The sequence below is a fragment of the Desulfosarcina sp. genome, assembly GCF_046496365.1.
In the GTDB taxonomy this organism is placed as follows: domain Bacteria; phylum Desulfobacterota; class Desulfobacteria; order Desulfobacterales; family Desulfosarcinaceae; genus Desulfosarcina.
On the sequence record NZ_JAWOHB010000144.1, the window covers coordinates 1 to 115067 of the forward strand.

Sequence of the window (115067 nt, forward strand, 5' to 3'; positions counted from 1 at the left end):
GTTTTTTACAACCGGCTGGTTCGTCTGCGCAACATGGTCCGGGAGGGCTGGAGCGGCATTGAGGTGCAGCTCAAACGCCGCACCAACCTGATTCCCAACCTGGTTGAAACCGTCAGGGGGTATATGCGACACGAGGGGGACCTGTTGGAAAAAGTGACCCAACTGCGCTCGCGGAGTCTCAAAACCGGGGATATTTCACAAAAACAGCAGGTGGAAAGTGCCCTGACCGGCGGACTGGCTCGTCTGTTTGCCGTGGCTGAAGGCTACCCCGAACTCAAGGCCAACCAGAATTTTCAGGATCTTCAAGGGCAGCTGGCGGATATTGAAGACCAGATTCAATTGGCCCGGCGCTACTACAACGGCACCGTGCGCAACCTCAATACCGCCATCGAGTCCTTTCCCGGAAACCTGGTGGCCGGATGGTTTGCCTTCCAGCCGGCCGACTTTTTCGAAATTGAGGAGCCGGCGGACCGGGCAGTGCCGACGGTATCGTTTTAATATCAGATTGATCTGAATAGGGTTGCGTGTCAGGACCGGAAGATTAGGACCGTTATGTCCGGCTGCTTACATTCTAGGGAATTGTTGTGAACCCGATCAAAACCCTTCTCCTGATTGCCTGCGTGGGCATTTTTCTCATGCCTGCCGGTATCCGGGCGCAACAGGAAAAAATTCTTTCTTTCGACAGCCATATCGATGTCTTCGCCGAAGGCGACGTCGTGGTTACCGAAACCATTCGCGTCGTCGCTGCCGGCCAGAAGATCCGTCGAGGAATTTTCAGAGACTTTCCCAGCCGTTATGGCAACAGGCGCGGCACTCAGGTCAACGTTCGCTTCGAGATCTTGGAAGTGCTGCGCGACAACCGGCCCGAGGCCTATCACACTGAACAGCAGCCCAATGGCATCCGGGTTTACATGGGCAAGAAAGAGATGTTTTTACAGCCAGGCGAATACACCTACACGCTGGTCTACCGGACCGACCGGCAGATCGGGTTTTTCGATGATTTCGACGAACTGTACTGGAACGTCACTGGTAACGGGTGGGACTTTGTCATCGAAACCGTCCGGGTGGTGGTTCAACTTCCGCCGGGGGCCGAGGTGATCCAGTATGCAGCCTATACCGGCCCTTCTGGTGCAGACGGTCAGGACTTTACCGTCGACCCGGTCGACGGCGGTTTCGGGTTTTCCACCTCACGCCGCCTCAATCCTCGTGAGGGACTCACCATCGCCGTGGCCTGGCCCAAAGGACATGTGACCGCGCCGGATACGGCAGAAAAAATCGGTCATCTGCTGGGTGACCACCGGGGGCTGACAGCGGCCTTGTGTGGACTGGTCATTCTGCTCGCCTACTATGCCGCAGCCTGGTGGAAAGTGGGGCGCGACCCGCGCGCAGGCGCTGTCATTCCCCGCTACACACCGCCCAAAGGCATCTCGCCGGCGGGCATGCGATTTGTGCTCAAGATGGGATTTGACAAGAAGGCGCTGGCCCTGGCCGTGGTGAGCATGGCGGTGAAGGGGTTTTTAACCATTTCCGAAAGCAGCGACAAGACCTATTCACTAAAAATATCCACGAGGGATGACAGTCGGTTGTCGTCTGGAGAAGCAAAGGCGGCCAGGCACCTTTTTCCGCCGGGGCGCCCCTCCATCCTGTTGAAAAACACGTCCCACCAGCGCATACGTGCGGCCTTGAAAGCCCTGCGCACCAGCCTTAGCGGCGAATACGAAAAGTTTTTTTTCCTGCGCAACACGCGATTTTTCATTCCCGGCCTGGTCATCTCTCTGCTGGCCCTGGCAGGGGTCATCCTGACAGCTTCCCAGGTGCCCGTTGCGCTGTTCATGGTGGTCTGGCTCTCCGGTTGGAGCGCCGGGGTCTATTTTCTCGGTGTGACGGTAATCGCCGCCTGGCGCAGCCGGAAAGTGGCCGGAGCCATGGGCATCACCCTCTTTGCGCTGCCTTTCCTCGGCGGCGAACTCTTGGGCCTCAGCGTGCTCGCCACGGCCATCTCTCCGTCCGGCTCGATCCTGTTTCTGGGTATTGTGGTCACCGATATCATTTTCTACCACCTGCTCAAGGCGCCGACCCTGGCCGGCAGACGGCTGCTGGACGAAATCGAGGGGTTGAAGCTTTACATGCTTGTGGCTGAAAAGGACCGCTTGAATCTGCTCAACCCCCCGGAGCGGACGCCGGAACACTTTGAAGCCTTGCTGCCCTATGCCATGGCCCTGGATGTGGAAAACGACTGGAATGAGCAGTTTGCTGATGTTCTGGCCAAGGCATCCGTCGATCCAGCATCCGGAAACCGGCCCACCCTGTCCTGGTACAGCGGCAGCACCCCTTTTAACGGCCTGGCTGCCAGTCTGGGCGGATCCTTCGCCGGTGCGGTCTCCGCGTCGTCCAGTGCACCGGGATCGTCGTCGGGAAGCGGCGGAGGCGGATCGTCGGGTGGTGGCGGCGGCGGCGGAGGGGGAGGGGGGTGGTAGGATTCCTGCGGCCGTGATCGGCTGCAGATTCAACACAATCCGGTCATTTTTCCCGCACCTTCGGGTCCGCCTGGTTCGTGTCCCCGGGTGCTTTTTGAATGGTCTGACCGAGTTCGTCAATCCAGGTTTTATGGAACAATTGAATGCCCTGGCGGTAAGCGGCACGGCCGATCAGATGCGCGGCCACCGGTGCGGTCAGCAATAAAAAGACGATGACGGCAACCGCCTTTAGGGTCGTACCCAGTTCGCCGGCGGCCATGGCTTCGGCGGCCAGGATGAACCCCGCACCCAGGGTTCCGGCCTTGGTGGCGGCGTGCATGCGGATGAGGGTGTCCGGCAGCCGAAGCATGCCTAGAGCTGCCACCAGGCAAAAGATGCTGCCGATAATCAATAGGAAGGATGCGATGATTGCGCTCATGACGCTTTTCTTTTCGTCCGTTTCTCCCCGGAACGCCTGTGGGAACGAATTAAAAACCGCGCCAAGGCCACGGTTCCTAAAAATGCGATCAGGGCGTAAGCAATGGCTAAGTCGAGAAAAGTCGTATCCCCGGCATAGACGGCGTACGCCCCCAAAAAAGCCACGATCAGCACTGAAATGAGATCCAGCGACACAATTCGGTCGGCTGCCTGGGGTCCACGGACCAATCGTATGAAAGCCAGTGCGATGCTGACGATCAACATGGTCAGGGTCAGGCGACTGGTCAACTGAAGGATTGTGTGGCCGTCGAAGATCATCGCGTTATCTCTAGTACCCGTTTTTCCAATCCGTCTTGGATGCTTTTTCGAAACTGTTCCGGATCGTCCAGAAACATGACGTGCACGAAAAGCGTACGGCGATCCTCGGACAGATCGACGCTGAGTGTACCGGGTGTCAGTGAAATCATATTGGCTACCAGGAGGATCTCCATGTCGCTTTCAGCGCGCAAGGGAACGCCGACGATGCCGGGGCGGCTGATATGCCCGGGCGTAACGACATCCCAGAACACCCGCAGGTTGGAAATCAGCAGCTCTACGAAAAAATAGCCCAGCAGCCATGCGGTCCCGGGTACGCGGAGAAAATATCGAGACCTGCCGTACAACGGCTGGGTGAGCCACAGGGCCATGTATCCGAGGGCAAAGCCGATGACCAAGCCCGACAGGGTAACCCGGCCCTGTATCCCGGCATACCCCAGCATGATAAACACGTTGATGAAGAACAGATTCACCGGATACTCCCTATCACCGCGTAAACGTAGCCCCCCGGGTCCAGCAGTTCTTCGGCGGCCTGCCGGGCAACCTGGTATAACGGCTCAGGCGACAATCCGATGAAGACGGTCAGGGCGGCCATGGCCACGACGGGCGCCAGCATCCAGGTGGAAATGGATGTCTCCGCAGCGCTCTCCGCGAGCCTGTTTTCGGGTCTCGGTTTCCAGAAGCCTTCGCTCCAGATTTTGGTCATGGAGTAAACCGTCAGCAGGCCGACGATCGCAGCGACGCAGGCCAGAACGAACTGGCCCGCTTCAAGGCTGGCCCGAATCAAGATCATTTTGGCCCAGAATCCGGACAGCGGTGGAAACCCGGCCAATGAAAAAGCCGGAATAAAAAACAGCACGGCAACGAGACCGTGGGAGCGGTACAGACCACCCGTCTGCGACAGATCGAAGGAGCCGCCCCCCTGCCGAATCAGCCCGCTGATTAAAAACAGGTTGGCCTTTACGATGATGTGGTGCAGCATGTAAAATATTGCTCCGGCCACGGCCAGTGGCGTGAACAACCCCAGGCCGAGGACCATGTATCCCACCTGGCTGACAATATGAAAAGAGAGGATGCGGCGCACATTGTCATGTGCGGCGGCGCCGAGTACGCCGACAATCATCGTGGCCGCCGCCACCAACAGCACCAGTTCCCGGAAGCCGTTGTCCCCCAACGGAAAAAGCAGGCTGAAGGTCCGAATCAGCGCGTAAACGCCCACCTTGGTCAATAGACCGGAAAAGATGGCCGAAATGGCCACCGGTGGGGTGTGGTATGACGCCGGCAGCCAGAAAAACAGTGGAAAGAGTCCGGACTTGATGCCGAAGGCGGTCAGGAACAGCACCGCCACGACCGCCGCCAGACCCGGATCGGAAACCATGCGGAGTTTGACATGCAGGTGAGCCATGTTGAGTGTTCCGGTCATGGCGTAGACCAATCCCAGGCCGGTCAGAAACAGCAGGGTTGAAATGAGGTTAATGACGACGTACTTGACGCCACCGTCCAGTTGCGCCCGGTGCCTTCCGAGTACCAGCAGGGCAAACGATGCCATCAGCATGACTTCGAACCAGACGTATAGATTGAACAGGTCGCCGGTCAGGAATGCGCCGCTGATCCCGCCAACCAGAATGTTCAGCAGCGGATAGTACCCCCGCTCAATGCAGTCGGCATCTATATCCGCCCGGGAATACACCGCCACGGCTCCGTAAATCACTCCGGTAATCAGAATCATCAGCACGCTGAGATGGTCCGCAACCAGGGCGATGCCGAAGGGTGCCGGCCAGCTTCCCACGCACAACACCCCAATGCCGTTAAGATGAACGCCGTAGAGCAGCCATCCGCCCATTGCCAGATGCAGGGCCGCAGCCAGCATCGTCGAGACGCACTGGAACAGGGGTTGGCCGCGTCCCAGCAGCGATAGGGCGGCGGCAGCAAATGGAATGATAATGGGCGCAGCCAGCCACCCGCTCATGGTTGCTGCCTTTCTTCGGACGGATCCTTATAGGTGATCGATTCGGCAACGGTCATTGCCTCGGTGTCCACGGTCCCCAACTGCTGGTAGGCTTTGAGGAAAAGTATGAAAATGAAAACCAGCAGTGCGAAACCGATCACAATTGCAGTTAGAATCAAGGCCTGGGGCAGGCTATTGGCAACTGCGGCCGTTGGATGCAGTGAACCATCGGGAATCAGTGGTGGCCGTGAGGTGTCCAGGCGGCCGGCGGTAAAAATCAACAGGTTGACAGCGTTGCTGGCCAGCACGAGGCCGAAAATGAAACGGATCAGATTTCTGCCGAGCATCAGAAATATGCTCCCGGCCAGCATCAGACCGGTCAACAGGGCCAAGACGGTCTCCATGTCAATCTTCCTCCAGGTGGAGAACCAGTGTCAAAATAGTGCCCAGCACCACCAAAAAGACGCCCGCATCGAAGACCAGGGGTGAGCCCACCGCCGGTGTGCCGTTGATGGAATCCGCGGGCCACCACAAGCCGGTCAGGTACGGCTGGCCGGCGACGACGGCCAAAAGGCCTGAACCGACGGCCAGCAGCAATCCCCAGGCAATCAAGACGAGGGGGTCGATACGCAGGGCCTGACGCACCGGTCGCGGTCCTTCGGCAATGGCAAACAGCGAGAAAGCCGTTGCGGCGACCAGCGCCGCGGAAAACCCACCGCCCGGCGCGTTGTGACCGCGCAGGAGCAGATGGATCGAATAAACCAGAATCAATCCGACCAGAATGCGATTGGCAGCGCGGAGTATGAACGATGGCATGTTTTCGGTTACTCCCTTCGCCGGGCAAGCAGGGACAGTCCGGCCAGACCAGCCGTGGCGACCACGACAATTTCACCCAAGGTGTCCAGGCTGCGGAAATCGACCAGGATCACGTTGACGATGTTGCGTCCATGGGCGGCGATATAGCTGTTCTGCTCAAAAAAGGCTGTCAGCTGCCGATCTATCGGTCCACTGGTGACCGCCAGCGTCAACGCGGCCACCAGCGTACCGGTCCCCACGGCCACCAGGGCGTCTATCCACCGGGCGGGACCGGAAGGGTGCGGTCTTTGATCCAGCGGCGGCAAACGCAGAAGGACGATGGAAACGATGATCAGGGTCAACGTTTCAACCAGAAGCTGCGTCAGGGCCAGGTCCGGCGCACCGTAGACCAGAAAAACCAGTGCGACGCCACCACCGACCATACCCAGTGCGCACACAGCCAGTATTCTCGATCGGGCCCTGACCACCACGACGACGGCCGCGGCCATCACAACGACCAGCAGCCACTGGGATATCGGCAGGTCGGGTATTCGCAGCGGCCCAAAAAGACCATTGCGGTTCAAGGTCCAAAAACCGGCCGCGGTCAGGGTGAACACGGCGATGGTGGTCAACAGATAGAAATGCAACGAACCGTTTTGCAGCCGGTTGGCGACGAGATGGGCCGTTTTCAGAAACAGGTTCAAACTGCCTTGATAGATGCGTTGGGTGGTCACAGGCAGCCGATTCAGAGAGGCGGCCAGAACATTTCCCAATGCCCTGCGGAAAAGATAGATCAGCGCCCCCAGGGTAAGGGTGATAATGCTGAGCAGCAGGGGCGTATTGAACCCGTGGAAAATGGCCAGGTGGATCTCCTCCCCGGTTGCGTTGAATGTGTGCACCGCGGGTTCGATCAGATAGGCGGAAACCCACCAGGGAATAATGCCGAACAGCAGGCACAGGCCCCCCATGATGCCGGGTCCGAACACCATGGGCCACGGGGCTTCGGCAACCGTTGTGAGGGTGTCGGGGCGTTTGCCGGTGAAGGGGCCCAGCAGGATGACGCCGGCAACGGCGGTCATCAGCGAATTGGAAACCAGGGCGATGGTTGTGGCAAAAAAAGGAAACATCTCTTCGGTGATAGCGCCCTGATACATGATCTCCTTGCCGATAAAACCAAAAAAAAGGGGAAAACCGGCCATGGACATGGTTGCGGTGGCTACAGCCAGTGTGGTCAGCGGCATGGCGCGCCAGAGTCCGCCCAACTGATCAAGCCTGCGTGTTCCGGTTTGGTGGTCAATACTGCCTACCGCCAGAAACAGGGCCGCCTTGTACAGGGCGTGAACCAGCAAAAACGTTGTCGCGGCGGTCAGGGATGCGGCGTTGTTGCCGGCCAGGAACATGGTCAATATACCCAGGGCCATGATGGTGGTATAGGCCAGCATGCGTTTCAGATCGCAGTGACCCAGGCTCTGAATGGCGCCCCATATGGCCGTGACGCCGCCGATGACCACCAGGCTGCCCATCCATTCAGGGGTTCCGCCCAACAATGGATGCGCGCGCATCAACAGATAGATGCCGGCTTTCACCATGGTTGCGGCGTGCAGAAACGCACTGATGGGGGTGGGCGCACGCATGGCATTGGGCAGCCAGAAATGAAAAGGGACCTGGGCGGATTTGGTCATGGCACCCAGCATGAAAGCGATCAAAATGAACGGATAAAGCGCATGCTCCCGGATATGGTGGTCTGACGCAGCCCACTGGCTGAGGGTGAATGCACCCCCGGCTGTTTTTAACAGGAGGATACCGATCAGCAGGGCCAAACCGCCGGCTCCCGTGACCAGAATGGCTTGTTTGGCATTGTCGCGGGTGGTTGCGGATTCGTGTTCGAAACCGATCAGCAGATAGGAAAGGATCGTGGTGGCCTCCCAGAAGACGAACAACAAGAGCAGGTTGTCAGTCAGGACGATACCCAGCATGGCCAGCATGAAGGCATGCAGAAAAACGAAGAAGCGGCCGGTATGCGGGTGACTGGCCATGTAACTGGATGCGTAGAGCGTCACCAAAAAACCAGCACCGGTGACGATCAGACCGAACAGGAGGCTCAGCCCGTCAAGGCGAAACCGCAGGTAAAGATCAAAGCTGGGTGCCCAGGGCCAGTGCGTGTAAAAAACCGCTCCCTGAACAACCTGGGGCCATACGGTGCACAGTCCGGCAAACAGGAGCAGGGGAAAAGCGCTGGAAATAAGCCCCGCCCGGCATATTCCAGAGACCTGCAATGATCTGTCCGGTTTCGGCATGGTCATGGTTATTGGGACAGGAAAAGCGGCAGGTCAGCCGATTTGATGGTTTCCAGAACCGTGTCGCCAAGCAGTTGCTTGATCAATGTCTTGTGGACGCTGTTGCCCATCACAATCAGATCGGCGTCAATATCGTGGGCGAAGGGCAGCAGATCCGATCGCGCCTGGCCGTCCAGCAGATCGGTTTGCACTTCAAACCCATGCGCCTGACAAAATTCGGCAGCGTCCCTGAGCAGGAACGGTTCGCTGTCGGCCCTTTCCTTGAAATGCACGATGTGAAGCTTGACATCGGGCCAGAGTTTCAAATGCAGGAAATGGCGGATGGCCTTGGCCGATTCCATGGAACCACTGTAGGCGATTAACGCTTTCCTGACGGGTCGGTCGGTTTCGGCTACCGCCAGGATCGGCCTGACCCCCTGGGTGACCAGTTTGATAATGGCCTTGTCCGGATCGGAGACAAACCCGTAGTCGAAGATGCTGCGCAAACCGAAGATGGTCAGATCATTGTAGCGGGCTTCGGCGATCATGGCCGTGAAGGGATCCTTCTGTTCATATTCGATGCGTCGGCACACCACGCTTTGGGCGCTGCAGCTGGCTTTGAACGCATCGATCGCCTGTTCAATTCCTTCCCGGGACACCTGCGCTTTTCTATCCCGCATGCGCTGGGCATAAAAATCGGCCCCGGCGGGCACGGGGCCCACTTTGGCCAGCTTGCCGATGTCCACCACGGTTACCCCGGTGGTCTGGGCCTGGTGCAGGCTTGCCAGTTTGGTAGCACACTGGGTGCTTACCGTTGTAAAGGGTGTTCCGCCCAATCCGACCAGAATTCTCTTAATCATGGCTCGCACCTCCTCGGGACAACCTGGTTGAATATGTATGTGGCCTTTTTCGATCAATGTCAAGAATTTAAGGACATTGCGAGATGTCCGCCAAGGGCCAGGGGCTGTTCTCTGAGAAAAAAGCCGGAAGCTGGGTCGGCACTTACAAAGACGAAGCGCCGGTTGCGTCCGGATCACTCCGGGCCGGTTCACCCGTTCCACGATTTTCCGTCGGCTTCTGAGGCTGCGTGGATGATTTTTCCGAGCCGGCCTTGGCGGGCGGCAGTGGTGTCGTATCGTCCACCGGTTTTTTCCCGGATGCATCGGACGGCAGCGCTTCCGGGAACATCCGATTGCTGCGGACCGATTTCCGAGCCAACTCCGCTTCCAGCTGGACCGCTGCTTCTTCCAGGCTCGGCGCCATGACCACCGCATCGCCCAGGGCCATGATCAGGCGCTTCAACTGCGGAATCTTCAACTCGCCCTCCTCCTGCAGGTAAACCGGTTGGATGTAAAGCAGCGATCCGTCTGAGGGCTCGATGACCATCTTGCCCAGAATCACCTCGGAGCCCTCCTGGTCCCACAAGGTGAACTGCTCGGAAATGACGACATCCTGGTTGACGAGGGAGTGGATCTGCGCCGGACCATAGACCTGCTGATCCCGGGAAAATCGGTAGGCAAAGATTTTACCATAGTTGTTTCCATCGCTGCCGGCGATCATCAGCGCCCGCAGGTTGTCGCGGCCGAAGGGGGAAAACGGCATGAATAAAAGAAAGTCTTCCTGACCTGACTCGAGGAGATCCAGGGTCAGGTAATAAGGGTTGGCTGGAACCAGGTCCCGTCCCTGAGAAATTTTGGAAAATTCCCAGATGTCTTCCTGGCGATAGAACCGCTCCGGATCCGTCTGATGATATTTGGCATAGATGGAAGCCTGAGCTTGAAACATGTCCTGGGGGTAACGGATGTGTCGGCGCAGGTTTTCCGGCATCGTTTCCAGCGGACGGAAAACCCCCGGATACATTCGGCGATAGGCGTTGATGATCGGATCGTCGGTGTCGGCAATGTAATAGGAAACCTTGCCGTGGTAGGCGTCGACGACAATTTTCACCGCGTTGCGGATGTAGTTGAAGCCCGCTTCCACCGGAGGGCTCATCGGATAGTTGTCGGCAGTGGTGTAACCGTCTTGAATCCAGAATAATCCGTCGGCTGTCATGACGATGTACGGATCCTGATCGAGTTTCAGGTACGGGGTGATGTGGACGATCCGATCGATGATGTTGCGGCGAAACAGGATCCGGCTGTGCGCGTTGGTTTTGGAGGTGAAAAAGATGTTGCGGTCCTTGAAATGAATGCCGAAAAGTAATTTCCGCCACAGAGAATCGATCCGCACCCCGCCGCTACCGTCGTAATTATTGATGGCGTCTTGCCCCTCGACAGGAGAGCCGATCTCACCGGCATCATTGGGGACGATCACGTAGGGTTTGTTCTCCAGTCCGTAATAAATGGAGGTCTGGTTGCTGGACAGACCGAATTCGGACCGGGGCGGGATATCCTTGATAAACCAGGTCATGAATGCGTCTCCGGCCTGGGCTGCCGGAATCATCACCACCCCCTGACCGTGGGTGTATTGCAAGTGAAGGTTGATCCAGTTTTGAGCGGATTCCGGCAACTTGGAAGACTGGATTTCCCTGGCCCCCAGATATACCTGGCGGGAATTGCCTTCGACGGTATAGCGGTCCACATCGATGGTCGGAAACGAGTAATAGGTTCGAATGCCCTGCAGCTCCTCGAAGACGCTGCCCAGCATCTCGCGGTCCCAGACGGGAATGTTCTGCAGGCGGCGCACCAGCGCCGGTTCGGTGGCGTCGAAATCAGGTTCTGATTGGGTCTTGAAGTCCTGGTTCTCTACGGCGTCGAGCCCATAGGCGCTAAGGGTCGATCGGATGTTGGCATCGATGAAAGGCCGTTCACGGGCGATCTGATTGGGCGCGACGATATATTTGCGTATGACATCCGTCAAATAATCAGATTGTTTTCCTGCGAAAGCCAGCGCGAACAGCAGGCCGAAAGCCATCGGCAGCTTCCATCCCGCCCTGCGGTTGACACTGATGACCAGTGCTATGCCGGTGGCCGCCAGGAAAACCGCAGCCAACCAGATGGATGGCAGAACGATGCGCATTTCGACGTAGCCCGGGCCGAAAAAGACCGGCAGATTGGCCGTTTCGTATACCAAGCCGTATCGTTCGAGCAGAAACCCCCAGCAGATGATGGCCACGGTGATCAGGGCCAGCAGGCTGACGTGCAGGCGCGCCCGCTGCGGCAGTTCCTGATCCTGGGTGGCCAGCAGGCGGCCTTCGTACCAGTAGAGAAACATCACACCCACCAGCAAAATGATGAAGGCCACAAGCACTTCTTTCTGGATCAGGGTGTAGACGGGCAGGGAAAACAGATAGAAACTGATGTCCTTTCCCAGCAGCGGGTCGGCCGCCCCGCTGTCGCCGCCGAAGAGAAACAAAAGGGCCTGGTCCCAATGGGTATACATGGGCAGGGCGATCGGCAGGGCCATTAGAAAAGAAAGGGGCAGATAAAGGCGCCGCAACCCGTTGTGCAAGGTTTTGACCAGGTTTTTTTTATGCGTGTCTGCAGTGTTTTCGGCGACACCGACAACCCGCGATGCAATCCAGAAATTGACGTAAAAAATCAAGAAAAAACCTGCTGCAAAAAAGCCGAATACCAGGTAGCGGTAGACCAATCGCAGCAGGAAATATACACTCATTTCCTGGGATTGAAACCACCAGAAATCGACGAAAAAATCGACAAAAAACAGTTTCAGCAGGGCTACCGCCGCCAGCAGCACAATCAGAGCGGCCGCCAGAACCAGTACTCTTTTTTTCAAGGGTTTCATTACAGCCAAGGCCTTTCCCGAAGACATCCGAATTGTTTGCCAAAATCGCAGTTGAATTGCTTCACGGCTTCCCCGCATGGTTACTGCACCGACCGACGCGAAGCTATTGCCGGATGACCGCATGCGCGAAGGCGCGGAGCCACTTCGCGCATCATTTTTTCATTTGACACAGCGCCCTGATGTTTCGCCCGCAGTTATCAGCACGAGGTCCGAAACTATCATACCATTAATGTCGGGGGAAGCGCATGGTTTTATCTCTTAAAAAATTAGAAACGTCAGCCACAAAATGGCAGTTGGCAATGCAGCGGCGAGGAAGATGCCTCCCGGAGACACTTCTTCGTCGAAAAAAGATTTTAGAATGCTCAACCCGGCGGGGTTGGGTGCATTGGCGATGATGGTCAGCCCGCCACCGGCCACGGCGCCGGACACGACTGCGTATTTCATACCTGGTGATAAATCGGGTACCAGGGTGCTGAGAAACGTTATCGCCGCATTGTCGTTGAAGGCCGTGAGAAGGGTGGCCCCCAGCATCAGAGGAATTTCGGTCAGATTGCCCAGCACCGGCGCGATCCACCAGCCCTGGAGGCCCCCGTGGATCACCAGGCCGCCCAGGAAAAAGCCCACCAGCAACGCCGGTTTCAGGTTGAGCCGGTTCTGGTAGGGTGCGGTCACCTGGGCAAACCCCAGGAAAAAAAGCAGCCCGGGGATGAAAAAGGGGGGATAGTGGGCATTGACAATGGTCCAGCCCATGAAGGCGAGATGCACCAGCGTCACCCAAATCGGCACCGGGTCGTCCCGGTGATCCCAGTCCGGATCCACAAATTGGGGGCGCTCCTCCGGTGGGAGGAGGCCGGGCAGGGCCCGGCGCATGCGGCGAAGCTGGATCTCCTGGTTGCGCTCCTCGAATGCCCGTCGGGCCATGTCCGGATCAACGCCTTTGCCTTTCAGGTCCGCCAGGGCCCGGGCCTCTAAGTTCCGGGTGAGTTCCCGGCCGACGTTCTTCAGTTGATCGGAAAAGGTGTCCACAAAATGGAAACGATCCTCAAGTTTTTCGATGCACTGGTCCATCATCGCTTCCACGTTGACCCGCTTGAGGTAGCGCTGCTGGATTTCATCTTTCAGGGTTTGAATGGCAAACTGCTTCTGCAGCGCTTTCAACTCACTGCGAAACATGAGAAAATAGCTCAGATTGGCCGTCAGGATGCCCAATACCGCTTTCCAGCCGAAATGGGTCAGCATGAAGGCGGTGTCCCACTGCCAGGGCGCCGCTACCATCAGCACAGGAGGCGCCGCATAGCTGGTCAGTGTGCCGCCCACGGAGATATTGACGAAGAGCAGACCAAGGGTGGCATACTTGAATTTTCTCGAAGGGGCGAGCACGAAGAATTTTTCGGCCAGCAGCATGGCGCTAATGGTCATGGCCGCCGGTTCGGTGATCAAGGAGCCCAGAATGGGGCCCACGGTCAAAATGGTCCACCACCAGGCGTTGAGTGTGCCACCCAGCAGGCCGGCGATCTTCCACATGAAACCTTCCGAGACTTTCAGAATCGGGCGCGAGGCGGCCAGGACCATGATGACCGCTACAAACATCGGTTCGGTGAAATTCACCTTGGTCAAGATGTAGCTCTTGGCCGTTGGCCAGTCGAAAAACAGTACAATGGCGCCTACCAGGATGGTGGCCCAGATGCCGAAAACCGCCTCGACCTCACCGAGGAAATGAAACAGTTCGGCGCCGTGGTGTACCGAATCCCGTGGCGCCAATCCCTTTTTTATCTTTTCGTCATGGTCATGGGCCCAGCGGTGGGCAATGACCATGAATCGGCCGGTCAGAAAGGTGTGGATGATTGCGCACAGGAAAATGAGCGACGCCACCACGTTAAACGGTTCCTGTCGGATACGGCTGCTCAGGATGGCGACGATGCCGCCCGCATCCGAATCATCGTAGCTTGACAGGCTGGGCGGGAAAACCGGTGCAGTGGCCGGCGGATTCCCGGCGGCTATGGCCATTGTGCAAACGGTGAGCGCCACTAACAAAAAGAAAACGGTTCGGGTGTGCATTTTTCGGTTTACATTAAAGACTGAATATTTTTCAAACGGTTGGCCATGTCCTGCAACCGGCCGGACATCACCCGCATGAAGCTTTTTGCATCCGGCGTGTGCTGGCCGTCGAAGGTAATGGCAATTCCCGCAAATTTGAAATCGATGGGAACCCCTTTCACGTCGATGGGTGCTTCCTGAAGAACTTTCATCACCCGGTTCAGCGCTTTTTTTGAATCGTCGCGGTTGATCATCGGCAGGACCGCCACGATGGTGTTCTTGCCCAGTTGGCCGACGATATCCACTTCGCGAAATGTTTCGGAAAGCTTGGCCAGAACGGTTTCCATGAGGATTTCATTGTTGATGACGCCGGCCGGTACCTTTGCGCGGGGTTTGATGCGCACCATGGAAAAGGCCAGGGCGGAAAAGTCGTAGGTATAGCGATTGGCCCGGGCAATCTCCTTTTCCAGGATGAATGCCATTGAACCGGCCTTGATCACGCCGGTGGGCATGATCCGGTTGGCTTCTTTGTCCTTGATCAGCTGCTTTTGCAGCGAAATCTCATCCTGGATTTTCTTGTAGTTGTTCTCATCAAACTCGCCGGCTTCCACCTTTTTTCGGACGATCTTGAGAATTTCTCCCAGTTCGTCCTGCTCACTGACGCTCTGTTCCAGCGTCTGCAGCACGCTGAGAACCTTCTGGCGGCCTGTGGTCCCGCCGTCGCCCGTCTGCCCCCTGGCCCTGATCCATTCGGCGCGCATTTGTTCCAGAACCGTTTCCATTCGGGCGTTGAGGCGGTCCTCAAGTTTGGTGATGACATCCCCGCCCACATCCATTTTCCCCAACTGACGGACGATCTTGGACTCGATGCTGCTCACCACTTTTTTCAGATGTTCCGCGTCATCCTTCTCCTGGGTCTGATCCATGGCCATCTGGCTGCCCATCTGCTCCACGTAGCCGGCCAGAATGTCCGCCAGCACATCCTCATCTCCGGTGCCCTTGCGGATTTCGGAGGCCAGGTAGATCAGCTGGGCGGCCTGCTCGGGATTCTGCTTGAATTCAGCGATCAGCTGATCGCCGTCCACACCGATCTCTTCACCGCTCTCCTGAAGGATATTGGCCAGACCTTCGCTCTGCAGCTCCTTGCTGAGCTCCTGCACCAGCTCCAGGTACTGGGTGTGGGACATGCCTTCATCCAGCAGGGCCGATTTAATTTTCGGCAGCAGCCGTTTGAGTTCGGCAGCTTCGGGCACGAGCCGCCGGAGAAGCTGGGCCATTCGTGCAGGTGTGATCTTGCCTTGCTGGTATTCGTCTCGTACCAACTGGATCAATACGCGGTCGGTAAGTTCGTTGGCATTTTCCAGAATGGCTGCTTCGTTTTCATAGGCGACGCCCAACGCTTTCTGGGCCTCGATGCCCTCGAGCAGTTGCTTCTTCATATCGAAGACGGCACCGGCCAGATCGGCAATGGCCACATCGTCTTTGCCGGCGAGGTGCTTTTCCACCTCGATGCGCATTACCTCCAGTTGTTGAAAAAGCAGGTTGCCGTGGCTCCCTGTTCCCGATCCGCCGGCGCCACCTTCACCGGCCCCTGAACCGTCAAGGGGGTCCGTCCTGCCGCCCGCTCCTGCGCCACCCGGTCCCGGGCCGGGGCCACCGCCGCCGCCCGGTCCAGATCCGCCGCCTTCTCCGTCTCCAGAGATGGCTCCGCCGGCGCCGCCCCCGTCCGGACCGATTCCACCCATTCCGCCCGGGCCTGTTCCCAAGCCATCACCAGGTCCTGGTCCACCGCCACCAGTGATGGCGCCAGTTCCGATCCCGGAACCTGACCCGCCAGTGCCGGAACCGCCGCCGCCCGAACCCTTGCCCCCGCCCGGGACAACCGCCAGATCGGCCTGGATCATGTTTCTGGAGACGGCACCAGGATTGGCCATGAGGGATTCGATGTTCAGGGTTTTGGCAAACTCTTCGGTGAGCACGCTTTCCAGCAGGGTGTCCATGAACATCTTGCGCGTCTTGGCCTCATCTTCGGCAGCCATCATCTGGGGGGTCAGATCTTTGAGTGCATCCTTGGAGATCACCTCATCATCGTCGGTCACTTTTTTATACCGCACGTGGTTGACCCTGATGCTGGTCACCCCACGGGCGAATATGGCTTTTTTAAAGCCTTCGGCGCCATCGTATTTGTTGATGTTGCCGAACACCTCCAGAAAGACCTTGATCTCCCGCCGTTCTAGACCAGGCTCCATGGAAATGGATTGAATGCCGTTGTTTTTGAACAGCATCACCAGGCGCCCCACGTTGAGACGGGGATCCAAAGGCTCCTCATCCACGAAAAACTCCTCGCGGTTGAGAATAAAGACCAGCGGAGAGATGATGTTGAGCAGCTTGACGGCGCCATCGTAAAACATGTCGATGGACTGTTCCACAAACGGGTGGTCGGGTTGGTACATCATGGAGCGATTGAACAGCAGGGCTACGGTTCGCCCGAATTGGGAGAGTTGATTCTTCGTGGCGGCGTCTAAGGGCATGGTGTCCTCATCTGGCTGAAGGTAGTGTCATCGCTGGGTTGGTTTCTTCAAAAAGTGTTCCAGCTCCGATGCAAACTCCCGGCAGGAAGGGTAGCGCTGATCCCGGTCAAAAGCCAGGGCCTTGAACAGGATCGCATCCAATGTCCGGTTGGCCACGGGATGGACCTGGGATGGCCGCTGCAGAAAGATCCGATCCTTCAAGGCAAGCTTCATCTTGAGTAGGTCCATGGCCGTCCGGTAAGGCGGATAGGGCAGTGTGGACATGAGCATCTCCAGCATCATCACTCCGGCACTGTAAATGTCCGCACGGCCGTCGACGGTTCCCGACAGGATCTGTTCCGGCGCAATATAGATGGGGGTGCCCAGGAGCAGCCGGTCACTCTTGCTCGTGGTTCGGGAAACACGGGCCACGCCGAAATCGGTGATCAACGGCCGTTTGGAGTTGTCCTCAATCATGATGTTGTCCGGTTTGATGTCGCGGTGCACGATGTCGTTGTCGTGGGCATAGGCCAGCGCATCGAGGATCTTCAGCATCAGGGAAATGACCGTCTGCAGTGGCATAAACCGTTTGGAAGGGACGATATTCTTCTGGGTTCGCCGGATGAAATAGGACAATTCGTGGCCTTTGACCAGCTGCATGGTGAAAAAGAGAAACTCCGTGGTTTCGCCCACCTCATACACGGGTATGATGTGGGGATGCGCCAGGATGGCCGCCGATTCGGCCTCTTGCTGGAAAAACGCGGCTGTTTTTTCGGTCAACAGGGATTTGGGAAGGACCTTGACGGCAATCTGTCGCTTGAGGGTTTTCTGGAAGGCCACGAACACGGCGGACATGGCACCGTGCCCCAGTTTTCTCAACAGCACGGAGGTGCCCACCTGCTGACCGACCAAGTGATCCAGATTGAGCGTCCCGATGGTTGACATGGTTGGCGTATTATCTCCGATAGCCTTTACGCAAAATTAACCCCGCCCCATTCAAACACGTCCATCTGAGGCCTTGCTATTTATTTAGGATCCAGAAGGTGGAACGAAAGATCAGATCGCTTTATGGACTGAATTCCGGCGCCTGGCTTCTTTTGGTTACATTCCGATGCCTTCGATGATCGTTTCGCAGCGGCTGCACCGGCCGTTGCGTACCCGGTTGTCGGTGATCTGAAACCCTCGGCGGGCAATTACGGTCTCCCCGCAACCGGGGCAAAAGGTGTCTTCACCACCCTGACCGGCAATATTACCTGTATAGACGTACTTAAGCCCGGCGGCAATGCCGATTTCCCTTGCCTTGAGGAGGGTACCCACCGGTGTCGAGCCACGGTCCGTCAGCCGGTAGGTTGGGTGAAACCGGCTCACATGCCAGGGGGTTTCGACGCCCAGCTCCTCGGCGATGAAGGCCGCCAGCCGGGAGAGTTCTCCGGGATCGTCGTTGAGACCGGGAATGATCAGGGTGGTTATCTCCACCCAGACGTTGAGGCGTTTCATGCGCCGCAGGGTCTCTTTCACCGGCTCCAGCCGGGCGCCGCACTGCTGTTTGTAAAAATCGTCATTATACGCTTTCAGGTCCACGTTGGCGGCATCCAGCCAGGGGCTGACCCGCTCCAGGGCCTCGGCGCTCATGAAACCATTGGTCACGAATATGTTCTTGATCCCATGGCGATTGGCCAGCTGCGCCGTTTCACAGGCAAACTCAAAAAAAACGGTCGGTTCGGTATAGGTGTAGGCGATGCTGGCGCAGCCCCGTTGCCGGGCGGCGGCTACCACCTGCTGCGGCGTGGTCGGGTCACCCGTCACCCTGCCGTTTGCATCCGCGGGCATTTGAGCGATGTCGGCATTCTGGCAGAACCGGCACTTGAAATTGCAACCGACCGTGGCGATGGAAAAAGAACGGCTGCCGGGCAACATGTGAAAAATCGGCTTTTTCTCAATGGGGTCGTCGCTGGCAGCGATCAGGCGTCCGTACACGCGTGTTTCCAGAACGCCGTCCCGGTTCTCCCTCACGCCGCAGATTCCGCGGCTGCCGCTGCCGATGATGCACATGTGACTGCACAATCGGCAGCGGACCCGCTGGCCTTGCATGGTTTCGTAGAGCCAGGCTTCCATCAGGGCGGGATCCTTTCCTGGAGTGCTGATTTTGCGGCCATCGGCACCCTTGACCCGAAAACATAAACTTTTTAATTTAAACAGTTATTTGACAGTTTTGTCAAATTGTTCTCACCTATTTCCGCCGACTGCCGCGAAAAATTGCCCCCACCGTTGGTTGGGGTCATGCTGGAGCAGCCGGCCGCACCGGCGGTGATGCCGCGGACAGTTTTGGGCTGGTATTGGATGGCCAAAGGACGTGTGCGGAATCTGGGCACCAGGGTGACGACCATGCCGGCAAAGGCACCGAAGGGGAACCGCTGGACCAGGCCAGAGCCTTCGATATGCTTCATCCAGGCCTCCCAAGGTACGGGAAGCTGGCAGACCGTGCGCCAGCACACCGGCACCGGCCCCATCAATTCCCGGACCATGCTTTTGATTTGCCAAACACTGAAGAAGGTGGCCCGGTTGAAAATGGTCGGGGTAAAAATTCCCTGGACGCGCCGGCCGATGCCGGCAAGGGCATAGCGGTTCAAAAAGCCGATGAACACCCGGTCCTTGGCCACCCGAAAGGCCTCTGAAAGCGCTTTTTTGGGGTCATCCACAAATTCGAGGCTGGTAAAGAGGCAGGCATGGTTGAAGGAGTTGTCATCAAAGGGCAGGTCTTCGGCGATTCCGCGGTACAGGGAGACCCGATTTCCAAAAGCTGCAGCCAGAATGTCCAGCATGTAAGGTGACGGGTCGATGCCTGTCGCGTCGAGCCCCTTTTCCAGCAGGGGTGCGATCGAAGCCCCGGTGCCGCAGCCAACGTCCAGCACCGTTTCCCCGGCAACCGGCTCCAGCATTCCCAGCATGAGACGGCTTTCCAGGTCAGCGGCAAAGCGGTTCCTGCGCTTACGCATCCACTGATCGTAGCGTTTGGCATCGTGAAAGTCAAAAATATAGCCCATGGCAGAAACATGTATGCAATCATGACCGGTTAATCAAGCATATCCATAATATATTTCTTGATCATCGGGTTGCAAGTTGATTGTATGCAAGCATACTTTTCCCATCTACAAGGAGGCTGCCATGGGCGAGATCTTCCAGGTGCAACCCACCGGCTGGATTCGCAAGCAGGGCAATGACGTCTGCATCGACATCGAATGCTTTACCCCCGATAGGCTCAGCCCGTCGGAGATCCGCTTGCCGGACCGGGTGTGATTGCCCATGGTGGTCTCCGATACCGACATTTTACCGGCACCTGAAGTCAATCCGGATCGAATCGCCGGTCAGATCGAACGGATCACCTACAGCGACGACCAGAGCGGTTTTACCATTGCCCAGGTGAGGGTGTCGGGTCGCCCGGGCCTGGTGACCGTGGTGGGCAGCCTGATGGCACCTGTTCCCGGGGAAGTGCTGCAGATGCAGGGGGAGTGGACTCAGCACCCCCGTTTCGGCGAACAGTTCAAGGTCGTACATTATCAGACCCAGGTACCGGCGACCGTCAGCGGAATCAAAAAATACCTGGGCTCGGGCATGGTCCGAGGACTGGGTCCCAAGATTGCCGAACGCATTGTCGATCTTTTCGGTAAGGCGACCCTGGATATTCTTGACAGCGATTCACAGCGTCTGACCGAAGTAGCGGGAATCGGAATAAAGCGCGCGGCCATGATCCAGACCGCCTGGGCTGAACAGAAGGAGATTCGCGGCGTGATGCTCTTTCTGCAGAGCCATGGGGTCAGTTGCGCCTATGCCATAAAAATCTTCAAGCAATATGGCGATCGCTGCCTTGCTGTGGTGCGGGAAAACCCCTTCCGACTGGCCACCGATATTTTCGGCATCGGCTTTGTAACCGCCGACCGGATCGCCGAGAAACTGGGCTTTGAGAAAGACGCTCCGGTGAGAATTGAGGCCGGCATCCTCTACGTGCTTCACCAGTTGGCAGACGACGGCCACGTCTACTACCCTGAAACCCAGTTGATGGCGAAGACCGCCGAAATCCTGCGGACCGAATTCGTTAGTTTGGTCGGCGCACTGGAGGTCCTCGGCAAAAGGGACCAGATTGTTGTGGAAACCCTGCCGGATGGCAGCCGGGCGGTTTACCTGGCCAAGTTTCACCTGTGTGAGACCCGCATTGCCCAACGCCTGCGGACGTTGATCGGGACGCCTCGCCAGGTTTCCCTGGTTGATGTGGCCGACGATTTGGCATGGGTGCAGGGGCACCTTTCCATCCGATTGGCGGATATGCAGGTGCAGGCGGTAAAAAGTGCCCTGGAAAGCAAGGTCATGGTGATTACCGGAGGGCCGGGCACCGGAAAAACAACCATCATCAACGCCATTTTGAAGATCGCTTCGCGAAGGAATGCATCCGTGCGTTTGGCCGCCCCCACCGGACGGGCGGCCAAACGCATGAGCGAGGCCACCGGGCACGAGGCCAAAACCATTCACCGGCTGCTGGCGTTTTCCATGGCCCGGGGCGGCTTTCAGAAAACTGAGAACAACCCGTTGTCCTGCGAACTTCTCATCATCGACGAAGCTTCCATGATCGACATCCTGCTCATGCATCACCTGTTGAAAGCGGTTCCGCCATCTGCCACCCTGATCCTGGTGGGTGATGTCAACCAACTGCCCTCGGTGGGTCCGGGCAGCGTGCTCAAGGACATCATCGACTCACAAGCCGTGGTAACCGTTCGACTCAACAAAATTTTCCGGCAGGCCGAACGGAGCCGGATCATCATCAACGCCCACCGGATCAACAGCGGCAAGATGCCAGTGACCGACAATGCAACTGACGGTGATTTCTTTTTCATTCAGCGCGAAACTCCGGAAGATGCCCTGTCGACGATTTGTACCATTGTCGGCGAACGGCTGCCCAGACTGGGGTTCGATCCGTTCAACGACATCCAGGTGCTCACCCCCATGCACCGGGGGCTTTTGGGGGCGGGAAATCTGAACCGGCAGCTTCAGGAGGTACTGAATTCCGGTGAAGACCACGTGGTACGGGGCGACCGACGATTCCGGCTGCATGACAAGGTGATGCAGATCCGCAACAATTATGACAAGGATGTGTTCAACGGCGATATCGGCCGGATTACGGCCATCACCGCTGATCTGCAACAGTTGATCGTTGATTTCGACGACCGGGCGGTGGTCTACGAATTTTCCGACCTGGACGAAATCGTTCTGGCCTATGCCGTCTCGGTGCACAAGGCTCAGGGCTCGGAGTACCCGGCCGTGGTCATGCCCGTGATGACCCAGCACTACGTGCTGCTTCAGCGCAACCTCATATATACCGCCGTCACCCGGGGGCGGCGCATGGTGGTGCTGGTGGGCACCCGGCGGGCACTGGCCATCGGTGTGAACACCCTTAAAACCCAAAAACGATTTACCCGGCTGGATGAACGCCTGAGGCCATGTGATCGCTGAACGATCCTTCCATTTGCGGAGATTTGACATTGGCGGCCCATTTTTTTATAAGCGGCCTGAACAAAATCAAGTCCGACCATACCTATCAACGAGGAGATCCCATGCCACTGACCACCCTGACCGCCGTCTCCCCGGTGGACGGCCGATACCGGCAGGCCACCGCCCCCCTGTCCGACTATTTCAGCGAAGGCGCCCTGATCCGCTATCGGGTCCGGGTGGAGATCGAATACTTCATCGCCCTGTGCCGACTGCCCCTGCCTCAACTGGCGGATGTCGATCCGGCGGTATTCAAGCGGCTGCGGGATGTCTGCAGCCGCTTCACCATGGAGGATGCGGCCACAGTCAAAAAGATCGAAAAGACCACCAATCACGATGTCAAGGCCGTCGAGTATTTCGTCAAGGACACCTTCGACCGGCTGGGCCTTTCGCCTCACAAGGAGTTCATCCACTTCGGTCTTACGTCTCAGGACATCAACAACACGGCCGTACCGCTCTCACTGAAGGAGGCCTGGCAAGCCGTGATGCTGCCGGCGCTGGAAACCGTTCTGGCCGACCTTACGGCCAGGGCCCGGGAATGGAAACTGGTGCCCATGCTGGCCCGGACCCACGGTCAGCCTGCATCCCCTACCCGGCTGGGCAAGGAGATGTATGTGTTCGTGGAACGGTTGACCCAGCAGATTGCGATGCTCGAAAGCGTGCCCTTCGCCGCCAAGTTCGGCGGCGCCACGGGCAATTTCAACGCCCACCACGTGGCCTATCCGGAGGTCGACTGGGTCGCCTTCGGCAACCACCTGGTGAACGAGGAGCTGGGGCTGCACCGCTCCCGTACGACCACCCAGATCGAGCACTACGACCACCTGGCTGCTTTTTTCGACGGCGTCAAACGCATCAACACGATTTTGCTGGACCTGTGCAAAGACCTGTGGACCTATATCTCCATGGACTATTTCAAGCAGAAAATCACAACGGGCGAGATCGGTTCGTCGGCCATGCCCCATAAGGTCAATCCCATCGATTTCGAAAACGCCGAAGGCAATCTGGGGATCGCCAACGCCGTGCTGACCCATCTGGCGGCCAAACTGCCCATCTCACGCCTTCAGCGGGACCTGACCGATTCCACGGTGATCCGCAACATCGGGGTTCCGCTGGGTCATACCCTCATTGCCCTCAAATCGATCCGGCGCGGGCTGGACAAGCTGATTCTCAACGCGGACGCATTGAAAAAAGACCTGAACGCCAACTGGGCCGTGGTGGCCGAAGGCATTCAGACCATCCTGCGGCGGGAAGGCTATCCCAGACCTTACGAAACCCTGCTGGCCCTCACCCGCACCCATGCGGCCATCGACAGGGCCGCCATTGTCACCTTCATTGACGCTCTGGATGTGGCCCCGGCCGTGAAAAAGGAATTGTTGAGGATTACCCCAGAAACGTATACGGGCATTCAAGACTTCTGATTCATCAACAATTACAGTGATCGGTTGTTGCACCCATGCCCAAACTTTACCTGAAGGAATACGCGCGCGCCCTTGCCGGCAGGGAGGTTTTCATTGCCTGCAGGGAAGGTGTTCTGCGCGGCCACTTTCAGGATATCATCGCCGACATCAAGTTTCTGGTTCGCCACGGCGCCCTGACCACACTGATCCACAACATGCCCAACCGCTTCGCCAATCAGAAGCTGATCAAACAGCTGGAAAACCGGCTGCCGGCAACCGGCATTATCCGCATTTCCCCGGAGATCGATTTTTACGACGCGGTGCTCAATCACAGGCAAACCATGTTCAAGGTTCTTTTTCTGGAGCGCCGCTATCTCATTGACCACCAAGGTAACAAAATCAACGCGATTACCACCGGTCGGGTCCGTGAATCGATGGAGGACTTCGGCGATCTGATCGCCAACGTCAACTTTAAGGGTGCCATGGCGTGCATCTGTCAGAAGATCGAGGCTGGCCAGTGTGACCGCGTACACATCCTGCCTGCGGGCAAAAACACCATCAAACACGAACTTTTCACTGTGGAAGGGGCGGGCACCCTCATTGCCAACAACTTCCAGGAAGAATTCCGCCAGGTGCAGACCGACGAAGAGGTGGCCATCGTTCACCGGATTCTTGAAATGTACAAGCGCTCGGGGTTCCTGAAACCGCGCACCAAGGCTTACCTGGACCATAACCGGCACCGGTTTTTCATTACAGCCATCGACGGTATTGTGGTGGGCTGCGTGGAGCAGAAGCTGATCGACCCGCAGACCGTGGAACTAGCCGCCCTGGCCATCTCCACCCGCTTCCGCAACCAGCGGGTGGGCGTGCACATGGTGAAATCCTTTATGGCGTTGATGCATGCGCACGGATACACGCGTTTCATCTCCCTGACCAACAATCCCCGCCTGGAAGCCCTTTACACGCAACTGGGGTTTGTCCGGGAGAGCCGTCCTGAATACCGGGAGCGGCAGGCCCAGAGCCCAGATGTGAGCATGTTCTGTAAAATCGATGCACCGTTGGTTTGAGTGCGGCGGTCGGTCCCCAATTATCCGGATTGCGTTTTTCGAATCCGTAAACCTTTTGGATTGGACAAAATGGCGGCTATGGTGATTCGGCGGTGAGGCGCTGGATGGACCGGCGAAAGTGACGACGCATGTTTTCCTCGGCCGCGTCACCATCGCCGCTGCAGATGGCTTCGATAATGGCGCGGTGCTCGGGCAGGGTCTCATCCGGCCGGCGCACCAAGCCCTCTGCGAAGACCAGCTGGTAGGAAAAGCTGATGATGTTGAAGGATTCCAGAATGCTTTTTAAAAATTCACGCGACCCGATCTCGGATATGTACAGGTGAAACCGTCGATCCGCTTCGGCATAGGCCCGACTGTCGGTCACCGGCCCTTTTTCAGGGAATCGGCTGAAGAAGCCGCGCAGCTTTTTTTGCCTGTTTTTTGTTAGTGCTGCGGCCGCCCGTCTGGCGGCAAGGCCTTCGAGAACCTCTCTGAGTTCGAAAATGCTTATCGCCTCCTCCCGCGTGAAGGCACGAACAAAAAAGCCCCGTCGCGGTTTGGCTTCGACCAGCTTTTCCTTCTCTAAAAACTTCAATGCATTGATCAGCGGCGTGCGACTGATACCCATCTCGGAGGCCAGTTTTTCCTGGTGAATTTTTTCACCGGGGACCAGCTTGCGCTCAGTGATCATCTGCTTGACGATCAGGTAAACCTGATGGTCAAGGTTCTCGTGGGCCACGCCAATGTTTTTCATGGGTAATGAGTCTTCCGGCGGTTAACGGTTAATCGTGCTCCCGATGCCCGTATGACCAGCAATTCATAGCACATCTCGATTATGATCCTCAACCGGATGTCAATCAAGCGTCGGCCGCTGGGTTGCAATCTCTTCCAGCGCGGATTCGATACGGTTCAGGATTTCCGATTGAAGCTCGGGGATGTCCGCCAGTTGCCGCATGATTACGTTCAGGTGGTCCCAATCATAGGAAGGTTCACCCGGATCCGTTCTCGCAGGAGAATCGACCTTTTCGTGCAGGTCATTCTCCAGATAGAGCAAGCGGTAGTAGCCTTTTTCGGCTCTGAGTCCCGCTTTGCCCGGCGGTCTTTTTTGGGGTGATCGGGCATAGATGGCGCTTTCGAAAATAGCGTCGATCTTTGTGAACAGGTGCCGCTGCTGCGTGGGGTTCAACGCGGCCAGGGGCAGGTTTCCCAATGTCAAAGGGTCATTCAATGTCGTCCTCAACCGGTGTGGTGGTGAAAATTCGACTGCTTCGTTGCCAGGGAAAGGGCTTGCACCCATTTTTTACCACAGGTTGCCATGCAAACGCTTTTCCAAAAGCCAGGCCTGTTTATTCGGTCGCATATAACATGGTGCCGCCTGATTTCATCGTCAACCGTATTGCCCTGAAACCGGATTGGCGGTATAAGGGTGCTGTTCCAGCGATCAGGTGCAATCCTAACCCTGGAGCCAATCCGCAGCCTTTAATTTTCAGCAACGATGACGTTACAGGAGAACAACGGTGCCAAAAGCGAGCAATCTTCAGAAAGGCCGCATCATCAATATTGACAACCACCCTTACCAGGTCAGGCAGATTGATGTTCACACCCCGACGGCACGGGGGGCCAATACCCTTTACCGAGTCCGGTATGCCTCGCTGATCACGGGGCAGAAACTGGATCAGACCTACAAGGGAAACGATGTGCTGGAAGAGATGGCGGTAGACAAGCGCCGGGTCAGTTTCCTTTACCGGGACCAGAACCTGTTCACCTTCATGGACAGTGAAAACTACGATCAGTACACCCTGTCCGAGGAGACGCTCGAAGGGCAGACCCAATGGTTGGTCGACGGCTTGGAGGGCATCACGACCCTGCTCAGAGACGGTCACCCACTTTGTATTGAACTTCCCCAGACCATCGACCTGGCGATCGTGGAAACCGCGCCGGTGATCAGGGGCGCCACGGCTACCAACCGCAACAAGCCCGCCGTACTGTCCAACGGAATTTCCGTGCTGGTTCCTGAATACATGACCGCCGGGGAGGTTGTCCGCGTCAACACGGAAACCGGCCAGTACATGACCCGGGTCAAAACCTGACGCGCGCGGCAATCTCCCTGAATCATCGAAGATCGGGTGTCCTGTCCTGAGGTGACATTTTGGCAAATATCAGCGCGGCAAAGGTGCCTCCGGATGCGCATGCGTTGATCAGTCCATGCTTTACGGTCATCTTTCGCGACTTCGTTTGCACCACATCCAATGCAACCATGGGAGACCTAAGGCCCAGGGTCGGGGGCACGATGCCGTCCTGGATGGAAAGTGCCATGGCCGCTGCGCGAAAACCGCCGGAGGCGAAGTTTTCTCCCAGGGCACCTTTGATGGCCGTCACCACCGGTTTTCGATCGCCCTTAAAAAACTGCTCCAGCGCCTGGGCCTCCAACCGGTCGGATTTGATGCCGCCGCTTGCTGCGGCGTAAACCGTGTCGATGTTATCGGGGCATACGTTGGCCATGGCAGCGGCACTGTGCAGGGCCCGCAGCGGTCCGGCCGGATTGTCGGGCCAGTCGTTGGCCGGTGCCGGAGCGCTGCTCATGCCCCAGCCGGCGATTTCACAAATAATGGCTGCCCCGCGCGACCGGGCCGGTTCCAGCGCCTCGAGACAGAGCAGTCCGACCCCTTCTCCGGCCACCGGACCGTTGCGCTGCCGGTCGAAGGGGCGCGCCTGTTCCTGGGCGCCATCCTGGGGAGACAAGGCCATGAATCGCTCCAGCACGGTGAAAAGGAAAGGCGATAGAATGTCCCCGCCGCCGGCCAGCAATAGATCGGTACGTCCATGCTGGATCTGGCTTGCCGCATAAGCGATGGCCGATTCCGCTGAGGCCTCCCGGTGGTTCAGTGTGGTGTTGATGCCCCGCAGCCCCAGTTCAATGGCGGCGTGGCCGGCCGGTGCGTTCATCACGGTGTTGGGCACCAGGATGGGATTGACCCGGCGGGGCCCTTCGGTAAAAAGGGTGCTGGCGAACTGGGCGGCAACATCCGTGGCGCCGAAGGCTGTTCCCATGACGACGCCCAACCGGCTGCGGTCCGCAGCAGTAAGATCGACACCCGCATCGTCCAGGGCCATGCATGCCGAGGCGGTAACCATCTGGGAGAGGCGATCCATGCGCCGCAAGGTGCGGGGGGCGATGAAATCAGCGGGTGAAAAATTGCCCACTTCGCCCCCCAGATGAGATTTAAAGGCAGCCGTGTCGAAGCCTTCGATGGCGCGGATGCCGCAGCCACCAGCGAATAAATTCCTGGCAAACGCTGCGCGGCCGATGCCCAGGGGGGTCACCAGCCCCATTCCGGTAACCACCACCCGCCTCACCGGCCACCCCCGTTTTGTACGAACCTTCCCAATACCAGGGAGGTGTTGTTACCGCCGAAGGCAAAGGAGTTGGAAAGCACAATATCAACCGCTGCTTTCCGCGAAACACCGGGTACCACGTCCAGGTTGCAGGCTTCGTCAGGGGTCTCATGGTGAATGGTCGGCGGAATGAACCCCTGCTCGATGGCCAAGATACAAGCTACGGCTTCAATGGCGCCTGCAGCGCCCAGGGTATGGCCGATCATGGATTTGGTGGAACTGACCGGAATCTGTTGGGCCCGGTTGCCGAATACGGTCTTGATTCCCCGGATCTCCATCAGGTCATTGGCCGGCGTGGCTGTTCCGTGGGCATTGACATAGTCCACATCCTGCCGTGAAATGCCGGCATCGGCCAGGGCGGCGGTCATGGCACCCACGGCGCCGGATGCATTGGGGTCCGGGGCCGTCATGTGGCTGGCATCGCAGCTGATGCCGCAGCCGAGCACTTCGCCGTAAATCCTGGCACCCCGATGTCGGGCGTGGGTCAGCGATTCCAGAATCAATATCCCCGCACCTTCGCCCAGACTCATTCCCCGGCGATTGCGGTCAAAGGGTTTGCAGAAGTCCGGATCTACAGCCTGAAGGGCGTTGAAAGCCGAATAGGTGATGCGGCACAAGGGTTCGGTTCCACCGCAGACCATCACCTCGGCGGCTCCCTGCCGGATCAGGTCACGGGCGTAGCCGATTGCCGTGGCACCGGAGGAGCAGGCGGTCATGAAGGTGGTCTTGGGACCCATGAGTTTTAAATGCGTGGCGATATGGTCTGCCGTTGAAGCGCAGGAAAAGGCTGCAAATGGGGTGGCGGGCAACCGATCGGCCCCGTATGCCAGATAGCGGGCAAAAACCGGTTCGCACTCCAGCATACCTCCGGCCCCGCCGCCGATCACCACCCCGGTATAGGCCGCCATTTCCTTTAATACAGGCATCAACCCTGCGTCTGCCAGTGCTTCCAGCACAGCCGCCAGGGCCATGCAGTCCGAGCGTGACATGCGCTTGAGGGAGTAGGTGTCCGGGATATGCCGTCGAGGATCGAAATCGTTGACCTGGGCACCGGTATGGGTGCGATAACCGCTGGTGTCGAACAGGGTCACCGGTCCGATGCCGCAGGTGCCGGCTTTCAGGGCGGCGGCGAACTCGTCAGCATTGTTGGCAATTGCGTTGATGGTTCCCCGTCCGGTGACAACGACATGTTCTGGTTTCATAGGCCTCGTTCTGGAAGGCGCAAGGATCGAGCGAAAATCAGGTGTGATCTCGGTTAGCGGGCCGGATTTTAAGCAGATGCACCCGGGAAAGTCAAGGCGGTGAAACAGAGAAACGGGAGACTGCCGTTGTTCCATGGCAACCCGAGGGCCCTTGAAAAAATCCCCTGCGGGGCTTATTTTAGAGAGGTGTTCGATTCCTCGTGACGCACAGGCGCTCAGGTTTGGACCATGACCGGGCTCCGACCGGGTCCACTCAGGACAGAAGTTTGCTGTTGACAAGCAAAACAGGTATGATTTCACTTAATATTTTCAAAAATTGATGCGGTTTCAGTCACCGGGCGAGAGAGAGGGTCTATGGAAAGAAGAATGACAGCCGACAGGCGCCTGATTCACGTCTTTGTCTCTGACGAACGCAGAAGCGGTCCGCATGAGAGGCGGGGCGCCGAAATCAGGCATTTGGAAAGCATGCGGGAAAGGCAAAAAATAGAACGGATTCGTGCTTTCAAGCAGAAGGGGCAATCCGCTCAGCCAGCCACTCCCATGGTAACGAAAAAGCGATTGACCTACTTATGCCTGGGCCTGCTGCTCCTCATTGCTGCCGCACTCCTGCTCAACTGATCGGTTTCCCCTGCAGCGTCATTGCGAACCACGACAGCGAGCGCATTTCGCGGCGATTTTCGTGCGGAGGATTGAATCACGCCTTGAAACCGCTGGCAGTTGGCCGCCCCCTGCCACCAGATGCCGGGAACCACTATGGCGCTTTCTGGCAGGCGGGACATAGGTGACTGCTGCGCTGGGCCACGATGATGCGTTCGATGGGCGCGTTGCAGCGCGGGCAGGCTTTGCCGGTGCGCCGGAATACCTTGAGTTGATCCGCGTTGCGGCCCGGCCGGCTGCCCACCGAATAGAAGTTGCCTTTGCCGTTGCCCAGAGAGGTGCCCATGTTTTTAATTCCCTCCTTCAGAACATGCAAAATCGCCTGATGCAGCGCCTTGGCATCCCCGCCTGACAGTGAACTGCTCAAGCGTTGCGGGTGGATCCTCGCCCCCCAGAGGGCTTCATCAACGTAGATGTTGCCCATTCCGGCCAGGAAGCTCTGATCCAGCAACAGCGGTTTGATCTGGCGTCGCCGGACCTGCAGCATCCTGAGTAAGCGCTGGCTGGTGAAATCCGCTGCCAACGGCTCAGGCCCCAGTCGGCCCAGGATCGTCTCGGGTGTCCCGGTCAGGAAAATACGGCCGAACTTGCGCGTATCCTGGAAGCGCAGTTCGCCGGTTTTTTCCACTTCCAGGACCACATGCTCATGGATGTTGACAGGACTTCCCGAGGCGACCCAGTTAAGCCGCCCGGTCATTCGCAGGTGTATCAGCATGGTCAGGCCGCGGGACAGGTGAAAAACAATGTATTTGCCCCTGCGCGTGATCTGCCGGATCCGGCAGCCCGTGAGCTGTTTTTGAAACCGGGAAGGGCTCAAACCGGTAATGGTTCTGGGCCAGCTGACCCGGGCGCCGGTGATGGCGCATCCAACCATGTTGTGTTGGTTCAGGTTGTTTACTACGGTCTGAACCTCGGGCAGCTCGGGCATGCCCAAACCTCATATCGGTTCGTGTTGATGACTTCAGGGGTGATTCGCCACGCCTGATCCGACCGGTGATTGCAACAATCCGTTTCTCCCCCGCCTCAGGATTTGGATCTTTGCTTTTGAATGAATGTTTCCAACTCCACCGCTTCTTCGGCGCCCAGATCTTTCAAGATTTGCAGATGCTGCTCGGCCAGGTCGAATCTGGACATTTCGGCATAGGCCTCGCCGATATATTCATGGGCTTCGGCCAGATCCGGTTTTAAATCTATGGCCCGCTTATAGGTGCTTATCGCCCGATCGAACTGACCCTGCTTGCGGTAGCAGAACCCCAGGTTGCTGTAAGCCTCGGCATAACCGTCATCGGCCTTGACCGCTTTTTCATATTGTGCGGCTGCCTTTTCGTACTGTGCCTGCTCTTGATAGGCCTCGCCCTTCTCGAAATAGGCGTTGGCCTTCTGGCGTTTGTCATGGGATGGGTCGGTTTTTGATACGGAACGGGATGCGCTTCCGGCGGCCATGGCCGCAGCGGCGGCAAACAAAACGGCTGCCGTAACCATCGCCAGCGTCAGCATCAAAATCACAGGTAAAGGGTTGACCCGGGAAATAGTCTTTGTTTGCATGGCGACCTCCTATCAATCCTATTCGCCGATCGAGGCGAATGCACGTGAGTTGTCGATCCAAAAAGGGACCGTGCCGCCTTCGAAAGACGGCAACCGGCCCATGGGACTACTATAAGCATGGTTGGTGGCGGTCCAAGGCGGAAGTTGGGTCCAGTCGAATTTAAGAATTTCGGGCGCGCAATTTTCCGAATGCGGATCGACAAAATATTACATCGTATCGATAAAGGAATCTTGAAAAAGGATCCGGTATTTACGTTGAAATCGGCGCCTCAGTTGTGTATTTTGGATCATGACCGCTAAAGACAAAAAAAAATGGGACGCAAGGTATCTGAAGAAGCGGGGAAGCACCGATCCGGCCTTGATCCTGACGAAATTCTGGACACTGGCACCCGTTGGCAATGCTTTGGATATCGCCTGCGGCAACGGCAGAAACAGTATTTTTTTGGCTGACAACGGTTTTGCAGTGGATGCGGTGGACATATCGACGGTTGCAACGGATCACCTGGCAGGTAAAAACCCGGATATCCATGTCATCTGTGCGGATCTGGATACATGGAACATCCCGCGGAACCGCTATGATCTTATCGTTAACCTCCGGTTTTTAGACAGGCGCCTGTTTCCAATGATTCAGGAGGGGCTCAAACCTGGCGGTGTGCTGATCTTTGAATCATTCATGGATGGCAAAAAAGATGAGTATTGTCTGAAACCAAATGAATTGCTTGGCGTTTTTCAAGCTTTCCGCATTGTGTATTACGAAGAGAAAAAGGCAAACCACTCGGAAAAGTATGATCAAACCGCGTCCCTTGTTGCGATCAGACAGGCTAGTTCCATCGGGGAGGTCGAGGTCCGATTTCCAGATGCAAAATCCAATTGACCACCTTTATGGGGTGAAGACCGTTCTCGCCAGGTAAGTGGTGTAGCCGATGTAGCAAGCCAGCAAAGCGGCCCCTTCAAAGCGGTTGATGCGGCCAGGCCCCCGGAATCCGTACCCGATGATGAAAAGTGAAACGGTCAATACGGCCATGACCAGGATGTCGCGTGAGAAGACCTCAGGTCCGACCGCCATCGGGTGGATCGTTCCGGCGATCCCGACCACCGCCAAGGTATTGAACAGGTTTGAGCCGAGGACATTGCCGAGCGCGATGTCGTGTTCGTTTTTGCGGATGGCAATGATCGACGAGGCCAGCTCCGGTAGCGACGTGCCGGCCGCCACGATGGTCAGACCGATGATCAAATCACTGACTCCGAAGCCATGGGCGATCTCCACCGCACCCCAGACCAGGATGCGGGAGCTGACAATCAGCAGGATCAGACCGACGACAAGCCAGAACACCGCTCGGCGAAGCGGCATGGCGTGAGCCTCCAATTCCTGCTCCATCTCGCTGCCCAGCGCGTCGGTTTTTGATTTCATACCCTGCCAGATGGTCCAGGTCATCAACCCGCCAAACAAGGCCAGCAGAACCAGTGCATCCATACGGGTGATTTCTCCGTCCCAAATCTGCCACGCAGCCAGGGCCGTGATGGCGGTGAGGATTGGAAGCTCCTTGTGCAGCACCTGGGAATGGACGGCGATTGGGCTGATCATTGCCGTCAGGCCCAGGATAAGGGCGATGTTGGTGATGTTTGAGCCGTAGGCATTGCCCAGAGCAATGCCGGGGTTGCCCTGTGAAGCGGCCAAAGCGGAAACCACCATTTCCGGCGCGGAGGTCCCGAAGCCGACGACCACCATGCCGATCAACAGCGGCGGCATGCCGAAATGGCGTGCGGTGGAGGCTGAGCCCGCCACGAAACGGTCGGCGCTCCAGACCAGGATAGCCAGGCCAAAACCGACTGCGATAAATGCTGTAGCCATACAATTATGCGACGCCTATCAAAGTTGTAATTCAGCGCCTGTGTGACCTGCCAAAAAACGGCATGGCGCCCCATCAGGCTGCGAATCCAAGTGTACGCCAATTGCTGGGTGTGTGCAACTTTTTGAGTCGCATCCCGCCAACCCGGATGCGATAAAGGACACGGTTGTGCGCCTTTTCTAAGCAACCCATCCCGGAAAAATATCAGACAGCCCTTCGACCATAAATTGAACGGAAATGGCGATCAAAATCATTCCAAATACCCGTGAAACCAAATCCAGGGACAGGTTGCCGACGATCTTCTGGATTGCCGGGCTCAGCAAAAGGACCACGAACACAATGGCCAGCACCCCGACCAGCGTCAGGCTTAACAACATATCCGTCAGCAGTGACTGGCTCTGATAGCCGTAAATGATGGCGGTGGTAATTGCTCCCGGTCCGGCAATCACCGGTACCCCGATGGGGATGAAAATCTGTTGATAGCGGGTCAGGACCCGGTGTTTGAGATCACCGGATTCGTCGATGGGGTTCTCCTTGAGTTCAACGGCAGTGCCTTTGAGCATGCTGAATCCGAACTGCAGCAGGATCAAGCCGCCCCCGATTTTAAAGCTGGCTAGCTCGACCTTCAACTGGATCAGCAGATGGTGACCAAACCACAGAAACACCAGCAGGACGCAGGCGCTGGACAGGATGATCAAGCCGGCCAGCCACCAACGAAAATCTCTTGACCCTCCCTGGGAGGCTTGGACCCAAAGGGGAATTTTTTCCACCGGATTGACGATGGCCAGCAAGGCAATGGCAAAGTTCGATATCAAATCCCAGTTGATCTCCATAATCACCCGGCAACCTGTCCCGACCGCCATAAGGAACCGACGGTTGTCATTTCCTCATCCTTTGGATGGGTTCTTGTTTGCAGAAAAGGATCTTGATTGGCGTGGGTTCATGCTAACCGCCGAGGTGAGACAACCGAATGGGTGCGAGGCTGTATTTTCGGGGTCCCATGGCCCCATTTCATCCCAACGGGGAGCAGTCATGCAAGCGTTGTTTTCTATCCGCTGCGGCCGTCGTCGCAGGGCATATCATTATCGTGAAGACGATCGTGTTCGGCCCATTCCGGTGCTTTGAGGCATATCTCGATTTCCTCCTCGGGGCTGTCCGCCTGCACATGCCCCTTTGCTTGCCTTTCTCCATCCGCTGAAGCCAGGGCTCCCGATTCGGTGAGCACGGCACCGGCCATTTGCATCCGTGCAACGACCTGGGACGCTTGTCCGGGGTCCACCGGCCATGAGGCATCTGTGATCAGAACGACCTCAAATCCGTTCTGGCGTGCGTCCATAACGGTATCCAGGACACAGACATCCAATGCGAGTCCGCATATAAACAGCCGTCGAATACCCTGGCGCTTGAGATGAACGTCCAGCCCGGTATCGGCAAAGGCCGAGTTCTGATCGTGGTCGAATCGCGTGCCTTTGGTGATGATTGTGGCCCCGGCAGGCAGTTCCAGATCTGGATGAAACATGGCGCCCTTGGTGTCCTGGATGCAGTGGAGCGGCCACTTTCCGCCTTGCTCCACAAAGCTGGGATGATGGTTGGGGTGCCAGTCTCGGGAGGCATACACCGGGATTTGCAGTCGGTTTGCCAGATTGATCCACCGATTGACGATCGGTACTATCCGGTTGCCGTTTTGCACCGGCAAAGCGCCTCCCGGACAAAAATCGTTCTGGACGTCGACAATCAGCAGCGCGTCACCGGGTTGGTAATTTTTTGAATTGCTCATATGATCTCCCTTCCCCGCGATCCAGAACGATGCCGAAACGCATCAGAACGAAGCGGGTGCTGGTTCCGGCCCGCAGAGCCTCCAGTTTCCAGTCGTGAGCCACCGTTGCCATAAAATCGTTGCCCGGCGGTTCTTCGTTCATGCGTGTATCCTCCCGCGGTCGCCGCACCGGAGGCGCATTAGACCCCATGCAAAATATGAACTTTTATCGAAGTCGTCAACGCTGACAACTGTATTCCACGCATCGCTGCCGTGGCGTGGGTTGCACCATATATGCTTCGGGCCCGTGGGATCCATTTCCAGGCGCGGTGAGTCTGATCTCACGCAGCATCCAAGCCGGAAGCCGATATCTGGCCCAATACGGTCGGCGGCAGATACAGGATACTTAGTTTACCCTATTGTCGGGGACCTCCACCTCGCTGTACCATGTACACGATTGCCGGTAGATATTGCCCACTGCGTGACCAGCCCCTTTCCGGCAGAACCGGAAACCGTCGACTCCAATCGATCGGCAAGGGTGAAGTTATTCGACACTTTACACAACCGCATGTGAGGCGCGCTACATATGACGGATGCCTGAGGAGTGAATCCAATGAAGCAATTTAAATTTCAGGATCTGCAGCAGTTGATGTCTGTCAATGAGAAGGTGTGCATTTCCATCTATATGCCGACCGATCCAGGAGCGGCCGCAAACAGTGAGCAGCGTATTCGGTTCAAGAACATGCTGCGTCGGGCGGAACAGGCCGGTCGGGAGCGCGACCCCAAGAGCAAGACCTTTGTGGAAATGATCGCAAAAGGAAAACGGTTGCTGGAGGATGACAACTTCTGGGGAACCCAGAGTCATGGACTGGCTGTGTTCATTGCCCCTGGAATTTTTTGGTTCTATCGGCTTCCGATCACTTTTGAAGAAGCCTTTTCCGTCTTAAACCGCTTCGTCATCAAGCCGTTGATGCCTCTGTTCATGGCCGCGGGCCGTTTCAACATTCTGGCCCTGAGCCAGTCCGCCATCCGTCTGTTTTCCTGTACCCGGCACCACGTGACGGAAATCGAGTTGGTGGGTGTGCCTGACGGCATTGACGAATCGTTGCAATATGATCAAAAGGATACCCAACTCCAATTTCATACCGGCACCCCCGGTGGCGGGGGCGGCAGGCGGGCGGCCATCTTCCATGGTCAGAGCGCCGGCACCGACGATCACAAGGATGAAATCCGGCGCTACTTTCTTGATGTTGACAAGGGCCTGTCGGCGATGCTTTCCGAACCGGAAGTCCCGCTTGTATTGGCCGGCGTGGACTATCTGTTGCCCATTTTCCAGGAGGTCACCGCTTACCAATGGGTGATGCCCGACGTCATCACCGGCAATCCCGATACCCTTCGCGCCGAAGAACTCCACGAAAAGGCTTTTAAGATCGTCCGACCGGCCCTGGAGCAGCAACAGCGCGAAGCTGAGGCGCGTTATCATGAAATGGCTGGTCAGGGCTACACGGCATCTGGTGTAAGGGCCGTCCTTCCCGCCGCCGCGTACGGAAGGGTGGAAGCCCTGTTTGTGGCCTTGGATCAGCAAAGACCGGGCGTATTCGATCGGGATGCCAATGAAGTCAGGGTTGCTGAATCGAGGCCGGAATCCAGCGAAGACCTGCTGGATCTGGCCGTGGTGGAAACGATCCGGTGCGGTGGGAAGGTTTATGCGGTAGACAGCCAGCGCATGCCCGACGCCAACGCAGCGGCGGCAGCGCTGCTGCGGTACTGAACCGACGGTTGTCCCGGTATGGGTTGGGATCGCACCAAGCTATCCATTCATGGCTCGTAACGCTTCACCACCAGACAGGCATTGGTGCCGCCGAACCCGAAGGAGTTGGACATGGCGTAGACAATATCGGCCTTTCGCGCCAGGTTGGGTACGTAGTCCAGGTCGCATTCGTCGCCGGGGTTATCCAGATTGATGGTGGGGGGAATGATGCCATGCTTCAATGCCAGTACGGTAAAGGCGGTTTCGATGCCGCCGGCACCGCCCAGCAGGTGGCCGGTCATTGATTTGGTGGAGGAGATGGGCACCCTGGGAGCCAAATCGCCGAATACCTTTTTGATGGCCCGGGTCTCGTAGAGATCGTTCAGCGGGGTCGACGTGCCATGGGCGTTGATGTAGTCGATGGCTGCACAAGTGATGCCCGCGCTGTCGATGGCGGCCTGCATACACCGGATCATGCCGTCTCCGTCGGGAGACGGCGATGTCATGTGATAGCCGTCCCCGCTCTGGCCGTAACCGGCCATTTCAGCTAGAATGGGTGCTCCCCGCTCCAGCGCATGCGCCAGCTCCTCGAGGATCAGCATACCGGCGCCTTCGCCGACCACGAATCCGTCACGGTCGCGGTCAAATGGCCGTGAGGCCTTCTGCGGGTCATCGTTACGGGTGCTCAGGGCTTTCATGGAGTTGAAGCCGGCGACGCAGGTGGGTGTGATGACCGATTCGACGCCGCCGGTGATCATGGCGTCCGCCTGCCCGCGCAAAATGGTGTTGCAGGCATCGCCGATGGCATGTGCACCTGCGGCACAGGCCGTGGCCACGGAAATGTTGGGCCCCTTGGCGCCCAGGTGGATGGAGATCATTCCCGGGGCCATGTTGCCGATGATCATCGGAATGAAAAAAGGGCTGACGCGTTTGGGGCCTTTTTCTTGAACGGTGCGGGCGGTCACCTCCAGCATTTCCAGCCCGCCCAACCCGCAGCCGGTGATCACGCCGACGCGGTGACTGTTGGTCGCGTCGATGGTCAGGCGGGCGTGCTCCAAGGCCATCCGGGCCGCAGCCACGGCATAGGCAATAAATTTTTCAGTGCGTTTGGCGTCTTTTTTGGGAAGAAAATCCTCCGCGTTAAAATCTTTTACTTCGGCGGCGATTTTGGTGATGAACTCACTGGTGTCGAACCGCGTGATTTCACCGATGCCGGACCGACCCTCACACAGGGACGACCAGGTCTTGTCCACGCCGACACCCAACGGTGTCACGAGTCCCAATCCGGTTATGACAACCCGTCTGCTCAACGATACCTTCCTTCCGGTTGAAATTAATGCTTTTTAATGTAGTCGAAGGCGTCTTTAACGGTGACCAGCTTTTCGGCGTCTTCATCCGAAATGTCTACGTCGAAAGCCTCTTCCATGGACATGATCAACTCGACCAGATCCAGGCTGTCGGCCCCGAGGTCATCAACAAAGGAAGCCTCGGGAACCACCTCGGAAATGTCCACACTGAGTTTTTCGGCGATGATCTTTTTAACTTTATCTTCTACAGACATGATGTGCTCCTTTCAGGAATTAATAATTATGGAATTGAGGTATGACGGGATCTTGGAATCGAAGGGGGTCTGCCTGCATTAATGGACAGGATAGGTACCCCCATCCCTGTAATCCTCAATTCCTCCATCTTTACATGTACATGCCTCCGCTCACATGGATGGTCTGGCCGGTGATGTAATCCGCGGCAGGGGAGGCGAGAAAGGCGACGACACCGGCTATTTCCTCGGGTTTGCCGATTCGTCCCAGGGGGATTTCAGCGATGATGGCCGCCTTGGCGCTGTCGTTGAGATCACCGGTCATGTCGGTATCAATGTAGCCGGGGGCAACAGCGTTGACGGTAATGTTCCGGCTGGCCAGTTCCCGGGCTACCGCCTTGGTCAGGCCGATGATGCCCGCTTTGGAAGCCACATAATTGGCCTGGCCGGGGTTGCCGGAAACGCCCACCACCGAGGAGATGTTGATGATGCGCCCGTAGCGCTGCTTCATCATGGCTTTGGCGGCCACCTTCATGCAGTTGAAGGTTCCTTTCAGGTTGACGTCCAGAACCGCGTCCCAGTCGGCTTCCTTCATGCGCACCAGCAGACCGTCGCGGGTGATGCCCGCGTTGTTCACCAGCACATCGATCCGCCCGGACGCTTTTAAAATGGCGTTCAGGTAGTCGGCCACTGCGGATTCCGAGGCCACATCCACTTCCTCAAAACGGGCCTGGCCGCCGGCTGCTTCAATGGCCGCAGCCGTGGTTCTGGCTGCATCCAGGTTGCGGTTGTAGTTGAAATGGACCATTCTCCCCGGCGCGCTCAAGGCGGTGCAGATGGCCCGCCCGATGCCCCTCGATCCGCCGCTTACCACGATCACCCGTTCGGCTGAGTCGGTCATGACGTCCTCCCGAAAATATGGTCGGCAATGTGGTCCATGTCGTCGATCAGCCCCCGGTAGCTGCTCTCCAGGGTGGGCAGGGCCAGCGATTGCAGGAATTGATCCACGGCTGAGGCCTCGACGGTTTTGCTGCCCATCACGATCAGGCGTGCTTTTTCGGTCACCAGCCGGGCACAGGTGTTGGTAAAGACCCGGGCTGCGGCCAGAATCGTTCTGTCGGACTGTCTGGCAGCCAGTTGCGCCATGCTCTCGCCCACCTCGACGTGGGTCATCATGTCGGCCAGGGCGAACATCACCTGCTGGTGGCGGGTGAGGCGGTTGTCGTGGGCAAATTCAATGCTGCGGTTCAATGTGCGGGCGCAGGCGGCAAGCACCCGGCCGCCGGCCTGGTCGCATTCCCCGTGAAGCTCATCCAGACCCTGCGCCATGTCCTCATAAAAAGCGCCTTTGGTCTTGCGGGTTTTTTTCCAGCGAAAGGTGGAAACGATGTTCTGCTGAATTTCACTGGTGCCTTCGTAGATGCAGGTGATTTTCACATCGCGCTTGATCTTTTCCACGCCGAATTCGGTGATGTAGCCATACCCGCCCAGGGCTTGCATGGCATCGTCCGCCGCCCGGTTGGCCGCTTCGGAGGTAAATAGTTTGGCGATGGAGCCTTCCACCTGAAGGTCTTCGGCTTGGCTGTCCAGCCGCCGGGCGATGGCTTCGATGTATGCGGCGGCGGCCTTGAGGTTGACCCAGTGGGGAACGATCAGTTTGTTGGTGTAGCCTTTTTTCTCGGAAAGGGGCCCGCCGAACTGCACGCGTTCATGGGCGTAGGGGATGGCGATTCCCTCCAGGGCGGCCTCGCCGGCTCCCAGGGCCATGGCTGCCACCATCAGGCGGGTGTAACCGAACACCTGGTTGGCCTGCTTGAGCCCCTTGCCGGGGGCCTCGCCGATCATGTTCTCCACGGGAACGAAAACATCTGTAAAGGTCAGCGGCGAGGTGTTGGACGCGCGGATGCCATGCTTCTCCTCGCCCTTGTGCCGTTGGAAGCCCTGGGTGCCCTTTTCCACCACGAAGAAGGTAGGGCCTTCCGGTGTCTGCGCCAGAACGGTCACGAAGTCGGCGTAGCCACCGGTGGAGATGAACTGCTTGGAGCCGTTGATCCGATAGCCGGTAACCGTGCCCGCAGCATCCCTGACCGGTTCGGCCTTGGTTTTGAGCGATGCCAGGTTGCTGCCGGCTTCCGCTTCTGTGACTGCATAGGCCACCAAGCTGTGTCCATCGGCAACGGCGCCCAGCCACTTTTGCTTCTGGGCCTCTGTGCCGCCAACGATGATGGGGTCTGAACCCAGCTGGATAGCGAAAAAGGCCGTTCCCACGCCCAGGCAGATCTTGCTCATCTCGCGGGTGACGACGCAGCAATCCATGGCACCGCCGCCCATGCCGCCGTATGCCTCGGGAATGAACAGCAGCTGCAGGCCGATCTCCGGGCTGAGCATCTCCCGGACGGCGGCTTCGGGAAAGATTTCGTCACGGTCCCATTCCAGGACGGCTTTCTTCGTGAGCAGGCGTTTGGACAGCTGACGGACGGTGTCGACCACCATCTGCCGGGTCTCTTCGTCCAAGCCACCCTGCGGGCGATGGGCGCCGGTGTCAATCATGATTGGCTTTTCCTTGGGCAAACCGTGTGAGGAACATGGCGCATTGGCAATTCATGCGTCTTCTAATCTTCGTCGGTGGCGATAACGCGCTTGCCTTTATACTCGCCGCAATCGGGGCAGGCGTGATGGGGAAGCTTGGCTTCACCGCATCCCGGGCAGGTTCCCACTGCAGGGGCGTCAGTCTTTTTGTGGGTGCGTCGTTTGTCCCGCTTTGACTTGGATGTCTTGTGCTTTGGTACAGCCATTAGTAATCTCCTAAATTATTTAAATTGTTCACAATTATCCAGAATAAGCCCCGTTTTTACACGGTAGCGCGTCTAGTAATTAAAATGACGACGAAAGTCAAGGATTTTTCTGAAAATCTTTTGGACTGCGCTCTTGTTCAGCTATTGGGGATATGATAATGAGGTGACCGGCAACTTGGCGGAGACGATCCAATTTGGTATCATTTATAGTTATTTAAGACGGTTGCCACTTTAGATGGATTGCCTTGCCGCCATGGACGGACCGTGGCGCCATCAGTGACCGGGATGGTGGATCCATTTCGGTCCGTTCAACGGCATCACCGGCTGGGGTGCATGGATAACTGACCGTTTAACTAGTTCTGTTATTCGAACCGTTGTGCAAACGACTTATACAAGGTAGATAATCATGGCGACCATTATTACCCGATTCCCGCCGAGCCCTACGGGTTACCTGCATGTGGGCGGAGCACGCACAGCCTTGTTCAATTGGCTCTACGCGCGAAAACACCAGGGAAAGTTTGTCTTGCGCATCGAAGATACGGATGTGGTGCGTTCCACCCAGGCATCGGTGGATGCCATTTTCGAGGCCATGCATTGGCTCGAACTGGACTGGGACGAGGGACCCTATTTTCAATCCCGGCGATTTGACCTCTACCGGGAATATCTCCAGCGGCTGCTCGACTCGGGGGATGCCTATTACTGCACCTGCACCCAGGAGGAGGTGGAGGCCATGCGTAAAAAAGCCATGGCTTCCGGCGGCAAGCCCAAATACGACGGCCGCTGCCGGGAACGCGGCCTGCCGCGGTCGGACAATGCCGTGATCCGGTTCAAGTCCCCCCTGGTCGGCACCACGGTGGTGGCGGACGTGATCAAGGGCGATATCGTTTTTCAGAACACCGAGCAGGACGATTTCGTGGTCTGCCGCAGTGACGGAACCCCCACCTATAATTTTGTCGTGGTGGTGGACGATATTACCATGGGGATCAACACGGTGATCCGGGGTGACGATCACGTGATGAATACACCCAAGCAGATCCTATTATACAAGGCCCTCAACTCCCCGCTGCCTGTGTTCGGCCATGTGCCCATGGTACTGGGCAAGGACAAGACCCGATTGAGCAAGCGCCACGGGGCCATGTCGGTGACCGCTTACCGGGACATGGGCTTTTTGCCGGATGCCTTCATCAACTACCTGGCCCGGCTGGGGTGGTCCCACGGTGACCAGGAGTTTTTCACACGCCGGGAACTGGTGGAGAAGTTCAACCTGGAAAACATCGGCAAATCTGCAGGTGTTTTCGATATCGACAAGCTTACGGCCCTCAATGCCGACCATATCCGGGCCGCTTCGGTCCGGCAGCTCGCCCCACGGGTGCTGCCTTTTTTCAGGGGCAAGGGCTACCATGCCGAAGCGGACGATTACCTCGACGGTGTCATCGGCAGCCTGCATACCCGCAGCAAAACCCTGGTGGAGATGACCGAAGGGGCCCATTTCTACTACCGTGAGGATGTGCGGCCCTACGACGAAAAGGCGGCCCAGAAATTCCTCAAGCCCGAGGCGGCGCGGGTGTTGTCTCTGCTTGCCGAGCAGCTGAATGCCCTTGAGGACCTGGCCGAAAAGTCCCAGGAGGAGGCCTTTAAAAAGGTGATGGAAGATACTGGGCTGGGCTTCGGCAAGATCGCCCAACCGGTGCGGGTGGCCCTGACCGGCAATACCGTCAGCCCCGGTATTTTCGAGATCATCGCGGTGTTGGGCAAGGCCCGGGTGATGGCCCGCCTGAAGGCGGCGGTGGAATATATCCAGGCGACGGGGGCGTAACCGCAAGACGATTTTGGTCTTGACTCACCTGCCGGATTTGTGTAAACGGGCACCAATCCGATGCTGGGGGATCGTCTAACGGTAGGACAGCGGACTCTGACTCCGTCAATCAAGGTTCGAATCCTTGTCCCTCAGCCACAGTCGAATCAAGGGGTTACGGAAACTGCCGTGAGCCCTTTTTTTGTTTCTGCTGCCAGTTTGCTACCGGTTGCTTCAAAAATGTTGTTTTTAAACCGGCATTGCGGATTGAATACCCTCCACGGCGCATGAGCAGTGATCTTGCAGTGCGGCATGGGCGGCGCATAAACGCGCTACAGGTACCCGCAAGGGGGAGCAGGACACATAGGTCAAACCGATTTCATGGCAAAGTGCGATCGATTTGGGATCACCACCATGTTCCCCGCAAATCCCGCATTCCAGGTCAGAACGAATGGCACGGCCTTTTTGCACACACAGCGCCATCAACTCGCCGACGCCGTCCCGATCGAGCGTGGCAAAAGGATTTTCGGGCATGATGCCCGTTCCGATATATCGGATTAAGAATCCTGCTTCCGCGTCATCCCTTGACATGCCGAAGGTTGTCTGGGTTAAGTCATTGGTGCCGAAAGAAAAGAATTCCGCATGTTGCGCCAGTTGATGGGCGACCAGCGTGGCCCGGGGAACTTCAATCATCGTGCCGAACTTGTAATCGATTTCGATACCTTGCTCATGCATCACTTTCTTGGCCTCGACCTCCAGAATTTCGCGTTGGGAGATGAGTTCATTCACATGGCTGATCAGCGGCAGCATGACTTCGGGATGAACCTCGACCCCCTCTTTGGCCACCGTGCACGCCGCCTCAAAGATGGCGCGCACCTGCATGGTGGTCAGTTCCGGCAACTGAATTCCCAGACGCACCCCGCGTAGACCCAGCATGGGGTTGCTTTCGTGCAGGCGTTCGACGCGTTTGAGGATGTGCGCTTTTTCATTGATCTGCTGTAGCAAGGTGTCGACTTTTTCAAGGGTGTCGGCATGCTTGAGGCGGATTTTAAGATCGGTAAGGTCATGGCTCAGCTCCTTGTGATCGGGTAAAAATTCGTGCAGCGGCGGGTCGATCAGACGGGTGATGACGGGCAAGCCGTCCATGGCCCGAAAAAGCCCGATAAAATCCTCTCTTTGGAAGGGCAACAGGGCATCCAGCGCCTCGCGCCGCTCGATCGGCAGGTCGGTCATAATCATTTTGTGCAGATGGGGCAGCCGCCGGGCTTCGAAAAACATATGTTCGGTGCGGCACAAGCCGATGCCCTCGGCGCCATACAAGCGGGCGCGCCGGGCATCTTCGGGATTGTCGGCATTGGTCCGCACACCGAGACGCCGAAAACCGTCAGCCCAGGAGAGCAGCTTCATCAGCCAGGCATCCATGATATCTGGAATCATCGTAGCTATCCGGCCGCTGAATACTTCTCCTGCGGTTCCGTCTATGGAGATCCAGTCACCCTCCTTGATGATCTCATGGTTGATGCTCATTTGGCGCTGCTTGATATCGATATTCAACTCGGCTACGCCGACCACGGCCGGTTTGCCGAACTGCCGGGCAACCAAGGCCGCATGGCTGGTCCTGCCGCCCCGGCTGGTGAGAATGCCCTGGGCCGCCAGCATGCCGTGGACGTCATCCGGCCTGGTTTCGGGACGCACCATAATGACGGCTTTATGCTCATTTTTGGCCCAAGCTTCCGCCAAATCCGCATCAAAGGCCACGATACCGACCGCGGCGCCGGGCGAAACATTCAGCCCGATGGCCAGCATGGTCCCTTTCGCTTTGGCCGCGGCCCTGGCTTCGCGGTCGAACTGCGGATGCAGGAAGAAATCGACCTGCTCGGGGGTTATCCGCAGCACCGCTTCCTGCCGGGTAATCAAATTTTCTTCGGCCATGTCCACGGCAATGCGCACAGCGGCCTGGGCAGTGCGTTTGCCGCTGCGGGTTTGCAGCATCCACAGCTTTCCCTTTTCAACCGTAAATTCCACGTCCTGCATATCACGATAATGCGCTTCCAGCCGCCGCGCGATCTGTTCGAATTGGGCATGGATATCCGGCATATCCGTTTTGAGCTGCACCAGATCCAGGGTTCGACGAATGCCCGCGACCACATCTTCGCCCTGGGCATTGATTAAATAATCCCCTTCCATGCGGTTTTCGCCGGTCGTACCGTTGCGCGTCAAGGCGACGCCGGTCAGCGAGTCGTTCCCCAAATTGCCGAAGACCATGGTAACAATGTTGACGGCCGTGCCAAGGTCGTGAGCGATACCGGCCGCGTTGCGGTAATCGACAGCCCTTTTGCCATTCCAGCTCTTAAACACCGCCTCGATGGCCATTTTGAGCTGGGCGTGCGGATGGCTTGGGAAATCGGTGTGGGTGTAATGCCTGAAAATACCCTTGAACGCATCGGTCAGCTGCTGCAAATTTTCAGCGGACAGTTCGGCATCGGTGGCGGCACCGGCATCAAGGCGACATGCGCTTATTCTTTCTTCAAAGGCATCGTCGGGTATGCCCATCACCACGCTGCCGAACATTTGAACCAAACGCCGGAATGAATCATACACAAAGCGTGCATTGCCGGTCATTTCAATCAGACCTTGGGCGGTTTCATCGTTGAGACCGATGTTTAAAACGGTGTCCATCATCCCCGGCATGGAAAACTTCGCTCCGGAGCGGCACGACACCAGTAAAGGGTTTTTTGGATCCCCAAACGTATGGCCGCTTTGCCTTTCCAATTCCGTGACGGCCTGCAAAACCTGATCCCACAGTCCCTCCGGGAAATTCCCCCCTGAGGATAAATAGGTGTTGCATGCTTGCGTGGTGATCGTAAATCCGGGCGGCACGGGAATGCCAATGCGCACCATTTCCGCAAGATTCGCACCTTTGCCGCCCAAAAGCGCGCGTACGTCATCCCATCGGCCGCCCACGGCCTTTTCAGCCTGTTCGACCTCGTCGAGTAGATAGACCCATTGCTTTTGCATTGCCGGACTCCTTAGACTGAGGCTGACACCTTTACAACAGTCGTGCGGTTAACCCCTTGGCTTAAATCAAAACGCTTCTGTCATCTGTCGCTGCCGGACCGAATCAATAGAATCGGAATGTCGGCCGCCTGCAGCACCCCGGCAGCCACGCTGCCGTATGATACCCGTGGCGAACCACTCATCCCGTGCGTGGCGATGGCGATGAGATCGGCACCTATTTCAGCGGCGGTCGTCAATATGGCTTTGACGACCAGCCCATTGGCCAACCGCGTGTCCGCCCGGATGTCTTTCTCGCGCAACCTGGCTTTGAGGGCTTCGAGATAGTCTATGGAAATTTTTTTGCGTTTTTCGAATTCAACCTGATAGCGGATCAGGTCTATCACTTCGTCCTGCTCCAGTAGTAGCGGTTCTTCTTCGACTTTCAGCAGCACCACTTCGGCATCTCGGATTTTTCCCAGCTTTTCGACATGCCCCAATATCGCTTCAGCGCGCTTCGATCCATCCACCGGAATAAGAATTGTTCGATACATGGTCGCCTCCTTTTATGCATAATTTCGGGTTTGTCTCCGCTGTCGGCTTTTCCTTTGGCCAGCGTAGGTTTATGCTCGGTAGCAGATTTATCGAATTGAACCTTGAAAGTGGGTGCATTCCCCGCGGTTTGCCGCGGGGAATCTTCAATCTTTTCGGCAGGCCTGTCGGTTAAAAAATTTAACAATGTCGGCTATCTTGCATTGGCGGGAGGGGGTCCGCATGACTCATGCCCTCCCAGCCCGAGATGGAACCTGACTTGGATGAAGCATCGTCGATTTAAGTATAGAAGCCGGCTTGTTGGCTGTCAAATCTTTATTGTCTTGCATCCGATCGTGCCTATATTGTACGTGTTTGGACGCTTTGGTTGTTATCAGTAAAAGGGAGGACATCATGCGAAGTGACTGGGCCACCCCAACACGGACCCCCCTTGCCATTACCACACGGTTGGCCGTTGCAGCCTTGATGCTGACGTTTGCCGGATGTATGAACACCTACGGTCGCTTCACCCTGGATGCCGGGGTGGATCGCGCCTTTCAAACAGGTGAGCGCCAGCCGGCCTACAACTACTTCTATGCGGGCAGAGACAATATGCCCTATGCGATTATCGGTATCGACCGCGACTACACCGTCCCGTCACGCTATTGGGTCCCCTTTGATCCGCAGCCTGACAGCCTGCGCCAGATGAGCGGCAACATTTACAATGAATATCGCACCCAGCCTTACGGTGCCTTGATCCTCGATACCGACGGCAAGGCGGTCGGCGTCTGGTATTCCACCGTATACAACCGCAGCGTCAAGGTTGATCAGCACAGCCGCACGGTTGAGGTCCTGTTCAAAAACCCGGAAAATAACGATCGGCCCATGTGATCCACATGAAATCGATCTATTTTCTCAGTTTCAACATGATCTCCTTTGTGCCCTATGCGTACGGGTTTTTAAAAAGCTATGCCCGGCAGGATCCTGCCATCGCTGCTGGGTATGCGTGGCAACCCCCCTTTACGACCCCGCAGCCGGTGGACGACGTGGTCTCGCGGATTGTGGACCCTGACCTCTTGTGCCTTTCCTGCTACGTCTGGAATCACAACCAGCAGATGGCGGTCGCCCGCCGGGTCAAAACGCGCTACCCGGATTGCCTGGTGGTCTGCGGCGGACCGCATGTGCCCGACCATCCGGGTGATTTTTTCTCACGCTACCCGCAGGCCGATATTCTGGTTCACGGTGAAGGCGAAATCCCGTTTGTCGGTCTCCTGCGGGAACTGCTTGAGGTAAAGCCGGATTTCGAACGCCTGCAGGGAATCTCTTTCAACCGATCGGGCAGCACTGTCACCGCGCCAATGGGGCCCCGGCTGGGGAAAAATCTGCCGGTGCCCAGCCCTTACCTCAACGGCAGCCTGGATGCGTTTCTGGGGGAGGAACACGGGAACCGGATCGCGCTGTGGGAGACCAACCGGGGATGTCCGTTTGCCTGCTGTTTCTGCGACTGGGGGGTGCGCACCAAAAACACCGTCCGCCTGCATTCAATGGGCCGGGTGGCGCAGGAAATTGAGGTTTTGGCCGCCAGGGGCGTTCAGGATATCTACATCACCGACTCCAATTTCGGTCTGTTCAAGAGGGATCTGGAGATCGCCAGGCTGCTGGTGGATGCGCGCCGACGCACCGGCTTTCCCAGGCGTGTCCGGATCCAGTTTGCCAAGACCTCCAATGAAACGGTATTCGCCATCAGCCGGCTGCTGTTCGAAAACGACATGCTCTGGGGAACGACGCTGTCCATGCAAAGTGTGGATCTGGATGTGCTCGAGGCGGTGGCGCGGCCCCATGTCGACATCGGCGTGTATGCCGATCTGAAAAACCGCTACCAGCAGCACCATATCCCCACCTATACGGAGCTGATCCTGGGGCTGCCCCAGGAGAGCCGCGAAACCTTTGTGAGCGGCATCGGCCGTCTGCTGGAAATCGGCATGCATGACGACATCCGGGTGTTCGAACTGGCCCTTTTGCCCAACGCGCCCCTGAGCCAGCCCGGCATGCGCGAGCGCTACGGCCTGCAGACCCGCTTCAAACCGATCCGGCTGACCGAGGCGGGCTTTGAAACAGAAGTTGTCGAGCTGGTGTTCGGCACCCGGACCATGCCCTATGCGGACTGGGCCTACTGCCTGCTGTTTGCCGAGATGATTCAGGCCCTTCACAACGGGGCCTTTACCCGCTTTATCACCATCTACCTGCATCGTGAAGGGCTTTTGTCCTACCGGCGGTTTTATGACGGACTGCTGGGCCATCTGCTCGAAAATGGGCATGGCGCCGGCCGGCTCTTTGTGAGGCTCAAGAAGCTGATCGACGATTACCATGCGGACCCAAACATGCCCCAGGTCAACCGCATCCTTACCCAGCCGGACATGCTGCAGCTGCTGCGCCGCTACCACCCGACCCGCAGGGGCTGGCCGCTGTGGACCTGGCTGTGGCTGAGTATCTGTGAGGACCAGACGGAATTTTACCGGTCGGTGGCCGACTTTATCGCTTCACAGGGAATCGCGCGTGATACCATGTTGGAAGACCTTTCGCATTACCAGCAGGCGATCATGCTGACGCCGGCATACGATCCTAAACAGGGCAAGGTTGTGGCCTGTCAATACAATTGGCAGGATTACTTTTTTGAAGGCGCAGATCTCAAAGCGATGGAAACCACCTTTTTTTTCAGAGACACCCACATGGGACCCGGCCGTCAATACCCCCTGGCTGCCGACGACCGGCAAGCCTTTGTGACGGCCGCCATCGGCTATTCCTACCCCTATTCGAAGTTCAGGCATTTTTTTCATCAGCCGGATTGTTTGGAAAAAAATCAGAATAAAGACAGGAGGGACCTGCCCAAGAAGCTCAGTTCGTCATCTCCCACAGTTCCTGCAAATGATTAACGGGGAAAATGGCGACATCGGTTCTTTTTTGGACCGTTTCGCCGCCATAAACCAAGCCGCTGCCACGGTGAATATGATCTGGAAAAACCTTGGCAAAATGATTCAGACCTTTGAAATAGTCTCTGGTGATCGTCATGCCGGATTTAATTTCGATGGGGAAGATATCCGATCCGCTGACGATTAACAGGTCTACCTCGTTTCCTTTGCTGTCCCGATAAAAAAAAAGATTGCTCCTTTTGCCTTGATTGAATCGGTATTTGAGCGCCTCGGCAACCACCAGGTTTTCAAAGAGGCTGCCCCTCAGGGGGTCTCTGGCCAGTTGATTTTCGTTTTCGATGCCCAGCAAGAGGGTTGCCAGACCGACATCGTAAAAATAGAGTTTCGGCGACTTGACCAAACGTTTGGAGATATTCTGGTAGTAGGGCTGCAGTTGAAAAACGATATAACTCGCTTCAAGCAATGACAGCCAGTTTCCAGCCGTCGTGTGGGAAACGCCGGTATCGTTGGCAAGGCTGCTGACATTAAGCAACCCACCGATGCGTCCGGCGCATAGCTGCATGAACCGTTGAAACAGATTCAGATCCTTGATGGCGACGAGCTGCCTCAGGTCCCTTTCAATGTAGGTTTGGTAATAGTCACCCAGGGCTTGGGTCGGGTTGAGTTGTTTGTCCCACAAGCGTGGATAAAAACCGTGATAAAGCAACCTGTCGATACCCGGTAATACAAATGCGGTTTGAATTTCGGCCATTGAGAAAGGGAGCAGTTTCACCAGGGCGGTGCGGCCGGCCAGGGACTGGTTGATGGTTTTGCTGACTTCGAACTGCTGACTGCCGGTCAAAATAAACAGGCTGTCTTTCCGGTCTTGGTCAACCAGTGGCTGGAGATAGGAAACCAGGTCGGGTGCCCGCTGAATCTCGTCCAAAACGGCCCCGTCCGGATATTGAGCTAAAAAACCCCTCGGGTCATCCACTGCGAATTGGCGGACATCCGGTGATTCAAGATTAGCATATGGTTTGTGGATAAAAACCTTGCGGCATAGCGTGGTTTTGCCGCTCTGGCGGGGCCCTGTAATGGTGACCACCGGATACTTGCCGGCCAAATCTTTTAATACTGATTCGATCGTTCGATTAACTTTAGTCATCGTGAGCGTCTAACCCAAAATGGTGTAATTTGCAACTTCTATTTTAAATTTACACCATTGTCGCGTAAAGGGCAGCACGCAACCTTTGAATTTTCATTACACCTTTTTGCTTGCTTTCGTTGCAGCGGTTCTTGGGCTTTCACAATGTGCCGACCCACTTGAAAACGAAAACTGCTTGATGGCCCACCTGCAATCCCCGTATTCCTCTCAATCCCCCCAATTCCAAAATCCTTCAATTCGGAATGTGGTCTGCCGATTGCCCGCTTCTCGCAGCATTCATCCGTCTTGCGACTGCCGACCTCCATCCCCTGTCAATGGTCAAACGGTACCTGAACACCCAAAAGTGACCTTAAACATAATTATAGGTAATTAAACATAGAAATATTTCTTTAACGATAAATTGCAGGCTGTTGGCGGGCAAAACACCAAATATGACGCCGGGTGGCTGAAAACCCCCACGATATGGTGGTGATGCCCGTCGTGTGTGGATCAGCGGCCATGCGGGTTGATGACCCAAGGGGCCTAAAACGCTAAAAAAACTTGACACGGGGCCGGGCCGCTGGTAGAAATGCGCTAAATTATTAGGTTCACAGGTGCCGGTTGGTTCTTTTTATATGGTAAATTCAATGGGTTCACTCCGGCATGGCGCTCTTGCAAAACCGACTTCGACAGTGGAATTCGTATTTTGAAGTTTCAGGTCTTCGTTCCTTCGCTGAGGGTCTGAAATTTTAAAATAAATGCCGACGGAAAGGAGGTGGTTGGGGAGCTATCGGCAGTACCGGCTACACGCACGATGATGACAATTATTAGGTTGCAGTAAACTTCAGATTAACCGCGTTAAGGAGGAAAGACCCGAGATGAAAAAACTATTTATCATTTTTGCCGTCCTGTGCCTGGCCGCTCCGGCCATGGCCGCCGATTGGAACTTCTATGGCAGCGCCCGCTTCGCCACCTTCTGGATCGATGATGATTCCGACGTGGCCGGTGAGGACAGTGACTCAGACTTGCAGTGGAACCAGCAGGGCAACAGCCGCATCGGCGCCAACGTCAAGTTCAATGACGAAATCGGCGGCCGCTTCGAGATGAGCGACAACTTCGGCAAACGTATACTCTACGGCACCTACAACTTCGGCGCCGGCCAGCTGCTCATCGGCCAGACCTACGCCCCCAGCGCCATTTTCGCTTCCAACAGCGTCTTCGACGGTGACGGCGACCTGCTCGGCATCGGTGAGTTTTATGAGGGTCGTCTGCCCATGATCCAGGCTACCTTCGGCGGTTTTCAGCTGGCTTTGATCAAGGCTGACGTTGACGGCGTCGGTGATCAGGATCTTGACGTTTCCCTCCCCAAAATCGAAGCCGCCTACACCTTCAAAGCCGACATGTTTAAGGTCACCGGTTTTGCAGGATACCACACCTATGAAGTCACACAGGCTGGTGTGGACTACGATGTTGACTCCTACGTTGCTGGCATCGGCGCCGGCATGAACTTCGGCCCGATTTTTGTCAACCTGGGCGCCCATATCGGTCAGAACCTGGGCAACTACGGCGCCTACCAGCCGTACATCAACCAAGATGCGGGATTCGGGGCCACCGATACGCTGGACAATGACGCTTTTGGGTGGCTGGCCGTGGTTGGTTTCAATGTCTCCGAAATGATCACCCTCGAGGCCGGTTACGGTTATACCGAGGCAGAGCTGGACGACAGCAACAATACCCAAGATGCCCAGCAGATCTACCTGAACGCCACGATCAACATCACCAAGGGCTTCTTCATCGTTCCTGAAATCGGCATGCAGACAATTAGTGAGGATGCATCTCCTGAGGAGCCCGAACGTTTCTACGTAGGTGCCAAATGGCAGATCAACTTCTAATCGCCGCCTTGCGGCTGGTTTAGAAGCTTAGCCAAATACGAAAACCCGGGGCTTCGGCCCCGGGTTTTTTTGCGCGCAAACGGCGGATGCCAGATTCCGTCGGAAGTTATCGGGGACATCATCGGTCTTCGCCAATCCGGCAAAACCCAGGAGGTAAATTCCAAATCACAAGCACCAAATCCCAAATAAATTCCAATTCCCAAATTCCAATCCAGCAGTCTGCACCGGGTTGGCAGCACGAGCCTGACTTGTGAATCGTTCTTAATTATGTCCCTTTATTCCCTGGCAGAAAATTCCGAATTCCAAGCTCCAAATCCCAAAAAATTCCAATATCCAAGTTCCAAACCAATGGCCGGCATCAGCTTGTCTGTGTAGTCCATCTCGCGCACCACAGATGGCCATGGTCTTTCCGGGTAGAAGCATTCATGCTCAGTTTCCCTACTGCGTAGGACCGGCTTCCAGGCGCGATGGGCTTTAGCCGATTTCGATACCGAATCCCGGCTGGAAGCCGATCCTGCACCAAAAGGAAGAAGTTCCTGCTGATGCCGAGCTACTATCGAAACACCCATCGCAACCACCCGAAGCGGCCTACCGACCTGTTTTGAGATTTGGTGCTTGGAATTTATTTGTGATTCAGATCGAAAGCAATGATGCTGCTGACCGCATCCATAAAAGCGATGGCACCCTCTTTGGACACCACGGCGATGATCAGCTCATCCTGGCCGTCATTGTCGAGATCCCCAACCACGAAATCGCTGACCCGGCCGCCGAAATTCTGGGTTTTCCACTGGGTCGCCAGCCCGAGGCCGTCCCATTGCATGGACTCGACGCGGGCCTTGCTGAAGGAGCGGAAATCCTTGAGCATGTTCCTGGCCAGTTCATCATGCCGGGCCACCATGATCTCGGGCTTGCCGTTCCGGTCGATGTCGGTGGCCCGGATGCGCAGGGGAAAAAACTGCTGATTCTGATAGCCCCGGTCGGTTTTGGCAAGCGTGAAGTAGGCGGTGTTTCCGCCGGAGCGGTCGCCGTCTTCCCAGATCATCTCGCCGCCGTTGCCGTAAACGCGGATGCGGTCCCAGTCCGAATAGGCGATGATAACACTCTGGCCGGTGTTGGTGATATCGGCATAGGTCAGGCCCATCAGATTGGTTTTGCCGCCGGTCAAAAGCTGCGTTCCCGGAACGATACGATCGCCCTGCCAGTTCATTTCATGGATGGGGCCGTTGAAAACCGAATCGTCCCCCATGAGCTGCCGCTGGCCTAAAAGCAAGGTCCCTTTGTCGTTGGTTCGGGCAACCCGGTAGTACCAGTTGCTGCCGGAAGATATAACCTTAAATTCCCGGCCTGTGTATTCCATGACGAAAGAGTCCACGGTCGTGCGGTTGGGCCCTAGACTGGTGACATAAATTTCAGGGGTTCCATTGCCGTTGATATCACCGACATCCACGCTGAGGTAGGTGCTGGTTCGGGTTTCGGCAATTTCGGAAGATTTGACCAACTGCTGGTTCTCCATGCGGTAGATGGAGACCAGTTTTTCAGAAACCAGAACGACCTCCTGTTGTCCGTCATTGTCCACGTCGGCGATACCCAGACCGGTGATCAGGGTTTTAAAATTGCGGCTTTTCCAGTAATTGCGGGTATCGGCAGCGGTTCCTGCCGCTATCGTGGAGACAAAGGCGGGATTGGGGGCATCGCTCTGACCGGCAACGGGCGCTGGGGATTCACCCTGCACCCCGGACTGCAGCAGTTTTTCCGGGTGCATGCGCGCATCATCGGCCGGTTGGGGGGACGGCTGGCCCCCTGCGGCCGGCGCGCTTCCGGCCTGGGTCGCCGGTGCCGCCGCCGGTCGCTGGGCAACGTCGCGGCCGAAGACCGTGGCGTTGATGTTGGTGGCGAACTGGTTGATCTGGGGGATCACCTCGCCCATGCCGCGCGTCTGGGCGAAAAAGGGCAGGGGGGCCTGTTTGCCGCTGACATCCACCATTTTCGCATCGATGCTCACGCTTTCGCCGAACACGGTCAGGCTGCCGAAAAGCACATAGTCGGCCTGAACTTTAGCGCCCACCAGCAGCGCCCGGCTTTCCCCGTCGAAGCCCTCGACCGCGTCCAGCGCCGCTTTGGTTTCACGCTTATTGACCACGTCCACCCGGTCCTGCCAGGCCAGCCGCGACCCCAGCATGTCCATGATGCCATCCTGCAGAAAGGTCATGTCCTTTTCCGCGTTGATGGTAAAGGGCAAAATGGCCACCCGGGCGGGGGCGGTGTGGGCGGGAACGGCGGCGAAGAGAAGCAGCAGGGTGGCAATGAGCAGCAGAATGAATCGCCTCAAATTATGGGATTGGATCTTCAAGGGTGTCTCCTGTGTGTATGGCTTGCTTTGGATTCCCACCTGCGCGGGAATGACATGTATTGTGATTTTTAAAAAAGATTGGTTATTTTATAGTGTCGGTATTTTTGTCGTGCCTTTGGCTGTGACGGTGTCGAAAAAATTTACCCGTGGTGTCATTCCCGCGCAGGCGGGAATCTATAACTATCTGAAACGAGTGGATCCCCGCCTTTGCGGGGATGACACCGAGATGGATTTACAGCTTTTTACGATTTTATCGGTTATGCCAAGTCTACCAAGCTGATTGTCATTTCCCGCAGGCGGGTCGAAGCTTTAAATCAGACGTTGGTAAATATCTTCCCAGTTTGGATTGTTCTTTTCAATCAAATTAATCTTCCAATCACGGTTCCATTTTTTGAGCCTCTTTTCCCTTAGAATCGCTTCTTCGACGTCTTTGTAAGCTTCAAAATAGACCAAGTTTTTTAACCCATACTGTTTTGAAAAGCCTTCAACCAGACTATTCTTATGTTGCCAGATGCGTTTGATGAGATTCGATGTAATTCCAATATAAAGTGTCCCGTTTCGTTTGTTGCAAAGGATGTAGACATAATATTGTTTGTCGGGCATTTGCATTCATTTGAAACTTGATGGTTCCGTAAAAAGTCGAAATTTCAGGTTTATTGTCATCCTCGCGAAGGCGGGGATCCATAAGATTCAGATAGTTATAGACTCCCGCCTCCGCGGGAGTGACACTGTTTGTGACTTTTTACGGGTTCATCAAACTTGATGGACCCAGAAACAGTTGAGAATACATCTTTGGTGTCATTCCCGCGCAGGCGGGAATCCATTATTATTGCAATGGTTGTAGATCCCCGCCTGCGCGGGAACGACACAGATAGAGACTTTTTACCCTAACTTTTTCCGCAGTATTTCATTCACGATTTTCGGATTCGCCTTTCCCTTGGTCTGCTTCATCACCTGACCGACGAAAAACCCCATGAGCTTTTTCTGGCCGCCACGATAGCGCTGCACTTCATCCGGGTTGCCGGCGATGACCGCATCGACGATGGGGTCGATGGCCGTGGTGTCGGACACCTGCACCAGCCCTTTTTCCTCGACAATAACCTGGGCCGTTTTGCCGGAAGCGGCCATGGCTTCGAAGACCGTTTTGGCGATTTTACCGCTGACCACGTCTTCGTCCAGCAGGTTGAGCAGGCCGGCCAGGTTGGCCGGCGATATGGGCGATCGGGTGATATCGAGGCCGCGGGCGTTGAGCAGGCCCAGCAGGTCGCCCATGATCCAGTTGGCCACCGTTTTGGGCTGATCGAATTCAGCCAGGCAGGCTTCGAAGTAATCGGCCAGTTCACGGCTGGCGGTCAGAACCCGGGCATCGGCGTCGGGCAGACCCAAGTCGGCCACGTAGCGGGCCCTGCGCCGGGCCGGCAGTTCGGGCATTTCGGCACGCATGGACGCGATCCAGGCCGCGTCGATGACCAGGGGCAAAAGGTCCGGATCGGGGAAATAGCGGTAGTCGTGGGCATCTTCCTTGCCGCGCATGGATACGGTCCGGCCCTTGTCCGGCTGCCACAGGCGGGTCTCCTGGACCACCCGGCCGCCATCGTGGAGGATCTCCCGCTGGCGGGCGATTTCGTAATAGAGGGCTTTTTCGACATGCTTGAAGGAGTTGAGGTTTTTCACCTCGGTGCGGGTGCCCAAGACCGACGACCCAGTGGGCATGATGGAGACGTTGGCGTCGCAGCGGAAGCTGCCTTCCTCCATGTTGCCGTCGCTGATGTCCAGGTAGCGCAGGATGATCCGCAGCTGGCGCAGGTATTCGCCGGCGGCCTCGGGGCTGCGGATGTCCGGCTCGCTGACGATTTCCATCAGCGGCGTACCGGTTCGGTTCAGGTCCACCCGGCTGACGGGACGGTCGGGATCGTGGATGAGTTTGCCTGCATCCTCTTCCATGTGAATGCGCGTGATGCCGATGCGCAGGGGTCGGTCGTCAACCTCGATGTCCAGGTATCCGCCGGTGGCGATGGGCAGTTCGTACTGGGAGATCTGGTAGCCTTTGGGCAGATCCGGGTAAAAATAGTTTTTGCGGGCGAAGCGGCTTTCCGGCTGAACGGTGCAATGGGTTGCCAGGGCCATCTTGATGGTGAAGTCCACCACCTTCCGGTTGAGCATCGGCAGCACGCCGGGCATGCCCAGGCATACCGGACAGGTGTGGGTGTTGGGGGGCGCGCCGAAAGCCGTGGAGCAGCTGCAGAAGATCTTGGTTCGGGTTTTCAGCTGGGCGTGAACTTCGAGGCCGATGACCGGGGTGAATTCCATCTGATTGATTCCGATATGGGTGTTGCGTCTGTCTTTGAACCTGTTGAAAAGCCAGTCTCCATCCAGCCCTTCAGCCTGCCGCCTTCAACCGATCAACCTTTTTGAGTAAAGGCATGCCATAGCACCAACGGCAACGATTGTAAAGGTTGGCGCGGCCACTGACATCCTGCGGCGTCTCGCCTTTGTTCGGGCTTGGTTTTTTGGCCATTGGCATTTGTCTTCATCGTAGGCGCAAAGCCTACCATCGATCGGCCATTTCACCATTCCCCGATCGGTGCATCCTCCCACACCAAAATCGGCACCCGGCCGATGGTTTTGTGGCGGCTCCTTTAGTAAACAGCATTCAGAAATTCAGTTCCGTTAAAGTCCCCGCTTATCAATCACCTTACCGATGACCGAGACGTCTGTTTTCATGAATCGAACGACGTGATTCCGGGCGGGAAAACGAACAGCAGCGGACTCGATTCCAATCCCACGACCAACGGGCAGATGCATGCGCGTCTGTCCCCAACGCCGAAAGGTGAAAAGGAGAGGTTACATGAAGGAAAAACTGTACAAGAAGGAGATCTGGCTCACGGTGATCTTTTCCGTCCTGCTGATGCTCATGGGTCACAGTGCATCGCTTTTCGTGCTTTTGCCCGGGATGCAGTCCGGCTCCATGTGGGGCTTTCCCATCCAGTACATCCTTCCCATCCTCATGGGCTGGTTCGGCCTGGCGGCGGTCTGCCTGGTCATGACGCTGGTATGCAACAAGTTCGATGATGAGATGGATGAACTGTCTGCCAAAACCAAAAAAGAACGCATCACGGTCAAGGAATAAGGGGGGAATATGCCAGCAGAATATGCGCTCAGCAACATCTGGATGGGAGTCGGGGTCGTTGTCGCCCTGTTTGCCGTTTTCTATTACGTGGGCTGGTGGGCCAGCCGAAAAACGTCCAGCGAAGAGGACTTTTATGCAGCCGGCTTTTCCATCGGCCCGGTGACCAACGGTCTGGGCATGGCTGCCACCTGGGCGAGTCTGGCCACATTTTTAGGGGTTATCGCCCTGATCCAGAAGCTCCAGGTTCCCTTTGTCTACCTGTGGATCCAGTGGTCCATCTCCATTCCGCTGCTGACCCTTTTGTACGGCACCAGCCTGCGGCGCATGAAGGCCTTCACACCGGCCACCTTTATCCGGGCCCGCTACGGTAAACCCTCCACCGTCGTAATCGTGTGCTGGATGATGCTGATCATGGTCATGTATGCCCTCGGTCAGATGATCGGCCTGGGCCAGGCGTTCGAACTGCTCTTCGGCGTGCCCTATAATACCGGTCTGGTGGTGGCGGGTCTGGCCACCGTCGGGTTCATTACCATGGGCGGCATGTACGGGGCTTCCTATAACGCCGCCTTCCAGATGGTCGTCATGACCCTGGCCATGGTGGTTCCCATGGGCGCCATCATGAAGGCCATGGGGTCTTCAGGGTGGTGGTTCCCGCCTTTGGCTTACGGGGACATGGTGCCCAGCATGCTGGAAAAGATTCCGACCTTTTTTGACATGAAATATGACATCCGCTGGTACTTTGCGCTGATCCCGGCATTCACCCTGGGACCCGTTGCCCTGCCCCACCTGGCCATGCGCGTCTTCACCTCTTCCAGCGTCAAAAGCGCCCGCTGGGCGGTGGTCTGGTTTGTGCTCTTCCTCGGTCTGCTCTTTTCGGGGACCTATGTAGCCGGTTTTGCGGGCAACTTCTTCGCCGCCACCACCGGACGCGTCATTGCCAAGCCGGACCAGACCCTGTTGATCTTAAACGTGTTCTACAACCCCACCTTGGTGGCCGCATTCGTCATGGGCGGTGCCCTGGCCGCCGGTCTTTCCACCATCGGGGGCAACCTGATGGCCATCGCCGGCCTGGTGGGCAACGACCTTATGGGCATTATCGCCCCGAACATGGACAAGCAGAAGAAGATCCGCTGGGGCTATCTGGCGCTTGGTCTGGGTGGCGTGGCGGCTATCCTGCTGGCCTTCCAACCGCCCAAGTTCCTGGTTACCAGCATCCTGTGGGCGTTTGGTCTGCTGGCCACAACCGCAACCCCGGCCATCCTGCTGGGGGTGTGGTGGAAAGAGGCCAACAAGCTGGCCATGATGATCTCATCCGTCGTCTGCGGCGTTCTTTACATGGTGATCTCCCCCTACGTACTTCCCAGCATCTGTGTGGGCAAGGGACTGGTCGCAGCGTTGGGCATGTCCGGCGGCATGGTGACGGTACCGCTGAGCTTTGCCATGTTCATCCTCCTGTCGATTGTCTTCAACCGGATGTCGGCCCTGTCGGACTATGCACCCACCCTGGCGGACAAGATGGTCATCGACCGCATTCATGGCTGGGGCGAGGAGTATGAGGAGAGCCGCTACAACGGGATCACCGTCCCGATCATCATCTCCATCGTCTGTATTGCCGTGTTTTTCTGGGGCCTGCAGCCCTGGGCCTGATGGGTGATCGATGCTGACCCGCGTCGAGCCGGGGGAAGCGTCGGCCGACCGGTTCTGAATTGCAGCAGAGACAGCCGATGCAAACAAAAAAACGGCCAGGAATCGGTCAACATCCAGGCTGATCACCTTACGGGCACACGACCAGCGGCAGCCCGTTGACAGTGTGCCCGTAAGGGCGTCGATCGTGGCCATACGCGACGTGCGGGCCCGGATGTTGACGTCACTTTGCAAAAAAGGGAGGCAGCCGCCTCCCTTTTCTGGTATAGGGGGTCAAGCATGCAGGCGGTGGGAAACATTTCGATAAAAGGGGCGGCCATGAACTACGTTGGGCACATGTTGCGGGTCCTGAAACTGGACCCCGGCGTTTTCAGGGTGCTGGCCGCAACCCAGCTGCCCATGCGCTACTGCATGATCAATGTGACCCTTACGGGATTGATCTACGGCATGGCATCCGTTCATTTCGCCGCCTTCGTGCTGGGCCGGCAGGACGGTGCAGCGCTCTCATTCAATCCCATCATGCTCCTGCTGCTGGGTGTTTCGCTGGCGTTTATCATGCACGGCGGTCTTGCCCTTTTCGTGTGGGTTTTCTGCCGCGGCGTCGGCGGCAACCCGCAATTCATGCCGGTCTATCTCTTTATCGGCACGGCCGCCATTGCACTTTGGCCCTTGGCTCCGGCGGTGTCCGCGCTGCAATCGGGCGTTTCAGGACCGGGCTTGACCTTCTATTCCGCCGTGGCCGCGTTTTATGCTGCGGCGGTCATCTTTGTTGCCGTAAGGGCCGCTTCGGGCCTCTCGCTGGTCAAGATGTGGCTGGCCGCCGCGGCAACGGTTGTCTATGTGGGCTGTTTTCTTTACCTGTGGTTGTGAGGTCGCCGGCACATCGGTCGGGCCTTTCGCCCCTGTTGGCTGAATGGCTGACACCATGGCCATGACCCGCGGGAGAACCATGATTTTCGGCTACCATCAGTATTTCAAAGCCTTTGCCGATGTCTCCAAGGCCATCCATTCCGGTTTGGAGACCCAGGAGATCCTGGAACGCATTGTGACATCCATCACCGCGGTCATGGCCGCCAAGGGGTGCATCTATTGGATCGTCAACCGCGAGGCTGGGTGCATCGAGCACAAGGTTTCCAGCGGGTTTGACTACCGCAGCCTGTCCGGGGTGGATCTGGCCACCCTGGAGGCCCTTTTCCCGGCCGATGCCGATTCCATGGTGTTCATCGCCGATGCCCGCTGCGATGAGCGCCTGCCCGACCTCGAGCGGCTCGGCAAGCGCCGCGTGGTGTCGATCATCGGCATGCCCGTGGCGATCGTGCCCCCCTATGGCGGGATCCTGGCCGTCTACTTCGGCGTCAATCGCGACCTGAGCCGCCCCGAAGTGGAATTTCTTCGGGCACTGGGCGAGCAGGGGGCCATTGCCCTCCACAAGGCCCTGCGCTATGATGAACGGCTGCTGGACACCTTTCGCCAAACCGTTGAAGGACTGGCCCTGGCCCTGGAAGCCAAGCATCCCGAAACCCACGGCCACTCCCTGAATGTGGCCCGGCTGGCCAGAATCACTGCCCGCAAAATGGGGTTGACCGAGAAGCAGGCCCACTCCCTGTACCAGGCCGGGCTGCTGCACGACATCGGCAAGATCGGCACCGGCCGGGAGATTCTGGGGCGCCTGGGACGCCTTTCCGCCGGGGAAATGGACCTGATCCGCATGCACCCGGTGGTGGGCGCCAATATCCTGCGGCCGCTGGCGTTTCTTGCCGAACTCATCCCCATGGTGCGCCATCACCACGAACACATCGACGGCAGCGGCTATCCCGACGGTCTGAAAGGCGAGGCCATTCCCCCCGGTGCGCGCATCCTTGCCGTCTGCGATGCCTTCGAAACCATGATCGCCGGCCGGGCGGGCATCCGGCCCATCGGCCTGGAAGATGCCGCCGTTCAATTGAAAAACAGCGCCGGCAGCCGTTTCGACCCGCAGGCAGCCACGGCCCTGGTGGCCGCTGTGCGTGAAAACCCGGATGCCATGCAGGGCCACATGCGTTCCGACGCCGAACTGGCACGCTTTGAAATGCTGTTCCGGGACCATCGGGGGTTGGACAGCCTGGCCGCGTGGTGCTCGACGAGCTTTTAACCTGCGACCAGGCACCCGCGGAGGCTTTACACGAAGGTTCAAGATAGATTTAATCCATCACCACCAAAGGAGGATTGATATGGCTGATACCGTTATTGTTGACATGCTTGAAAATCACATCGCAGAGATCACCCTGAACCGTCCGGACAGCCTCAATACTTTCACGCTGACCCTGGCATCGGAGCTTACCGCCGCGCTGCAGCAGTTGGACGGCGACCCGGCGGTGCGGGTCATCATCCTCAAGGGAGCGGGCAAGGCCTTTTGTGCCGGCATCGATGTGGGGGATTTCTTCGGCAAGAGCACCCTGGAATACCGGGACTGGATCGAGTGCATGGAGACACCCCTGATCACCATCAGCCGCATGAAAAAGCCGGTGGTTGCCCAGGTTCACGGCGTGGCCGCGGCCAACGGGGCCGGTCTGGTGGCCGCATGCGATCTGGCCGTCGCCGCCGACAACGCCAAAATGGGGTTGACCGCCATCAATGTCGGCCTTAACTGCGTGGGCCCGGTGGTGCCGGTGACCCGCTCCGTGGGGCGCAAGCGGGCCATGGAACTGCTGCTTTACGGTGAATTGGTCAAAGCGCCGGCCGCCCTTGAGATGGGGTTGATCAACAAGGTGGTGCCGGCCAACGACCTGGAGATGGAAACCCGGCGCTGGGCGGCCGTACTGGCCGACAAGAGCCCTGTTGCCGTGCAGATCGCCAAGTCGGCCTTCTATGCCGCTGCGGACCTGAATTACGACAAGGCCTTTGCCTACATGAACGAAGCCTTTGCCCGGCTGTGCTCCTCCGAAGATGCCAAAGAGGGCGTCTCCGCCTTTCTGGAAAAGCGCCGGCCGACGTGGCAGGAGAAGTAGCCTGAATGAACCCCTAAAAAGCCGTTCGCCCCACAATGGTGACGCGAAAAAAATGGCGGCCTCCTTCGACATTCAGATGAAAGTGCCCTTCCACGACCTGGACCCCATGCAGGTGGTCTGGCACGGCAACTACTTTAAGTATTTCGATGTGGCCCGTTTCGGACTTTTCGATTCGGTGGGTGTCGACTTGTACGGATACCTGCAGCGCCGCAAAATGGTGTTCCCCGTCACGCGATCTTCCATTAAACACATTCTGCCCCTTCGGTTTGACGACACCTTCATCTGCCGGGCGACCGTGGTTGAAGCCCGCTACAAGATCGCGCTGGATTTCGAGATCCGCCGCCCCGGCACCGGCGAGATCTGCACCCGGGGAAGGGGTGAACAGGTGGCCGTAACCCTGCCGGACATGACCCTGGAGTTTGAAATCCCGCCGGAGATCACCCGGGCCTTGGGGTTCTGAGCATGGACCGGACCTTCTCCCTTGCCCTCGCGGCCGGCTGTGAGCGGGTGGTTGCCTGGGCGGACCTGCTCGATGAGATCAACGTCTTTCCCGTTGCCGACGGTGACACGGGCCGCAACCTGAAAATCAGCCTGGCCCCCCTTGGCGGTGCCAACGGCGGCACATGCGCACTTTCAGCGGCGCTGCTTCAAGCAGCCACGGGAAACTCCGGCAATATCGCGGCTGCATTTTTTTCACGCTTTCTGTCGACGGCGCGATCCGGCCCCCTGCCGCTTTCGCTTTCAACCGGCAGGGATGCTGCCTGGCAGTCCGTGGCCGATCCCAGGCCCGGAACCATGCTGACGGTGTTCGACGCCCTGGTGCAGGCCACCGCGCAATGGCCCGCCATGATTTCCAGAGCGGCCGTGGATGCTGTCGTCACCCATCTTGACGGGGCCGTCCGCGCCACTGCACAACTGCTTCCCGAACTGAAACGCGCCGGGGTGGTCGATGCCGGTGCCCTGGGCATGTTTATCTTTTTCGAAGGGTTTTTTTGCCGGCTGGAACGTGAAAAGGCGGATCCGGTGCCGGTGTCCGAGCGCTTTGCCGGACTGCTCGAAGTGGCGGCGGATGTGCCGGGCGGACAATTTGCAGGCTATTGCGTGAATGCAGTCATCCGTTCGCCGGAATCGGCCCACCTGACAACCGTAGCCGCCGGCCTGGGAGAAAGTGTGGTGGCCGTTGCCGACGGCGAGTGCCTCAGGCTGCACCTCCACACGCACAATCAGGAGGCCGCCCGCTCCCAAGTCGAGATCCTGGGAGAGATAGTCGACTGGCAGATCGAGTCCATGGAAACCCGCGCACCCGGGCGATTTGCAGCGGCCGAGGCTGGCGGCGTCCACATCATGACCGATGCGGCCGGTTCCATTGCCCGGGAAGAGGCCCGCGCACTCGGCATCACCCTGCTGGACAGCTACCTGCTGGTCGACGACCAGCGCGTTCCGGAAAGCCTGTATGATGCCCGCAAGCTCTACAGCGCCATGGCTGCCGGCCGGCGGGTGTCGACTGCCCAGGCGTCGGTTTTCCAGAAGCATCAAAGCTACCAGAGCGTTCTGGGGCGCTACGACCGGGTGCTCTACCTGGCCGTGGGCTCGGTTTACACGGGCAACTTCGCTACGGCCAACCGCTGGCGGGAGTCCAGCCCCGCCGCGCATCGGTTGACGGTGATCGACACCGGCGCCGCCTCCGGGCGGCTGGGGCTTGTCAGTCGCCTGACGGCCCGGTTTGCCCGGTCGGGCGCATCGCTGGAGGCGGTGGCGGCGTATGCCCGTCAGCTCATCGACAGCTGCGATGAATTGATTTTTCTGGAACAGCTCAAATACCTGGCCGCCGGCGGCCGAATATCCAAATCCAAGGGGTTTTTCGGCGATCTTCTTGGCATCAGGCCGGTGATCAGGCCCGCGGCCGACGGTGCGGTCAAGGCCGGCACGGTCAGACAAACAGTCGAGCAGGTTCCGTTTGCGCTGGGTCGATTGAAACAGCAGTTTACATCCGGCGATCGGTTGGCTATTTTACTGGAGTATTCAGACAATGAGCAGCGGGTGCGTAACGCCATTTTACCTGAAATCCAGCTGCAATTCCCGCGGGCGCAGATCTCGGTGAGCCGCCTTTCCCTGACCTCCGGCGCGCACATGGGGCCGGGAACCTGGGGGGTAGCCTTCTGTCCCGATTAATGCCTGTCCATCTGCAAACGGCATCCGGTGGACCAAGCCTGGACCTCAATGTGCCAATTGTGAATGGATCCGGATACCAATAAAAGCGTTTAAGAGGAAAACCCATGAAGCAGACCCGAATGATTGTGGTGTTGATCGTGGCTGCCGGCCTGACGGCGCTCTCCGGCTGCGCCTATGTGAATGTGAAATCCCCCCTGGATACGAACCTTGATCGGACCACCCTGGGTCAAAAGACAGGTGTGGCCGAGGCGCGCAGCATCCTGTGGCTGTTTGCCTGGGGCGACGCCAGCTATGCCGCTGCCGCCGCCAACGGCGGTATCACCACCATGCGGCATTCGGACCAGGAAGTGTTCAACGTTCTTTTCGGGCTGTATACCCGCTGGCGGGTGGTGGTCTATGGCGATTGATGCAGCCCCTCGGGGGCGTTTCAAGGCCGCCCTGATTGCGCTGGCCATAGCTGGCGGCCTGACCGGCTGCGCAACGGGGCCGCTGGTGGGTTTGGTCTATACCAACGTGAAGCTGCCTTTGACCCTTGACCTGAAGGAGACCCCGGTGCCGCTGCGTCCGCCCGATTCCGATCGCATCATCGAGATCAAGGAACCGTTCACCGGTCTGGGCATGTATGCCCGGGTGAGCACCAATGCCATCGGGGAGATCGCCCGGCAACACGGTGTGGGCATCCTTTACTTTGCCGACCAGGAGGTGTTCAGTATCCTGGGCGTCTGGAAAACCAATCGTGTATTCCTTTACGGGGAGGCATCCGAGGCATCCGGCGGTCCGGAAGCGCACGCGGACAGGACCAGGACCCCATGACCACGGGTTCGAAATCCACCGGGGAACCGATGGGCAAAGCCCGTTTTGCGGTGATCATTCCCACCTACAATCACGGCGGCCGGGTCGCCGCGGTGGCGCGCCAGGCCATGTCACTGGGATGGCCCGTCTTCGTCGTGGATGACGGCTCCACCGATGATACGGCGAAGATTCTCGAAAGCGTCACCGGGATCCATGTACTGCGTCATCCGCTCAACCGGGGCAAAGGGGCTGCCCTGGTTACCGGCATGCGCCGGGCCGCCGGCATCGCGGACTATGCCGTGACCGTCGATGCCGACGGCCAGCACGATCCCACAGAGGCCCTGAAATTGATGACCGCGATCCCCGCAAACCGCCGGGTCATCGTTGTGGGACGACGGGCGATGGCCGATGCGCCATGGACCAGCCGCAAGGGCCGGGCTTTCTCCAATTTCTGGGTGCGGATGTCCGGCGGGCCGATTCTGGCGGATTCCCAAAGCGGCTTTAGGATATACCCGCTTCCCGAAACGCTGGACCTGGGGGTTGTCGCCAGACGCTACCAGTTTGAGGTCGAGGTGCTGGTGCGTGCGGACTGGCAGGGCATCGCAGTGGTGGAGACGACCATTTCCGCCGATTATGGATGCAGGCTGCCCCGGATCTCCCATTTCCGCCCGTGCATCGATTTTCTGCGCAACTTCGGTGCTTTCAGCCGGCTTATCACCCGCCGGGCCTTCACCCCGTCCCTGTGGCCCGCCGCCAACCTGACCGATCGGTTCCGTTGAATCCATGAAAGCCCTATTTTACCGCATGCTTTCCCTGTTGACCCGTGTGCTCGGTCCGTGGTTTTTCAGCCTGATTTCCGGAGGCATCGCCACTGGGTATTTCATTCTCTTGCCCAGGCGGGTGGAGGTGGGCATGCGCTTCTACCGCGACCTGTTTCCCGCAAAGAGCCGGGCCTATCACCGTTTATGCACCTGGCGCCAGTTTGTGGATTTTACCCACGTCTTCCGGGACCGCCTGCTGCTGTCGGATGAGGGGAAGATTACCCACGAGTTCGACGGCCGCGAGCGTCTGCAAGCTGCCATAAAGGATAGGGGGGGGATCCTGCTCATGTCCCACGTGGGCAACTGGGAGGTGGCGGCCAGGCTGCTCAAAAGGGCGCTTCCCGACCTGCGGCTGATGCTCTATATGGGCATTAAGCAGAAGGAGCAGATTGAAGGGCTGCAGAAACAGGCCGTCCGCCAGAGCGATATCCGCATCCTGTCTGTGGATGAAGCCGGCGGGTCGCCCCTGGACATTGTCGAAGGCATCCGGTTCCTCCGCGGCGGCGGGTTGGTCTCCCTCACGGGGGATCGTGTCTGGCAGGCGGCCCAGCGGACCATTCCGGTCCATTTTATGGGGCGGACCGTCCATCTGCCCGCGGCCCCTTACGTCCTGGCAATGGCTGCCGGAGCGCCCCTGTTTGTATTTTTTGCCCTGCGCACCCAAAACCGCCACTATCGGTTTTCTGCCTCACCACCCATCCGTGTGCAGGCGGCAGACCGAAGCCAGCGCGAATCCGTTATGGCCCAAGCCGCCCAGCAGTACGCCGATCTTCTGGAAGCGGTCGTCCGGCGTCATCCTTTCCAGTGGCACCATTTTGAACCGCTGCCGGAGAATGAACGATCTTGACTGCAAATGGCAGGCCCACGCGACGGCCGCGTCGGGCAACCCAGCTATGGATTTTGACAAGGGCCATTATTTCCGCTCTCACTTTGAAATATGCTTCATTTTGTAGTAGAAGCGCATACTAAATTTATCGACGGGATAATTACCGGATGACACGCGACGAGATCGAAAAAGCAATTATCGGCATTTTCGCTGACCAATTTGAGATCGAAGACCCGGGGCTGGATGACGACCTGCGGGAGCATTACGAGTTCGACAGCATCGACGCCATCGAACTCCTGCGCGAAATCGAGATTCTCCTGAACACGCAACTGTCCCGGGAGGATAAAAAGGCGGCCATGGATATCCGCACCCTCAACCAGATCGTGGACTACGTGGCTGCACTGACCCATCGGATCGAAAAATGAGTCAAGCATTGCGGGATTAGAGAATTTCTGCAGAAAACGAACCCAATAAACCCAATAAACCCAAAACCCCTATGGAACGACGTGTCGTCATTACCGGCGGATCAGCCATTACACCCATCGGCAGCACCCGGGCCGAGATCATCCGCCATCTGACCCAGGGCATCTCCGGTGTGCGCAGAATGAAGGACGATGAACTGCTGGTAGAGCATATCCACTGCAAAGTCTTCGGTACGGTCTCCGATGCGCCGGTCTTCGATTTCGCCCGGCGGGACCGCAAAACCATGGGGCCGGTGGCTTATTATGCCTGCCAGGTGGCCAAAGATGCGTTGGCCCAGTCGGGTCTTTCCGATGAATTCATCCGCAGCGGCCGCTTGGGTGTGGCCTTCGGTTCCACCCACGGCAGTCCGACGGTCCAACGGGACATCTACCGCACGTTTTTTAGCGACGACGCCACCAAGCTGCATAATGTGGGCGCTGTGGATTATCTCAAGTCCATGGTTCATACCACGGCGGTGAACATCACCAAGATGTTTGGCATCCGGGGGCGGGTGATCAGTTCCTCCACGGCCTGCACCACGTCCAGCCAATCCATCGGATTCGGCTATGAGGCGGTGAAATACGGGTTGCAGGACGCCATGCTCTGCGGCGGCGCCGATGAATATGACACCACAACGGTGGCCGTATTCGACAACCTGCTGGCCTGCTCTACCGATTTCAACGCTGCGCCCCATCTTACCCCCCGGCCCTTCGATAAAAGGCGGGACGGCCTGGTGGTGGGCGAGGGGGCCGCTGCTGTGCTGCTTGAAGATCTGGCTTCGGCCAAAAGGCGGGGAGCGACGATCCTGGGCGAAGTGATCGGTTTTTCCTGCTACAACAACGGTGGGGACCTCATTCTGCCCAACCGGGAGGGCATCACTCTGACCATCGAACAGGGCCTGGCCAATGCGCGCATCGCCCCGGCGGATGTGGACTGGATCAGCGCCCATGCCACCGCCACCAAGATGGGCGACGTCACCGAGGCCCAGTCCATCGCCGCTGTTTACGGCGGCCGGCCGCGGGTCACCGGGCTGAAAAGCTACATGGGACACACCATGGGCTCCTGCGGGGCCATCGAAACCCTGGTGGCCCTGTACCAGATGGCCGAAGGCTTCATTGCCCCCACCTTGCATCTTGAGGCGGTGGATGACCGCTGCGCCATGCTCAATCACGTTACCGAGCTGATGGAGGCACCCATCCGGATTGCCTCAATCCAGAATTTCGCCTTCGGGGGCGTCAACACCTGCCTGTTCGTGAAGCGGTGGTCCCAATAAGAACATGAACCGCGAACACCGAACGTCCAACACCGCACGCGCAATGGAAACAAACCATCCATGGAAATGGCATCACACCCTCAAGGACCTGACCATCACCTTGATCCTGTGGGGCTACTACACGATTGGTTTTGTGATTCTATTTGCCCCGTTTTATATGTGGGCACGCCTGTTTTCAAGCGATGTGGCCCTGGCTTTTCAGCGGCTAAACGCACGCGTTTACCGTTGGTTTTTCGTTTTGCTGGATTATCTGGTTCCGAACTGCCGCCGGCAGGTGGACCCGGCGGTTAAGTCGATCCGGGGAGCGGTGATCGTAGCCAACCACGCCTCCTACCTGGATCCGATCCTGCTGATCTCCTTGTTTCCGCAACACGCCACCATTGCCAAGCGGCGGCTGTTTCACATCCCGATTTACGGCCGTATCCTGCGCCTTTCGGGCTACATTCCCTCGTCGGCGGATGGCCTGCTGGACGAGCTCATGCTGGCCAGCATGGAAAAAATGCCCGCCTTCCTATCCGGCGGCGGCAACCTAATTATTTTCCCCGAAGGCACCCGCAGCCGCGATGGGGGGGTCGGCCCCCTGAACGCGGGGGCCTTCAAGATCGCCCGGCTGTGCAAAGCCCCCATTCATGTGCTATACATGCAAAACACGGCCCGGCTCTTCCGGCCGGGGCGGTTCCTGTTCGACACCCGATTGGCCACGATCATCCGCGTGGAGCACCTGGTCTGCGTCGAACCTGGCTATGACGATCCCGGATTTTCCCTCAAGGCGTTGATGGGCAAGGTTCGCGGGATGCTTGAGGAGCGGCGCTCACATGCGCGTTAGTCGGTTGGTGCGTATGGTCGTGGAGGTATTATGAAAATCCTGCTGATGTCCATGCCTGACGCGGCACCAGTGATCATGCACGAGTCGGCCTTTCACATGCCCAGCCTGGGCATAGCCAGCATCGCAGCCAACATCGATGCGGGCCACGATGTCTATGTTGTCGACCTGATCCGCAAGCGTGTGGGGTTGAGGAAACATCTAACGCGCCTACTCAACGCCCTCAAGCCCGACCTGGTGGGCTTGTCCACCATGACCTGGCAATATGCCACCTGCGTCAAGATTCTCCACCTGGTTAAAAAACTGCTGCCGGAGACGAAGACTGTGCTCGGCGGTTATCATGCAACCCTCATGTCCGCAGAGATTGCCGCAGCGGAAGAGGCCCGCCAGATCGACTTCATGGTGCGCGGCGAGGGCGAGGAGGCTTTCCGACGCCTCGTGGCCGCCCTGGATGGCAAGGACCGTCTGACGGAGATACCCGCGCTCTCCTTTAAAAACGGTGCTGGTTTTGTGCACAATCCCAAGGGCGAGCTGCTGGATCTCTCCCGACTGAAACTGCCCCTGCGGAACAAGCGCCGCCTGACCTGGGGCTACCACGTCATGAACCGCAGCGTGGAGGTGATGGAAACCTCACGGGGCTGCACGCGCAACTGCAATTTTTGCAGTATCCGGCACATGTACGGCCGCTCCTTCCGGCCCTTTCCCATGCAGCGGATTCTGGCTGACATTGATGACATCTATTACACGCGCAAGGTGCGCCGGATTTTCGTTTCCGACGACAACCTGGTGCTGGATCCCCAACGGGTGATCCGACTGTGCGACGCCATTATCGCCCGGGGCTACCGCAACCTCTACTTTGTTGTCCAGGCCGACTGCGTCACCATTTCCCGCAACGAAACCATGGTGGAACGCATGGCCCGGGCCGGCTTCCGGTCCATCTTTCTGGGCATGGAGAACGCCTCCAAAAAGAACCTGGCCGCAGTCAACAAAGGCGATATCCTGGATGCCTCTAAAGAGGCGGTGGCGCTTTGCCATAAATACGGCATCATGGTCGTGGGGGGCATGATTTTCGGGTTCCCGGACGACGGCGAGGCGGAGATCATCCAAAATTACAGGTTTCTCAAATCCACCGGCGCGGACACCGCTTATTGCCAGATTCTCACCCCCTACCCCAAAACCGGCATCCGCCAGCAGCTGCTGGACCAGGGGCTGGTCACCAATCCGGACGATTATACGCGCTACAATGGAATGTGGGCCAACGTGCGCACCCGGCAACTCACCTCCGACCAGTTGCAGTACCTGTTCTGGTACCACAACCAGAAGATCCTGGGCTGGTGGAACCCGTCCGAACGCATCCGGAGCCAGGGCCGGCTCTGGACCGCCATCTGGCGGTATGCCTTCAAACCCCTGCTGAAGGTGATCATCGCCCGGCGGCAGCAACGAATCGGCTGGCGGGGGCGCTTCGAGCAGGAGATTAACGCCCGGGCGGCGGTGAATCGATTTGCCGACCTGGATGACCCGTAGGGATTTTTCATCGACCTTCATTTTAATTACTAAATTTATAAATAATAAAAAGTAATAGAATATAATTGACATGAAAGAATCCTGATTTATGTTTGTTGCATACAAAACAAACGCGGGGTTTTTTGCCCCGGATTTCAGGAGGAATAGAAAATGAGCAAAACCATCGGAATCGATCTTGGAACAACCAACTCTTGCGTTGCCATCATGGATGGCGGCGATGCCCGCGTGATCACCAATGCCGACGGCGGCCGCACGACCCCGTCGATGGTGGCCATCACCACCAGCGGTGAACGCCTGGTCGGCCAGATTGCCAAGCGTCAAGCGGTAACCAACCCGGAAAACACGGTTTTCGGCGTCAAGCGGTTGATCGGACGCAAGTATGACTCGAGCGAGGTGACCGCCGACAAGAAAAATCTACCCTATGCGGTGGCCAAGGCGGAAAACGGCGATGTCCGCATCGTGCTCAAAGACCGCCAGTACAGCCCGGCCGAGATTTCGTCATTTATTCTGGCGGATCTTAAAAAATCGGCGGAAGCCTACCTGGGCGAACCGGTCACCGATGCGGTGATCACCGTTCCGGCCTATTTCAATGACAGCCAGCGCCAGGCCACCAAGGATGCCGGCAAGATCGCCGGATTGAACGTCAAACGCATCATCAACGAACCCACGGCAGCCTCTCTGGCTTATGGTCTGGACAAGAGGAAGGAAGAGAAGATCGCCGTGTTCGACCTGGGCGGTGGTACCTTTGACATATCCATCATGGAACTCGGCGACGGGGTTTTTGAAGTCAAGGCCACCAATGGTGACACCCACCTGGGCGGCGAGGATTTCGACCTGCGTATCATCGACTATCTGGCCGGTGAGTTCAAGCGGGAGCAGGGTATCGACCTGCATGGCGACAAGATGGCCCTGCAACGCCTCAAGGAAGCTGCGGAAAAGGCCAAAATGGAGCTCTCCAGCGCCATGGAAACGGACATTAACCTGCCTTTTATCACCGCCGACGCCAGCGGACCCAAACACCTGAACATCAAAGTAACCCGGGCCAAGCTCGAATCCCTGGTGGAAGACCTGCTGGCGCGCCTGGAAGGCCCCTGCCGGACAGCTCTCAAGGATGCCGGTCTTTCGGGCCGCGACATTGACGAGGTGATCCTGGTGGGTGGCATGACACGCATGCCGGCGGTTGTGCAGCGGGTCAAACAGATTTTCGGTAAAGAGCCCAGCAAGGGCGTCAACCCGGATGAAGTCGTGGCCATGGGGGCCGCCATCCAGGGGGCTGTGCTGGAGGGTGATGTCAGCGACGTTCTTCTGCTGGATGTCACACCACTTTCCCTGGGCATCGAAACCCTGGGGGGTGTGATGACCAAGCTGATCCAGAAAAATACCACCATTCCCACCCGTCAAAGCCAGATTTTTTCCACCGCCGAGGACAATCAGCCGGCCGTAACGGTTCATGTGCTCCAGGGTGAGCGGGAGATGGCCGATGGCAACAAGACCCTGGGCCGCTTCGAACTGACCGGCATCCCCCCGGCACCGAGGGGAACACCCCAGATTGAGGTGACTTTCGATATTGACGCCAACGGCATCGTCGAAGTGTCGGCCAAGGACCAGGCGACGGGCAAGCAGCAGCGCATTCGCATCACCTCATCGTCGGGCCTCTCCAGCGCACAGATCGATCAGCTGGTCAAGGATGCGGAACTGCATGCCGATGCCGACCGCCGAAAAAAGGAGCTGGTGGAAGCCAAAAACAGAGCCGATGCCCTGATTCACGCAACGGAAAAAACCCTTAAAGAGATGGGCGCCAATGTCGAGGCCGGCGTGCGCATGGAAATCGACGACGCGATGTCCAACCTGAAACGGGCCCTGAAAGGTGAGGATGCGGCGGAGATCAAACAGACCACAGACGTGCTCACCCGTGCTTCCCATCGTCTGGCCGAAGCCATGTACCGGCGTCCGGGCAGCCCCCCTGGCGGCGGCGCCCAGCCGGGACAGCCTGGAAGCGGGCATGCACGTTCGCAGGCAACCGACGAAGACGTGGTGGATGCCGATTTTCACGAAGTCGCCTGAGCGCCTTGACGGGCGAATCCAAAATAGACAGTGCCATATGGATAAATCGAGGTTGCAATGAAAAAATTAACGCCCATGGTGATGCTGGCTGCCGGAATCGTGCTGGCTGTCGGCTGCGCCGGCAATCCAGACCAGATCAAGATCCCCGATGAGGCCGCTGAAATGATGGTGGATTTATCCTGGGAAGGGATTCAGGCCTGCACGCATGAATCACCGGAAATCCGCGTATCCAGCATTCCCGGTGGAACGGATGAACTGCGAGTCAAACTCAAGAATGTTGATGTGCCTGAATGGAACCACGGGGGCGGCATCGTAAAGCATGACGGGTCCGGGATTATCCCGGCTGGCGGCCTTCACCTGGGCTATAACGGACCCTGCCCGCCAGCGGGGACACGCCATGCCTACGAATTGTCGGTAATGGCTGTCGATGCCGAGGGTGCCATCATCGGTTTCGGCAAGACCCGGAAGCCGTTTCCTCCCAAGCAATAATATCCAACCTGCGCTTCCATCGGGATCTCCTGAAAGATCGAAAACACATGCAACCGGCCGGGCCGGGTCCTCGGTGATCACTGACCGGCCTGACAATCGGGACAGATGCCGAAGAAGTCGAGGCGGTGGCGGACGATGGAAAACCCGGTTTGCCGGGTCAGTTCTTCGGTCATGTCCGCCAGGGCCGAAATGTCCGGGTCGAGGATCTTCCTGCAGGCGGTACAGACCACGTGGGGATGGTCGTAAGGCTTGTTGCCGTCGTAGCGGTTGCTGTCGTCGCTGAAACCCAGTTCCAGCACCTGACCCAGGTCCTTGAGGACGGATACGTTTTTATAAATGGTTGCCAGGCTGGTTGTGGGGAAGTCGCGTTTGACCCGTTCGTAGACGGCCTCTACGCTGGGGTGGCCCTTGCTTTCAGCCAAAACGCTCAAGATGGCCAGGCGCTGGGGGGTAATCCGATATTTGTTTTCCCGCAGTGCTTCGAGCATTTTTCGCAGGCGGATTTCAGGGTCTGGCATGGGGTGTTTCCATTCGCTTGGGCGTTGATACAAAGGAAAATGATTATCAATTGTTAGCAGGGCGGGCTATGACTGTCAATACCGGCAGAACGCCAGGACAGGCATCGATTGATAAAAGAGGCGGGGGCTACCCCTTTGGGACAAGTTGGCGCACGTGTCAAAACCGGTAACGGAACGGCTGTGACCGCCGCCCCGGACTACTCGATAGCCTGAAATTTGCGCATGAACCTGCGGTCGATATAATCCTTGACGATGAAGGCCGGCCTTCCGCCAAGCTCCAGCCAGCGCTTCTTCAGGACGCCGACCCCTCCGCCCAGGTTGAAAATCAGCAGGTAGTCCCCTCCCGGGTCAAAAGACATCATGTCGCCGCCTTCCAGCCGGGCCATGATGTTGTGGAACAGCACCGGATTCTGGCGCACGGCATAGACCCCCACCTTGTCCAGCGGCTGCGCTTCAAAATAAATACAGTCGCCCCCGCCGAAAATGTCGGGATGTTGCGTGCTCTGCAAAAAACGGTTAACCCGCAGTCCGCCATCGGGGCCTGTGGCGATGCCGGAATCGGCAAAAATGGCGGATGGTTTGACGCCCAAGGCCAAAAAGATGAAATCCGCAGAAAGGGCTTCACCGTTATCCAGGGTGAGGGTATTGTGCAAGATGGATTTGACGTAGACACCTTCGCGGATGATAATTCCCCGTCGACCCAACGTATCGGTGATCTTGCGGCGAACCGATGCGGGAAAGTGTGACATGAAGGCGCTGCCGGCGCAGATGGTGATGCGCGGCATGTGCCTGCCGGTAGATGTGGCGACCTGCCAGACGTTGCCGGCCACCTCTGCTGACGACGGGCCGCCGCCGACGATGACCACAGCCGAGGCGTGCCGGCGGAAGTGGTCGACCAGGCGGCCTCTGGCTTCCATGAGCCGCTCGATGGGTTTGACGCTAAAGATGTCGCCAAGCTCACCTTCAATCACCGGTCTGGGTACATGACTGCCGGCGTTGCAGGAGAGCACGTCGTAGGGTACAATGTCTCCGTTTTCCAGAATGACGACCTTCTTTTCGGGTTCGATGGTGGCTGCTTTGCCCTGCAGGAAGGCTCCCCCCTGCTTTTCAACCACATGCCGCGTGGCGAAGCGTATCTCTGCCGGCCGGTAGGTACCCGAGAGCATGCCCGGTCCCATGCCCGAGTAGTAGTGGAAATCCGATGGACCGATGACAGTGACCCGGTGACCTTTTCCGGTGATTGCCGACAAGTTGGCCAGGGTGACCATGTGGGCATGGCCGCCGCCGATCAGGACCAGACGCTTGTGCATTTCAGGCCTCTTTTTTGAGGGTTTGCTCCATAAGCTTGCCCAGCCGGGCCAGATGGGACTTCTCTTCGTTGGCAATCTGAATCAGGGCCTTTTTACCCGCTTCGTTTTGTGCCTTCACCGATGCCCGCAGGTAGAGATCCAGGGCCTGGGCCTCGATGGACATGGCCAGTTCGATGATATCCGCCAATGTGTCGGTGGCGGGCATCAACAGGTTGGCATACTCTTCGGTGGTCAGCCCCCCCTCGAGTACGTTGGTTACCTGGCGGCTCTCGAAGACTTCCCGGGTGACCGCTTGGCCGGTCAGCTCGGCGTACTGTTCCAGAATGCGATCCTGGTGCTTGACTTCAATTTGAGACAGTTGGTGAAACAGATGTCTCGCCGGGGCATCCGCAACCTTGGCTGCCATGGATTCATAGAAATCCTTTAATCCCGCTTCCAGGGAGTAGGCCACGGCCAGTGCGTTTTCCACTGAGGTGACGCCATTGAAAAGCGCCAACCCCTTCTCTTCACCCAGAAATGCCGCTTGGCTGTTCCAGGCGTTGAATCCACCGGCCATGTTGATGATGTCCTTGAAGCCCTGACCGGAAAGCAGTTGGGCGGCCATCCGGCTGCGTCCACCGGACGCACAGTAGACCATGATCGGTTTGGTCCGGTCAAGGCGCTGAAGATTGTCGGTGAGGTCCGGCAGCGGGGCAAGAACCGCACCGGGAATGTGTCCGGCTTGGTACTCCATGGGTTGGCGAACGTCCAGAATCGTCACGTCGTCAACCTGCTTGTCCGCAAGATAGCGTCTGGCCTGGTTGGCATCGATGGATGTTACGGGAGTCAGGAATTGCCGCCAGTTCATGGTTGCCTCCATTTTTTTGTGCAGGGATGGGTCTTTTTCGGAAGGTTTTCCAAAATTATACACAAAACTGCGCCTGCTGACCATTCCTTTTTGAGTGGCACAAAGATTGCTGTGTCTCTCGAACAGTGGATTATGCTATAGTTATTGACCATGGTTGTGCATCCATCCCCCAACCCCTTTTCAGCCGACTGGAGGTCATCATGAATCTCAGCGAGTACAAGGATATCATCAAGCATGCCATTGCCAACGAGGTTGAGGCCCGAAAATTTTACGAGGATGCGGCCAGTACCCTCAACGACCCATACCTGAAAAAGCTCTTCGCCGGTCTGGCCGAGGAGGAGAAGAACCACCGTGATATCCTGACCCGGATTTACACCAGCAATACCATGGAGCGCTACTTTTCCGAATCGCGGGACTACAAGGTGGCCGAGACCGTGGACGAACCGGAGCTGTCCATGGAGATGAAGCCGGCTGATGCCTTTGCCCTGGCCATGAAAAAGGAGGAGGCGGCCATGAAGCAGTACACCGAAATGGCCGACATGTGTACGGACGACGGCAAGCGCCAGGTCTTTCTGGATCTGGCGGCCATGGAGCGGGACCACAAAATGAAAATGGAATCCGCCTTCATCGATATCGGCTATCCCGAAGTCTGGTAGACAAAGGAGCGATGATCGTGACACAATCCAAATGCCCGGTCTGCGGCTGCAAAAAATTTCATGTCAAAAATCCCGAAGACGATTACGATATTTACGAATTCGAATGTCGTGACGGTGAGGTCTGTTTTGACGAGGAGATGGATGCCGGCGAGTGCCCGGAGGTAAACGACGCCACGGAAACCTTTTGCAATCAGTGTGCGTGGCATGATAAGTTTAATAAAATCAAGTAACAGCGAACGCAACCCGTGGAGGTCGGCATGCCAACCCACGACGTAACCGTGTTCAAAATTTATCCGTTCCGCGTGGGCCAGAAAATCCATATCCAGGATGGGCCCCGCAAGGGAGACTGGGAGGTGGCTGCTGTCACCGAACGCAAGGTTAAACTGCATTGCCCCTTCAGCCATCGTGAATTCGAATGGAACCGGTTCTGCTATGCGGTCGATGAACAGTCCGGTGTTCAGTGGCCCGGAAAAGAATAGCGCCTGCAGCCCGAGCGGCGCAACGGACCATTAGGAGACGACGGTGGTACAATACGACTACGATATCGGCATCATCGGGGGAGGTGCAGCCGGACTGACCGTGGCATCGGGAGCCGCGCAGCTGGGTGCCAGGACCCTGCTCATCGAAAAAGAGCCCGCCCTGGGTGGTGACTGTCTGCACTATGGGTGTGTGCCCAGCAAGACCCTGATCCGTTCGGCCCATGTTTACCATGCGATGAAGCACGCCGATCGTTACGGCCTGCCCAGGGTTGAACTGCCGCCGGTGGATTTCACCCGGGTCGCCGGGCGGATACGGGATGTCATTGCCGTGATCCAGGAGCATGATTCGGAAGAACGGTTTTGCAAGCTGGGGGCCAAGGTGGTCTTTGGAACTGTTTTTTTCAAGAATGCGCACACCGTGGATTTGGACGGCCGGGCCATCCGTGCCAAAAACTGGGTCATTGCCACCGGGTCTTCCGCGGTCGTTCCCCCCATACCGGGACTCAAAGAGATCGACTATATCACCAATCGCGAGATTTTCTCCCTGGCAGCACTTCCGGGCAGCATGATCGTACTGGGGGCGGGCCCCATCGGCATCGAGATGGCCCAGGCGTTCAACCGGCTGGGAACTGCGGTAACGGTGGTGGACCGGGGCGCTCAGATTTTAGGCAAGGAGGATGCGGACATGGCCGCTGCCGTGCAGGCGGTCATGGGATCGGAAGGGGTAAAATTCCACTTGGGCGCCTCCGTCCAACAGGTATCTGCGGACGGTGGAAAAAAAAGGGTTACCCTGGGGCGGGGGGACGGTGCTTCGGTGAACCTGACAGCCGATGTGGTGCTGGTGGCCATGGGCCGATCAGCCAATGTCCAGGACTTGTGGCTGGATGCCGCCGGTGTGGCCTTTGAACGAACGGGCATCGGGGTGGATGCGCGGCTGCGTACCAGTCAGAAACATATTTTTGCCGCCGGCGATGTCAACGGGGGCTACCAGTTCACCCACGCCGCCGGATACGAGGGGGGTGTGGTGGTGAGCAATGCGGTATTTCACCTGCCGCGCAAGGTGAATTACACCTGGCTGCCCTGGTGCACCTACACGGATCCGGAACTGGCCAGCATCGGTTTGAACGAACGGGCAGCCAAGGATGCCGGTCTCGACTACTCCGTCTGGAAGGAGGGGTTTCAGGACAATGATCGCAGCATGGCCGAAGGGCGGACCGAAGGCTGGATCAAACTGATTCTGGATAAAAAGGAAAAGCCCCTGGGTGTGCAGATTCTCGGTCCCCGTGCCGGAGATCTGATTGCCGAATGGGTGGCGGTCCTCAATGGCGGCGTGAAACTGTCCACCCTGGCGTCGGCCATCCATCCGTATCCCACCCTGGGTGAGATCAGCAAGCGGGTCACCGGCGGTGTCTTTACGCCGAAGATCTTTTCCGAGAAGGTCCAAAAAGGGCTCAAGTTCTTTTTCAATCTGAAGGGACGGGCGTGCACACCGGTGGTGTGTGAGGGCAAAGACCTGATCTCGGAGGCATGAGAACAGCGGACTGGGGCCGGAGGAGGAAGGAGGGAACAACGGATTCAGTGTTGGGGTTATCAACGGATTGGTTGAGCGGTTTTCAGTCGCGGGTGATAATTGAAAAACCGAATAAAACGGCTATATGTAAAATCAGAAGACCACCATGAAAGCGGCAAAACCTACATCCGGAGGCAAACTCAAAGCCCTTTTTCTGGGTCTTTTCATCGTGGGTGCCATTGTGCTGATCCGGTTCACGCCGGTGAAAGACCATGTCACCGCCGAGGCACTGGCCGGCATTCTGACCGGGGCAGGATTCTGGGCGCCGCTGCTTTACATCGTGGTCTACGCGGCGGGGGTATGCCTCTTTGTTCCCGGGACCCTGCTGACCGGCCTGGGCGCAGCCATCTTTGGTCCCTACTGGGGCTTCTTATGGGTCTGGATCGGAGCCATGATCGGTTCGGCAGGCGCCTTCATCATCGGCCGTACCCTGGGGCGGGAGTTTGCCGCATCCCTCATCGGTGACCGGCTGAAAAAATATGACGAGGCCATTGAACGCAACGGTTTCGCCACGGTGCTTTACCTGCGGCTGGTCTACTTCCCCTTCACACCGATGAATTTCGGTATGGGGCTGACGCGTGTCCGGTTCGTGGACTACATGACGGGTACTGGTCTGGGAATCATCGTGGGCACCTTCATCTTCACCTTCTTCATCGGCACACTGAAGGACGTCTGGGTGTCGGGCAACTGGAGCGGACTGATCTCGTTAGAGGTTTTTTTCTCCGTTGTCCTGTTCATTTTCTCTTTTTTCATCCCACCGATCATCAAACGGTTCAGCGGTGAACAGCACTAGCGGCGAAGGTACCGGGATACACCCATACTGAGACACAGTGTCTCAAATAGACAGCCCTGGCACCATCGGTCTGCTTCGGGAACACACCTGTCGATTCCGTTTTTGGGCCTGCCCATCCGTTTCCGGTGATCGGGTACCCGGGCCTTTTTAACTTGACGGTAGTGGCATGGATCTTGTTACTATGGCCTCGACTGCACGCCGCTCCCGCGGAGAAAAAAATGGAACAGCAGATCCAATTCGACAATCATGTGGGGGAAACCCTCAGCGGAACCCTTCACCAACCGGAACTGAAGCCGGTCGGCGCCGTTGTCGCCGGCCATTGTTTTACCTGCTCCCGTCACACGGGGGTTCTGCGGCACATCTGTGGCGAGCTGTGTGAAGCCGGTTTCTCGGCCCTGCGCTTCGATTTTTCCGGCAATGGCCAGAGTCAGGGACGCTTTGAACAGTCCACCTGGTCCAAACAAATCCTGGAGATGGAATCGGCCATCGCGCTGATGCAGACAAAAGGCGCCCCATGGATCGGACTGGCTGGGCACTCACTGGGCGCCGCCATCGCACTGCTCGCTGCCCGGCGGATCAAGGCCGTTTCAGCCGTCTGTCGGATAGCCGGACGGGTGAGCGCAACCCGGCCCTTGCATTTTCTTACACCGGAGCAGCAGCAAACCCTTGAGCAGACCGGACTGGTAAACTTCGCCAGCCGCGGGCGGAAGCTTGCGCTCAACCGTGATTTTTTCGAAGATGCACACCGATACGATCTAAAGGATGCCACCCGCTCGTTGACGATTCCCATGCTCGTGGTTCATGGCGACCGGGACGCGATCATCCCTGTTTCCGAAGCCCACCTGGCCAAGGCAACCAACCCAGATAAGGTCGATCTGACGATCATTCCCGGAGGCGACCACATGCTGGCCCAACCGGATCACCAGCGGCAGGTGGCCCGTATGGTGACTGATTGGTTCCGTCGCCAGGTTGGTGTTTCCGAACCCTGAACCGAGAACAACCATACCGCCATTAGGAGGCTGTGGAAGATGAATCTGTCCGCAACACTGAGTGCCGACTTTATCGACGCCCAATACCGCAAATGGAAATCCGATCCATCCTCCCTTTCGGATGACTGGCAGTTTTTTTTCAACGGCTTCGAACTGGCCGGCGCAGCCGGCGCGGCGGCCGCCGACCCGGATCAGGCCCTGCGTCAGGCCAAGGTGGGTGAGCTGATTCACCGTTACCGGGATATCGGGCACCTGCTGGCCTGCATGGATCCGTTGTCGGCCTGCCCGACCTCCCACCCGTTGCTGGACCTGGACGCCTTCGGGCTGGAGGTTTCCGACCTGGAGCGTCTGTTTGCCGCTCCGGGTTTGATCGAGCAGGCTGCGGCACCATTGAAGGAGATCGTCGCCCGGTTAAAGCGGACCTACTGCCGCAGCGTCGGCGTGGAATACATGCATCTCCAGGACCCCGATGAGCGGGAATGGCTTCGGGCACGCATTGAGGCGGACGAAAATCCGGTTGATCTAACGGCGGCCGAACGGGTCGAACTGCTCGGCAGGCTCACCGCAGCATCCCTGTTCGAAGGGTTTCTAAATAAAAAATATGTGGGCGTCACCCGATTCTCCCTGGAGGGCGGCGAAGCATTGATTCCGTTTCTGGATGTTCTGCGCCGGCGGGCGGTTGAGGCCGGGTGTCGTGAAATCATATTCGGTATGGCCCATCGGGGGCGTTTGAATGTGCTGAGCAACATCCTCGAAAAGCCCGCCGAAGAGATCTTCTCCGAGTTCGAAAGCTGCTACGATCCCCAGGACCTGGTGGGTTCCGGTGACGTCAAATATCATATCGGATACTTGACCGAGCATGAGTTGGAAGACGGCGCCGCGCTGTTGCTGTGTCTCGTAAGCAACCCCAGCCACCTGGAGGCAGTCAACCCGGTGGTGGAAGGCATTGCCCGGGCCCGGCAGGATCGCCTGCCCGCCGATGGCGACAAGGTGGTGCTGCCCGTGCTGCTGCATGGCGACGCGGCCTTTGCCGGGCAGGGGGTCGTGGCCGAAACCCTGAACATGTCCCAGTTGAAGGGGTACCGGACCGGCGGGACGGTGCACGTCATCGTCAACAACCAGATCGGCTACACCACGCTGCCCGAGGACGCCCGTTCCACCCGCTATTCCACCGACGTGGCCAAGATGCTCATGGTGCCGATCTTTCATGTTCACGGGGAAGACCCCGAGGCCGTGGTCCATGTGGCCCACCTGGCCGCCGACTACCGCTACCGGTTCGGCAAGGACGTGGTTGTCGATCTGGTCTGCTACCGCCGCTACGGACATAACGAGGGGGATGAGCCTTACTTCACCCAGCCGACCATGTACCAGCGCATCCGCGAGCGCCAGCCGCTGAACCGGGTTTATGCCGACCGGCTGACGGCCGATGAGGTGCTTTCAGCAACCGATGTGGCGGCCATGGAAAAGGCTGTCAACGACCGGCTGGAGGCGGCCCACAAAGAGATCCACGGCACCACCTGTCATTTTCCCGAACCGCGATTTTTTTCCGGGTGGGAAACCTACAGCGGCACGTTCAGCGATGACCCCGTAAAGACCGCTGTGAACAGCAAGACGCTGGTCGACCTGGCTGCCAGGATGGCCGAGGTGCCCGATGGGTTTAGCGTTCATCCCAGGCTCAAGGGCGTGCTGGATAAGCGGCTCGACGCCGTAAACAGCGGGGAAGGAATCGACTGGGCCGGGGCGGAGGCCCTGGCGTTCGCCTCCCTGTTGAAAGAGGGGCATCCCATCCGGCTCAGCGGCCAGGATGTGGGCCGCGGCACATTCAGTCAGCGGCACAGCGTATTGTGGGATTACGATACCGGCCGGCCCCATATCCCGCTGAACCATCTGGGGGAGGGTCAGGCGCCATATGAGGTGTTCAACAGCCTGCTGGCCGAGGCCAGTGTGCTGGGCTTCGAATACGGCTACGCGGTTGTCCGGCCTCAGGTCCTGACCTTATGGGAGGCGCAGTTCGGTGACTTTGCCAACAATGCCCAAAGCGTCATCGATCTGTTTATTGCCAGCGGTCAGGCCAAGTGGCAGCAGTTGTGCGGATTGACCCTGCTGCTGCCTCACGGCTGGGAAGGTTTGGGACCCGAGCATTCCAGTGCCCGGCTGGAGCGTTTTCTCCAGTTGTGCGCCAACGGCAACATGCAGGTGAGCAATCCGACCACGCCGGCCCAGTACTTCCATCTGCTGCGTCGGCAGATCAAGGCCCCATTCCGCAAGCCGTTGATCCTCATGACGCCCAAGAGCCTGCTGCGTCATCCCATGGCTGTTTCCTCCTTGAAGGATCTGACGCATGGGCAGTTTTTACCGTTGCTGGAGGATGCAGAGGCGGCGGCCTCGGCGAAAAAAGTCATTTTCTGCAGCGGCAAGATCTACTACCAATTGATCACCCGGCGGCAGCAGATCAGCGCCCACGACACCGCCATCGTTCGGGTCGAAATGCTGCATCCGTTCCCGGAAAAGGCCATTCGGGCGGTTATCGGCCGATACAAAAAGGCCACTGCCTGGATCTGGGTGCAGGAGGAACCGGAGAACATGGGCGCCTGGCAGTTCATGCGGCCGCGCATGGATGTCCTGCTGAAAAAACCCCTGGTCTATGTGGGACGCAACGCCTCAGCCAGCCCGGCAACAGGTTTTCCCAAGATTTACAAAATGGAGCAGGACAGCCTGGTGGACCGGGCCATCGGCTCGCATAATCAGGCCGAGGGGATGGCCGGGTGACCGAAGTCAGCGGTCACACATTATGATCTTCGGCCCCGGCGATCCAACTGTAATACAATCAACCCAACCCGATCAATCAACCCAACGAACCCAAGAAACTAACCAAGGAGCCCGCATGTCCATCGAAGTCAAGATTCCCAGTGTTGGCGAGTCGGTTCAGGAAGCAGTCCTGGCCGAGTGGTTCAAACAGGATGGTGACACCGTCCGCAAGGACGACCCCCTGTTTGTCATCGAAACCGACAAGGTCACCCTGGAGGTGGTAGCGGAGGCCGACGGGGTTCTGAAGATCATCGTGCAGGCCGGAGAAACCGTTGCCATCGGCGCCGTGGTGGGCGCTATCGAACCCTCCGATGCTTCGGTTGAATCCAAACCGAAGGCCAAACCGGAAAAGGAAGCGCAGGAAAAGCCGAAAGGGGACGCGGATGAGGACAAATCCGAAGCCGCTGATAAATCGAAAGAGAGAAGGCCCGCAAAGGAGTACGAACCCGAACCGTCGGTGACCCATGCACCGAAACCGTCCGGGTCCGGCGGTACGGACCCTGACGATGTTCCTCTGGCGCCGTCGGTGCGTCGGCTAGTGGCTGAAAAAAACCTCGATGCATCCAAAATTCAGGGGACGGGGCCCGGCGGCCGCATCAACAAGGGCGATGTGCTGCTCTATCTGGAAAACACCCCTGCCGGCATGCCCGAGAAATCCGATGTACCCGCGGCCGCAACCGATCGCGGCGTGTCGGTTGACGCCGAGGAGCGCAAAGCCATGTCGCCCATCCGCAAACGCATTGCCGAGCGACTGCTGGAATCCAAGCAGAACACGGCCACGCTGACCACCTTCAACGAAATTGACATGTCGCGGGCCATGGAGATCCGATCACGGTACAAGGAGGCTTTCCAGAAGCGCCACGGGGTTTCGCTGGGGTTCATGTCTTTTTTCGTCAAGGCCTGCGTGGAGGCGCTCAAGGAAATCCGTGAAATCAACGCCTTCATCGACGGCAGCGACATCATCTACCATAATTACCAGCATATCGGTGTGGCCGTGGGCACGGAGCGGGGCCTGGTGGTGCCGGTGATCCGGCATGCCGAACGTCTGAGTTTTGCCCAGGTGGAAAAGTCCATCGTGGATTACGTGGCCAAGATCAATGAGAATCGGCTGGAACTGGCTGACCTGGAGGGCGGCACCTTTACGGTCAGCAACGGCGGGGTTTACGGCAGCCTGCTTTCCACCCCGATCCTCAACATGCCCCAGAGCGGCATTCTGGGCATGCACAAAATCGAAAAACGGCCCATGGTGATCGATGACCAGATGGTGATCCGGCCCATGATGTACGTGGCGCTCAGCTACGATCACCGCATTGTGGACGGCAAGGGCGCGGTGACCTTTCTCAAGCGGGTCAAGGCGTTGGTCGAAAACCCGGAACGTTTGGTATTGGAGGTGTAGAGATGGCACAGCAAGCACAGTTCGATTTGGTGATCATCGGTTCCGGACCCGGCGGTTATGTGGCGGCCGTGCGTGCAGCCCAGCTCGGTCTGAAGACCGCCGTGGTGGAGAAAGCCTCCCGGCTGGGGGGTGTCTGCCTCAATGTGGGATGCATTCCCAGCAAGGCCTTGCTGGATTCTTCAGAGTACTATCACCTGGCCAGGGATCGTTTCGCCGAACATGGCATCAAGACGGGAAAAGTCACCCTGGACCTTCCCGCCATGCTGGCCCGCAAGGACAAGGTGGTGGAGGAACTCACCGAAAACGTGCGCAGGCTGCTGGAAGGCAACAAGATCGAAACCTTCCACGGTACGGCGACGGTCAAAGCACCGGGAACCGTCGAGGTGGAAACGGGCAAAAAGAGATCGACCACCCTGTCGGCCCGAAACATCCTGCTGGCGACCGGTTCCGAACCCATCGAGGTAAAGGGGCTGGAATTTGACGGCAAGCACATTGTCAGCTCCACCGAGGCGCTTTCATTTGACGCTGTTCCCAAACGCCTGGGTATTGTCGGCGGTGGATATATCGGCCTGGAACTGGGGTCGGTCTGGAACCGGCTGGGTTCCATGGTCACCGTCATCGAGATGCTGCCCAGAATTGCCGCTACCCTGGACGGCCAGGTGGGGCGGGCCCTGGACCGTATTCTGAAAAAGCAGGGCCTGGCATTCAAGCTGAACACCCGGGTGGTCGAGGCCAACGTCTCCCGCGGCAAGGTCAAGGCCGTTTTGGAAAATGATGGCAAAACCGAAAAGATGACCTTTGACCGCCTGCTGGTGTCCATCGGCCGGCGTCCCCTCACCCGGGACCTGGGCGTCGAGGCATTGAAGATCAAGACCGATCCGAAAACCGGACAGATCCTGGTGGACGAAGCCTACCGTACCAGCCTTGACGGCGTCTACGCCATCGGCGACCTGGTTCCCGGTCCCATGCTGGCCCACAAGGCTTCTGCCGAAGGGATTGCAGCCGTGGAGTGCATCGCCGGCCGCGCCGGCGAAGTCAACTACGACACCATCCCGTCGGTGGTCTACACCTGGCCTGAGGTGGCCAGCGTGGGCCTCACCGAGGAGCAGGTGCGCGAAAGAAAGATTCCCTACTGTGTGGGCAGTTTTCCCTTTTCCGGGGCGGGGCGGGCCCGCTGCATGGGCGAGACCGACGGTTTTGTCAAACTCATCTCCCACGGCAAGACCGACCGTATTTTGGGCGTCCACATCATCGGCCCCCGGGCGGCGGACATGATCGCCGAGTGCGTGCTGGCCCTTGAGTTCGGCGCCAGCTCGGAGGATATCGCCCGCACCATTCATGGCCACCCCACCTTTTCCGAAGCGCTGCAGGAGGCGGCCATGAATGTTCGTAATTGCTCAATTTATGCGTCTTGAGCGCCGGCTTCAAAAGGCCCCATTGTCGACCCATATCGGTGCTGAGCGTCCATTTCAAATTTTGACACAGCGCCGCTGCGCCTCTGGTTGAATGAAAAAGCAATTTTTAGGTTAGCTTTTGATTTGCCTCTTGATTCTTTTGCGTTTGATGTTAATTTCTCGCCGTGCTTGCAATCTAAAAGTTTACCTGTTTGGTGGTCCTGGATCATTCAAACATTCCGAGTCAGGATAATTCAATGAATAAGAAAGAGCTCGAATATTTTCGCAATTTGTTGCAGGAAGAGCTGGATGCATTGCTGGTAAAGGCAGGCATTGTGGTTGGCGAACTGATCGGCACAGCCTACACCAATGAATCCGACCCGCTGGATCGAGCCACTGAGGAGCAGGCCCGCAACAATCAACTGCGCATCCGGGACAGGGAGAGCCGGCTGATCGGCAAGATCAGGAAAAGCCTCCAGGCCATCGATGAGGGCACCTATGGCATCTGTGAAGCGTGTGAGGAGCCCATTGACATTGCCCGTTTAAAGGCCAGGCCGGTTACCAGCTACTGTATTACCTGCAAAACCAAACAGGAGGCGTTTGAGCGGGTCATCGGCAGTTAACGGTGAACATCCCTATGAGCATAAACGCCATCTTGTCCCATCCACGACTGAAGCTGCTGCTGGCCCTTTCCCGCACCCCCCACGGGGTCATCGACATCGCCACACCGGCACTGGCCGCGCTGCTGTGCCTGGGTCGCTTTCCATCACTCGCTGTGACGCTGCTGGGCCTGGTCACCGTCTTTGCAGGCTATACGGCCGTATATGCCCTCAACGACCTGGTTGACTACCGCACGGACAGCCACAAAGTCCGTGCCGGCGGATACGGTGACGGCGAGGATTATCTGGACGGTGTGCTGGTGCGCCACCCGCTGGCCAAGGGGGTCCTGACCCTGCCCGAGGGCATCCTGTGGACCGGAGGATGGGCATTGGTGGCCATGGTCGGGGCCTGGATGCTCAATCCGGTGTGCTTTTACATCTTCCTTGCCGGTGGCCTGCTGGAGGCAATCTACTGCCTGTTGTGGCGGGTGACGCCCCTGCGTGCGCTGATCAACGGTATCGTCAAATCCCTGGGCGCCGCAGCCGCCGTTTATGCCGTCAACCCGCAGCCGTCCATTGTTTATATCGTCGTCCTTTTCGGATGGATCTTTTTCTGGGAGATCGGTGGACAGAATATTCCCAATGATTGGACCGACATCGAGGAAGACCGCCGCTTCAAGGCCAAGACCATTCCCGTGAGACTGGGACTGGCGCGGGCCGGTATGCTGGCCCTGGTCTGTCTGCTGGCGGCCTTCTTCCTCACCTTTGTGCTGGTGTGGATCTCACCGCTCACCTTCGGTTTCGTTCACCTGCTGGCCCTGGCAGGGCTGGGCGTCTGGCTGTTGCTGCTGCCGGCCCTGCGTCTGGTGGACGCCGGCGGCCGCCAAGAGGCCATGCAGCTTTTCAACAAGGCCAGTTTCTTTCCCCTGAGTGTTTTTGTGGTGGTGCTGGTCCGTCTGCTTTTTTTCTAAGCGCCAAGTTCAAAACGCCCCATTTAAGCCGATATGGGCCGCAAGGTGCACGGTTGTTAACGTTTGACCCCCACATGCGCGACACTGATCCCGTTGGTCATGGATTTCCAGCCCAGGTGATCTAGTCCCACATCCGCCAGCATGGATGATAGTTCTTCGGGTAGAGGAAACATGCGGATGGTTTCGGGCAGGCAGGCATATGATTCGGATGAGCCGGCCAGCAACTGACCCAGGGCCGGCATGATGTTGAACGAGTAGAAATCGTACAGGCAGCGGAATACGGGGTTGATGGGCCTTGAAAATTCCAGGCACAGGAATCGTCCGCCGGGTTTGAGCACCCGGACCATTTCGGAAAAGCCCTGTTTCAGATGGGTGAGGTTGCGGATACCGAAACCCACCATGGTGCAGTCAAAGCTGTTATCTGGGAACGCCATGTGTTCTGCATCCCCCTGGACGTAGCCGATGTGGGACAAAGCCGGAAACGGATCGATTTTGTGGCGGCCGGCCTGGATCATGGCGTAGTTGATGTCATAGATCGTCACCTGACCCGTGGGGCCCGTGCGGTGGCCCGCCAGGATGGCCAGGTCGCCAGTACCACCGCATACATCCAGCACCCTGTCTCCGCGCTGAACGCCGAGCAGCCTTATGGCGGCCCGTTTCCACGCATGCTGAATGCCGAAACTGAGCAGTGAATTCATAAAATCGTATTTGGGGGCCACCCGGTTGAAGTGGATGCGGACTGCATCCACCTTCTTTTCCTCGTCGAATTCGCGGATACCGAAGCGGGCTTTGCCGGTGGCGCGAATATGATCGTCCAGCTGCTCCTGGCGCCTGGTATCGTCAAACCAGCGCGGGTTGTTCCAAAGGGCCATGGGTTTCCTTTTCATTTTTTAGGCTTTAAATGCATCAGATAATTCATGCGCGTGCTGCGGCTAAGGGCTGCGTATCCGCTAAAGGGAATGTATCGCAGGCCGGACAGATCCTCAACGGTCAAACCGGCTTCAGTTCCCCACTGTGCCAATTCTCCGGGTTTGACCAGCTTGGCGTATGCGTGGGTGCCTTTTCTGACGATGCCCATGACACGCTCGGCGGCAACGATCACCAAAAGCCATGCCAGCCAGGTTCGGTTAACCGTGGCAAAGAAAAGATCTCCCCCGGGTTTCACCAGGCGGGCGCAGGCATCGACGATGGATGCCGGTCGGGGCACGTGCTCGAGCAGCTCCATGCAGACCACCACGTCGAATTCGCCCGGGTTTGCATCGGCCAGCACTTCGGCCGTCGTCTGTCGGTAATCGATGCACAGTCCGTTTGTCAGCATGTGGATGCGGGCAACGGTCAGCGACGCGTCGGCCATGTCGATTCCGGTAACCTGCGCCCCGCATGAGGCCAGTGATTCGGACAGCAGGCCGCCGCCGCAGCCCACGTCCAAAACCTGTTTGCCGGTAAGATCGGTTCGATTGCGCACATAGGCCAATCGCACCGGGTTGATGTCGTGCAGGGCCTTGAACTCCCCGTTGCGGTCCCACCACACGGCGGCCATGGCCGCAAAACGGCTGATTTCACCTGCGTCGATGTTTTCCGATTGATTCATTGCCAGTTCAATTTTTTTCTGCGCGGGAGCGGCATCCTGCCGCGATTTTCACTGTACCACCGGGAAAGGGCCGCGGCGACGGCTTGGGTTCCCGTGACCGCATCCCCACGCTTGATGAGATAACAGATGGCAGCCCAGTGATCAAGGAGAAGGCAATGAAATGACCGACATGGCGTGAAGGTCATCGTGGTGACGCAGCAGTGGTTGCCACCCAAAACTTGAAAAGGTCTTGACCGCGAGCCATAAAATGGGTACCCCTGAGTTGTTCCATCCTTTTCGTTTTTCCGGTTTCTCATCACCCGATTCGATCGCAAATGCGCCATTAATTCCACCAGCGTTGTCCAATGCAGCCGGCGGCCTTTTGCAAACGTGTAGCAAAAATGAATAAAAATGAAGAGTTAAAGGTTTTTATTGTTTCGGAAGCGTCCTCGTGTGGTGAATGTGGTCAGAATTTAGGCCCCAATGCATGGATCATCCTGGCCGGAGAAAAAGGTCCCTTGTGCCTGGCATGTGCCGACTTTGATCATCTCGTCTTTCTGCCTTCAGGGGATGCCGCACTCACCCGGCGAGCCCGGAAATATGCCACATTGGCCGCCATCGTCCTGAAATGGACCCGTGCCCGGAAAAGGTACGAGCGACAGGGATTGCTTGTGGATGCGCCTGCGCTGGAGCGGGCCGAAGCGGATTGTCTGGCCGACAGCGAGGCCAGGCAAAGAAGCCGGGCCCGCGAAGCGCTCCGGCGGGAGCGCCTGGATCGTGAGTATACTGAGCGGTTTGCTCAGCGGGTGGGAGAACTTTTTCCCGGATGCCCCGCCGGGCGCGAGATGGTCATCGCCGAGCATGCCTGCCTCGCATGCAACGGCCGCATCGGGTGTACGGCCTGGGCCAGAAATTTCGATGAAGAAGCTGTGCGCCTGGCCGTCATTGCCCATCTGAGGCATACGGAGACACCCTACGACGATCTGTTGATGATGGGGCACGATCGCTGGTACGCGCGGGACATGGTGGCGGAAATGGTGGATCGGGTGGTGGCCCAATGGAAAGTGCCGACAACCCAATGCAGGTGATGGGGCCGCCTTGTGGGTCTAATCCATGATCAATCAGGTAGTTTCGGTTCGGCTTGACTTTGGCGGGATTCCCTTTATTATGATGGGTGAGTGCTCGCTCCCTGCCATCGACAAACCAACGCAACCCATCGAGGTAATGCCATGTTTTCCCACCTTGATCCCGTATTTCTGGCCCGCGCCCAGTTTGCCTTTACCGTAGCCTACCACATCACCTTTCCGGCCTTCACCATCGGCCTGGCCAGTTGGCTGGCCGTGGTTGAGTGGCGCTGGCTCAAGACCGGCAACCCCCTGTACGAGCAGATTTACCGCATGTGGGTCAAGATCTTCGCCGTGACCTTCGGCATGGGCGTAGTCACCGGTGTGGTGCTTTCCTATCAGTTCGGCACCAACTGGTCGGTGTTCTCCGACAAGGTTGGCAGCGTTCTGGGTCCGCTGCTGGGCTACGAAGTACTCACGGCCTTTTTTCTGGAGGCCTCATTTCTGGGCATCATGCTTTTCGGCTGGAACCGGGTGAGCCGCAAGATGCACTTTGCCGCCACGGTGATCGTGGCCGTGGGCACGCTGATTTCAGCCTTCTGGATCCTTTCGGCCAACAGCTGGATGCAGACGCCGGCCGGTTTTCGCGAGGGTGCCGACGGCCTGCTCTACCCGACCAACTGGATCCAGGTGATTTTCAACCCGTCCTTTCCCTACCGTTTCATCCATATGGTCACCGGGGCTTACCTGACCACTGCCTTCGTGGTCGGCGGCATCGGGGGGTATTACCTGTGGCGCGGTCTGCACGTCAAGCATGCCCGGATCATGCTGGGCATGGCCATGATCATGGCCATCTTTGTGGCCCCCATGCAGCTGTTGTTCGGGGATTTGCACGGGCTGAACACCTTCACGCACCAGCCGGTCAAAGTGGCGGCCATGGAAGGCATCTGGGAAACTGAGCGGGGTGCCGCGCTGCGGCTATTCGCATGGCCGGACCAGATCCAGGAACGCAACCGGTTTGAAATCTCCATCCCCAAACTGTCCAGTTTCATCCTCACACATGACTTCAACGGCGAAGTGAAAGGCCTCAAATCCTGGCCCCGGGGAGACCGCCCCCCCGTGGGCGTGGTCTTCTGGACCTTCCGGCTGATGGTGGGGCTGGGCATGTTGATGATCGCCACCGGTCTGATTGCGCTGGTGCTGCACTTCAAGAAACAGCTTTTTTCCACGCGCTGGTTTCACCTGTGGTGTGTGGCCATGACGCCGGCCGGCTTCGTGGCCGTGGTGGCCGGCTGGTTCGTTACCGAGGTGGGCCGGCAGCCGTTTATCGTGTTCAACGTATTGCGAACGGCGGAAACCATCTCCCCGGTGTCGGCTGGTCCTATCGCCATTTCCCTGACCGCGTTTGTCATCACCTACGGTCTGGTGTTTACCGCCGGTGCCTACTATATTCTCAAGCTCATCGGCAAGGGACCGGAATCTAATGAAGAAGACGCCTATGGAAGTCACGGGGTGAAGCAGCCACCCCTGGTCACGGATCTGGCTGCCGGAACAGGAGGGAAAGATGTTTAGTTTCGAAAGTTTTCTGGACCTTCCGCTGGTCTGGTACGCGCTGATCGGTACGGCGATCTTCCTTTATATCCTGCTGGATGGGTTCGATCTGGGTGTGGGCATCCTGTTTCCCTTTGCCCCCACCGACCAGTGCCGCGATCGCATGATGAACTCCATCGCACCCTTTTGGGACGGCAACGAAACCTGGCTGGTTCTGGGCGGCGGCGGTCTGTTTGCCGCCTTTCCCCTGGCCTACGCCATTCTCATGCCGGCTTTTTACATCCCCATCATCCTTATGCTGCTGGGCCTGATCTTCCGCGGGGTGGCTTTCGAGTTCCGCTTCAAGGCCACCGGCAAGTCACGGCGCATCTGGGACTACTCTTTTCACTTCGGCTCTCTGGCGGCCACCTTCATGCAGGGCATGGTGCTGGGGACCTTCGTTCACGGAGTCGCCGTCGACGGCCGCAACTTCGGCGGCGGTGCCTTCGACTGGTTGAATGCCTTCAGCGTCATGACCGGCGTCGCCCTGGTGACCGGCTATGCATTGCTGGGCGCCACCTGGACGATCATGAAAACCGAAGGCGACACCCAGGCGTGGGCCCGCAAGTGCGCCAGATACGTGATGTTATATGTGGCCCTGTTCATGGGGTTGGTCAGCCTGACCATGCCGCTGATGAACAGCGACATCAAAGCGCTGTGGTTCAGCCTGCCCAACTTCTACTTTCTGCAGCCCATGCCCATCCTGTCGGTGGTTTTTTTTGCAATGCTCTGGCGGGACCTGCGCGCCGAACGGGAATACCGACCCTTTTTTCTCACCCTGGGCATCTTTTTGATGAACTACATCGGCATTGGGATCAGCACCTGGCCCTGGCTGGTGCCTTTCCAGGTAACCCTGTGGGATGCGGCCGCCGCTCCTGAATCCCAGTCCCTGCTGCTTTTGGGAACGGTCTTCCTGCTGCCCTGCGTCCTGGCCTACACCGGATATTGCTTCTGGGTGTTCCGCGGAAAGGCCTCCCATGAACATGATCCGGCTTACTGAAAAACAGCGCCAGTGGCTGTGGTTCGCCAGTCTGTTTGTCGGCGGCATGGCCGCCATGCTGGTGCTGGCGGGGATGGTGCGGCTCATGCTGGGGATGAAGCTATAGGCGCCCCCGGCCTGGCGGCAGAAAGCGCAAGGCGTGCTGATCCTGATCCGGGGATTTGTCGCGTTGATGAGACAACAGGCCGACGATCGGTCACCGTTCGTGACGTCCGGCAAAACCAATCATTGGGTGGTGTGCATGCCCACAGCCGCTGAAAATCAGGTGCTGGCTCTGCTGGCCAAGGAGTGGGACTATACCGGACCACCGGGAATATTGGACATCAGTGCCGTTGTCGCCGCGCTTCCTTTGGCTCCAAGCGAGACACTGGCGGCAGTGAAGACGTTGTTTGCAAGGGGGCTGATCGATATGAATAAACTTCAGAGCAGCGCATTTCTCACTCCGGAGGGCTATGCCGCCGTCAAGGACAACGGTGAAACCCAAATGACACCCTGATTGCCATTTGACCCAGAGTTCTGACACGCTTCGATCGAACCCTTTCGATTTCCACGCATGCTGTTGCCAAACGGTCAAGCCACCTTCAGTTGCCGGCCTGACGCTTCCAAAACAAAGCCTCCTTTGCCTTGAGCGCTCTGCGGCGGTTTGGATCGAGGAACCACTTGTATATGTCCGCCTTCATGTCGACCGGACGGCCGAGGATTTTTTCTTCGATCAAGGCGAGCGCCTCGATGGACTTGTCGCACACGGGGTAGCCTTTTTCGTCAAGATGGATCGAAGGATCCATAGACACGCCTGAAATGTTGTTGATATCCACCAGACGAATCCCGCCGCTGGCGGTGATGATCAGATTCCCCGCTCCGGCCAGGTCGGGGATGTGTCCGGCCTCACTGATCATCAGCTTTACTTTGGTGATGAACCGGGAGCCCTTTTCTCTAACTGTTTCGATCCAGTTGTCTTTTGACAGGGTCAATGGACTGTCTTGGCAACCAAAGGTCTCGTACAGCGCCGGCAGCAGGTCGGCCGCGCCGAGAATGGTCCAGGGATCCAATATCTCACCCGCGACGTATTCCTGGAATCCACACAGCATCAGGTCACGGCCTTCAGGCCCCCGGTAATCAACGATGCATTCAGTGGAGCGGGCCATGAAATCGGGTGCCAGGTAGCGTTCGACGATTTTAACCCGGCCGATTTCGAAAAGCGCGTTTTCGAGGGTTTTCAGACGGCCTCTGAAAATGCGAAACATCCTGTGCGGCGTGGCTTTGGAGAAGCATCTCACACCGGCGACCATTTTCCCGGTCTTTTCAACTTCCACGTGGGTTGGATCCAGAATCTCCATGATGTGCGAGCGAAGTCCCTGCCTGAAATGCCTCCTGAACACATATGGTGTGGATGAACGGACGAAGTTCAGTGCGGTGACATCCGCATGGCTGATCGTTGATCGGTTCCTTATGTCTGCGGGCATCGCCATCTTTCTGTTCGGTATGCAGGAACCGCCGATCCAGAATCGCTCCCGGAATTGAATTTGGTGTGTCGCTTGGACGAATTGAGAGATCCAAATCGTATCAGCCATGCTGAATTGGAAAATTGCGTTGAAGATGCAGTGGTCGGTCGGTACGCAGGTCGGTTGAAAATTGTCGATCCGGCAAACTGAGTCCCTTTTTACGGGGTTGCCGGTGAATAAAAGCGCCGCGGGTCGATTGATGCCCACGGCGCTTTCTCAAATTAGAGCTTTTCTGGTTTGCACAGATTCTTGTCGCTCACTGCGCTTCTGCCACAGTTTTTACAAAAGTGCGCTGCGGGCTGAATCAGTTTCTTAAATGCCCGGGTATCGGATTCGATAAAGCCCTCCTCCTGGAGGGCGCAAAGGGTTTTTTCAGCTGTATCACTCATCGTTTATTCCTTTCCGCCAATATAAGCAGTTTCTGATGATAAATTATCGTTTTGCCCCACCTGCCTCCGGATAAAGTAACAAGGCATCGCCGTTTGTCCAGCGACCTCAGGCGGCAGGTGCCGCGTTACATGCCTGAGAATAACTCATTGAAAAAAAATGTCATGTGCTGCCATGATCGTCGGTCTGCCGCCGGACTGTAGGCCAAGGCCGCCATACCCCGTTTGTCCGCATCGGGGTTGGTGAAACTGTGGCGGGTGCCGCCATAGGCGATGAGCTGCCAGTCGATTGATGAGGCGTTCATGGCATTGACATAGGCGGTCATGGCTTCGGGTGTGTTCATGGGGTCCGTGGCGCCGTGGCCGATCAGGATTTTCGCCCGGGTCATTTTGGCCTGCTCTATGGAAGGCGGAATCAGGGAGCCGTGAAAACTGACCACCCCTTTCAGGTCAGCGCCGCCATAAGCCAGCACCTGAACCGTGGCGCCGCCGAAGCAGTAACCGATGGCCGCCAATCGAGCTGTATCCACCTGCGGCTGTTTTGTTAAAACATCAAGTCCCGCTGTGGCCCGCTTCAACCACTGATCCATGCTGGCGTTGACAGTTTTCATCCATGCGGCGGCCTGGTCGGGGTGCTCGGTGGATTTGCCCCTGCCGTACATGTCCACGGCAAAGGCCACGTATCCCATCCGGGCCAGTTGCTCCGCGCGGGAGCGGATATATTCGTTGAGTCCCCACCATTCGTGAACCACTAAAATTCCTGGCACCTTGCCGGAAACGGCATCATCATGGGCAAGAAAACCTTCAAGGGATACGCCGTCGTGTGTGTAGGGTATTGACTGAGAGACCACCTTGGCCAAGGCGGTTCCGGTCGATAAAATAGAGATGAGTATAATCAAAAAAAGCGTTTTTTTCATAAAGACTCCTTTCAGCCGGTCAAAAAGCAATCAACAGGCTTAATGAGAGGTCGACGCTTTTGACTCGATCGGGTTAATCCGCAGCGTTAATGACCATTTTCCCGCTGATCGGTTTATGGCTTTTCACTAAGTTGCCGGCGGGTTGTCACCGCCTTGATCTTAGGGCGCCTGGGTTGGTGTAATCAACACATCGATTCGGCGGTTCATGGCACGGCCTTCGGTTGTCGTGTTGGGGGCCAGCGGCCGGTCCGGTCCATAGCCGGTGGCCCGGATGCGATTGGCCGGCAGCGTCTTGTTGGCTACCAGGTAGGTTTTGACCGCCTCGGCCCGTTTCTGGGACAATTCCTGGTTCATCTGGGCTGAACCGGTGCTGTCGGTATGCCCTTCGATGATCACGCGCGGCTGCCCGAATGTTCCGATGGCCTGCTGCACCTTGCTCAGCAGGGTGTAGTTGTCCGGACTCAGGGTCGCCTGGCCCACCGGGAATTGAATGCCGCGCATGCGGATAACCAGCTGATTGCCCTGTTTATAGACCTCGGCTTCGTCGGGTCGAAAAAAACGTTGAACCGTATCGAACTGCTCGTTGAATTCCCGTTCGGCGGCCAGTTTCTGCTTGGTCGCTTCCTGCTCGCGCGAATAGCCCCTCAGTCCGCTGAGTTGCTGCTCCAGGTTGGCCAGTTGGGCCTGGTAGGTCTGATTGGTCTTTTCCAGGGTCTGGTTTTTTTGCTGCATGGCTTCAACCGATGCGCTCAATGTGCTGACCTGAGCATCAACGGTCCGGTCCCGCAAATCGCCGGCGTCCATGCTTTCGCCCAGGCGGTCCAGCAGGTCCTCCACGTAGAGGGCTGACGCCTCCGGTGTCATGTCCTGAAACATGTCGGCGGAGGCATTGATCGCCATCATGCGCCGGGCCATGAATTCCGCATGGGCGGCTTTCTGGCTGATCGTTTCGGCCGCATAGGGGTTCTGCCCGATATAGGCGTCGGCGTCATTCAGGGCCTGAAGGGCATCGTTATAAGCGCTAGGGGCGATCTTGGCGACCTTGGCTGTTTCGGCTTGGGCCATCATGTTGCGCGCCTTGCCGATGGCACTGTCTTTGATGGCCATGATCTCCACATCCCGGAAGGCGGACTGGACTTCAGCCGCATTTTTCTGAGCATAGCTCAGATTGTCATTTTCAATGGCCTTGGTGAGCTGCAGATATTGGCTTTCCACCACCCTATAGGGTTCGCCGAGTTTATCAGCACCCACCTTGAGGGCCATATCTCTGGCTTTATTTGTTTCACTGAGAACGGTTCGGGATATTTGAGCCATCTCTTCGGCTTTCTTCAAACTGGCGTTCCCAGCGGCGACATACTCGTTGATCGTGGAAAGTTTGGCACCCCTGTCCAGGGCCTGGGTGGCATTCATGAATGCGGATTGGGCGTCGTTGAACAGGCCCGGCGCCAGGACGTCCACCTGGTTGGACCGGGCCGTGGCCAGAGCGGCTTCCAATTGCCTGACTATTTGCCCGGGATTGCTATTGGTCACACTTTCGGGTGTCGTCGTCGCACAGGCGCTGACCACTGCCAGAACCAGTGCCGATAAAAAACAACAGATTGATTTGTTCATCTTTTGCTCCTTCCGGCTGATTATTGATATCATGGAACGCACCGATGGGATCCGGTTATGGGGACCTGTGCTTCTGCCAATCAAGGCAGCCGAGCCGATCACATCCAAGATTGGGTGCTGCTCAACCGGCCAATGGCCTGAGTCATTCCAATTGACCGGTCACCCTGAAGATGACCGCCAGGTGGTGGCTGGGCAGGCCATAGCGGTCCAGGGGCAGCATGACCGTATGGGTGTTGCGCATGTGTTGTGGAAAGGCGATTGTGACCGGTACTTCTCCCACGATGGCGCCCTCTCCGTCGCAGCGGTGGCACGCGTAGAACCCGATGGCCCCGTATCCGTTGCAAAGGGGACAGCGGGCCCGGGCCCGGACCACGATGGTGGCATTCCCGCCGTGACTGGCCTGGATTCGGCTGATCGGCACCTCCAGGGTCAGGGTTCTCGGACTGCCTGATCTCGGAGGCGCCAGGCTGGAAACGTTGTTCCAGAACCAGTCGAAAATGCCGGCACCGAATGGCGCAGGTGCGCCTGAGCCTTCCATGGGTGAGATGTCACCCAAAGGGGTCGGTTTTTCTTCCGGAATCAGCGGCTCAGGTTGTGGGCGCCCTCCCGATGCAGGATAATTGCGCAATGATGAACGACTGATCTGACTTTCGTATTGGCGTCTTTTTTCGACGTTGCCCAGCACGTTGTAGGCTTCCTGAATCTGCCTGAAGCTGTCACTGCTCCCGGAGTAACGATCCGGATGATAGGCTTTGGCAAGGCGTCGGTACGCAGCTCGAATCTCCTCGGTAGTGGCCATGGATGAAATTCCCAACAAGGCATAGTAGCTTTTGGCCATGTCTGCCCTCCTGATTGTCTGATCATTTGAAGCACCAATCAATCAAATAAACGGCAACCAGTCGAATACCATTATTGAAAAAATTTATTACAAAAAAGTAATGACTATAAAAACGCTGTCAATGGGGTGCTTGATTTTTTTAACCGCCATGGCGCGCAAAATGGCGGTTATAACCAGGTCCGCAGCCAATCGGCGCGTGTTCGTCACCACGGCTTCAACGGTGTCGGTGCCTTCGATGGCCGGCATCATCTCGTCGAGATAACGCACATGAGCGGCTTTACATTCGCTCTTTTCTTTGGTTTGTCAGTGCAAACTGATGCAGAATTCAAAAGTGGTGGCCATCAATCCCGACGGACAAGCAACAAGGTGTTGCCGATGACAGTCAGACTGGAGAGCAGCATGGCCGTCGCAGCTACCAGGGGGGTCAGCATTCCGTTCATGGCGACAGGGATGCTGATCAGGTTGTAGATCCAGGCACACCAGATATTCTGGCTGACTTTGCGGTGGACTTGCCGGGACAAGCTGAAAAAATCCAGCAGTTGGCAGGGGTCTCCGCGCATGAGGGTGATGTGGGCGGCTTGCCTGGCCAGCCCCTGCCCGGAATGAACGCCCACCGCCAGATGGGACCGGGCCATGGCTGCCGCATCGTTGATGCCGTCCCCCACCATGGCCACCTGCCGTCCTTGTTCTTTCAGCGTATCGATATAGGTTGCCTTGTCTGACGGGGACAAGCTGCCCCTGGCTTGGGTCAAACCAATGGCGCGGGCCACTTCACGGGTGGCGGCGTCGCCATCCCCAGAGACCAGGTGAATATCCCGTGAAGTCCGTTTCAGCGCTGCCACCATCGATGGTACTGTCGGTCGGATCGCATCACCGAAGATCAGGGTTGCCGCCGGAAGGCTGTCGATGCCGAGATAGACGCGGGAGGTCAAGGTCCTTTCGGATTCCACCGTGACGCCTTCAGGGGGCGGCACCGCACCCCAGGCGAATTCCCGGTTGCCGATGCGCACGATCTTGTCCGCCAACCGTCCCTGAACCCCATCCGGATGAACGCTGATCTCCGCTGCCAAGGCCGGCGCGATGCCCTCAACGTGGGTATAGGCGTTGATGGAACGGGCGATTTCGTGATCCGAGGACTGTTCCAGACCGGCGGCCCAGGCGGCGATAGTCGCAGGATCGTGTCCAGGTTGGCATTCGATATGATTCAGCTTCCAGCGACCGTGGGTCAGTGTCCCGGTTTTATCGAAAACGACGGTGTCAATGCCGCCGGCCCGTTCGAAGGATTCGATTTCTCGAACCAGAATGCCACGGCGGCCGGCCAGGGAGATGCCCGCCAGGCGGGCCATGGGAACGGCCACACCGAGCGCACACGGGCATGAGATGACCAACACGGTCACCGCCCGCACCACAGCCTGGTTCATGGTCAAACCGGCCATGGCCCAGAACAGTCCCGTCCCTCCGGCGAGGGTGATGATAACGGGGACGAACCACCTGAGCATTCGATCCGTTTGGGTCTCGAACGGGCTCTTCTGTTCCAGGCTGCGGGCCATTATGGCGATCATCTGTCCCAGAACTGAATTTTCGCCTATTTTTTCGGCCCTCGCAATGACCCTGCCATGGATCATCCGGGTGCCGCTTTTGATGGAATCGCCGATTTTGACAGGGACTGCTCTGGGCTCACCGGTCAGCGAGGATTCGTCGAGTGCAGCAGTTCCGGATTCTACGCGGCCGTCCGCCGGTACAATTTCATCGGCTTCAACGGCAAAACGGTCCCCCGGTTCAAGGTGCGCGATGGCGACATACCTTCCCGTTGGCCAGGCCTCGGTGATCAGGCGCACCTTGGCCGGCTGAAGGGCGAAGAAACTGTCCAGATCCTGGCGGACGCGGCCTTTGGCCTGCTGTTCCAGGACCTTGCCCAACAGCACCAGGGTGACCAGCATGCAGGCGGTGTCAAAGTATAGATGGATGCTGCCTGTCAGCCAGTTGTAGAGGCTGTAAACAAAGGCACATCCGGCGCCCATGCCCACCAGGGTTTCCATTCCCGGTGCCCGGTGGATCAGTCCGAACCAGGCTTTGCGCAACATGGGACCGCCACCATAGACGAAAACCACTGCCGCCATGGCCACGATGGGAAGGGAGATCTTTGATACGGCGTCGCTGTCAAGGGTGGTGAAAAAGCCAGCGTAAAGCGCCCAGGAAAGCATCATGACATTGGCGGAAAGCAGGGCGGTGATCGCCAGCCGGATCAGTTCCCGCCGCTGGACCTGCTGCCCGGTAGTTCCGGCATCGTTATCCCGGATGCCGTAGCCTAAGCGTGTGACGGACTCCCGGATCTGGTCGGGTGCCACGCGGTCGGGACGATAGCGGCAGCGCATGCGGTCCGTGGAAAAATGGCAGGCCACCGTCTGCACCCCGGGCAACCGGGACACCGCCTTCTCGATCACCCAGGCGCAGGCGGTGCACCACATACCGTCGACCATCAGGTCCAAGGCCAGGGTGCCTGACCGATCCGACGCCGCTTTTTCACCTCCAACTGGATTGGCAAAGGTCTGTGTCACCTGCTTTTCCCGCTCACGAATGCGGCGAAGATCGTCCTCACTGGCGGGGATCACCCCGGCGGCCACACACTGCCGGTATAAATCGGTTTCCCTGAACCGGGTTGGATTGTCAACCGCGGCCGATTCCAGCAGCATGGTGTAGACCATCCGGCAGCCGTGACAGCAGAACCGCAACGGTTGATCGTTGGCGGAATGGGAAACGGTGCCGTGGCGCAGTGTAAGGCCGCAAAGATGGCAGACGGATTCATTCATGCGGACAGACCGGTGAACCGGAAGGGGAAAATCGGGTGGTCGTTTTCTGTCGCCGGGTCAGTTTCTCACGCCCAGGCTTTTGACGAAAGCGATGGCGTTCCATCGGTCGTCCACCTCAATGGTGGTGGCCAGGGGCGGCTGCCGGCCGCCGGCAATACCGTAGCTGATCTCCTTGAACAGCAGACCTGGGTGCATGGACTGGACCCGCGTGCTGCGCAGATCGCCGGGTGGCGGGGCAAAACTCTGGCCCACGGTGCCGTAGCCGTCAAAATATTTGCCGTGGCAGTGAATGCAGTAATACTGGTAGGTGGTTTTGCCGGCGGTGACCGCTGACGGATCGCTCAGCGAAAAAGGGGGGGTGATCTCCTCGTCGGTGGCGATCCGGTAAAGCGCTTCACCGCCGCTGTATGGGACACTTCCCGCAGCCATGACCGGAATGGGGTTTTCGTGGGGCTTGATGACCGGGGTTTGCCACATGCGCCCCACCTGCAGGATGTTGTCGTAACCGGTGATTGCGCCCCAGGCCACCAGGGCTATCGCTGAAACAATCAGGCCGACGGATAGTATGCGAACCATTTATTCTCCTCCGGCCCCTCTGACGTGCTGCGGGTTGGGCAGCCGCTGGTAAACGGCATAGGGGGACTCGGCCGGTACATCTTTTACCGGGCGGTAGGCCCAAGTGGGCTGACCCATATCCGAGACCACATAAAAAGCCAGAAATCCTTTAAACAGGATGATGCCCAACATGATGCCAAGCCATGTCCAGGTCCTGAACGGGGATTCGTGATGGTGTTCGTCGTTCATGTCAGATTTTCACTCCCAATACACCGTGCATGACAATGTAAAAAAAACCCCAGATTAAAGTCCCGGCGATGATGAGCATCATTACCAGGGGGTAGGGTGCATTGCGTTCCTCGAGGCCCTCTGCATAGCTGCCGGTGATGTTTTTTTTACATGCTTCGCTGTCCTCGCCATGCAGATGGGTAAACGCCAGACCCACACCGAAGATCACCATGAAGACCAAGGTGGGAAACAGCCAGGCCATGGTGTGCTGGAAATTCAACAATTCGAAAAATCGCATGAGTGGTACCTCTTATTTGCTGAAATAAAGGGCGAAAGCCAACACCGCCGCCGTGGCGCCCAATCCCGCCGCTGCCAGGAAGAAGAGTCCGTATATTTCGATTCGATTGAACCGGCTGGCTTTTACCGGGACTTTATCGGCATCGTCCCGCAGGGGCAGAAAACGTGCCCTCTGCTGATCGGTGAACTGGCCGGTTCGAAAGGCCCAATAAAATACCACCAGGCTGAGGACCAGACCAATGCCGATGTAGGCGATGAAGTAAGGGTAGTACATAGATGGTAATGTCAACGTTCCAATGACAAATGTCAACCAAAGGTTGAAGTCGATTTTATTGTTGTCTGCATGACCAAACATCTTTCTTGGTCCCGGCGCTGTCGGCTTCCATATATTTGGCACCGACACTACTCCTCCAATTGGCCTGCGTCATCAGGGTTTTGACATTTCTCTTACGGCTCATAGGCCGCGTCAATTCCCTTCGGTTCCATATTGGCGTCGCTGTCATCGATGAAATAGACCGCCACGTAGTTGCCCACGTCCCAGATTTTCTCCGACTCCAGTTCGCGCTTGAAGTAGGGCATGGCTGTACCGGTTATTCCGTTCATGATCTGGTAATAGAGGATTCCGCCGCTGACCTCCCGGTTCTTCAGGATGGTGAAGTTAAGCGGCGGCGGATAGATCCACGGCTGGGCCGGGCCCATGCCGTCACCCACCGGGCCGTGGCAGCCCAGGCAGAAATCCTGGTAGATCTTGTGGCCCCGCGCCAGACCCGCCTCGGTGGTGGGGTAAGGGTTGGGAATGTCCCGCCATCCCTGCGGAATGTGTTCATTGAGCCACTTGACATTGGCATCCGGTCCGGCTTCATAGGCCTTGATTGCCTCTGCTTTCCAGAAGCGCTGACGCTGCATGCGCCGGTCGGCAGCCTTCATGCCCAGACTCTGCACATAGCGGGTGAGTTCGTTGATTTTGGGTTCACCCAACCACCTGAAGGCCGGCATAAGCGACAGCGGACGCGTATAACGGGGATTAATGAAGTGGGCCACGTGCCAGTCGTCAGGATGTTCGCCGCCGGCCTGGGACAGGTCCGGACCGGTGCGCTGGGACCCCAGCAGGATGGGATGGTCGGCGATGTAATCGCCGGCCTGGGCAATGCGTTCGGCGCCCAGACCCCAGTCGATGGTGCGTATCGACTGGCTGTGGCAGTAGACGCAGCCGTTGGCGATAAAGAGTTTCCTTCCGGCGGCTTCCTCGGCCGTACGTGGACGGAAGATTTCCGAGGGTACGGTTTTGCTGGTATGTGCATAGGGCAGCAGGATGACCACGAACACGATGGCGGCCAGAAGCAGCAGAACCCCGGCCACCACGGCAATGGGGGTCATTTTCATGACAACTCTCCGGTCTTTCCAAACAAGGAGCGAACGATGTTATAAAATCCCAGAACCGCGCTGGAGAAAATCAACAGCCCCAGTCCGGCGCGTACGACGAAATAAACGTGGATTTCCGGCAGTACACGATAGACGGTCTCTCCGTTGAGCCAGGCGTTGCCCTGAATCAGGCCGGCAATGGTCAGCACCACGGTAAAACCCACCATACCGATCAGGATCATCCAATATTGGAAGTCCGCCAGAAAGCGACTGTATAGGGGTTTTCCGGATATTTTCGGTACCGTGTAGTAAATCCCGCCCAGGGCGATCATGCCCGCAAAGCCCAGCACGCCGATATGGGCATGGGCCACCACCCAGTTATTGAAATGGGTCACGCGCTGGACGTCGGGCAGGGCCATGAGCGAGCCCTGAATGCTGACGAAGAAATACATAATGGTGCCGGTGAAAACAAATTTGGCGCCGATGTCGGCGTGGATTTCACCCAACCGCCCTTTGGCCGTGTACCAGATGTTGATCAGAAAGGCCATGACCGGAATCACCATGGCCACACTGTCCACGATGGCCACCACCTTGAGCCAGGTGGGCACCGGCACCTGCAGCAGATGGTGCGTGCCGATGTGCGTGTAGATCACGATCAGGGACCAGAAGCCCAGCAGGGAAAGGGTGTGGCTGTAAAGGGGGGCACGGCAGGCCCTGGGGATCACGTAGTAAGCCACCGCCGCGCTGAGGGGCGTCAGCAGCAGCCCGAAGATATTGTGTCCGTAAAACCACAGCAGAATCGCATCGGGAATGCCCACCAGTGCACCGCTGTCGGGTTTCCAGATCACGTTACCCAAGGTGTAGGTGCAGGCCGTGAGGATGGTGGCGGCCAGCACGTACCAAACCGAAACGTAGAGAATCGGTTCACGGCGGTGTTTGACGGTCATGATGAAGTTGAAGAAAAGAAAGCAGAAGGCGGCCACCACCATGATATCCAGAGACCAGATCAACTCCGCGTATTCGCGCCCCTGGGTGTATCCGGCGGCCAGGCTGGCAACCACGCCGGCCAGGGCGATGTTCCATACGGCCACAGTGAATACCCCCAGCCGCTCACTGAACAGCCGGGTGCGCAACAGCCGGGGGATGAAATAAAAAGCCGCTGAAAGCAGGCCAGGGGTGACAAAACCGAACAGCACCAGGTTGACGTGGGTGGGCCGCACACGTCCGAAGACAATGCCGCCTAAATTTTCGGTGAGGTCCGGGGCTACCAGTTCCGTGGCCCCTAGCAAGCCGTAAAAGGTGGCGACAACCATCCAGAAAGTGGAGGTCAGGGCAAACCCCTTGGCAGTGGTATTGGTGGATTCAAGGGATTGATTTTCAGCGGCCAATGGTGGCTCCTTGTAATTTTTAATGATCAATGATGAACCGTGGCAGCGATTACATTCCCCGTCGCTTGTGGCCGGGTCGGCGGGCGCACCGCAAACCGGTTATCACCTTTAACTGTGGCAGGCCAGCCAGCAGTCCAGGTTGGCCTTTTTCTCCCGGTGGCAGTCGATGCAAAATCCCATCTTGAACCGCTGACCCTTCAGACGGTCCAGTTCTCGGACTTCGCCGTGGCACGATTCACATGCAACTTCTTTTTTGACATGGCGTTGATGGTTGAACAACACGTGCTCGGCCAGTTTGTACACCTTGACCCACGGTGTGGGTGTATCGCTGTTGAAATAGTCGTGTTCTTTCTGAATCTCCGGATGATTGGCGATGATGTAAGTGTGGCAGTAGAGGCACTTTTCCACCGGCGGCAGTCCCGGATGGGTGGACCGGCCCACATAAGGATGGCAGAACTGGCACTCGATGGCCTTATGACCGGCATGCAGCCGATGGCTGAAAGGGATGGGTTGTGCGGCACCGACGCGGGTGGCCGGCGATGCATAGAAAAAGAATAGAAATCCCATCACCAGCAACACGCAGGCGGCCACCCAGAACATGGGGCCTGCGTTTTGTCGGATGCGATCCAGCGTCTCTCCGGATGCGGTGATAAAACGCATGGGGCGTCCCCGGGTACCGATGAGGATGACAATCACCGCGAGGGTAAGCAGCGCAAAGGAGGTAATCAGTATTTCCATTAGGAATGCTCGGGAGTGATGGTTAAATAGGGTTTCAGACGGAATCCTGAACGGTTTCGTCCCAGGAGCGACCCTTCGAACGCAAGCGTTGTCCTTTTTCCATGTATCCTTGCCGCTGCCAATATCTTGTGATTCAGCATCGTGTGTCCTAGCCTGCCTCCACCTTCAGTCTACCCGCATGGTTATCCTGCAGCAGTTCGGGGAATTGTTGGAAATAGCCGGTGACAGCGGCGGCCAGCAGACCGAAAAAGCCCACGGCCACTGCCGCTTCCACCCAGCCAAGCGGCAGGTGGTGGGCATGGTGGTGAAATGCGGGGCCAAGGAGCAGGTAATGCTCCAGCCAGATGCCGGTCATGATCGCCAGGCAGATTACCGTCATGGCTTTGGGCATGGTTTTGATCCTGCGATTGATCAGGATCAGAAATGGCGCCACGAAACAGCCGACGAAAATGGTCCAGGCCAGTGCGCGCCAGGGAGCGGTCATGGTGCGTTCGATGATATAGGCGGTCTCCTCGGGGATGTTGCCGTACCAGATCACCACGAACTGGGCGTAGAAAAAATCGGCCCACACCAGACAGAATGCGAACAAAAGCTTGCCGATGTCGTGGAATTGGTTCTCCTCGACATGATAAGCGTTTCTGTTGCTCAGATGCAAAAGAGCGCTCAGAACGATCAAACCTCCGAAGCCGATGTAGACCGCTTTGACGAACGTATAGGCGCCGAAGAGGGTGGAATACCAATGTGGATCCGTGGCCATCACCAGATCGTATCCCACCAGGGAGAGGACCAGGGCAAAGGCCAGCAGATAGAGGATGCCGAAAATGGTCATGCGGCCGGCCGCGCGCTCTTCGTCCGGCGGATGTTGGACCCAGTGCGCCAGCAGCCAACGGCCGAAGGGGCCGGAGGCCCCCCGGGCCTTGAGGGTAAAGTAGAGCCGGTGGTACAAAAAGGCCAGACCGATCCCGTAGAGCAGGCAGAGTCCGGCAAAATCGCGACCGAACAGGAAGGGCAGGTTCAGCCACACCTCTTTGCCGTGCAGGTCTTCGTAAAGCCAGGGAAAGACGTGTTCTTGACCGATAAACAGGATAACGAACAGCAGCAGGGAGATCGGGAAAAAGGCGGCGAACGATTCGGCCACGTCGGCAAGCGGCCCACTCCAGCGGGCCTTTACCGTGTGCATGAGCGCAGAGAAGAGCACGGCACCCTGGGCGATGGCTGAGAAGAACAGGAAGTTGAGCAGGTACGCCTGCCAGGCCCTGGCCGGGTCTCCGGCAAGGGCTACCGTAATGAAAATCAGAAACCCCACGGCGGTCAGGCCGAAAAAGATCTTCATCAGCGGCAGTGGATTTGCTCGATTGTTGGCTGGTTGCCTTGGCATGCTCACCATTTCCTCATTACCGTTCGCTTACGGGTTTTATCTCGGCCCCGTTCTCCTCAAGAAAATGGGTCAGTTGGTCCTGCTCGTCGGCGCTGCAGCGGGCCAGGACACCGAAGCGATCTCCGGAAAAGCGTTCATCGTAATGCGCCTGGGTCCCAAAACGCGGCAGCCGCGCCTGGGAGATCAGGCCTAGGACATTGCCGAACACGGCGAACAGGATTGTGAATTCGAAGCCGACGATAAAAAAGGGTACCAGCGCCACCACCGGTTTGCCGCCGACGATCAATGACCAGCGGGTGGCGGTGAAGGCCGCCAGCAAAAAACCGGCGAAGAATCCGATGATGCCCCCCGCCAGGGTAAACCATCCCACCCTGCTTTTGGGTGGCTCCAGGGCGTTCTCGATGACGTGGCTGGGAATGGGGCTGTGAACCCGCTCGATGGTCCAAGGGGTTTCACGCAGTGCGTCGATGACCGATGCAGCCGTGTGTTCGCTGGAGAAAATCCCCATGATCGAAACCGTATCAGCCGGCATGGGAGGCTCCTTCATGCAGGGTTTCTTTCATCTCGGTCATGGAGACCGAGGGCATGTGCTTGACGAAGAGCACGAACAAGAAGAAAAAGAGCGAAAAGCTGCCGATCATGATGCCGAATTCAACCCAGCTCGGTGAGTACAGCCCCCATGCATGCGGTAGAAAGTCGTGGGCCACCGACCCGATGATGATCACAAAGCGCTCGTACCACATGCCCACATTGACCAGCAGCGAGATTCCAAACAGAAGGCGGATGTTGGTGCGCACCTTTTTAAAAAGCAACAGCAGCGGGATGATGGTGTTGCAGGTCACCATGATCCAGTATTCCAGGGCGTAGTCGCCGAACGCCCGCCAGCGGAAGGATTCCACCTCCACGGGATTGAGGCTGTACCAGGCGATAAAGATTTCGGTGGCGTAGGCGAATCCCACGATCAGGCCGGTGAAGACGATGGTTTTGGCGACGCTCTCCAGGACCCGGTCGGTGATGATCGCTTTGTATTTGAAGATCATGCGCAATGGAATCATCAAGGTGAGCACCATGGCCAATCCCGAATGGATGGCACCGGCTACGAAATAGGGCGCGAAGATGGTTGTGTGCCATCCGGGAACCACGCTCAGGGCGAAATCCCAGGAAACCACACTGTGCACCGAAATGACCAGCGGGGTGGCCAGGGCGGCGAAAAAAAGATAGCTGCGGGTGTAGTGGCGCCAGATCTCCCATTCACCGGTCCAGCCCAAAGCGAGCACCTTGAAGATCTTGTGCCGCACCCCGTGGGTGCGATCGCGGATGGTCGCCAGGTCTGGCAGCATGCCCGTGTACCAGAACAGACTGCTGACCGCCAGGTAGGTGGAGATGGCCACCACGTCGAACATCAGCGGTGACTGGAAGTTGGGCCACAGGGTGCGCTGGTTGGGAACCGGCAGCATGTAGTAGACCATCCAGACCCGTCCCAGGTGAATGAAGGGAAACAGGCCGGCGGTGCATACGGCAAAGACGGTCATGGTTTCGGCCGCCCGGGCGATGGGGTTGCGCCACCCGGCTCGGAACAGGTGCAGAATGGCCGAAATCAGCGTGCCCGAATGGGCGATTCCCACCCAGAAGACGAAGTTGATCAGATAGGTGCCCCAGTGCACCGGGTTGTTCTGGCCGCCGACGCCGATGCCCACCATGATCTGGTAAATCCAGCATCCCGCGCCCATGAGGATCCCGGCAAAAAGCAGGGCCACGACCACCCAGTAGCTGCGCCGGGGCGCAACCAGGGTGTCCAGTACGGTATCGTCGATACTGCGATAGGTCAGTGTCTGCTGCATATTTTCTTATCCGCTACCCATGGTTTTGCTGACAAACATTCTGGTCGCACACACAGGCTGCTGACAACCGACTCCTGAATTCATATATCCACCCACCCGAATACCTTCAGCCTGAGTTGCGGGCCTTCTCATACCTCCTGGGTCACTTTCTTAAGATAAATTACCGCCGGCTTGGTATTCAGGTACCCCATCACCTGGTAGGCCCGCGGGTCCCTGATCAGCCGGCTGACCCGACTCTTTTTGTCCATGAGGCTCCCAAAGATCAGGGCGCCGGTGGGGCAGGTCTGGGCGCAGGCCGGCACCACCTCGCCGTCGCGGATGCCTCGTTTTTCGTTCTTGGCCGTGTTGTGGGCGGCTTTGATGCGCTGGATGCAGAAGGAACACTTCTCCATCACCCCCTTGCTGCGCACGGTAACGTTGGGGTTGAGCTGCATCTGCATCGGTTCGGGCCATTGCCAGTCGAACCAGTTGAAACGCCGGACTTTATAGGGGCAGTTCTGGGCGCAGAACCGCGTACCGATGCAGCGGTTGTAGATCTGGTTGTTGAGTCCCTCCTTGGAGTGGTGGGGTGCATAGACCGGGCAGACCGCCTCGCAGGGAGCATTATCGCAGTGCTGGCACATCATGGGCAGAAATGTGATCCTGGCCATGTCTGCCGGGTCCTGGTAACGCTGGATCTGCAGCCAGGCCATCTCCCGGCCTTCCAGGATTCTCTTCTCCCCGACGATGCCGATGTTGTTCTCTGCGTAACAGGCGGCCACGCATGCACTACAGCCGATGCAGCGATCCATATCAACAACCATGGCCCAACGGTAACCCTCATGGTCGTGGGGCGGGTAGAGATCCCGCCTGGGATCATATCCCTCGGGTATCGGCGGCGTCAGCGGGAAGCTATCCATGGTCAGTCCCGGCTTCCCGTGGCCGGCTTGGCGGCCAATCTGTTCGATGGCCACGGTGGGAGCGATTTTCCGGCCAAGGGCCACCCGGCTGCCTGAGGTGATGGCCAACGGCACGGTTCGGCCGCTTTTTTCCAGGCCTGCCAGCAGCGCTGCCGAAGATGGTGCGCCTGAATCGGCATCCACGGATGGATTCATGATCGTGAGCGGATCGATCCCCTGTTCGCTGGCCCAGCGGCCGAAGGCGGTGTGCCCCTGACCGGCGGGAATCACAACGGTTCCCGGGAAAACGCCAGCGTAGGCATACACCGGTGCCTCGATTTGTCCGTTTTGGGTTCTCAGGACGACGACATCGCCGTCTTTGATGCCGGCGGCGGTCATGCTGTCCGGGTGCATCAGGGCCGGGGTCTGCCAGGCGATCTGAGTCAGGGTGTCAGGCGTTTCCATTAACCAGGGCCGGTTGGCGCCCCGGCCGTCAAAAAAGCGGATCGAGGGGGGCGCAAGGAGCACGTCACCGGCGGTTGGTTTCGGCAGCAAGGTCAGATACCGTTTCAGCGTGCCTGCAGCTTTCAGATCAGCTTTGGGCGCCCTGCCGGTGGGGTCTTGATCCGTAAACCGGCCACCTTTCTGGATCGTCTTGAGCCAGTTGATGGGGGTTTGGCTTGCCTGGCCGGCCAAAACGTTTTGGGTCACCAGTGTTTTGTAGTCAGGGGCCGGTCGTTTGTCAGTTGGTAGCAGGTTGAGAAACAGATCTCCCAATGCCGGGACCGGGGTAATCTTGCCCATGGTGGGCTGCAAGGTGGACAGGGTGGCGGTGTTGCTTTCGTAAGCGTCCCAGGTTTCCAGGGCCGCCTGCACCGGTACGATCAGATCTGCGCTGGCTGCCGTCTCGTCCATGAAATTGGCCACGGCTACCACAAAGCGGTTTTTGCTGCTCAGGGTTTTGGCGATGCGGCCGCCGCCGGGAAGGGCGAAAACGGGATTGACGTTGTTGAGCAGGACCAGTTCAATGGATTTGTCATCCATGGCATTGAACGCTTCAAGGACCGTTGACCGGCGATCGGCGATCTCCACCCGATGGCGATTGTCAAAATCGAACAGGGATAACCGGGGGTCCAGGGCCAGGTTGAGGAAAAGGCCGGCCAGCTCCGCGGCTACCGCATGCCCGCCATCGCTGCCGGCGCTTGTGCCTAAGACCAGGGGATGTTTTGCGGCAGACAACTGCCGGCCGACGGCGGCCTGGTCTGCAATGCTGACTCCTGAAATACGCGCCACCCTTTCGGGGGTGAAAGAAGCGGTCAAATCTGCCAGGGCCTCCTTGAGGCTGCGGTTTTTTTCCGGTCTGTCCCCACTGCCGGTCACCATCCGGATCAATCCCATGATTACGGCGGCCTCACAGCCGGGGCGGCAGGCGATCCAGCGGTCGGCATTGGCACCGGTAAGAGACTGGAAGGGGCTCACCTGGACGAACACGCCCTTCTTGCCATGGGTCAACCGGTGCATGGCCTTGAACTTGCGGGCATATTCCACCGGCGACAGCCAGGTCTCCAGAAAGTCGGCCCCAAACCCGACCAATACATCCGCCTGATCCATGTGCACTACGGGCAGGAGGGAACTGCCGAAGAGCTGCTGGTGGGCGAATTTGAGCGCCTCATAGGCCAGGGGTTCGAATACCACCGGTGGCGGGCAGTCAAATTGCTTCAATACTGCCGAAAAAAGTTCCAGCTGGGTCCGGCCGACGGTTTCGGTGATCATGGTGATGCGGCCGGATCCACGGCTGGCGGCCGCTGCGGCCTTTTTCCGGATCAGAGCTTCGGCTTCATGGAAAGGGATTTCTTGCCAGGCGCCTTCCGTTTTCAGCAGTGGCATGCGCAGCCGGTCGGGATTGTAGAGGCCCTGCAGGGCTGCCTGGCCGCGGATGCAAAGGGTGCCCCGGTTGACCGGGTGCAGACCATTGCCCTCCAGCTTGATGATGCGTCCCTCACGATTTTTTGCCAGCACACCGCACCCGGCCGGGCATTCGCGGCACGTGGACGCATACCATGCCTCCTTGCCCGTGACCATATCTTCGGTCGCCTGGACCATAGCGAACAGATGGTCTTCGGGTTTGCCGGAGCAGCCGCTGGCAAAGGCGACGCTGCCCATGGATGCAATCTTGAGAAATGTTCTGCGATTCATGCGTGATGCCCGTTTGTGCCAGGTTTACCATGCCACTGGCATGGAAAGCTCGGTTCAGGTACCGATCCTGTTGCCGGTGGACCGCTCATTGTTTGTGAGATTTACAACCCGCCGCAAATGGTGCGGTCTTGCTGCCGGGAACGTTGGGCGAAAAGGGTCTGAAACCAAATCAGCGCCACGATAGCAAAAGGCCGTCAGGGTTGTCAATCGTGTTGCGTGGGAGGCAAGCGCTATCGGACCGGGTTTGAAATGCAGGCGGTGCGCCCCCCCCCTTTTCCAGGAATCGGGAACACAGGGATCAGCGGGTCCGTAATCGTCGCCAATTATCCCTATTAGGCGTTTCTCAAGCTCTCCCTGCCCGGATCAGGGAGAACCGTCTATCCAGACGGCGGTGCGCAGCCGCCAGACAATGGCCGGTCCCGTAGTCAGCAGCGTAAAACCAGCCAGGGCCATCGCTATCCGCCAGGCTGCCTGGTGCATGCGTCTGGCGGCCGGATCGGCCAGGATCGGGTATCGGGAGCGGGTGATGTCGGCCAGCCAGAGGGCGGTGCTTTCCATGACCACCACGGCCATGCATCCGAAAATGAAGAATCCGGCGCCGTAGTATTCCGGCAGAAACAGGCACCAGGGACATGGGTGGGAAAGGACCTGGTAATAGTAGGCCGACCATACCTGTTTGACGGCGACCGTTGCTCCGATGGTCCAGAAGATCGCGATTCCGATCATCAAGGCACCTGGCCTGCGATGCGGAAACCGGATGATTATGGCCGCAAGGATGGCCAATGCCCCACTGCCCGCCAGGCTGCCCCAGAGGGAAATCGGACTGAACCACTCCATGGCCGCCGATCCGGATGCATCATTTAAAATCTGATCGTAGACCGCCGCACAGCAACTGACCGGGGGAACGCTTTCGACCTGCATCAGGGCCTGCCATGAGTAGAAAATGGCCAGAGTCAGAAAAGGGGCTGCGGTGAGCATCACCCGTGCCCCGGTTTGGGTCAATACCCCTTGTGGGTGTTGACAGTCCAGGCGATCCATCACGCGCCAGCCATACAGGGTGATCAGGGCACCTCCCCAGAAAATCATTGCCCGGCTGCCGTTGGTTCCCAGGGCTTGCAGGACACCGGTGCCGCACATGGCGCCGGGGACGATGTGGTGCCAGACCACGGCAACCCCCGTAAGGCCCAGAATGGCAGCAGCCGTCAGGCAGCCCAGGGACCAGTGCCCGAACAGAGCAGCTGTTTCCGCATGGCGTTCCCGCTGCAGTTGCACGATGTCAGCATCCGCCGGGGACCAGTTCTGAATGACGTTCAGGGCTCGAACGGCACCCAGCGCGTAGAGCAGTAAACCCGCGGCTGCCGCTATCCAGAATGCCCAGACCAGCGGATGCCAGATCACGGCGTGTGCTGTTGTGCGGGGTTGTGGGTCAATTTCGCGGATGCCAGGTGAAATCGGTGGTCAATTTCAGCCAATTCTCCGAGCCGCGGGTCGTGGGAGCAGATCACGACCACCGCCCCGTCTCGGGCGGCGCTGCAGAGTTGTGCGCCTATCTGCGCCGTGTGGCCCTGATCCTGAAAAGCGGTTGGTTCATCGGCCAGAATGAACCGGGGTCGGGTCACCAGTGCCCGGGCAATGGCCAGGCGCTGGCGCTGTCCGCCGGACAGGCGGTTTGCCGGGCTGTGGGCCAGGTCCGACAGGTCGGCTTCGACCAGTTGCCGGCGGACGGCGTCCTGCATCCGGGACCAGGCCATATTTCTTGGGATCAGGGGGATGAGAAGGTTTTCCCCTACGCTGATGTCCGGCAGCAGTGCCAGGTGTTGGAACACGATACCCACCTGCCGCCGCCAGGGGTCGCGGTGACGTGCCGGCCAGCGGGAAACCGCCTGGCCGTCGGCCCAGATTTCGCCTGCCGTGGGGCGCAACAAGCCGGCCAGCAGATGAATCAAGGTGCTCTTGCCGGCACCGGTCTCCCCGGTCACCAGGCTGATCGAGCCCGGGCTGAACGTCGCCTCCACCGACTCCAGGACGAGCGGGTCGTGCGTGTGTTTTCCCGGCCACCGGAAATTCAGTTGGCGGCAGGCCAGACCCTTGTTCAGTTCCATGGATCCCCCTGAAGCATGGTCCAGGGGTCGCCGGCCGCCCCCCTGACGCTGGTCAGAAAAACCGCCGCCAGATAGGGCAGAATCACGATGGCGATGATTTCCAGCATGGTCAGGATGGCCCCGGTGCGGTTGAGGGTCAAGGCCGGCAGGTGCTGGCCGCCTGTAATCCACAAGGCGGTGATGCCGGCAGCGGGTGGATAGAACACCGCTGCGCAGGCTGCTGCCAGCCCAAGAATTACAGCCGGAATACCTAAAAAAACAGCTTTTGCGACCTGCAGTCGTACAATCTCCCCGGTGGTCCACCCCATGGATTTGAGAAGACCCCAATGGGCCTGTCGGCCGGTGCTGTTCAAAATGGTGGAGGCGATGATCAACAGCAGGGCCAGCAAAGCCGGGATGGCGGCCACCAGCGCGATGCCGCCCGTTCGAACCGCGCGCGTATGCTGGCGTAGCGCGCTGGTGCTGCGGTCGGTGATGCGTACGGGCCAGGGGAAGGCAGCAGCCAGTTCAGCCTGGATGACCTTTTCTTCTTCCCGGCGGAACAGATGAATGGCCAGGTCGCTGGACTGGTCCGGCGCCAGGCCCAGCAGCCTGCGGGCATCATCCGATGTGATCCACACCAGGTCGTGGGTGGCCAGACCGGTATGGGCGCGAAAGGTATCGATGATGGTGACGGTAATGGGATTTTGGCCTTCCAGATTCAGGCGATTGCCGGATACGACATGGGCCACCCCCCGGCCTACCACGGCCTGTCCGGCTGACGGGGGCTTGATGCCGTCGAGCACGTCTTCGGGGACAACTGCGGTTGAGGCCACCACCGTAAGCGGGCCTTCGGGTCCAGCCACCACACCCCATAGACGGGGCGTCGGGTCGAGA

111 protein-coding genes and 1 tRNA gene (1 of these 112 running past the window's edge) are annotated in these 115067 nt (G+C 57.9%); 49 read left to right on the forward strand and 63 right to left on the reverse strand.

Annotation, left to right across the window (positions count from 1 at the left end; genetic code table 11):
* The coding region (locus tag R6V78_RS13795; protein ID WP_410289949.1) for a LemA family protein at positions 1-498 on the forward strand (498 nt) is incomplete at its 5' end.
* An 86-nt stretch (positions 499-584) separates the two neighbouring features.
* Positions 585-2477, forward strand: coding sequence for a DUF2207 domain-containing protein (locus R6V78_RS13800; RefSeq protein WP_410289950.1), 1893 nt, complete (start codon positions 585-587; stop codon positions 2475-2477).
* A 43-nt stretch (positions 2478-2520) separates the two neighbouring features.
* Here the strand turns inward: R6V78_RS13800 and mnhG are convergent, their stop codons facing one another.
* From mnhG to R6V78_RS13870, 14 genes are all read right to left on the reverse strand, one after another.
* Positions 2521-2895, reverse strand: coding sequence for a monovalent cation/H(+) antiporter subunit G (gene mnhG / locus R6V78_RS13805; protein WP_410289951.1), 375 nt, complete (start codon positions 2893-2895; stop codon positions 2521-2523).
* On the reverse strand, positions 2892-3212 hold the full coding sequence (locus R6V78_RS13810; protein ID WP_410289952.1) for a monovalent cation/H+ antiporter complex subunit F: 321 nt from the start codon (positions 3210-3212) through the stop codon (positions 2892-2894). The genes mnhG and R6V78_RS13810 overlap by 4 nt, the downstream gene beginning before the upstream one ends.
* Positions 3209-3682 (reverse strand): Na+/H+ antiporter subunit E, encoded by a 474-nt coding sequence (locus tag R6V78_RS13815; RefSeq protein WP_410289953.1) that lies wholly within the window; start codon positions 3680-3682, stop codon positions 3209-3211. The genes R6V78_RS13810 and R6V78_RS13815 overlap by 4 nt, the downstream gene beginning before the upstream one ends.
* The gene (locus R6V78_RS13820; RefSeq protein ID WP_410289954.1) at positions 3679-5178 is read right to left on the reverse strand and encodes a Na+/H+ antiporter subunit D; all 1500 of its coding nucleotides are present in this window, start codon (positions 5176-5178) and stop codon (positions 3679-3681) included. Before R6V78_RS13820 ends, R6V78_RS13815 begins: the two co-directional genes overlap by 4 nt.
* The gene (locus R6V78_RS13825) at positions 5175-5561 is read right to left on the reverse strand and encodes a Na+/H+ antiporter subunit C (RefSeq protein ID WP_410289955.1); all 387 of its coding nucleotides are present in this window, start codon (positions 5559-5561) and stop codon (positions 5175-5177) included. Before R6V78_RS13825 ends, R6V78_RS13820 begins: the two co-directional genes overlap by 4 nt.
* A 1-nt stretch (position 5562) precedes the next feature.
* Positions 5563-5973: a Na+/H+ antiporter subunit B gene (locus R6V78_RS13830; RefSeq protein WP_410289956.1), complete on the reverse strand. Its 411-nt coding sequence runs from the start codon at positions 5971-5973 to the stop codon at positions 5563-5565.
* Positions 5974-5981: 8 nt separating this feature from the next.
* Positions 5982-8228 carry a hydrogen gas-evolving membrane-bound hydrogenase subunit E gene (gene mbhE / locus R6V78_RS13835; RefSeq protein WP_410289957.1) on the reverse strand — a complete coding sequence of 749 codons (2247 nt, stop codon included), beginning with the start codon at positions 8226-8228 and terminating at the stop codon, positions 5982-5984.
* Positions 8229-8257: 29 nt separating this feature from the next.
* On the reverse strand, positions 8258-9088 hold the full coding sequence (locus R6V78_RS13840; protein ID WP_410289958.1) for a universal stress protein: 831 nt from the start codon (positions 9086-9088) through the stop codon (positions 8258-8260).
* Between the two features lie 142 nt (positions 9089-9230).
* Positions 9231-11972 (reverse strand): UPF0182 family protein, encoded by a 2742-nt coding sequence (locus tag R6V78_RS13845; RefSeq protein WP_410290070.1) that lies wholly within the window; start codon positions 11970-11972, stop codon positions 9231-9233.
* A gap of 258 nt (positions 11973-12230) precedes the next feature.
* On the reverse strand, positions 12231-14030 hold the full coding sequence (locus R6V78_RS13850; protein WP_410289959.1) for a putative Na+/H+ antiporter: 1800 nt from the start codon (positions 14028-14030) through the stop codon (positions 12231-12233).
* Between the two features lie 8 nt (positions 14031-14038).
* Entirely contained in the window at positions 14039-16540 is a 2502-nt protein-coding gene (locus R6V78_RS13855; RefSeq protein ID WP_410289960.1) for a hypothetical protein, read from the reverse strand.
* A gap of 27 nt (positions 16541-16567) precedes the next feature.
* Positions 16568-17464: a serine/threonine-protein kinase gene (locus R6V78_RS13860; protein WP_410289961.1), complete on the reverse strand. Its 897-nt coding sequence runs from the start codon at positions 17462-17464 to the stop codon at positions 16568-16570.
* A gap of 156 nt (positions 17465-17620) precedes the next feature.
* Positions 17621-18634: an AmmeMemoRadiSam system radical SAM enzyme gene (amrS, locus tag R6V78_RS13865; RefSeq protein ID WP_410289962.1), complete on the reverse strand. Its 1014-nt coding sequence runs from the start codon at positions 18632-18634 to the stop codon at positions 17621-17623.
* Between the two features lie 71 nt (positions 18635-18705).
* Positions 18706-19563, reverse strand: coding sequence for a class I SAM-dependent methyltransferase (locus tag R6V78_RS13870; RefSeq protein ID WP_410289963.1), 858 nt, complete (start codon positions 19561-19563; stop codon positions 18706-18708).
* A 121-nt stretch (positions 19564-19684) separates the two neighbouring features.
* Here R6V78_RS13870 and R6V78_RS13875 point away from each other — a divergent pair, with 121 nt between their 5' ends.
* The 4 genes from R6V78_RS13875 to R6V78_RS13890 all read left to right on the forward strand — a co-directional run bounded on the left by R6V78_RS13875 (position 19685) and on the right by R6V78_RS13890 (position 24521).
* Entirely contained in the window at positions 19685-19816 is a 132-nt protein-coding gene (locus R6V78_RS13875; protein WP_410289964.1) for a hypothetical protein, read from the forward strand.
* Positions 19817-19822: 6 nt separating this feature from the next.
* A complete protein-coding gene (locus R6V78_RS13880) occupies positions 19823-22021 on the forward strand; it encodes an ATP-dependent RecD-like DNA helicase (protein WP_410289965.1) in 2199 nt (732 codons plus the stop codon).
* Positions 22022-22122: 101 nt separating this feature from the next.
* Entirely contained in the window at positions 22123-23475 is a 1353-nt protein-coding gene (purB, locus tag R6V78_RS13885) for an adenylosuccinate lyase (RefSeq protein WP_410289966.1), read from the forward strand.
* 35 nt (positions 23476-23510) lie between these two features.
* Positions 23511-24521: a GNAT family N-acetyltransferase gene (locus tag R6V78_RS13890; RefSeq protein WP_410289967.1), complete on the forward strand. Its 1011-nt coding sequence runs from the start codon at positions 23511-23513 to the stop codon at positions 24519-24521.
* A gap of 76 nt (positions 24522-24597) precedes the next feature.
* Here R6V78_RS13890 and R6V78_RS13895 read toward each other — a convergent pair whose 3' ends face one another.
* Together R6V78_RS13895 and R6V78_RS13900 are read right to left on the reverse strand one after the other, a co-directional pair.
* Complete coding sequence (locus tag R6V78_RS13895) at positions 24598-25254, reverse strand: GntR family transcriptional regulator (protein WP_410289968.1); 657 nt, start codon at positions 25252-25254, stop codon at positions 24598-24600.
* Between the two features lie 99 nt (positions 25255-25353).
* Positions 25354-25728 (reverse strand): hypothetical protein, encoded by a 375-nt coding sequence (locus R6V78_RS13900; protein ID WP_410289969.1) that lies wholly within the window; start codon positions 25726-25728, stop codon positions 25354-25356.
* 289 nt (positions 25729-26017) lie between these two features.
* On the opposite strand from R6V78_RS13900, the gene yeiP reads away from it, so the two are divergent.
* Positions 26018-26590 carry an elongation factor P-like protein YeiP gene (gene yeiP / locus R6V78_RS13905; RefSeq protein WP_410289970.1) on the forward strand — a complete coding sequence of 191 codons (573 nt, stop codon included), beginning with the start codon at positions 26018-26020 and terminating at the stop codon, positions 26588-26590.
* 22 nt (positions 26591-26612) lie between these two features.
* Here yeiP and R6V78_RS13910 read toward each other — a convergent pair whose 3' ends face one another.
* Positions 26613-27848, reverse strand: a complete 1236-nt coding sequence (locus R6V78_RS13910; RefSeq protein WP_410289971.1) for a beta-ketoacyl-[acyl-carrier-protein] synthase family protein — start codon at positions 27846-27848, stop codon at positions 26613-26615.
* Positions 27849-27853: 5 nt separating this feature from the next.
* Positions 27854-29098: a beta-ketoacyl-[acyl-carrier-protein] synthase family protein gene (locus R6V78_RS13915; protein WP_410289972.1), complete on the reverse strand. Its 1245-nt coding sequence runs from the start codon at positions 29096-29098 to the stop codon at positions 27854-27856.
* Positions 29099-29464: 366 nt separating this feature from the next.
* On the opposite strand from R6V78_RS13915, the gene R6V78_RS13920 reads away from it, so the two are divergent.
* Complete coding sequence (locus tag R6V78_RS13920; protein ID WP_410289973.1) at positions 29465-29716, forward strand: hypothetical protein; 252 nt, start codon at positions 29465-29467, stop codon at positions 29714-29716.
* 133 nt (positions 29717-29849) lie between these two features.
* On the opposite strand, the gene mutM is transcribed toward R6V78_RS13920, so the two are convergent.
* Both mutM and R6V78_RS13930 read right to left on the reverse strand, forming a co-directional pair.
* Entirely contained in the window at positions 29850-30683 is an 834-nt protein-coding gene (gene mutM, locus R6V78_RS13925; RefSeq protein WP_410289974.1) for a DNA-formamidopyrimidine glycosylase, read from the reverse strand.
* Positions 30684-30778: 95 nt separating this feature from the next.
* Positions 30779-31300 (reverse strand): tetratricopeptide repeat protein, encoded by a 522-nt coding sequence (locus tag R6V78_RS13930; RefSeq protein ID WP_410289975.1) that lies wholly within the window; start codon positions 31298-31300, stop codon positions 30779-30781.
* 289 nt (positions 31301-31589) lie between these two features.
* On the opposite strand from R6V78_RS13930, the gene R6V78_RS13935 reads away from it, so the two are divergent.
* The gene (locus tag R6V78_RS13935) at positions 31590-32174 is read left to right on the forward strand and encodes a class I SAM-dependent methyltransferase (protein ID WP_410289976.1); all 585 of its coding nucleotides are present in this window, start codon (positions 31590-31592) and stop codon (positions 32172-32174) included.
* Positions 32175-32180: 6 nt separating this feature from the next.
* Here the strand turns inward: R6V78_RS13935 and R6V78_RS13940 are convergent, their stop codons facing one another.
* From R6V78_RS13940 to R6V78_RS13955, 4 genes are all read right to left on the reverse strand, one after another.
* On the reverse strand, positions 32181-33152 hold the full coding sequence (locus R6V78_RS13940) for a calcium/sodium antiporter (RefSeq protein ID WP_410289977.1): 972 nt from the start codon (positions 33150-33152) through the stop codon (positions 32181-32183).
* Positions 33153-33329: 177 nt separating this feature from the next.
* The gene (locus R6V78_RS13945) at positions 33330-33983 is read right to left on the reverse strand and encodes a MarC family protein (protein WP_410289978.1); all 654 of its coding nucleotides are present in this window, start codon (positions 33981-33983) and stop codon (positions 33330-33332) included.
* Between the two features lie 215 nt (positions 33984-34198).
* Positions 34199-34927: an isochorismatase family protein gene (locus R6V78_RS13950; protein WP_410289979.1), complete on the reverse strand. Its 729-nt coding sequence runs from the start codon at positions 34925-34927 to the stop codon at positions 34199-34201.
* Entirely contained in the window at positions 34896-35069 is a 174-nt protein-coding gene (locus R6V78_RS13955; protein ID WP_410289980.1) for a hypothetical protein, read from the reverse strand. The genes R6V78_RS13950 and R6V78_RS13955 overlap by 32 nt, the downstream gene beginning before the upstream one ends.
* 450 nt (positions 35070-35519) lie before the next feature.
* On the opposite strand from R6V78_RS13955, the gene R6V78_RS13960 reads away from it, so the two are divergent.
* Positions 35520-36677 carry a hypothetical protein gene (locus tag R6V78_RS13960; protein ID WP_410289981.1) on the forward strand — a complete coding sequence of 386 codons (1158 nt, stop codon included), beginning with the start codon at positions 35520-35522 and terminating at the stop codon, positions 36675-36677.
* Between the two features lie 47 nt (positions 36678-36724).
* On the opposite strand, the gene fabF is transcribed toward R6V78_RS13960, so the two are convergent.
* From fabF to rpmF, 5 genes are all read right to left on the reverse strand, one after another.
* Positions 36725-37966: a beta-ketoacyl-ACP synthase II gene (gene fabF, locus R6V78_RS13965; RefSeq protein WP_410289982.1), complete on the reverse strand. Its 1242-nt coding sequence runs from the start codon at positions 37964-37966 to the stop codon at positions 36725-36727.
* A gap of 23 nt (positions 37967-37989) precedes the next feature.
* On the reverse strand, positions 37990-38217 hold the full coding sequence (gene acpP, locus R6V78_RS13970) for an acyl carrier protein (RefSeq protein WP_410289983.1): 228 nt from the start codon (positions 38215-38217) through the stop codon (positions 37990-37992).
* 130 nt (positions 38218-38347) lie between these two features.
* Positions 38348-39094: a 3-oxoacyl-[acyl-carrier-protein] reductase gene (fabG, locus tag R6V78_RS13975; RefSeq protein WP_410289984.1), complete on the reverse strand. Its 747-nt coding sequence runs from the start codon at positions 39092-39094 to the stop codon at positions 38348-38350.
* Positions 39091-40743 (reverse strand): acyl-CoA dehydrogenase family protein, encoded by a 1653-nt coding sequence (locus R6V78_RS13980; RefSeq protein WP_410289985.1) that lies wholly within the window; start codon positions 40741-40743, stop codon positions 39091-39093. Before R6V78_RS13980 ends, fabG begins: the two co-directional genes overlap by 4 nt.
* A gap of 62 nt (positions 40744-40805) precedes the next feature.
* Complete coding sequence (rpmF, locus tag R6V78_RS13985) at positions 40806-40988, reverse strand: 50S ribosomal protein L32 (RefSeq protein ID WP_410289986.1); 183 nt, start codon at positions 40986-40988, stop codon at positions 40806-40808.
* Between the two features lie 406 nt (positions 40989-41394).
* Here rpmF and gltX point away from each other — a divergent pair, with 406 nt between their 5' ends.
* A complete protein-coding gene (gene gltX / locus R6V78_RS13990) occupies positions 41395-42804 on the forward strand; it encodes a glutamate--tRNA ligase (protein ID WP_410289987.1) in 1410 nt (469 codons plus the stop codon).
* 64 nt (positions 42805-42868) lie between these two features.
* Positions 42869-42942: transfer RNA gene (locus R6V78_RS13995), tRNA-Gln, on the forward strand.
* Between the two features lie 90 nt (positions 42943-43032).
* On the opposite strand, the gene ppdK is transcribed toward R6V78_RS13995, so the two are convergent.
* Together ppdK and R6V78_RS14005 are read right to left on the reverse strand one after the other, a co-directional pair.
* A complete protein-coding gene (gene ppdK, locus R6V78_RS14000) occupies positions 43033-45801 on the reverse strand; it encodes a pyruvate, phosphate dikinase (protein WP_410289988.1) in 2769 nt (922 codons plus the stop codon).
* An 80-nt stretch (positions 45802-45881) separates the two neighbouring features.
* Positions 45882-46331 carry a universal stress protein gene (locus R6V78_RS14005; RefSeq protein ID WP_410289989.1) on the reverse strand — a complete coding sequence of 150 codons (450 nt, stop codon included), beginning with the start codon at positions 46329-46331 and terminating at the stop codon, positions 45882-45884.
* 391 nt (positions 46332-46722) lie between these two features.
* On the opposite strand from R6V78_RS14005, the gene R6V78_RS14010 reads away from it, so the two are divergent.
* Both R6V78_RS14010 and R6V78_RS14015 read left to right on the forward strand, forming a co-directional pair.
* On the forward strand, positions 46723-47199 hold the full coding sequence (locus R6V78_RS14010; RefSeq protein WP_410289990.1) for a hypothetical protein: 477 nt from the start codon (positions 46723-46725) through the stop codon (positions 47197-47199).
* A 5-nt stretch (positions 47200-47204) separates the two neighbouring features.
* Complete coding sequence (locus R6V78_RS14015) at positions 47205-49241, forward strand: B12-binding domain-containing radical SAM protein (protein WP_410289991.1); 2037 nt, start codon at positions 47205-47207, stop codon at positions 49239-49241.
* Here R6V78_RS14015 and R6V78_RS14020 read toward each other — a convergent pair.
* Positions 49204-50382 (reverse strand): ATP-binding protein, encoded by a 1179-nt coding sequence (locus tag R6V78_RS14020; RefSeq protein WP_410289992.1) that lies wholly within the window; start codon positions 50380-50382, stop codon positions 49204-49206. The genes R6V78_RS14015 and R6V78_RS14020 overlap by 38 nt on opposite strands.
* An 857-nt stretch (positions 50383-51239) precedes the next feature.
* Between R6V78_RS14020 and R6V78_RS14025 the strand changes: the two genes are divergently transcribed.
* On the forward strand, positions 51240-52253 hold the full coding sequence (locus R6V78_RS14025; RefSeq protein WP_410289993.1) for a hypothetical protein: 1014 nt from the start codon (positions 51240-51242) through the stop codon (positions 52251-52253).
* Positions 52254-52528: 275 nt separating this feature from the next.
* On the opposite strand, the gene R6V78_RS14030 is transcribed toward R6V78_RS14025, so the two are convergent.
* Together R6V78_RS14030 and R6V78_RS14035 are read right to left on the reverse strand one after the other, a co-directional pair.
* Entirely contained in the window at positions 52529-52822 is a 294-nt protein-coding gene (locus R6V78_RS14030; protein WP_410289994.1) for a hypothetical protein, read from the reverse strand.
* Positions 52823-52875: 53 nt separating this feature from the next.
* Complete coding sequence (locus tag R6V78_RS14035; RefSeq protein ID WP_410289995.1) at positions 52876-54603, reverse strand: FG-GAP-like repeat-containing protein; 1728 nt, start codon at positions 54601-54603, stop codon at positions 52876-52878.
* Here R6V78_RS14035 and R6V78_RS14040 point away from each other — a divergent pair.
* A complete protein-coding gene (locus tag R6V78_RS14040) occupies positions 54569-54883 on the forward strand; it encodes a hypothetical protein (protein ID WP_410289996.1) in 315 nt (104 codons plus the stop codon). The two genes, R6V78_RS14035 and R6V78_RS14040, sit on opposite strands and share 35 nt — an antisense overlap.
* Before the next feature lie 29 nt (positions 54884-54912).
* On the opposite strand, the gene R6V78_RS14045 is transcribed toward R6V78_RS14040, so the two are convergent.
* A complete protein-coding gene (locus R6V78_RS14045) occupies positions 54913-55206 on the reverse strand; it encodes a GIY-YIG nuclease family protein (protein WP_410289997.1) in 294 nt (97 codons plus the stop codon).
* Positions 55207-55485: 279 nt separating this feature from the next.
* A complete protein-coding gene (gatB, locus tag R6V78_RS14050; protein WP_410290071.1) occupies positions 55486-56928 on the reverse strand; it encodes an Asp-tRNA(Asn)/Glu-tRNA(Gln) amidotransferase subunit GatB in 1443 nt (480 codons plus the stop codon).
* Positions 56929-57451: 523 nt separating this feature from the next.
* Here gatB and R6V78_RS14055 point away from each other — a divergent pair.
* From R6V78_RS14055 to R6V78_RS14135, 17 genes are all read left to right on the forward strand, one after another.
* Positions 57452-57733: a hypothetical protein gene (locus R6V78_RS14055; protein WP_410289998.1), complete on the forward strand. Its 282-nt coding sequence runs from the start codon at positions 57452-57454 to the stop codon at positions 57731-57733.
* A 9-nt stretch (positions 57734-57742) separates the two neighbouring features.
* A complete protein-coding gene (locus tag R6V78_RS14060; protein WP_410289999.1) occupies positions 57743-59380 on the forward strand; it encodes a cation acetate symporter in 1638 nt (545 codons plus the stop codon).
* A gap of 276 nt (positions 59381-59656) precedes the next feature.
* Positions 59657-60247, forward strand: coding sequence for a hypothetical protein (locus R6V78_RS14065; protein ID WP_410290000.1), 591 nt, complete (start codon positions 59657-59659; stop codon positions 60245-60247).
* 43 nt (positions 60248-60290) lie between these two features.
* Positions 60291-61508, forward strand: a complete 1218-nt coding sequence (locus R6V78_RS14070) for an HD-GYP domain-containing protein (protein ID WP_410290001.1) — start codon at positions 60291-60293, stop codon at positions 61506-61508.
* A 79-nt stretch (positions 61509-61587) separates the two neighbouring features.
* On the forward strand, positions 61588-62364 hold the full coding sequence (locus R6V78_RS14075) for an enoyl-CoA hydratase/isomerase family protein (RefSeq protein ID WP_410290002.1): 777 nt from the start codon (positions 61588-61590) through the stop codon (positions 62362-62364).
* A 52-nt stretch (positions 62365-62416) separates the two neighbouring features.
* Entirely contained in the window at positions 62417-62824 is a 408-nt protein-coding gene (locus tag R6V78_RS14080) for an acyl-CoA thioesterase (RefSeq protein ID WP_410290003.1), read from the forward strand.
* A gap of 2 nt (positions 62825-62826) precedes the next feature.
* Positions 62827-64536 carry a DegV family protein gene (locus R6V78_RS14085; protein ID WP_410290004.1) on the forward strand — a complete coding sequence of 570 codons (1710 nt, stop codon included), beginning with the start codon at positions 62827-62829 and terminating at the stop codon, positions 64534-64536.
* Positions 64537-64640: 104 nt separating this feature from the next.
* Positions 64641-64943, forward strand: coding sequence for a TRL domain-containing protein (locus R6V78_RS14090; RefSeq protein ID WP_410290005.1), 303 nt, complete (start codon positions 64641-64643; stop codon positions 64941-64943).
* Positions 64933-65349 (forward strand): hypothetical protein, encoded by a 417-nt coding sequence (locus R6V78_RS14095; protein ID WP_410290006.1) that lies wholly within the window; start codon positions 64933-64935, stop codon positions 65347-65349. The genes R6V78_RS14090 and R6V78_RS14095 overlap by 11 nt, the downstream gene beginning before the upstream one ends.
* Positions 65346-66107, forward strand: a complete 762-nt coding sequence (locus tag R6V78_RS14100; RefSeq protein WP_410290007.1) for a glycosyltransferase family 2 protein — start codon at positions 65346-65348, stop codon at positions 66105-66107. Before R6V78_RS14095 ends, R6V78_RS14100 begins: the two co-directional genes overlap by 4 nt.
* Before the next feature lie 4 nt (positions 66108-66111).
* Entirely contained in the window at positions 66112-66996 is an 885-nt protein-coding gene (locus R6V78_RS14105; protein WP_410290008.1) for a lauroyl acyltransferase, read from the forward strand.
* Between the two features lie 146 nt (positions 66997-67142).
* A complete protein-coding gene (locus R6V78_RS14110; RefSeq protein ID WP_410290009.1) occupies positions 67143-67400 on the forward strand; it encodes an acyl carrier protein in 258 nt (85 codons plus the stop codon).
* Between the two features lie 71 nt (positions 67401-67471).
* Complete coding sequence (locus R6V78_RS14115) at positions 67472-68710, forward strand: beta-ketoacyl synthase N-terminal-like domain-containing protein (RefSeq protein ID WP_410290010.1); 1239 nt, start codon at positions 67472-67474, stop codon at positions 68708-68710.
* 43 nt (positions 68711-68753) lie between these two features.
* Entirely contained in the window at positions 68754-69536 is a 783-nt protein-coding gene (locus tag R6V78_RS14120) for a lysophospholipid acyltransferase family protein (protein WP_410290011.1), read from the forward strand.
* A 30-nt stretch (positions 69537-69566) separates the two neighbouring features.
* Positions 69567-71057, forward strand: a complete 1491-nt coding sequence (locus tag R6V78_RS14125; RefSeq protein WP_410290012.1) for a B12-binding domain-containing radical SAM protein — start codon at positions 69567-69569, stop codon at positions 71055-71057.
* A gap of 150 nt (positions 71058-71207) precedes the next feature.
* Positions 71208-73121, forward strand: a complete 1914-nt coding sequence (gene dnaK / locus R6V78_RS14130) for a molecular chaperone DnaK (protein ID WP_410290013.1) — start codon at positions 71208-71210, stop codon at positions 73119-73121.
* A 57-nt stretch (positions 73122-73178) separates the two neighbouring features.
* Complete coding sequence (locus R6V78_RS14135; RefSeq protein WP_410290014.1) at positions 73179-73610, forward strand: hypothetical protein; 432 nt, start codon at positions 73179-73181, stop codon at positions 73608-73610.
* 77 nt (positions 73611-73687) lie between these two features.
* Here the strand turns inward: R6V78_RS14135 and R6V78_RS14140 are convergent, their stop codons facing one another.
* From R6V78_RS14140 to R6V78_RS14150, 3 genes are all read right to left on the reverse strand, one after another.
* Entirely contained in the window at positions 73688-74128 is a 441-nt protein-coding gene (locus R6V78_RS14140) for a Fur family transcriptional regulator (RefSeq protein ID WP_410290015.1), read from the reverse strand.
* A 197-nt stretch (positions 74129-74325) separates the two neighbouring features.
* Positions 74326-75438, reverse strand: coding sequence for an NAD(P)/FAD-dependent oxidoreductase (locus tag R6V78_RS14145; RefSeq protein WP_410290016.1), 1113 nt, complete (start codon positions 75436-75438; stop codon positions 74326-74328).
* A 1-nt stretch (position 75439) separates the two neighbouring features.
* A complete protein-coding gene (locus tag R6V78_RS14150; protein ID WP_410290017.1) occupies positions 75440-76285 on the reverse strand; it encodes a rhodanese-like domain-containing protein in 846 nt (281 codons plus the stop codon).
* A gap of 200 nt (positions 76286-76485) precedes the next feature.
* Between R6V78_RS14150 and R6V78_RS14155 the strand changes: the two genes are divergently transcribed.
* The 9 genes from R6V78_RS14155 (at position 76486) to lpdA (ending at position 86391) form a co-directional block, all read left to right on the forward strand.
* Positions 76486-76941 carry a ferritin-like domain-containing protein gene (locus R6V78_RS14155; protein ID WP_410290018.1) on the forward strand — a complete coding sequence of 152 codons (456 nt, stop codon included), beginning with the start codon at positions 76486-76488 and terminating at the stop codon, positions 76939-76941.
* Between the two features lie 17 nt (positions 76942-76958).
* Positions 76959-77171, forward strand: a complete 213-nt coding sequence (locus tag R6V78_RS14160; RefSeq protein WP_410290019.1) for a hypothetical protein — start codon at positions 76959-76961, stop codon at positions 77169-77171.
* A 27-nt stretch (positions 77172-77198) separates the two neighbouring features.
* Positions 77199-77420 (forward strand): hypothetical protein, encoded by a 222-nt coding sequence (locus R6V78_RS14165; protein ID WP_410290020.1) that lies wholly within the window; start codon positions 77199-77201, stop codon positions 77418-77420.
* A gap of 43 nt (positions 77421-77463) precedes the next feature.
* Positions 77464-78951 carry a dihydrolipoyl dehydrogenase family protein gene (locus tag R6V78_RS14170; RefSeq protein WP_410290021.1) on the forward strand — a complete coding sequence of 496 codons (1488 nt, stop codon included), beginning with the start codon at positions 77464-77466 and terminating at the stop codon, positions 78949-78951.
* Positions 78952-79096: 145 nt separating this feature from the next.
* A complete protein-coding gene (locus R6V78_RS14175) occupies positions 79097-79783 on the forward strand; it encodes a TVP38/TMEM64 family protein (protein ID WP_410290022.1) in 687 nt (228 codons plus the stop codon).
* Positions 79784-80001: 218 nt separating this feature from the next.
* A complete protein-coding gene (locus R6V78_RS14180; RefSeq protein WP_410290023.1) occupies positions 80002-80772 on the forward strand; it encodes an alpha/beta hydrolase in 771 nt (256 codons plus the stop codon).
* 39 nt (positions 80773-80811) lie between these two features.
* The gene (locus R6V78_RS14185; protein WP_410290024.1) at positions 80812-83541 is read left to right on the forward strand and encodes a 2-oxoglutarate dehydrogenase E1 component; all 2730 of its coding nucleotides are present in this window, start codon (positions 80812-80814) and stop codon (positions 83539-83541) included.
* A 115-nt stretch (positions 83542-83656) separates the two neighbouring features.
* Positions 83657-84976 carry a 2-oxoglutarate dehydrogenase complex dihydrolipoyllysine-residue succinyltransferase gene (odhB, locus tag R6V78_RS14190; protein ID WP_410290025.1) on the forward strand — a complete coding sequence of 440 codons (1320 nt, stop codon included), beginning with the start codon at positions 83657-83659 and terminating at the stop codon, positions 84974-84976.
* Positions 84977-84978: 2 nt separating this feature from the next.
* A complete protein-coding gene (lpdA, locus tag R6V78_RS14195) occupies positions 84979-86391 on the forward strand; it encodes a dihydrolipoyl dehydrogenase (RefSeq protein ID WP_410290026.1) in 1413 nt (470 codons plus the stop codon).
* On the opposite strand, the gene R6V78_RS14200 is transcribed toward lpdA, so the two are convergent.
* On the reverse strand, positions 86379-86600 hold the full coding sequence (locus R6V78_RS14200) for a hypothetical protein (protein WP_410290027.1): 222 nt from the start codon (positions 86598-86600) through the stop codon (positions 86379-86381). The genes lpdA and R6V78_RS14200 overlap by 13 nt on opposite strands.
* Before the next feature lie 27 nt (positions 86601-86627).
* Here R6V78_RS14200 and dksA point away from each other — a divergent pair, with 27 nt between their 5' ends.
* Positions 86628-86993, forward strand: coding sequence for an RNA polymerase-binding protein DksA (dksA, locus tag R6V78_RS14205; protein WP_410290028.1), 366 nt, complete (start codon positions 86628-86630; stop codon positions 86991-86993).
* A gap of 14 nt (positions 86994-87007) precedes the next feature.
* Positions 87008-87940, forward strand: a complete 933-nt coding sequence (locus R6V78_RS14210; RefSeq protein WP_410290029.1) for a UbiA family prenyltransferase — start codon at positions 87008-87010, stop codon at positions 87938-87940.
* 56 nt (positions 87941-87996) lie between these two features.
* On the opposite strand, the gene R6V78_RS14215 is transcribed toward R6V78_RS14210, so the two are convergent.
* Both R6V78_RS14215 and ubiG read right to left on the reverse strand, forming a co-directional pair.
* Positions 87997-88812, reverse strand: coding sequence for a class I SAM-dependent methyltransferase (locus tag R6V78_RS14215; RefSeq protein ID WP_410290030.1), 816 nt, complete (start codon positions 88810-88812; stop codon positions 87997-87999).
* Between the two features lie 11 nt (positions 88813-88823).
* Positions 88824-89531, reverse strand: coding sequence for a bifunctional 2-polyprenyl-6-hydroxyphenol methylase/3-demethylubiquinol 3-O-methyltransferase UbiG (ubiG, locus tag R6V78_RS14220; protein WP_410290031.1), 708 nt, complete (start codon positions 89529-89531; stop codon positions 88824-88826).
* Between the two features lie 380 nt (positions 89532-89911).
* Here ubiG and R6V78_RS14225 point away from each other — a divergent pair, with 380 nt between their 5' ends.
* The 5 genes from R6V78_RS14225 to R6V78_RS14245 all read left to right on the forward strand — a co-directional run bounded on the left by R6V78_RS14225 (position 89912) and on the right by R6V78_RS14245 (position 93660).
* Positions 89912-90598, forward strand: coding sequence for a DUF2293 domain-containing protein (locus R6V78_RS14225; protein ID WP_410290032.1), 687 nt, complete (start codon positions 89912-89914; stop codon positions 90596-90598).
* Positions 90599-90739: 141 nt separating this feature from the next.
* Positions 90740-92146, forward strand: a complete 1407-nt coding sequence (locus R6V78_RS14230) for a cytochrome ubiquinol oxidase subunit I (protein ID WP_410290033.1) — start codon at positions 90740-90742, stop codon at positions 92144-92146.
* The gene (gene cydB / locus R6V78_RS14235; RefSeq protein WP_410290034.1) at positions 92139-93164 is read left to right on the forward strand and encodes a cytochrome d ubiquinol oxidase subunit II; all 1026 of its coding nucleotides are present in this window, start codon (positions 92139-92141) and stop codon (positions 93162-93164) included. The genes R6V78_RS14230 and cydB overlap by 8 nt, the downstream gene beginning before the upstream one ends.
* A complete protein-coding gene (locus tag R6V78_RS14240) occupies positions 93142-93270 on the forward strand; it encodes a hypothetical protein (RefSeq protein WP_410290035.1) in 129 nt (42 codons plus the stop codon). Before cydB ends, R6V78_RS14240 begins: the two co-directional genes overlap by 23 nt.
* A 33-nt stretch (positions 93271-93303) precedes the next feature.
* Positions 93304-93660 (forward strand): hypothetical protein, encoded by a 357-nt coding sequence (locus tag R6V78_RS14245; protein WP_410290036.1) that lies wholly within the window; start codon positions 93304-93306, stop codon positions 93658-93660.
* A gap of 85 nt (positions 93661-93745) precedes the next feature.
* On the opposite strand, the gene R6V78_RS14250 is transcribed toward R6V78_RS14245, so the two are convergent.
* From R6V78_RS14250 to R6V78_RS14350, 21 genes are all read right to left on the reverse strand, one after another.
* Positions 93746-94627, reverse strand: coding sequence for a hypothetical protein (locus R6V78_RS14250; protein WP_410290037.1), 882 nt, complete (start codon positions 94625-94627; stop codon positions 93746-93748).
* Positions 94628-94887: 260 nt separating this feature from the next.
* Positions 94888-95055 (reverse strand): hypothetical protein, encoded by a 168-nt coding sequence (locus R6V78_RS14255; protein WP_410290038.1) that lies wholly within the window; start codon positions 95053-95055, stop codon positions 94888-94890.
* 125 nt (positions 95056-95180) lie between these two features.
* Complete coding sequence (locus R6V78_RS14260; RefSeq protein ID WP_410290039.1) at positions 95181-95969, reverse strand: dienelactone hydrolase family protein; 789 nt, start codon at positions 95967-95969, stop codon at positions 95181-95183.
* 159 nt (positions 95970-96128) lie between these two features.
* Positions 96129-97580 (reverse strand): OmpA family protein, encoded by a 1452-nt coding sequence (locus R6V78_RS14265; RefSeq protein WP_410290040.1) that lies wholly within the window; start codon positions 97578-97580, stop codon positions 96129-96131.
* Between the two features lie 142 nt (positions 97581-97722).
* The gene (locus R6V78_RS14270) at positions 97723-98418 is read right to left on the reverse strand and encodes a DnaJ domain-containing protein (protein WP_410290041.1); all 696 of its coding nucleotides are present in this window, start codon (positions 98416-98418) and stop codon (positions 97723-97725) included.
* A gap of 87 nt (positions 98419-98505) precedes the next feature.
* The gene (locus R6V78_RS14275) at positions 98506-98685 is read right to left on the reverse strand and encodes a hypothetical protein (protein WP_410290042.1); all 180 of its coding nucleotides are present in this window, start codon (positions 98683-98685) and stop codon (positions 98506-98508) included.
* A gap of 74 nt (positions 98686-98759) precedes the next feature.
* Positions 98760-101228 carry a heavy metal translocating P-type ATPase gene (locus R6V78_RS14280; protein ID WP_410290043.1) on the reverse strand — a complete coding sequence of 823 codons (2469 nt, stop codon included), beginning with the start codon at positions 101226-101228 and terminating at the stop codon, positions 98760-98762.
* A 57-nt stretch (positions 101229-101285) separates the two neighbouring features.
* Positions 101286-101804, reverse strand: a complete 519-nt coding sequence (locus tag R6V78_RS14285) for a c-type cytochrome (RefSeq protein ID WP_410290044.1) — start codon at positions 101802-101804, stop codon at positions 101286-101288.
* Positions 101805-102032: a hypothetical protein gene (locus R6V78_RS14290; RefSeq protein ID WP_410290045.1), complete on the reverse strand. Its 228-nt coding sequence runs from the start codon at positions 102030-102032 to the stop codon at positions 101805-101807.
* A gap of 1 nt (position 102033) precedes the next feature.
* The gene (locus R6V78_RS14295) at positions 102034-102309 is read right to left on the reverse strand and encodes a hypothetical protein (protein WP_410290046.1); all 276 of its coding nucleotides are present in this window, start codon (positions 102307-102309) and stop codon (positions 102034-102036) included.
* Positions 102310-102321: 12 nt separating this feature from the next.
* Positions 102322-102582, reverse strand: a complete 261-nt coding sequence (locus R6V78_RS14300; protein WP_410290047.1) for a hypothetical protein — start codon at positions 102580-102582, stop codon at positions 102322-102324.
* Between the two features lie 173 nt (positions 102583-102755).
* The gene (locus R6V78_RS14305; RefSeq protein WP_410290048.1) at positions 102756-103691 is read right to left on the reverse strand and encodes a cbb3-type cytochrome c oxidase subunit II; all 936 of its coding nucleotides are present in this window, start codon (positions 103689-103691) and stop codon (positions 102756-102758) included.
* Positions 103688-105058 carry a cbb3-type cytochrome c oxidase subunit I gene (locus R6V78_RS14310; RefSeq protein WP_410290049.1) on the reverse strand — a complete coding sequence of 457 codons (1371 nt, stop codon included), beginning with the start codon at positions 105056-105058 and terminating at the stop codon, positions 103688-103690. The genes R6V78_RS14305 and R6V78_RS14310 overlap by 4 nt, the downstream gene beginning before the upstream one ends.
* A gap of 108 nt (positions 105059-105166) precedes the next feature.
* Positions 105167-105796 carry a cytochrome c3 family protein gene (locus R6V78_RS14315; protein WP_410290050.1) on the reverse strand — a complete coding sequence of 210 codons (630 nt, stop codon included), beginning with the start codon at positions 105794-105796 and terminating at the stop codon, positions 105167-105169.
* Between the two features lie 148 nt (positions 105797-105944).
* A complete protein-coding gene (locus R6V78_RS14320) occupies positions 105945-107174 on the reverse strand; it encodes a hypothetical protein (RefSeq protein WP_410290051.1) in 1230 nt (409 codons plus the stop codon).
* 16 nt (positions 107175-107190) lie between these two features.
* Positions 107191-107706, reverse strand: a complete 516-nt coding sequence (locus R6V78_RS14325) for a DUF3341 domain-containing protein (protein ID WP_410290052.1) — start codon at positions 107704-107706, stop codon at positions 107191-107193.
* Complete coding sequence (nrfD, locus tag R6V78_RS14330) at positions 107696-109015, reverse strand: NrfD/PsrC family molybdoenzyme membrane anchor subunit (protein WP_410290053.1); 1320 nt, start codon at positions 109013-109015, stop codon at positions 107696-107698. The genes R6V78_RS14325 and nrfD overlap by 11 nt, the downstream gene beginning before the upstream one ends.
* A 128-nt stretch (positions 109016-109143) precedes the next feature.
* Positions 109144-112089, reverse strand: a complete 2946-nt coding sequence (locus R6V78_RS14335) for a 4Fe-4S dicluster domain-containing protein (protein WP_410290054.1) — start codon at positions 112087-112089, stop codon at positions 109144-109146.
* A gap of 363 nt (positions 112090-112452) precedes the next feature.
* The gene (locus R6V78_RS14340; protein ID WP_410290055.1) at positions 112453-113487 is read right to left on the reverse strand and encodes a hypothetical protein; all 1035 of its coding nucleotides are present in this window, start codon (positions 113485-113487) and stop codon (positions 112453-112455) included.
* Positions 113484-114191 (reverse strand): ABC transporter ATP-binding protein, encoded by a 708-nt coding sequence (locus tag R6V78_RS14345; RefSeq protein WP_410290056.1) that lies wholly within the window; start codon positions 114189-114191, stop codon positions 113484-113486. Before R6V78_RS14345 ends, R6V78_RS14340 begins: the two co-directional genes overlap by 4 nt.
* Positions 114182-115067, reverse strand: partial view of a hypothetical protein gene (locus R6V78_RS14350; protein ID WP_410290057.1) — the 3' portion only. It continues 272 nt past the right edge of the window; only the last 886 of its 1158 coding nucleotides appear in the window; its start codon lies beyond the right edge, outside the window — the gene reads right to left on this strand; it ends in the stop codon at positions 114182-114184. Before R6V78_RS14350 ends, R6V78_RS14345 begins: the two co-directional genes overlap by 10 nt.

Coding starts and splice junctions, on each gene's coding strand:
- R6V78_RS13935 (WP_410289976.1), top strand. CDS start 31,590: ATGACCGCTAAAGACAAAAAAAAATGGGACGCAAGGTATCTGAAGAAG.
- R6V78_RS13850 (WP_410289959.1), bottom strand. CDS start 14,030: ATGCACACCCGAACCGTTTTCTTTTTGTTAGTGGCGCTCACCGTTTGC.
- R6V78_RS14230 (WP_410290033.1), top strand. CDS start 90,740: ATGTTTTCCCACCTTGATCCCGTATTTCTGGCCCGCGCCCAGTTTGCC.
- R6V78_RS14045 (WP_410289997.1), bottom strand. CDS start 55,206: ATGCCCGACAAACAATATTATGTCTACATCCTTTGCAACAAACGAAAC.
- R6V78_RS14345 (WP_410290056.1), bottom strand. CDS start 114,191: ATGGAACTGAACAAGGGTCTGGCCTGCCGCCAACTGAATTTCCGGTGG.
- R6V78_RS14265 (WP_410290040.1), bottom strand. CDS start 97,580: ATGAACAAATCAATCTGTTGTTTTTTATCGGCACTGGTTCTGGCAGTG.
- R6V78_RS14280 (WP_410290043.1), bottom strand. CDS start 101,228: ATGAATGAATCCGTCTGCCATCTTTGCGGCCTTACACTGCGCCACGGC.
- R6V78_RS14030 (WP_410289994.1), bottom strand. CDS start 52,822: ATGGGTGTTTCGATAGTAGCTCGGCATCAGCAGGAACTTCTTCCTTTT.
- R6V78_RS14325 (WP_410290052.1), bottom strand. CDS start 107,706: ATGCCGGCTGATACGGTTTCGATCATGGGGATTTTCTCCAGCGAACAC.
- R6V78_RS13845 (WP_410290070.1), bottom strand. CDS start 11,972: ATGAAACCCTTGAAAAAAAGAGTACTGGTTCTGGCGGCCGCTCTGATT.
- R6V78_RS14300 (WP_410290047.1), bottom strand. CDS start 102,582: ATGTACTACCCTTACTTCATCGCCTACATCGGCATTGGTCTGGTCCTC.
- R6V78_RS14015 (WP_410289991.1), top strand. CDS start 47,205: ATGAAATCGATCTATTTTCTCAGTTTCAACATGATCTCCTTTGTGCCC.
- R6V78_RS14335 (WP_410290054.1), bottom strand. CDS start 112,089: ATGAATCGCAGAACATTTCTCAAGATTGCATCCATGGGCAGCGTCGCC.
- R6V78_RS14200 (WP_410290027.1), bottom strand. CDS start 86,600: ATGATCCAGGACCACCAAACAGGTAAACTTTTAGATTGCAAGCACGGC.
- R6V78_RS14095 (WP_410290006.1), top strand. CDS start 64,933: ATGGCGATTGATGCAGCCCCTCGGGGGCGTTTCAAGGCCGCCCTGATT.
- R6V78_RS14150 (WP_410290017.1), bottom strand. CDS start 76,285: ATGAACTGGCGGCAATTCCTGACTCCCGTAACATCCATCGATGCCAAC.
- R6V78_RS14320 (WP_410290051.1), bottom strand. CDS start 107,174: ATGCCAAGGCAACCAGCCAACAATCGAGCAAATCCACTGCCGCTGATG.
- R6V78_RS14120 (WP_410290011.1), top strand. CDS start 68,754: ATGGAAACAAACCATCCATGGAAATGGCATCACACCCTCAAGGACCTG.
- fabG (WP_410289984.1), bottom strand. CDS start 39,094: ATGACCGACTCAGCCGAACGGGTGATCGTGGTAAGCGGCGGATCGAGG.
- R6V78_RS14315 (WP_410290050.1), bottom strand. CDS start 105,796: ATGGAAATACTGATTACCTCCTTTGCGCTGCTTACCCTCGCGGTGATT.
- ubiG (WP_410290031.1), bottom strand. CDS start 89,531: ATGAATCAATCGGAAAACATCGACGCAGGTGAAATCAGCCGTTTTGCG.
- R6V78_RS13940 (WP_410289977.1), bottom strand. CDS start 33,152: ATGGCTACAGCATTTATCGCAGTCGGTTTTGGCCTGGCTATCCTGGTC.
- R6V78_RS14225 (WP_410290032.1), top strand. CDS start 89,912: ATGAATAAAAATGAAGAGTTAAAGGTTTTTATTGTTTCGGAAGCGTCC.
- R6V78_RS14115 (WP_410290010.1), top strand. CDS start 67,472: ATGGAACGACGTGTCGTCATTACCGGCGGATCAGCCATTACACCCATC.
- R6V78_RS14020 (WP_410289992.1), bottom strand. CDS start 50,382: ATGACTAAAGTTAATCGAACGATCGAATCAGTATTAAAAGATTTGGCC.
- R6V78_RS13825 (WP_410289955.1), bottom strand. CDS start 5,561: ATGGAGACCGTCTTGGCCCTGTTGACCGGTCTGATGCTGGCCGGGAGC.
- rpmF (WP_410289986.1), bottom strand. CDS start 40,988: ATGGCTGTACCAAAGCACAAGACATCCAAGTCAAAGCGGGACAAACGA.
- R6V78_RS13830 (WP_410289956.1), bottom strand. CDS start 5,973: ATGCCATCGTTCATACTCCGCGCTGCCAATCGCATTCTGGTCGGATTG.
- R6V78_RS13880 (WP_410289965.1), top strand. CDS start 19,823: ATGGTGGTCTCCGATACCGACATTTTACCGGCACCTGAAGTCAATCCG.
- R6V78_RS14290 (WP_410290045.1), bottom strand. CDS start 102,032: ATGAACGACGAACACCATCACGAATCCCCGTTCAGGACCTGGACATGG.
- R6V78_RS14180 (WP_410290023.1), top strand. CDS start 80,002: ATGGAACAGCAGATCCAATTCGACAATCATGTGGGGGAAACCCTCAGC.
- dnaK (WP_410290013.1), top strand. CDS start 71,208: ATGAGCAAAACCATCGGAATCGATCTTGGAACAACCAACTCTTGCGTT.
- R6V78_RS14090 (WP_410290005.1), top strand. CDS start 64,641: ATGAAGCAGACCCGAATGATTGTGGTGTTGATCGTGGCTGCCGGCCTG.
- R6V78_RS13915 (WP_410289972.1), bottom strand. CDS start 29,098: ATGAAACCAGAACATGTCGTTGTCACCGGACGGGGAACCATCAACGCA.
- R6V78_RS14185 (WP_410290024.1), top strand. CDS start 80,812: ATGAATCTGTCCGCAACACTGAGTGCCGACTTTATCGACGCCCAATAC.
- gltX (WP_410289987.1), top strand. CDS start 41,395: ATGGCGACCATTATTACCCGATTCCCGCCGAGCCCTACGGGTTACCTG.
- R6V78_RS13860 (WP_410289961.1), bottom strand. CDS start 17,464: ATGTCAACCATCGGGACGCTCAATCTGGATCACTTGGTCGGTCAGCAG.
- R6V78_RS14005 (WP_410289989.1), bottom strand. CDS start 46,331: ATGTATCGAACAATTCTTATTCCGGTGGATGGATCGAAGCGCGCTGAA.
- R6V78_RS14165 (WP_410290020.1), top strand. CDS start 77,199: ATGCCAACCCACGACGTAACCGTGTTCAAAATTTATCCGTTCCGCGTG.
- R6V78_RS14040 (WP_410289996.1), top strand. CDS start 54,569: ATGAATCGCCTCAAATTATGGGATTGGATCTTCAAGGGTGTCTCCTGT.
- lpdA (WP_410290026.1), top strand. CDS start 84,979: ATGGCACAGCAAGCACAGTTCGATTTGGTGATCATCGGTTCCGGACCC.
- R6V78_RS14270 (WP_410290041.1), bottom strand. CDS start 98,418: ATGGCCAAAAGCTACTATGCCTTGTTGGGAATTTCATCCATGGCCACT.
- R6V78_RS13950 (WP_410289979.1), bottom strand. CDS start 34,927: ATGAGCAATTCAAAAAATTACCAACCCGGTGACGCGCTGCTGATTGTC.
- R6V78_RS13870 (WP_410289963.1), bottom strand. CDS start 19,563: ATGGGCTATATTTTTGACTTTCACGATGCCAAACGCTACGATCAGTGG.
- R6V78_RS13980 (WP_410289985.1), bottom strand. CDS start 40,743: ATGATTGACACCGGCGCCCATCGCCCGCAGGGTGGCTTGGACGAAGAG.
- R6V78_RS13875 (WP_410289964.1), top strand. CDS start 19,685: ATGGGCGAGATCTTCCAGGTGCAACCCACCGGCTGGATTCGCAAGCAG.
- odhB (WP_410290025.1), top strand. CDS start 83,657: ATGTCCATCGAAGTCAAGATTCCCAGTGTTGGCGAGTCGGTTCAGGAA.
- R6V78_RS13810 (WP_410289952.1), bottom strand. CDS start 3,212: ATGATCTTCGACGGCCACACAATCCTTCAGTTGACCAGTCGCCTGACC.
- R6V78_RS14065 (WP_410290000.1), top strand. CDS start 59,657: ATGCAGGCGGTGGGAAACATTTCGATAAAAGGGGCGGCCATGAACTAC.
- R6V78_RS14080 (WP_410290003.1), top strand. CDS start 62,417: ATGGCGGCCTCCTTCGACATTCAGATGAAAGTGCCCTTCCACGACCTG.
- amrS (WP_410289962.1), bottom strand. CDS start 18,634: ATGGAAGCCTGGCTCTACGAAACCATGCAAGGCCAGCGGGTCCGCTGC.
- R6V78_RS14140 (WP_410290015.1), bottom strand. CDS start 74,128: ATGCCAGACCCTGAAATCCGCCTGCGAAAAATGCTCGAAGCACTGCGG.
- R6V78_RS14070 (WP_410290001.1), top strand. CDS start 60,291: ATGGCTGACACCATGGCCATGACCCGCGGGAGAACCATGATTTTCGGC.
- R6V78_RS14295 (WP_410290046.1), bottom strand. CDS start 102,309: ATGCGATTTTTCGAATTGTTGAATTTCCAGCACACCATGGCCTGGCTG.
- dksA (WP_410290028.1), top strand. CDS start 86,628: ATGAATAAGAAAGAGCTCGAATATTTTCGCAATTTGTTGCAGGAAGAG.
- R6V78_RS14105 (WP_410290008.1), top strand. CDS start 66,112: ATGAAAGCCCTATTTTACCGCATGCTTTCCCTGTTGACCCGTGTGCTC.
- R6V78_RS14085 (WP_410290004.1), top strand. CDS start 62,827: ATGGACCGGACCTTCTCCCTTGCCCTCGCGGCCGGCTGTGAGCGGGTG.
- R6V78_RS14135 (WP_410290014.1), top strand. CDS start 73,179: ATGAAAAAATTAACGCCCATGGTGATGCTGGCTGCCGGAATCGTGCTG.
- mnhG (WP_410289951.1), bottom strand. CDS start 2,895: ATGAGCGCAATCATCGCATCCTTCCTATTGATTATCGGCAGCATCTTT.
- R6V78_RS14255 (WP_410290038.1), bottom strand. CDS start 95,055: ATGAGTGATACAGCTGAAAAAACCCTTTGCGCCCTCCAGGAGGAGGGC.
- R6V78_RS14210 (WP_410290029.1), top strand. CDS start 87,008: ATGAGCATAAACGCCATCTTGTCCCATCCACGACTGAAGCTGCTGCTG.
- purB (WP_410289966.1), top strand. CDS start 22,123: ATGCCACTGACCACCCTGACCGCCGTCTCCCCGGTGGACGGCCGATAC.
- R6V78_RS14175 (WP_410290022.1), top strand. CDS start 79,097: ATGAAAGCGGCAAAACCTACATCCGGAGGCAAACTCAAAGCCCTTTTT.
- R6V78_RS13840 (WP_410289958.1), bottom strand. CDS start 9,088: ATGATTAAGAGAATTCTGGTCGGATTGGGCGGAACACCCTTTACAACG.
- R6V78_RS13855 (WP_410289960.1), bottom strand. CDS start 16,540: ATGCCCTTAGACGCCGCCACGAAGAATCAACTCTCCCAATTCGGGCGA.
- R6V78_RS14010 (WP_410289990.1), top strand. CDS start 46,723: ATGCGAAGTGACTGGGCCACCCCAACACGGACCCCCCTTGCCATTACC.
- R6V78_RS14215 (WP_410290030.1), bottom strand. CDS start 88,812: ATGGCCCTTTGGAACAACCCGCGCTGGTTTGACGATACCAGGCGCCAG.
- mutM (WP_410289974.1), bottom strand. CDS start 30,683: ATGCCCGAGCTGCCCGAGGTTCAGACCGTAGTAAACAACCTGAACCAA.
- R6V78_RS13930 (WP_410289975.1), bottom strand. CDS start 31,300: ATGCAAACAAAGACTATTTCCCGGGTCAACCCTTTACCTGTGATTTTG.
- R6V78_RS13955 (WP_410289980.1), bottom strand. CDS start 35,069: ATGAACGAAGAACCGCCGGGCAACGATTTTATGGCAACGGTGGCTCAC.
- R6V78_RS13820 (WP_410289954.1), bottom strand. CDS start 5,178: ATGAGCGGGTGGCTGGCTGCGCCCATTATCATTCCATTTGCTGCCGCC.
- R6V78_RS14145 (WP_410290016.1), bottom strand. CDS start 75,438: ATGCACAAGCGTCTGGTCCTGATCGGCGGCGGCCATGCCCACATGGTC.
- R6V78_RS14100 (WP_410290007.1), top strand. CDS start 65,346: ATGACCACGGGTTCGAAATCCACCGGGGAACCGATGGGCAAAGCCCGT.
- R6V78_RS13895 (WP_410289968.1), bottom strand. CDS start 25,254: ATGAAAAACATTGGCGTGGCCCACGAGAACCTTGACCATCAGGTTTAC.
- R6V78_RS14025 (WP_410289993.1), top strand. CDS start 51,240: ATGAAAAAACTATTTATCATTTTTGCCGTCCTGTGCCTGGCCGCTCCG.
- R6V78_RS14250 (WP_410290037.1), bottom strand. CDS start 94,627: ATGCCCGCAGACATAAGGAACCGATCAACGATCAGCCATGCGGATGTC.
- R6V78_RS14125 (WP_410290012.1), top strand. CDS start 69,567: ATGAAAATCCTGCTGATGTCCATGCCTGACGCGGCACCAGTGATCATG.
- R6V78_RS14060 (WP_410289999.1), top strand. CDS start 57,743: ATGCCAGCAGAATATGCGCTCAGCAACATCTGGATGGGAGTCGGGGTC.
- R6V78_RS14285 (WP_410290044.1), bottom strand. CDS start 101,804: ATGGTTCGCATACTATCCGTCGGCCTGATTGTTTCAGCGATAGCCCTG.
- cydB (WP_410290034.1), top strand. CDS start 92,139: ATGTTTAGTTTCGAAAGTTTTCTGGACCTTCCGCTGGTCTGGTACGCG.
- R6V78_RS14110 (WP_410290009.1), top strand. CDS start 67,143: ATGACACGCGACGAGATCGAAAAAGCAATTATCGGCATTTTCGCTGAC.
- ppdK (WP_410289988.1), bottom strand. CDS start 45,801: ATGCAAAAGCAATGGGTCTATCTACTCGACGAGGTCGAACAGGCTGAA.
- R6V78_RS14240 (WP_410290035.1), top strand. CDS start 93,142: ATGAACATGATCCGGCTTACTGAAAAACAGCGCCAGTGGCTGTGGTTC.
- R6V78_RS13960 (WP_410289981.1), top strand. CDS start 35,520: ATGAAGCAATTTAAATTTCAGGATCTGCAGCAGTTGATGTCTGTCAAT.
- R6V78_RS14260 (WP_410290039.1), bottom strand. CDS start 95,969: ATGAAAAAAACGCTTTTTTTGATTATACTCATCTCTATTTTATCGACC.
- R6V78_RS14055 (WP_410289998.1), top strand. CDS start 57,452: ATGAAGGAAAAACTGTACAAGAAGGAGATCTGGCTCACGGTGATCTTT.
- R6V78_RS14155 (WP_410290018.1), top strand. CDS start 76,486: ATGAATCTCAGCGAGTACAAGGATATCATCAAGCATGCCATTGCCAAC.
- R6V78_RS13945 (WP_410289978.1), bottom strand. CDS start 33,983: ATGGAGATCAACTGGGATTTGATATCGAACTTTGCCATTGCCTTGCTG.
- R6V78_RS14075 (WP_410290002.1), top strand. CDS start 61,588: ATGGCTGATACCGTTATTGTTGACATGCTTGAAAATCACATCGCAGAG.
- nrfD (WP_410290053.1), bottom strand. CDS start 109,015: ATGCAGCAGACACTGACCTATCGCAGTATCGACGATACCGTACTGGAC.
- R6V78_RS13920 (WP_410289973.1), top strand. CDS start 29,465: ATGACAGCCGACAGGCGCCTGATTCACGTCTTTGTCTCTGACGAACGC.
- R6V78_RS13890 (WP_410289967.1), top strand. CDS start 23,511: ATGCCCAAACTTTACCTGAAGGAATACGCGCGCGCCCTTGCCGGCAGG.
- acpP (WP_410289983.1), bottom strand. CDS start 38,217: ATGTCTGTAGAAGATAAAGTTAAAAAGATCATCGCCGAAAAACTCAGT.
- R6V78_RS14305 (WP_410290048.1), bottom strand. CDS start 103,691: ATGAAAATGACCCCCATTGCCGTGGTGGCCGGGGTTCTGCTGCTTCTG.